General features: G+C 60.7%; 110 protein-coding genes, 1 tRNA gene and 1 pseudogene (2 of these 112 cut by a window edge). 57 read left to right on the top strand and 55 right to left on the bottom strand.

Features of this window, described 5'->3' with window-relative positions; all coding sequences use genetic code 11:
- From DMZ65_RS09050 to DMZ65_RS09020, 7 genes are all read right to left on the bottom strand, one after another.
- Window positions 1-727, bottom strand: partial view of a heme lyase CcmF/NrfE family subunit gene (locus DMZ65_RS09050; protein WP_116598575.1) — the 5' portion only. It extends 1241 nt beyond the left edge of the window; only the first 727 of its 1968 coding nucleotides appear in the window; its start codon is at window positions 725-727; the stop codon falls past the left edge of the window.
- Between the two features lie 275 nt (window positions 728-1002).
- On the bottom strand, window positions 1003-1386 hold the full coding sequence (locus DMZ65_RS09045; RefSeq protein WP_116598574.1) for a holin family protein: 384 nt from the start codon (window positions 1384-1386) through the stop codon (window positions 1003-1005).
- A complete protein-coding gene (locus DMZ65_RS09040) occupies window positions 1377-1988 on the bottom strand; it encodes a holin-associated N-acetylmuramidase (RefSeq protein ID WP_116598573.1) in 612 nt (203 codons plus the stop codon). Before DMZ65_RS09040 ends, DMZ65_RS09045 begins: the two co-directional genes overlap by 10 nt.
- 92 nt (window positions 1989-2080) lie before the next feature.
- The gene (gene ccmE, locus DMZ65_RS09035) at window positions 2081-2524 is read right to left on the bottom strand and encodes a cytochrome c maturation protein CcmE (RefSeq protein ID WP_116598572.1); all 444 of its coding nucleotides are present in this window, start codon (window positions 2522-2524) and stop codon (window positions 2081-2083) included.
- Between the two features lie 81 nt (window positions 2525-2605).
- A complete protein-coding gene (gene argC, locus DMZ65_RS09030) occupies window positions 2606-3634 on the bottom strand; it encodes an N-acetyl-gamma-glutamyl-phosphate reductase (protein WP_116598571.1) in 1029 nt (342 codons plus the stop codon).
- Between the two features lie 72 nt (window positions 3635-3706).
- Window positions 3707-4519, bottom strand: a complete 813-nt coding sequence (locus DMZ65_RS09025; protein ID WP_116598570.1) for a glutamate racemase — start codon at window positions 4517-4519, stop codon at window positions 3707-3709.
- 174 nt (window positions 4520-4693) lie between these two features.
- Entirely contained in the window at window positions 4694-8113 is a 3420-nt protein-coding gene (locus DMZ65_RS09020; protein ID WP_116598569.1) for an indolepyruvate ferredoxin oxidoreductase family protein, read from the bottom strand.
- Between the two features lie 165 nt (window positions 8114-8278).
- Between DMZ65_RS09020 and DMZ65_RS09015 the strand changes: the two genes are divergently transcribed.
- From DMZ65_RS09015 to grxD, 5 genes are all read left to right on the top strand, one after another.
- Window positions 8279-9196 carry a LysR family transcriptional regulator gene (locus DMZ65_RS09015; RefSeq protein WP_116598605.1) on the top strand — a complete coding sequence of 306 codons (918 nt, stop codon included), beginning with the start codon at window positions 8279-8281 and terminating at the stop codon, window positions 9194-9196.
- Window positions 9197-9657: 461 nt separating this feature from the next.
- Window positions 9658-11817: a phosphoribosylformylglycinamidine synthase subunit PurL gene (gene purL, locus DMZ65_RS09005; protein ID WP_116598567.1), complete on the top strand. Its 2160-nt coding sequence runs from the start codon at window positions 9658-9660 to the stop codon at window positions 11815-11817.
- Window positions 11818-11825: 8 nt separating this feature from the next.
- A complete protein-coding gene (locus DMZ65_RS09000; protein ID WP_116598566.1) occupies window positions 11826-12695 on the top strand; it encodes a hypothetical protein in 870 nt (289 codons plus the stop codon).
- 60 nt (window positions 12696-12755) lie between these two features.
- Window positions 12756-12998 carry a BolA/IbaG family iron-sulfur metabolism protein gene (locus tag DMZ65_RS08995; RefSeq protein WP_116598565.1) on the top strand — a complete coding sequence of 81 codons (243 nt, stop codon included), beginning with the start codon at window positions 12756-12758 and terminating at the stop codon, window positions 12996-12998.
- 118 nt (window positions 12999-13116) lie between these two features.
- Complete coding sequence (gene grxD / locus DMZ65_RS08990; RefSeq protein ID WP_084350120.1) at window positions 13117-13479, top strand: Grx4 family monothiol glutaredoxin; 363 nt, start codon at window positions 13117-13119, stop codon at window positions 13477-13479.
- 249 nt (window positions 13480-13728) lie between these two features.
- Here grxD and DMZ65_RS08985 read toward each other — a convergent pair whose 3' ends face one another.
- The gene (locus DMZ65_RS08985; protein WP_116598564.1) at window positions 13729-14136 is read right to left on the bottom strand and encodes a cell division protein ZapA; all 408 of its coding nucleotides are present in this window, start codon (window positions 14134-14136) and stop codon (window positions 13729-13731) included.
- Complete coding sequence (locus DMZ65_RS08980; RefSeq protein WP_116598563.1) at window positions 14136-14684, bottom strand: hypothetical protein; 549 nt, start codon at window positions 14682-14684, stop codon at window positions 14136-14138. Before DMZ65_RS08980 ends, DMZ65_RS08985 begins: the two co-directional genes overlap by 1 nt.
- A 199-nt stretch (window positions 14685-14883) precedes the next feature.
- Here DMZ65_RS08980 and tkt point away from each other — a divergent pair, with 199 nt between their 5' ends.
- Complete coding sequence (gene tkt, locus DMZ65_RS08975) at window positions 14884-16899, top strand: transketolase (RefSeq protein WP_116598604.1); 2016 nt, start codon at window positions 14884-14886, stop codon at window positions 16897-16899.
- A 324-nt stretch (window positions 16900-17223) separates the two neighbouring features.
- On the opposite strand, the gene DMZ65_RS08970 is transcribed toward tkt, so the two are convergent.
- From DMZ65_RS08970 to DMZ65_RS08955, 4 genes are all read right to left on the bottom strand, one after another.
- A complete protein-coding gene (locus DMZ65_RS08970) occupies window positions 17224-18921 on the bottom strand; it encodes a hydantoinase B/oxoprolinase family protein (protein ID WP_116598562.1) in 1698 nt (565 codons plus the stop codon).
- Between the two features lie 178 nt (window positions 18922-19099).
- Window positions 19100-21163 carry a hydantoinase/oxoprolinase family protein gene (locus tag DMZ65_RS08965; RefSeq protein WP_116598561.1) on the bottom strand — a complete coding sequence of 688 codons (2064 nt, stop codon included), beginning with the start codon at window positions 21161-21163 and terminating at the stop codon, window positions 19100-19102.
- Window positions 21164-21219: 56 nt separating this feature from the next.
- Window positions 21220-23946 (bottom strand): molybdopterin-dependent oxidoreductase, encoded by a 2727-nt coding sequence (locus DMZ65_RS08960; protein WP_116598560.1) that lies wholly within the window; start codon window positions 23944-23946, stop codon window positions 21220-21222.
- Window positions 23936-24769 (bottom strand): FAD binding domain-containing protein, encoded by an 834-nt coding sequence (locus DMZ65_RS08955; RefSeq protein WP_116598559.1) that lies wholly within the window; start codon window positions 24767-24769, stop codon window positions 23936-23938. Before DMZ65_RS08955 ends, DMZ65_RS08960 begins: the two co-directional genes overlap by 11 nt.
- Window positions 24770-25192: 423 nt before the next feature.
- Between DMZ65_RS08955 and DMZ65_RS08950 the strand changes: the two genes are divergently transcribed.
- The 13 genes from DMZ65_RS08950 (at window position 25193) to gap (DMZ65_RS08890) (ending at window position 37604) form a co-directional block, all read left to right on the top strand.
- Complete coding sequence (locus tag DMZ65_RS08950) at window positions 25193-26629, top strand: 6-hydroxynicotinate reductase (RefSeq protein ID WP_232824944.1); 1437 nt, start codon at window positions 25193-25195, stop codon at window positions 26627-26629.
- Complete coding sequence (locus DMZ65_RS08945) at window positions 26626-27528, top strand: UPF0280 family protein (RefSeq protein ID WP_116598557.1); 903 nt, start codon at window positions 26626-26628, stop codon at window positions 27526-27528. Before DMZ65_RS08950 ends, DMZ65_RS08945 begins: the two co-directional genes overlap by 4 nt.
- A complete protein-coding gene (locus DMZ65_RS08940; protein ID WP_116598556.1) occupies window positions 27521-28105 on the top strand; it encodes an amino acid synthesis family protein in 585 nt (194 codons plus the stop codon). The genes DMZ65_RS08945 and DMZ65_RS08940 overlap by 8 nt, the downstream gene beginning before the upstream one ends.
- On the top strand, window positions 28102-28680 hold the full coding sequence (locus DMZ65_RS08935) for an amino acid synthesis family protein (RefSeq protein ID WP_116598555.1): 579 nt from the start codon (window positions 28102-28104) through the stop codon (window positions 28678-28680). The genes DMZ65_RS08940 and DMZ65_RS08935 overlap by 4 nt, the downstream gene beginning before the upstream one ends.
- Window positions 28681-28701: 21 nt before the next feature.
- Window positions 28702-29772: an aromatic ring-hydroxylating dioxygenase subunit alpha gene (locus DMZ65_RS08930; protein WP_116598554.1), complete on the top strand. Its 1071-nt coding sequence runs from the start codon at window positions 28702-28704 to the stop codon at window positions 29770-29772.
- 61 nt (window positions 29773-29833) lie between these two features.
- The gene (locus tag DMZ65_RS08925; RefSeq protein WP_116598553.1) at window positions 29834-31054 is read left to right on the top strand and encodes an ABC transporter substrate-binding protein; all 1221 of its coding nucleotides are present in this window, start codon (window positions 29834-29836) and stop codon (window positions 31052-31054) included.
- Window positions 31055-31210: 156 nt separating this feature from the next.
- Window positions 31211-33070: an ABC transporter permease gene (locus tag DMZ65_RS08920; protein WP_116598552.1), complete on the top strand. Its 1860-nt coding sequence runs from the start codon at window positions 31211-31213 to the stop codon at window positions 33068-33070.
- On the top strand, window positions 33067-33837 hold the full coding sequence (locus DMZ65_RS08915; RefSeq protein ID WP_116598551.1) for an ABC transporter ATP-binding protein: 771 nt from the start codon (window positions 33067-33069) through the stop codon (window positions 33835-33837). Before DMZ65_RS08920 ends, DMZ65_RS08915 begins: the two co-directional genes overlap by 4 nt.
- Window positions 33830-34531 (top strand): ABC transporter ATP-binding protein, encoded by a 702-nt coding sequence (locus tag DMZ65_RS08910; protein ID WP_116598550.1) that lies wholly within the window; start codon window positions 33830-33832, stop codon window positions 34529-34531. The genes DMZ65_RS08915 and DMZ65_RS08910 overlap by 8 nt, the downstream gene beginning before the upstream one ends.
- A gap of 27 nt (window positions 34532-34558) precedes the next feature.
- Window positions 34559-35005: a MarR family winged helix-turn-helix transcriptional regulator gene (locus tag DMZ65_RS08905; protein WP_116598549.1), complete on the top strand. Its 447-nt coding sequence runs from the start codon at window positions 34559-34561 to the stop codon at window positions 35003-35005.
- Window positions 35006-35186: 181 nt separating this feature from the next.
- Window positions 35187-36191, top strand: a complete 1005-nt coding sequence (gene gap, locus DMZ65_RS08900; RefSeq protein ID WP_116598548.1) for a type I glyceraldehyde-3-phosphate dehydrogenase — start codon at window positions 35187-35189, stop codon at window positions 36189-36191.
- 169 nt (window positions 36192-36360) lie between these two features.
- A complete protein-coding gene (locus DMZ65_RS19670; RefSeq protein ID WP_198662653.1) occupies window positions 36361-36504 on the top strand; it encodes a hypothetical protein in 144 nt (47 codons plus the stop codon).
- 95 nt (window positions 36505-36599) lie between these two features.
- On the top strand, window positions 36600-37604 hold the full coding sequence (gap, locus tag DMZ65_RS08890) for a type I glyceraldehyde-3-phosphate dehydrogenase (RefSeq protein ID WP_116598546.1): 1005 nt from the start codon (window positions 36600-36602) through the stop codon (window positions 37602-37604).
- 224 nt (window positions 37605-37828) lie between these two features.
- Here the strand turns inward: gap (DMZ65_RS08890) and coaD are convergent, their stop codons facing one another.
- The 3 genes from coaD to DMZ65_RS08875 form a co-directional block, all read right to left on the bottom strand.
- A complete protein-coding gene (coaD, locus tag DMZ65_RS08885) occupies window positions 37829-38326 on the bottom strand; it encodes a pantetheine-phosphate adenylyltransferase (RefSeq protein WP_116598545.1) in 498 nt (165 codons plus the stop codon).
- A 71-nt stretch (window positions 38327-38397) separates the two neighbouring features.
- Window positions 38398-38832, bottom strand: coding sequence for a CBS domain-containing protein (locus tag DMZ65_RS08880; protein WP_116598544.1), 435 nt, complete (start codon window positions 38830-38832; stop codon window positions 38398-38400).
- A 59-nt stretch (window positions 38833-38891) separates the two neighbouring features.
- Window positions 38892-39788, bottom strand: coding sequence for a LysR family transcriptional regulator (locus DMZ65_RS08875; RefSeq protein WP_116598543.1), 897 nt, complete (start codon window positions 39786-39788; stop codon window positions 38892-38894).
- Window positions 39789-39896: 108 nt separating this feature from the next.
- On the opposite strand from DMZ65_RS08875, the gene DMZ65_RS08870 reads away from it, so the two are divergent.
- From DMZ65_RS08870 to DMZ65_RS08840, 7 genes are all read left to right on the top strand, one after another.
- Window positions 39897-41396, top strand: a complete 1500-nt coding sequence (locus DMZ65_RS08870; RefSeq protein WP_116598603.1) for a CoA-acylating methylmalonate-semialdehyde dehydrogenase — start codon at window positions 39897-39899, stop codon at window positions 41394-41396.
- A 137-nt stretch (window positions 41397-41533) separates the two neighbouring features.
- Entirely contained in the window at window positions 41534-42661 is a 1128-nt protein-coding gene (locus tag DMZ65_RS08865; protein WP_116598602.1) for a carboxylate-amine ligase, read from the top strand.
- Window positions 42662-42797: 136 nt separating this feature from the next.
- Entirely contained in the window at window positions 42798-43943 is a 1146-nt protein-coding gene (locus tag DMZ65_RS08860; RefSeq protein WP_116598542.1) for an acyl-CoA dehydrogenase family protein, read from the top strand.
- Complete coding sequence (locus DMZ65_RS08855) at window positions 43940-44977, top strand: enoyl-CoA hydratase/isomerase family protein (protein ID WP_116598541.1); 1038 nt, start codon at window positions 43940-43942, stop codon at window positions 44975-44977. Before DMZ65_RS08860 ends, DMZ65_RS08855 begins: the two co-directional genes overlap by 4 nt.
- A gap of 11 nt (window positions 44978-44988) precedes the next feature.
- Entirely contained in the window at window positions 44989-45861 is an 873-nt protein-coding gene (mmsB, locus tag DMZ65_RS08850) for a 3-hydroxyisobutyrate dehydrogenase (protein WP_116598540.1), read from the top strand.
- 74 nt (window positions 45862-45935) lie between these two features.
- Window positions 45936-46139, top strand: a complete 204-nt coding sequence (locus tag DMZ65_RS08845; RefSeq protein ID WP_084350146.1) for a YgaP family membrane protein — start codon at window positions 45936-45938, stop codon at window positions 46137-46139.
- A 108-nt stretch (window positions 46140-46247) separates the two neighbouring features.
- Window positions 46248-46607, top strand: coding sequence for an excinuclease ABC subunit A (locus DMZ65_RS08840; RefSeq protein ID WP_232824943.1), 360 nt, complete (start codon window positions 46248-46250; stop codon window positions 46605-46607).
- Window positions 46608-46630: 23 nt separating this feature from the next.
- Here DMZ65_RS08840 and uvrA read toward each other — a convergent pair whose 3' ends face one another.
- The 16 genes from uvrA to DMZ65_RS08760 form a co-directional block, all read right to left on the bottom strand.
- Complete coding sequence (gene uvrA, locus DMZ65_RS08835; RefSeq protein WP_116598538.1) at window positions 46631-49513, bottom strand: excinuclease ABC subunit UvrA; 2883 nt, start codon at window positions 49511-49513, stop codon at window positions 46631-46633.
- 182 nt (window positions 49514-49695) lie between these two features.
- Window positions 49696-50838 carry a pyrroloquinoline quinone biosynthesis protein PqqE gene (gene pqqE / locus DMZ65_RS08830; protein ID WP_116598537.1) on the bottom strand — a complete coding sequence of 381 codons (1143 nt, stop codon included), beginning with the start codon at window positions 50836-50838 and terminating at the stop codon, window positions 49696-49698.
- Window positions 50835-51110, bottom strand: a complete 276-nt coding sequence (gene pqqD / locus DMZ65_RS08825) for a pyrroloquinoline quinone biosynthesis peptide chaperone PqqD (protein WP_116598536.1) — start codon at window positions 51108-51110, stop codon at window positions 50835-50837. Before pqqD ends, pqqE begins: the two co-directional genes overlap by 4 nt.
- On the bottom strand, window positions 51110-51868 hold the full coding sequence (gene pqqC, locus DMZ65_RS08820; RefSeq protein ID WP_116598535.1) for a pyrroloquinoline-quinone synthase PqqC: 759 nt from the start codon (window positions 51866-51868) through the stop codon (window positions 51110-51112). Before pqqC ends, pqqD begins: the two co-directional genes overlap by 1 nt.
- Entirely contained in the window at window positions 51865-52761 is an 897-nt protein-coding gene (gene pqqB, locus DMZ65_RS08815; RefSeq protein WP_116598534.1) for a pyrroloquinoline quinone biosynthesis protein PqqB, read from the bottom strand. Before pqqB ends, pqqC begins: the two co-directional genes overlap by 4 nt.
- 22 nt (window positions 52762-52783) lie before the next feature.
- Window positions 52784-52882: a pyrroloquinoline quinone precursor peptide PqqA gene (gene pqqA, locus DMZ65_RS08810; protein ID WP_084350152.1), complete on the bottom strand. Its 99-nt coding sequence runs from the start codon at window positions 52880-52882 to the stop codon at window positions 52784-52786.
- Between the two features lie 461 nt (window positions 52883-53343).
- Window positions 53344-54354, bottom strand: a complete 1011-nt coding sequence (gene ugpC, locus DMZ65_RS08805; protein ID WP_116598533.1) for a sn-glycerol-3-phosphate ABC transporter ATP-binding protein UgpC — start codon at window positions 54352-54354, stop codon at window positions 53344-53346.
- Window positions 54354-55190, bottom strand: coding sequence for a sn-glycerol-3-phosphate ABC transporter permease UgpE (gene ugpE / locus DMZ65_RS08800; RefSeq protein WP_116598601.1), 837 nt, complete (start codon window positions 55188-55190; stop codon window positions 54354-54356). Before ugpE ends, ugpC begins: the two co-directional genes overlap by 1 nt.
- Before the next feature lie 17 nt (window positions 55191-55207).
- The gene (ugpA, locus tag DMZ65_RS08795; RefSeq protein WP_116598532.1) at window positions 55208-56089 is read right to left on the bottom strand and encodes a sn-glycerol-3-phosphate ABC transporter permease UgpA; all 882 of its coding nucleotides are present in this window, start codon (window positions 56087-56089) and stop codon (window positions 55208-55210) included.
- Window positions 56090-56119: 30 nt separating this feature from the next.
- Complete coding sequence (locus tag DMZ65_RS08790) at window positions 56120-56398, bottom strand: hypothetical protein (RefSeq protein ID WP_116598531.1); 279 nt, start codon at window positions 56396-56398, stop codon at window positions 56120-56122.
- Between the two features lie 131 nt (window positions 56399-56529).
- Window positions 56530-57840, bottom strand: a complete 1311-nt coding sequence (gene ugpB / locus DMZ65_RS08785) for a sn-glycerol-3-phosphate ABC transporter substrate-binding protein UgpB (RefSeq protein ID WP_116598530.1) — start codon at window positions 57838-57840, stop codon at window positions 56530-56532.
- Window positions 57841-58342: 502 nt separating this feature from the next.
- A complete protein-coding gene (locus DMZ65_RS08780; RefSeq protein ID WP_116598600.1) occupies window positions 58343-59431 on the bottom strand; it encodes an ABC transporter ATP-binding protein in 1089 nt (362 codons plus the stop codon).
- Between the two features lie 31 nt (window positions 59432-59462).
- Window positions 59463-61130: an alpha-glucosidase gene (locus DMZ65_RS08775; RefSeq protein ID WP_438942712.1), complete on the bottom strand. Its 1668-nt coding sequence runs from the start codon at window positions 61128-61130 to the stop codon at window positions 59463-59465.
- On the bottom strand, window positions 61127-62275 hold the full coding sequence (locus DMZ65_RS08770) for a carbohydrate ABC transporter permease (protein WP_116598529.1): 1149 nt from the start codon (window positions 62273-62275) through the stop codon (window positions 61127-61129). The genes DMZ65_RS08775 and DMZ65_RS08770 overlap by 4 nt, the downstream gene beginning before the upstream one ends.
- Before the next feature lie 12 nt (window positions 62276-62287).
- Window positions 62288-63295, bottom strand: a complete 1008-nt coding sequence (locus DMZ65_RS08765) for a carbohydrate ABC transporter permease (RefSeq protein ID WP_116598528.1) — start codon at window positions 63293-63295, stop codon at window positions 62288-62290.
- A 91-nt stretch (window positions 63296-63386) separates the two neighbouring features.
- Window positions 63387-64742, bottom strand: coding sequence for an ABC transporter substrate-binding protein (locus DMZ65_RS08760; protein WP_116598527.1), 1356 nt, complete (start codon window positions 64740-64742; stop codon window positions 63387-63389).
- A gap of 244 nt (window positions 64743-64986) precedes the next feature.
- Here DMZ65_RS08760 and DMZ65_RS08755 point away from each other — a divergent pair, with 244 nt between their 5' ends.
- The 10 genes from DMZ65_RS08755 to DMZ65_RS08710 all read left to right on the top strand — a co-directional run bounded on the left by DMZ65_RS08755 (window position 64987) and on the right by DMZ65_RS08710 (window position 74972).
- Window positions 64987-66018 (top strand): LacI family DNA-binding transcriptional regulator, encoded by a 1032-nt coding sequence (locus DMZ65_RS08755; RefSeq protein WP_116598526.1) that lies wholly within the window; start codon window positions 64987-64989, stop codon window positions 66016-66018.
- Window positions 66019-66119: 101 nt separating this feature from the next.
- Window positions 66120-67100, top strand: a complete 981-nt coding sequence (locus tag DMZ65_RS08750; RefSeq protein WP_116598525.1) for a glucokinase — start codon at window positions 66120-66122, stop codon at window positions 67098-67100.
- Window positions 67101-67192: 92 nt separating this feature from the next.
- Window positions 67193-68092: a DMT family transporter gene (locus DMZ65_RS08745; RefSeq protein WP_232824942.1), complete on the top strand. Its 900-nt coding sequence runs from the start codon at window positions 67193-67195 to the stop codon at window positions 68090-68092.
- Window positions 68093-68208: 116 nt separating this feature from the next.
- The gene (locus DMZ65_RS08740) at window positions 68209-69441 is read left to right on the top strand and encodes an OmpP1/FadL family transporter (RefSeq protein ID WP_157960587.1); all 1233 of its coding nucleotides are present in this window, start codon (window positions 68209-68211) and stop codon (window positions 69439-69441) included.
- Window positions 69442-69592: 151 nt separating this feature from the next.
- On the top strand, window positions 69593-70516 hold the full coding sequence (locus DMZ65_RS08735; RefSeq protein ID WP_116598523.1) for a DMT family transporter: 924 nt from the start codon (window positions 69593-69595) through the stop codon (window positions 70514-70516).
- Window positions 70517-70571: 55 nt separating this feature from the next.
- Window positions 70572-71435 (top strand): ATPase, encoded by an 864-nt coding sequence (locus DMZ65_RS08730; RefSeq protein ID WP_116598522.1) that lies wholly within the window; start codon window positions 70572-70574, stop codon window positions 71433-71435.
- 137 nt (window positions 71436-71572) lie between these two features.
- Window positions 71573-72505 carry a homoserine O-acetyltransferase MetA gene (gene metA, locus DMZ65_RS08725; protein WP_116598521.1) on the top strand — a complete coding sequence of 311 codons (933 nt, stop codon included), beginning with the start codon at window positions 71573-71575 and terminating at the stop codon, window positions 72503-72505.
- Window positions 72502-73449 (top strand): alpha/beta fold hydrolase, encoded by a 948-nt coding sequence (locus DMZ65_RS08720; RefSeq protein ID WP_116598520.1) that lies wholly within the window; start codon window positions 72502-72504, stop codon window positions 73447-73449. The genes metA and DMZ65_RS08720 overlap by 4 nt, the downstream gene beginning before the upstream one ends.
- A 43-nt stretch (window positions 73450-73492) precedes the next feature.
- Entirely contained in the window at window positions 73493-74362 is an 870-nt protein-coding gene (gene ppk2 / locus DMZ65_RS08715; RefSeq protein WP_116598519.1) for a polyphosphate kinase 2, read from the top strand.
- The gene (locus DMZ65_RS08710) at window positions 74355-74972 is read left to right on the top strand and encodes a TetR/AcrR family transcriptional regulator (RefSeq protein ID WP_116598518.1); all 618 of its coding nucleotides are present in this window, start codon (window positions 74355-74357) and stop codon (window positions 74970-74972) included. The genes ppk2 and DMZ65_RS08710 overlap by 8 nt, the downstream gene beginning before the upstream one ends.
- A gap of 9 nt (window positions 74973-74981) precedes the next feature.
- Here DMZ65_RS08710 and DMZ65_RS08705 read toward each other — a convergent pair whose 3' ends face one another.
- The 5 genes from DMZ65_RS08705 to DMZ65_RS08685 all read right to left on the bottom strand — a co-directional run bounded on the left by DMZ65_RS08705 (window position 74982) and on the right by DMZ65_RS08685 (window position 78900).
- Window positions 74982-76118 carry a glycosyltransferase gene (locus tag DMZ65_RS08705; protein ID WP_116598517.1) on the bottom strand — a complete coding sequence of 379 codons (1137 nt, stop codon included), beginning with the start codon at window positions 76116-76118 and terminating at the stop codon, window positions 74982-74984.
- Window positions 76119-76150: 32 nt separating this feature from the next.
- Window positions 76151-77077 carry a hypothetical protein gene (locus DMZ65_RS08700; RefSeq protein WP_116598516.1) on the bottom strand — a complete coding sequence of 309 codons (927 nt, stop codon included), beginning with the start codon at window positions 77075-77077 and terminating at the stop codon, window positions 76151-76153.
- A gap of 83 nt (window positions 77078-77160) precedes the next feature.
- Window positions 77161-77646, bottom strand: coding sequence for a 30S ribosomal protein S9 (gene rpsI, locus DMZ65_RS08695; protein WP_116598515.1), 486 nt, complete (start codon window positions 77644-77646; stop codon window positions 77161-77163).
- Window positions 77646-78113: a 50S ribosomal protein L13 gene (rplM, locus tag DMZ65_RS08690; protein WP_116598514.1), complete on the bottom strand. Its 468-nt coding sequence runs from the start codon at window positions 78111-78113 to the stop codon at window positions 77646-77648. The genes rpsI and rplM overlap by 1 nt, the downstream gene beginning before the upstream one ends.
- A 358-nt stretch (window positions 78114-78471) precedes the next feature.
- Window positions 78472-78900: a PaaI family thioesterase gene (locus tag DMZ65_RS08685; protein ID WP_116598513.1), complete on the bottom strand. Its 429-nt coding sequence runs from the start codon at window positions 78898-78900 to the stop codon at window positions 78472-78474.
- Window positions 78901-78932: 32 nt separating this feature from the next.
- Between DMZ65_RS08685 and DMZ65_RS08680 the strand changes: the two genes are divergently transcribed.
- The 3 genes from DMZ65_RS08680 to gluQRS are packed head-to-tail and all read left to right on the top strand — an operon-like array spanning window position 78933 to window position 82080.
- Window positions 78933-79745, top strand: a complete 813-nt coding sequence (locus DMZ65_RS08680; protein WP_269801546.1) for an enoyl-CoA hydratase — start codon at window positions 78933-78935, stop codon at window positions 79743-79745.
- 45 nt (window positions 79746-79790) lie between these two features.
- Entirely contained in the window at window positions 79791-81146 is a 1356-nt protein-coding gene (gene trmFO, locus DMZ65_RS08675) for a methylenetetrahydrofolate--tRNA-(uracil(54)-C(5))-methyltransferase (FADH(2)-oxidizing) TrmFO (RefSeq protein WP_116598596.1), read from the top strand.
- A gap of 4 nt (window positions 81147-81150) precedes the next feature.
- Window positions 81151-82080, top strand: a complete 930-nt coding sequence (gene gluQRS / locus DMZ65_RS08670) for a tRNA glutamyl-Q(34) synthetase GluQRS (RefSeq protein ID WP_116598512.1) — start codon at window positions 81151-81153, stop codon at window positions 82078-82080.
- On the opposite strand, the gene hisI is transcribed toward gluQRS, so the two are convergent.
- Window positions 82077-82442 (bottom strand): phosphoribosyl-AMP cyclohydrolase, encoded by a 366-nt coding sequence (hisI, locus tag DMZ65_RS08665; RefSeq protein ID WP_116598511.1) that lies wholly within the window; start codon window positions 82440-82442, stop codon window positions 82077-82079. The genes gluQRS and hisI overlap by 4 nt on opposite strands.
- A gap of 68 nt (window positions 82443-82510) precedes the next feature.
- On the opposite strand from hisI, the gene DMZ65_RS08660 reads away from it, so the two are divergent.
- A complete protein-coding gene (locus DMZ65_RS08660; protein WP_116598510.1) occupies window positions 82511-82963 on the top strand; it encodes an iron-sulfur cluster assembly scaffold protein in 453 nt (150 codons plus the stop codon).
- A 244-nt stretch (window positions 82964-83207) separates the two neighbouring features.
- Here DMZ65_RS08660 and DMZ65_RS20020 read toward each other — a convergent pair whose 3' ends face one another.
- The 5 genes from DMZ65_RS20020 to sciP all read right to left on the bottom strand — a co-directional run bounded on the left by DMZ65_RS20020 (window position 83208) and on the right by sciP (window position 88835).
- A complete protein-coding gene (locus tag DMZ65_RS20020) occupies window positions 83208-83330 on the bottom strand; it encodes a hypothetical protein (protein WP_269801545.1) in 123 nt (40 codons plus the stop codon).
- Window positions 83331-83461: 131 nt separating this feature from the next.
- Window positions 83462-85549 carry an ATP-dependent DNA helicase RecG gene (gene recG, locus DMZ65_RS08655; protein ID WP_116598509.1) on the bottom strand — a complete coding sequence of 696 codons (2088 nt, stop codon included), beginning with the start codon at window positions 85547-85549 and terminating at the stop codon, window positions 83462-83464.
- The gene (gene ligA / locus DMZ65_RS08650) at window positions 85546-87666 is read right to left on the bottom strand and encodes an NAD-dependent DNA ligase LigA (RefSeq protein WP_116598508.1); all 2121 of its coding nucleotides are present in this window, start codon (window positions 87664-87666) and stop codon (window positions 85546-85548) included. Before ligA ends, recG begins: the two co-directional genes overlap by 4 nt.
- A gap of 82 nt (window positions 87667-87748) precedes the next feature.
- Complete coding sequence (ctrA, locus tag DMZ65_RS08645; RefSeq protein ID WP_116598507.1) at window positions 87749-88462, bottom strand: response regulator transcription factor CtrA; 714 nt, start codon at window positions 88460-88462, stop codon at window positions 87749-87751.
- 94 nt (window positions 88463-88556) lie between these two features.
- Window positions 88557-88835, bottom strand: coding sequence for a CtrA inhibitor SciP (sciP, locus tag DMZ65_RS08640; RefSeq protein ID WP_116598506.1), 279 nt, complete (start codon window positions 88833-88835; stop codon window positions 88557-88559).
- Between the two features lie 120 nt (window positions 88836-88955).
- Between sciP and mnmA the strand changes: the two genes are divergently transcribed.
- The gene (mnmA, locus tag DMZ65_RS08635; protein WP_116598505.1) at window positions 88956-90098 is read left to right on the top strand and encodes a tRNA 2-thiouridine(34) synthase MnmA; all 1143 of its coding nucleotides are present in this window, start codon (window positions 88956-88958) and stop codon (window positions 90096-90098) included.
- Between the two features lie 12 nt (window positions 90099-90110).
- On the opposite strand, the gene cueR is transcribed toward mnmA, so the two are convergent.
- Both cueR and DMZ65_RS08625 read right to left on the bottom strand, forming a co-directional pair.
- Window positions 90111-90509 (bottom strand): Cu(I)-responsive transcriptional regulator, encoded by a 399-nt coding sequence (cueR, locus tag DMZ65_RS08630; protein ID WP_116598504.1) that lies wholly within the window; start codon window positions 90507-90509, stop codon window positions 90111-90113.
- Window positions 90510-90520: 11 nt separating this feature from the next.
- Window positions 90521-93031: a heavy metal translocating P-type ATPase gene (locus DMZ65_RS08625; protein WP_116598503.1), complete on the bottom strand. Its 2511-nt coding sequence runs from the start codon at window positions 93029-93031 to the stop codon at window positions 90521-90523.
- Window positions 93032-93206: 175 nt separating this feature from the next.
- On the opposite strand from DMZ65_RS08625, the gene DMZ65_RS08620 reads away from it, so the two are divergent.
- Window positions 93207-93971 (top strand): DsbA family protein, encoded by a 765-nt coding sequence (locus DMZ65_RS08620; RefSeq protein WP_157960586.1) that lies wholly within the window; start codon window positions 93207-93209, stop codon window positions 93969-93971.
- Window positions 93972-94188: 217 nt separating this feature from the next.
- Window positions 94189-96480 (top strand): arginine/lysine/ornithine decarboxylase, encoded by a 2292-nt coding sequence (locus DMZ65_RS08615; protein WP_116598595.1) that lies wholly within the window; start codon window positions 94189-94191, stop codon window positions 96478-96480.
- 183 nt (window positions 96481-96663) lie between these two features.
- Here the strand turns inward: DMZ65_RS08615 and DMZ65_RS08610 are convergent, their stop codons facing one another.
- Window positions 96664-97596, bottom strand: a complete 933-nt coding sequence (locus tag DMZ65_RS08610; RefSeq protein WP_232824941.1) for a LysR substrate-binding domain-containing protein — start codon at window positions 97594-97596, stop codon at window positions 96664-96666.
- A 269-nt stretch (window positions 97597-97865) separates the two neighbouring features.
- Here DMZ65_RS08610 and DMZ65_RS08605 point away from each other — a divergent pair, with 269 nt between their 5' ends.
- From DMZ65_RS08605 to DMZ65_RS08590, 4 genes are all read left to right on the top strand, one after another.
- Window positions 97866-98837: a tripartite tricarboxylate transporter substrate binding protein gene (locus DMZ65_RS08605; protein WP_116598501.1), complete on the top strand. Its 972-nt coding sequence runs from the start codon at window positions 97866-97868 to the stop codon at window positions 98835-98837.
- A gap of 129 nt (window positions 98838-98966) precedes the next feature.
- On the top strand, window positions 98967-99440 hold the full coding sequence (locus DMZ65_RS08600; protein ID WP_116598500.1) for a tripartite tricarboxylate transporter TctB family protein: 474 nt from the start codon (window positions 98967-98969) through the stop codon (window positions 99438-99440).
- 7 nt (window positions 99441-99447) lie between these two features.
- A complete protein-coding gene (locus DMZ65_RS08595; RefSeq protein ID WP_116598499.1) occupies window positions 99448-100950 on the top strand; it encodes a tripartite tricarboxylate transporter permease in 1503 nt (500 codons plus the stop codon).
- 893 nt (window positions 100951-101843) lie between these two features.
- Window positions 101844-102122, top strand: coding sequence for a hypothetical protein (locus DMZ65_RS08590; protein ID WP_116598498.1), 279 nt, complete (start codon window positions 101844-101846; stop codon window positions 102120-102122).
- A gap of 11 nt (window positions 102123-102133) precedes the next feature.
- Here the strand turns inward: DMZ65_RS08590 and DMZ65_RS08585 are convergent, their stop codons facing one another.
- Window positions 102134-102778, bottom strand: a complete 645-nt coding sequence (locus DMZ65_RS08585) for a L,D-transpeptidase (RefSeq protein ID WP_116598497.1) — start codon at window positions 102776-102778, stop codon at window positions 102134-102136.
- Window positions 102779-102991: 213 nt separating this feature from the next.
- On the bottom strand, window positions 102992-103225 hold the full coding sequence (locus DMZ65_RS08580) for a DUF8831 family protein (RefSeq protein ID WP_084350195.1): 234 nt from the start codon (window positions 103223-103225) through the stop codon (window positions 102992-102994).
- A 173-nt stretch (window positions 103226-103398) separates the two neighbouring features.
- On the opposite strand from DMZ65_RS08580, the gene DMZ65_RS08575 reads away from it, so the two are divergent.
- Window positions 103399-104121 (top strand): M48 family metallopeptidase, encoded by a 723-nt coding sequence (locus tag DMZ65_RS08575; protein WP_116598496.1) that lies wholly within the window; start codon window positions 103399-103401, stop codon window positions 104119-104121.
- A 347-nt stretch (window positions 104122-104468) separates the two neighbouring features.
- Here DMZ65_RS08575 and DMZ65_RS08570 read toward each other — a convergent pair.
- Window positions 104469-104554: transfer RNA gene (locus DMZ65_RS08570), tRNA-Leu, on the bottom strand.
- Window positions 104555-104668: 114 nt separating this feature from the next.
- Here DMZ65_RS08570 and DMZ65_RS08565 point away from each other — a divergent pair.
- The 4 genes and pseudogenes from DMZ65_RS08565 to DMZ65_RS08550 form a co-directional block, all read left to right on the top strand.
- Window positions 104669-105247: a YqaA family protein gene (locus DMZ65_RS08565; protein ID WP_116598593.1), complete on the top strand. Its 579-nt coding sequence runs from the start codon at window positions 104669-104671 to the stop codon at window positions 105245-105247.
- Window positions 105244-105705 (top strand): disulfide bond formation protein B, encoded by a 462-nt coding sequence (locus DMZ65_RS08560; RefSeq protein ID WP_116598495.1) that lies wholly within the window; start codon window positions 105244-105246, stop codon window positions 105703-105705. The genes DMZ65_RS08565 and DMZ65_RS08560 overlap by 4 nt, the downstream gene beginning before the upstream one ends.
- A 49-nt stretch (window positions 105706-105754) precedes the next feature.
- Window positions 105755-105979, top strand: coding sequence for an arginase family protein (locus tag DMZ65_RS08555; protein ID WP_332871570.1), 225 nt, complete (start codon window positions 105755-105757; stop codon window positions 105977-105979).
- Window positions 105964-106113, top strand: a pseudogene (locus DMZ65_RS08550) (arginase family protein); the annotation flags it as partial. The gene DMZ65_RS08555 and the pseudogene DMZ65_RS08550, both read left to right, overlap by 16 nt.
- A gap of 121 nt (window positions 106114-106234) precedes the next feature.
- Here the strand turns inward: DMZ65_RS08550 and DMZ65_RS08545 are convergent.
- Both DMZ65_RS08545 and DMZ65_RS20135 read right to left on the bottom strand, forming a co-directional pair.
- Window positions 106235-107569, bottom strand: coding sequence for a sigma-54-dependent transcriptional regulator (locus DMZ65_RS08545; protein ID WP_116598494.1), 1335 nt, complete (start codon window positions 107567-107569; stop codon window positions 106235-106237).
- A 5-nt stretch (window positions 107570-107574) separates the two neighbouring features.
- Window positions 107575-108246 (bottom strand): sensor histidine kinase, encoded by a 672-nt coding sequence (locus DMZ65_RS20135; RefSeq protein ID WP_369122633.1) that lies wholly within the window; start codon window positions 108244-108246, stop codon window positions 107575-107577.
- Between DMZ65_RS20135 and DMZ65_RS20180 the strand changes: the two genes are divergently transcribed.
- The gene (locus DMZ65_RS20180; RefSeq protein WP_438942715.1) at window positions 108226-109071 is read left to right on the top strand and encodes a tyrosinase family protein; all 846 of its coding nucleotides are present in this window, start codon (window positions 108226-108228) and stop codon (window positions 109069-109071) included. The genes DMZ65_RS20135 and DMZ65_RS20180 overlap by 21 nt on opposite strands.
- A 310-nt stretch (window positions 109072-109381) precedes the next feature.
- Here DMZ65_RS20180 and purQ read toward each other — a convergent pair whose 3' ends face one another.
- The 3 genes from purQ to purC form a co-directional block, all read right to left on the bottom strand.
- A complete protein-coding gene (gene purQ / locus DMZ65_RS08535) occupies window positions 109382-110050 on the bottom strand; it encodes a phosphoribosylformylglycinamidine synthase subunit PurQ (RefSeq protein WP_116598492.1) in 669 nt (222 codons plus the stop codon).
- 14 nt (window positions 110051-110064) lie between these two features.
- Complete coding sequence (gene purS, locus DMZ65_RS08530) at window positions 110065-110295, bottom strand: phosphoribosylformylglycinamidine synthase subunit PurS (protein WP_116598491.1); 231 nt, start codon at window positions 110293-110295, stop codon at window positions 110065-110067.
- A 93-nt stretch (window positions 110296-110388) separates the two neighbouring features.
- Window positions 110389-111150, bottom strand: a complete 762-nt coding sequence (purC, locus tag DMZ65_RS08525) for a phosphoribosylaminoimidazolesuccinocarboxamide synthase (protein ID WP_116598490.1) — start codon at window positions 111148-111150, stop codon at window positions 110389-110391.
- A gap of 158 nt (window positions 111151-111308) precedes the next feature.
- Between purC and DMZ65_RS08520 the strand changes: the two genes are divergently transcribed.
- Together DMZ65_RS08520 and bmt are read left to right on the top strand one after the other, a co-directional pair.
- Window positions 111309-111623 (top strand): DUF1476 domain-containing protein, encoded by a 315-nt coding sequence (locus tag DMZ65_RS08520; protein WP_116598489.1) that lies wholly within the window; start codon window positions 111309-111311, stop codon window positions 111621-111623.
- Window positions 111624-111830: 207 nt separating this feature from the next.
- Entirely contained in the window at window positions 111831-112844 is a 1014-nt protein-coding gene (bmt, locus tag DMZ65_RS08515) for a betaine--homocysteine S-methyltransferase (protein WP_116598488.1), read from the top strand.
- An 86-nt stretch (window positions 112845-112930) separates the two neighbouring features.
- Here the strand turns inward: bmt and DMZ65_RS08510 are convergent, their stop codons facing one another.
- On the bottom strand, window positions 112931-114016 hold the full coding sequence (locus tag DMZ65_RS08510) for a PA0069 family radical SAM protein (RefSeq protein WP_116598487.1): 1086 nt from the start codon (window positions 114014-114016) through the stop codon (window positions 112931-112933).
- Between the two features lie 179 nt (window positions 114017-114195).
- Between DMZ65_RS08510 and DMZ65_RS08505 the strand changes: the two genes are divergently transcribed.
- Both DMZ65_RS08505 and DMZ65_RS08500 read left to right on the top strand, forming a co-directional pair.
- Window positions 114196-114900, top strand: coding sequence for a corrinoid protein (locus tag DMZ65_RS08505; protein WP_084350211.1), 705 nt, complete (start codon window positions 114196-114198; stop codon window positions 114898-114900).
- A gap of 47 nt (window positions 114901-114947) precedes the next feature.
- Window positions 114948-115343: the 5' portion of a DUF1638 domain-containing protein gene (locus DMZ65_RS08500; RefSeq protein WP_116598486.1), read on the top strand. It continues 255 nt past the right edge of the window; 396 of the gene's 651 nt are visible here — the first part of the coding sequence; its start codon is at window positions 114948-114950; its stop codon lies beyond the right edge, outside the window.

The raw sequence follows: 115343 nt of genomic DNA, 5'->3' as shown, positions 1-115343 counted from the left end.
GATCCCAGAACCAGAAGCCGCCCCAGCCAAGCTCGTAATAGGCCCACCAGGAGCCCAGGGCGATGCCGATGGTCAGGAAAATCCACGCCGCCAGCGTCCAGGGCCGCACCCAGCGGCCCCATGCGGCATCCACGCGCCCCTCGATCAGAGCGGCGACAGCGAAACTGAAGCACACGCTCAGCCCGACATAGCCGAGGTAGAGGAACGGCGGATGAAAGGCCAGGCCCGGATCCTGCAACAGCGGGTTGAGGTCCTGCCCGTCAAAAGGCGGCACCGCGAGGCGCAGGAACGGGTTGGAGGTAAACAGGATGAAGGCCAGAAACGCCACACCGACCGCGGCCTGCACCGACAGCACCCGCGCGCGCAATGTCGGCGGCAATTGCGCCCCGAACCACGCGACCATCGCGCCGAAGAGGCTGAGAATCAGTACCCAGAGCAGCATGGAGCCCTCGTGATTCCCCCACACGCCCGAGATCTTGTAAAGCATCGGCTTGGCGGAATGGCTGTTCAGCACCACGAGGCGCAGGCTGAAATCGCTGGTCACAAAGGCATAGGTCAGCGCCGCAAAGGCAAAGCCCAGCAGCAAAAACTGCGTGGTGGCGGCCGGTTCGGCCACCGACATCCAGCCCGGCCAGCGCCTATGCGCACCGATGATGGGGACAACCGTCTGCACGATGGCGACGAGGAAGGCGAGGATGAGGGCGAAATGCCCGAGTTCTGTAATCATGCAAGGGTTATATTCGGGGAAAAGGGGGCGGGCCAATGGTTTTACGCGCCCCGCCCCGTTCACATTGTCGCGCCCTACCCGGTTTTGCTGGCCCGCCACTCTGCCAGCGCGGGATTTTCTGAGTGGACTTCGGCCAGAGGCACCGGCTCGGGGGCCGGTGCGGGCGCTGCCTGGCTCTGCCGGTGGGGCGTTTCCCGCAGCGACTCGATTTCTTCGACGGTGCGCATCACGCCGGGCGTCATGCCGACGGTGCGCGCCAGATCCGCCTGATAGGCCTACCCCTTTGCCTGATGTCGCGCGCCGAAATAGAAGGACACGATTGCGCCCAGCAGCCACCACATCGGTTCCGGCACCAGCGCAATCCCCGCCATGCGCGCGGCAAACCACACCGGGTCCACCATCGCCGCACAGAACAGCCCCAGCGTGCCAAGTGCCAGCGCGGGCCGTGGCAGCCGGTTCACGCCATCCATGAACCTGTCGAAACCGCCGCGTTTGGGTTGCACGAATTCCTGCCCGAACTGGCGCAGCGCAGCGCCGCGCAGCGTCGCGCCGCGCACAGCCTCGGCCTCGGCATTCACCCGGAAGATCTCGGCTGTTTGCGCCACCACATTGCGCCCGCCACCAAAGACGACGCCCAGAAGCCTGTCGATCAACCCCATGCCGACACCCGTGCCCGGAACGCATGGTCACTCAGGTGGAAACGCGGCGAGATGAACTCTTCGGCCCGTTTGATCCACCCGCCCTTGCCCCCCTTGCGGCTGCGCGCGTATTTGCGCGAACTGGGCCGCGCATCCGCAAGGCGGAAATAGTAATTCCGCCGGGCAATCCCGTAGGCATCCACCATATAGGCCGGGGCCGCAGCCATGCAGCGGGCCGCAGCCGCGATGGTCTGCGGCCCCAAAACCCCGTCAACCGTGACCGTTTCGCCCATCTCGCAGAGCAGCCGTTGCAGGATCTTGACCGCATTGGCCCCGGCATTGACATACATATCAAAGACCGACGGTTGCAGCGCCTCGGGAAGCTCTGCCAAGCGCGGCTCTATGAAATAATGGCGCAGGAAGATCTCGACCGCCTGGGCGCGATCAAGCTGCCGCACATCCGCCGCGTCCACCTTGCCATCGCGGGTCAGATCCAACCCCAACCGCCGCATGGTGTGGATCGTCACACCATGGTTCGTGGCCCCGCCGGGATCGTCGGGGTCGTTCACATAGCCGCCTTCACGGGCGACGATCTGCTCTGCAATCTGCCTGACATTGGGCATGTGGGCTGCCTCTCGCTTGCCTGAAACCTCGGCACAAACGATTGCAGCAATTGGTTAACGCGGCCCGATCTGACCGTGCGCAGCCCGGCGCGTCAGCTTTCGGGGGCTTGGTAGACGCCTTGTTCCTTCAGCGCGTCGACAACCTCTTTCGGCATGTAGGTTTCGTCATGTTTTGCAAGAATTTCAGAGGCTTCAAAGACACCGTTGACGTATTTTCCGGTCCCCACCATGCCCTGTTTCTCGCCAAAAAGATCCGGCAGGACGCCGCCAAACACCACCGGAACGGTTGCGCCCCCATCGGTCACGCGAAAGCGGATCAGCTCTCCCTGGCCGCGTTGCAGCGACCCTTCCTCGACCAATCCGCCAATCCGGAATGTCTCATTCGGGGTGGGCGGTTCCGCAATCACCTGACTGGGCGAGCGGAAAAAGTTGATCCCGTCCTGCATCCCGTATCCGATCAGCGCCGTGCTGGCCGCAAGCGCGACCACAGCCACGGCAACAACTTGAATACGGCGCTTTTTCTTGAGGCTCTTCATGCGTCCTCTCCTTTGGAACAGGCATAACCTACCCGAAAACATCCGCCGGGCCAGAGGTCAAATCGTCCCGGCTGCACGCATTTACGGGAAACAGGGCACCAGAGTCAGCCCTGCGGCCTCATCCTCACCCAACATCAGGTTCGCATTTTGCAACGCCTGGCCCGACGATCCCTTGGTCAGATTGTCCAGCGCCGCCACAACGATGGCCCGCCCTGGTTTGCGATCTCCGGTCACACCGATATGGCAAAAATTCGACCCGCGCACATGATGCGTCGACGGTGTCTCGCCAAAGGGCAACACTTGCAGGAACGGCTCGTCGGCATAGGCATCGCGCAACGCGGCATAGACCTCTTGCGGATCGCCGCTGACATAGGTGGTGGCAAGGATACCACGGTTCGCGGGCATCAGATGCGGCGTGAACTGCACCTCTACAAGCCGTCCGGCGAGTTTGGAAAATTCCTGATCGAACTCGCCCAGATGCCGGTGCGTGCCGCCCACGGCATAGGCGTTGTAGCCTTCGGACAATTCGGCATGCATCAGGTTTTCCTTCAACGCCCGGCCCGCGCCGGAGACCGCGCATTTCAGATCAAGGATAATATCGTCCAGCCCGATCACCCCGGCAGAGATCAGCGGCCGCAGCGCATATTGCCCGGTCGCCGCATTGCAGCCCGTGCCGGCCACAAGCCGCGCTTCCCGAATCTCGTCGCGGTAAAATTCGGTCAGGCCGTAGATCGCCTCTTTCTGCACCTCGATCGCACCATGCGGGTTGCCGTACCACTTTTCGTAATCCGCCGGATCGCGCAGCCGGAAATCCGCCGACAGATCGACGATCTTCAGATCCTTCGGCAGATCGCGGATCACCTCCTGGCTGGTCTTGTGGGGCAAGGCGCAAAAGCACAGGTCGATGGCGTCAAAGTCGATCTGATCCGCCGTCACCAGATCCGGCAGATCAAGATGGCGCAGATGCGGGTAGACCGTCGCCATGCTTTGTCCGGCCTTGGCATTGGCACCAAGGGCCGCAATCTGCATCGACGGATGGGTGGCGATCAGGCGGATCAGTTCCGCGCCGGTATAGCCAGAGGCACCGAGGATCGCGATTTTATGAGTCATGTCGTTTCCCTTCAGGGGGCATTTGTACAAATTCGGGGGGCAAATGTCGCAAAAGGCACCAAACGCGGCGCGTCAGGCGCTTTGAAACTCGACCTGTCGTCGCAGGAAATGCGTCGCCTGATCGGACACCTTGCGCGGGTTGCCACTGGTCAGGCAGATCGCATTCTCACCACGCCCCAACATTCCCGGATGACGCACCAGATAGTCGTCAAGGCTGGCAGCCACCAGATCGGCTTGGCTATACACGGTCACGTCCGGGCCGAGTGCGGCCTGAAACACATCCTGCATCAACGGGTAATGCGTGCAGCCCAGAATCGCCGCCTGCGGATCAGGCATTTTTCGTTTCAAAGCATCGACATGGCTGCGCACCAACGCTTCGGCCAGGATCATGTCACCCTCTTCGATGGCATCGACCAACCCGCCGCAGGCCTGCGCCTCGACATCCACACCGATGGCACGGAACGCCAGTTCACGCTGAAACGCACGGCTGCGCACCGTCGCGGGGGTCGCGAACAAGGCAACATGCTTGACCTCCACTTCGCGCGGTGGGCTGTTATCGCCCCATTGGCGTTCGGTAAGTGCCTCTATCAATGGCACAAAAACGCCCAACACGCGCTTTTCAGGCGGGATCCAGCTTTCCTGCATGCGCCGCAACGCCGCCGCACTGGCCGTATTGCAGGCCAGAATGACCAGATCGCAGCCTTCCTCCCAAAGCCGCGAGACGGCGGCGGTTGTCAGGTTGTAGACATCCTCGGCATCCCGGACACCATAAGGCGCGTTCTTGTTGTCGCCCAGATACACAAAAGGCACGTCCGGCAACCGCTTGGACACCGCGTCGAGGACCGTCAACCCCCCAAGACCACTGTCAAAAATTCCTACCGCCATGCGGACACCCCGGCCATCAGCCCTTGCGTTTGTCGTCATCCTCGAACCCGCAGTCATAAGACCGAAGCGGGATCGGTGAAAGCTCTTACGCCGCTTTTCGCAAGAAATCCACAGGTGCGCGAGTCCCATTCCGGACGGTGCCGATGGGCTTGCCGATCACGCGGTGCGCCGGATCTATTCCGCTGCCTTGGACATGGGCGCGCCGCCCGCGCGCAACATCGCCAACAATTCCTCGCGCCGTTTGGCGGCCTTGGTCTCATTCGCCATCTTTACCGGCCCGAACCCTTTGATCTGCAACGGCAATTCGGCCAGAGCAATTGCCACATCCATCGTGTCGGCGCGCAAATGCTTTTCGACCTCGTCCATATCCGCCTGATATTGCGCGATCAGCGCGCGCTCCATCTTGCGTTCCGCAGTATAGCCAAACGGATCGAACGGCGTCCCGCGCAACCCTTTGAACCGCGTCATCAACCGCAACGGACGTTCCAGCCAAGGCCCGAATTCACGCTTCTGCGGACGGCCATCCGCGCCCTTGCGGGCAAGCATCGGCGGCGCGAGGTGAAAGCTCATCTTGAAATCGCCGTCAAATTCCTCCCTGGCTTTGTCGCGGCTGGTCAACAGGAGACGGGCAACTTCGTATTCGTCCTTGTATGACAACAGCTTATGATAGCCTTTTGCCACGGCCTCGCGCAGGACAGGATCGGTGAATCGGTCAACCATTTGCATATAGCGCTTGGCCAGACGCTTGCCTTGATAGGCGGTCAGGTGGTCAACACGGAAGGCGATCTTTTCGTCCAGAGATTGCGGCAGGCTGACGACATTCGGCTCTATCAACTGTCCGGCCTGCTCCGGATGCAGCACGGCCCAACGACCGATCTGGAAGGCGCGTTGATTGCGCTCCACTGCGGCACCGTTCAGCTCGATCGCCTGATTGATCGCATCAAGGCTGAGCGGCACCAACCCGCGTTGCCACGCGGCCCCCAGGATCATCATGTTGGAAAAGATCGAGTCGCCCATCGTCGCGCGTGCAAGTTCGGTGGCGTCGAACAGATCGACCCGGTCTTTCATTCTTGCTTCAAGAGAAAGCCGCAACCTGTCACTGGGTAAGGAAAATTCGGTGTCGCGGGTGAAGTCCCCTGTGATGATCTCATGGCTGTTCACGACCGCGCCGCTGCGGCCTGCGCGGGTCAGGCCAAGTGTCTTGGCACCCGCACTGACCACCAGATCGCCGCCGATCAGAGCATCAGCCTCGCCGGTCGCCACGCGGATCGCATTTATATCTTCGGGCCGTTCGGCGATGCGACAATGGATGTGAACGGCACCACCTTTTTGGGCGAGGCCCGCCATCTCCATCATGCCCGCGCCCTTGCCGTCGATCTGCGCCGCTTGCGCAAGCACTGCACCAATGGTCACGACCCCGGTGCCACCGACACCCGTGATGACGACATTGTAGGTTCCGGTGATCGCGGGGATCTGTGGGTCAGGCAAATCCGGCAAGTCCAGAGCGGCCGTAGCACCCTTCTTCAGCTGCGCTCCTTCCAGCGTCACGAAAGACGGGCAAAACCCTTGCAGGCAAGAGAAATCCTTGTTGCAGGCGGACTGATCAATCGCGCGTTTCCGGCCCAGCTCTGTCTCTTCGGGAACGATTGCCACGCAGTTCGACTGCACGCCGCAATCGCCGCAGCCTTCGCAGACATCGGTGTTGATGAACACGCGTTTGTCTGGATCGGGAAACTTGCCCCGCTTGCGTCGGCGGCGCTTCTCGGCCGCGCAGGTCTGGACATAGATGATTGCCGAGACGCCTTCGTGCTTCGTGAACGCCTCCTGTATCGCAGGCATGTCAGAACGCTCATGCAATTCAATGCCTTGCGGAAAGGATTTAAGGTCAATATCTTCCTTTTCGTCGTAGACCACGGCGATATTTCGGCATCCCATCGCCTTGACTTCGGCGGCAATACGCTGCGGGGAAAGGCCGCCTTCGTTGGGCTGGCCACCCGTCATGGCAACGGCGTCGTTATAGAGGATCTTGTAGGTGATATTTGTCCCAGCCGCCAAGGCTGCCCGGATCGCCTGCACGCCTGAATGGTTGTAGGTGCCGTCGCCAAGATTCTGAAACACATGCGGCCGGTTAGAGAACGGTGCCTCTCCGATCCAGTTCGCCCCTTCGCCGCCCATATGGGTAAAGCCTGTGGTTTCACGGTCCATCCACTGTACCATGTAGTGACAGCCGATGCCCGCATAGGCACGGCTGCCCTCGGGTACTTTGGTAGAGGTGTTGTGCGGGCAACCGGCGCAATAGTAAGGCAGACGAGCCGCAATATCTTCGGCATTGTCGGCGCGGCGCGCCTCGTCCAACGCCTGCATCCCGGCCTTGACACCATCGGTGCCGCGCCCTTCCTCGATCAGGATGCCACCGACCTTCTCGGCAATCAGGATCGGGTCCAGGGCGGCGCGTGTCGGGAACAATTCTTCGTCATGCATGCCCCCTGCACCGCTTTTATACCAACCATAGACCCGGCGGCCCTTGCGGTCGTCAAAGATCGCCTCCTTGATCTGCACCTCAATCAGCTTGCGCTTTTCCTCGACCACGACAATCAGATCGAGACCATCCGCCCAGTCGTGAAAGCCTTTCATGTCCAGCGGCCAAGTCTGTCCAACCTTGTAGGTCGTGAGACCCAGACGCAGCGCCTCGTCCGCGTCGATGTTCAGCAGGCTGAACGCATGTACCAGATCCAGCCAGTTCTTGCCCGCCGCGACAAAGCCGATCTTGGCGCCGGGCTTGCCCCAGACACGCTTGTCCATCTTGTTGGCGTGGCTGAACTCTTCGGCAGCGAAGCGTTTATAGTCGATCATCCGCGCTTCTTGCGCATGCGGCGTGTCGCCAAGACGAATGTTCAGCCCATCTTTTGGCATCACGAAATTCGGCAGGCTCAGCTGCATCCGGTCCGGGCGGCCATCCACCACGGAGGTCGCCTCGATCGTGTCTTTCATCGTCTTGAGACCGACCCAAAGCCCGGAAAACCGTGACAGGGCATAGCCGTAAATGCCGTAATCCAGCACTTCCTGCACGCCGGCGGGGCTGACCACAGGCATATAGGCATCGACCATCGCCCATTCCGATTGGTGCAACACGGTAGAGCTTTCGCCGGTGTGATCGTCGCCCATCGCCATCAGCACGCCACCATGCTTTGATGATCCGGCCATATTGGCGTGGCGCATCACGTCGCCAGACCGGTCCACCCCCGGTCCCTTGCCGTACCACAGGCCAAAGACGCCATCATATTTACCCTCGCCGCGCAATTCAGCCTGCTGACTGCCCCACAGCGACGTTGCGGCCAGATCTTCGTTCAGTCCGGGCTGGAAAGTGACGTCATATTTGCTCAACACCTTGCCGGCACGGCTCATTTGCAGATCGACGGCCCCCAGCGGCGAGCCACGATAGCCGGTGACAAATCCCGCCGTGTTCAGCCCCGCCGCGCGGTCGCGCGCCTTCTGCATCAGCATCAAACGCACCAGGGCCTGCGTTCCGTTCAACAGAACCGGTGACTTTTCCAGATCGAATCTGTCGTTAAGGGTGATCTCGGCCTTGCCCATCTCGCGTCTCCCGTCGCCAGTTGATGCATCATTTAGCGCCATATTAGGTCACAACAACTGACCTGTATAGCAAATTATTTCTGATTTTTCCGTGATCTCCGGATGTAACTTGCGTAAGAGACTGTATTTCACAAGACGATCAACAACAGAGTGAAAGTTGCCGATATGGACTGGGACAAGCTCAGAATATTTCACGCCGTGGCGGATGCTGGCAGTCTAACCCATGCGGGCGACGTCTTGCACCTGTCGCAATCAGCCGTCAGCAGACAGGTGCGCGCACTGGAGGAATCGCTCGACACGACGCTGTTCCGCCGGCATGCGCGGGGCCTGATTCTGACCGAACAGGGCGAATTGCTGTTCGAGGCCACAAATGCGATGGTCAAACGACTTGATGCCGCCTCTGCGCGGATACGCGACAGCGAGGAAGAAGCCTTCGGTGACCTCAAGGTGACCACAACGACGGGGTTCGGCTCGCTCTGGCTGGCCCCGCGCCTGACGAAGCTGTACGAAAGATACCCCAATCTCAAGATCGACCTGATGCTGGAAGAGCGCGTGCTTGACCTGCCGATGCGCGAGGCCGATGTGGCGATCCGCATGAAAGAACCCAGTCAGGCCGATCTGATCCGCAAGCGCTTGATGAGCGTGCGGATGCGGCTTTACGCGTCATCGCAATACCTGAAACAGAACGGCGTACCGGTTGAGATGTCCGATATGTCCAACCACCGGCTGATTTGCCAGAACACCACGTCTGCCCAGGTCGCGGCCGGCCTGAACCTCGTGCAGGAACTTCTGACGCATGACATCAGGTCGATGCTGGCGGTGAACAACTATTTCGGCGTTTTACAGGGCGTCATAAATCATCTCGGCATCGGCGTCCTGCCCGATTACATCATCGAGGACTTCCCACAGGCGGTCCGCGTTCTTCCGGATGTCCAATCAATCGAAGTGCCGGTGTTCCTCGCCTATCCCGAAGAGATGAGACACTCCAAACGGATCTCTGTGTTCCGCGATTTTGTCGAAGAAGAGATCTTTGCCCACCGCAAACAGCTGAAAATGCTCGCCAGCACGTCAGCTATGCAATAGCCGCATATCGGCAATGCTGCAACTGCGGCATTGTGGGGCTTGCCCGACTCAACTTCGATGATTAATTCAGCTTTTGAAGATGACGCGCCCAACAGCGCATCATTTTCACCTCCCTGTTGGACTTCGGCCGAGCTTTATGCTCGGCCTTTTTTTTGCGGATGTTTGCGCGATCGTCCGACGAATCATGGCTGTTGCGTCGCTGTGCAACACGGCCCCGTTTGGCGCTGCACCTTTGGTCGCACCCAAGCATTTGTATCTGCGCCATCCATCATTCTGTCTGGCTGCCCAGAGTCTGCCAACCGCGCGCAAATGGGCCTTCCAGGCGACGCCAATTGGCAAGATTCGGACATTCCGTTTACCTGGCCATCCACGATTGCCGTCTTGTTTGGTGCCTCCCCCCTTTCCCCCATGGTCCCCTTGCCCTAAAGAGACGCCAACCCGCAGCCTTGGATATATGACCGATGCAAGATCCCGCGATCACCCCTGATCTGATCGAGGCCCACGGCCTGAAAGAAAACGAATACGCCGAGATTCTGCGGCTGTTGAACCGAGAGCCGACATTCACCGAGCTTGGCATATTCTCGGCTATGTGGAACGAGCATTGTTCCTACAAGTCCTCGAAGAAGTGGCTGCGCACCTTGCCCACGACAGGCCTGCAGGTGATCTGCGGCCCCGGCGAGAATGCCGGTGTGGTCGATATTGGCGACGGTCAGGCCGTGGTCTTCAAGATGGAGAGCCACAACCATCCCTCCTATATCGAACCCTATCAGGGGGCCGCGACCGGCGTTGGCGGCATCTTGCGTGATGTGTTCACCATGGGCGCGCGTCCCATCGCGGCGATGAACTCTCTCAGCTTTGGCGAGGCCGCCCACCCCAAGACGCGCCAGCTTGTGCATGGTGTGGTCGAAGGTGTCGGCGGCTATGGCAACTGCTTTGGCGTACCGACCGTTGGCGGCGAGGTGCGTTTTCACGCGGCTTACAATGGCAATTGTCTGGTCAACGCCTTTGCGGCAGGCCTCGCGGATGCGGACAAGATTTTCTATTCTGCCGCCTCGGGCGTCGGTATGCCCGTCGTCTATCTGGGGGCCAAGACCGGGCGCGACGGCGTTGGCGGGGCGACCATGGCCAGCGCCGAATTCGACGAGACCATCGAAGAAAAGCGCCCCACCGTACAGGTTGGCGATCCGTTCACCGAAAAGCGCCTGATGGAAGCCACGCTGGAGCTGATGCTGACCGGCGCGGTGATCTCCATTCAGGACATGGGCGCGGCCGGTCTGACCTGTTCAGCGGTAGAGATGGGCGACAAGGGCGGGCTTGGCGTGCGCCTTGACCTTGAAAAAGTGCCCTGCCGCGAACGCAACATGACCGCCTATGAGATGATGCTGTCGGAATCTCAGGAACGCATGCTGATGGTGTTGCGCCCCGAGAAAGAAGCCGAAGCCAAGGCCGTGTTCGACAAATGGGACCTCGATTTCGCCATCGTCGGCGAAACCCTGCCCGAGGATCGCTTTCTGATCCAGCTGAACGGTGAAACGAAGGCCGATCTGCCGCTGAAGGCACTTTCCGGTACTGCGCCCGAATATGATCGCCCCTGGGTTCCGACCCCCGCAGCCGAGCCGCTGGCAGATGTCCCCGAGATCGACCCCATCGACGGGCTGAAGGCGCTGCTTGCCAGCCCCAACTACGCGTCCAAGCAATGGGTCTACGAACAATATGACAGCCAGGTCATGGCCGACACCAATCGCGGGCCGGGGCTTGGCGCGGGCATCATCCGCGTGCATGACACCGACAAGGCGCTGGCTTTCACATCTGACGTGACACCCCGCTACGTCCGTGCAAACCCCGTTGAAGGCGGCAAGCAGGCTGTGGCCGAGGCCTATCGCAACCTGACCGCCGTGGGTGCCCTGCCGCTTGCCACGACTGACAACCTCAACTTCGGCAATCCCGAAAAGCCCGAGATCATGGGCCAGTTCGTGGGCGCTATCCAAGGCATTGGCGAGGCTTGTTCGGCGCTGGATATGCCGATCGTGTCCGGCAACGTATCGCTCTACAATGAAACTGACGGTCAGGGCATCCTGCCCACGCCGACCATCGGTGCCGTTGGCCTGATCGACCATATCGACAATGTGATCGGCAAGGATGTGCGCGAAGGCCATGTTGCGCTGCTTTTGGGCGAGACCAAGGGCCATCTGGGGCAATCCGCGCTGCTGGCCGAGGTGTTCAACCGCGAGGACGGCGACGCGCCGCATGTTGATCTTGCTGCTGAAAAAAGCCACGGCGATTTCATCCGCGCCAACCGCGACTACATCACCGCCTGCACGGATCTGTCCGATGGCGGCCTGGCGCTGGCCGCGTTCGAATTGGCCGAGGCGACGGGCGTCGGTCTGGTGCTGGACTCCGGTGATATGACGGAATTGTTCGCCGAGGATCAGGCGCGCTATCTGATCGCGTGCAATTTCGATCAGGCAGAGGCTTTGATCGTTGCCGCGGGGCAAGCGGGCGTACCGCTCAACTCGGTTGGCAAGTTCACCGGCGATACGGTCTGGTTCGGCACCGCCTCTGCACCTCTGGAGGAATTGTCGGCGCTTTATCGCGACAGCTTTGCCAACACTTTCGCCTGAACAACACGATGCGCCGCCGCCGGATTACTTTCCTGATCGGCGCGCACAAGACCGCGACGACGCATCTGCAACGCAGTCTTCAGGCCAGTGCCAAACCGCTTATGGATCGGGGCATCGCGGCAATCGGTCCGATGCCGCTTGGTGCCGATCTGATCCCGTTTGCCGAACTTGCGGGCAAGCGCACCGACCACGCTTTTCTTCAAATGGTGGCCGAGGCGTTCCTGTCCAAATACTGCGACGACGCACCCCATGCGCTTTTGATGAACGAAAACATCATGGGGCAACTTCGACCCAAACCGCTGTTGCGCGGCAATCGGCTTTACGCCCCCGCGCCTGACCGGCTGGAACGGCTTTGCGCGCTGTTTCCGGATCACGATCTGGACTTTGGCATGGCGATCCGGAACCCCGCCGATTTCCTCGTCTCTGCCTGGGGCGAGGATATGAAAGGCGGGACTTTTTATCCGTTCCGTGACTATATTCGGGGTGTCGACCTGTCCCGCCTTGGCTGGGCGGATCTTGTGATCCGCCTGCAACGCGCCACAGACGGACGCCCGTTCACTATCTGGCAATACGAAGAGTATCCCGCCATGGTGCCCGCTTTGCTGAAACACCTCTTGGGCGAAGAGGCCGCCAGCCAGGTGCACCTGAAGGACGGTCGGCTGAACCCCGGCCTGTCCGCGGATGCGGTCGCCCTGTTGCGCAAAGGGGGAGATGCGGGACAACAGGCGTTCAAGGCCGCGCAGGCCGCTTTTCCCAAATCGGCGACGCACCCGGCTTTCGATCCCTGGGACGCAGCCACCAGACAGTGCTTCAATGCAAGCTACGCCCGCGATATTGCGGCAATCCGCGCCCTGCCCGGCGTGACGATTCCGGGATAGGCCCCACTTGTCATCCGTGCCCGCGCTGCTTAGTTTCCGGGACAAGAGAAGGAACACGCCATGCCTATGCAAGCTCAGGAAATCGAGGATTTGATCCGCGCCGAATTTCCACATGCCCAGATCACCATCACGGATCTTGCCGGCGACGGAAACCACTATGCCGCCGAGGTCATCGACGAGAGCTTTCGCGGCAAGAACCGGGTGCAGCAACAGCGCGCGGTCTATGCAGCCCTCAAGGGCAGTATGGATGGCAACCACGGCGAACTGCACGCGCTGGCTCTGACGACAAAGTCGCCGGAATGACCGGGACGGCTGGAATTTCGACATGCCTGCCAGGCAAGACGCGAAATCCGGCCAAGACATACTGACACCAAGAGGCAGTCCGCAGTGCGGCACCTCATGCCCAGAAACGGAGCAAGACATGACCGACGCGAAAACCAGCATCGACGAAACAGTAAAAGCCAATGACGTGGTGCTTTATATGAAAGGCACCAAATCCATGCCGCAATGTGGTTTCTCCAGCCGGGTCGCGGGTGTGTTGAATTATATGGGCGTCGACTTTACCGATGTGAACGTGTTGGCGGATGATGCCATTCGCCAGGGGATCAAGGATTATTCCGAATGGCCGACCATTCCGCAGCTTTATGTGAAGGGTGAATTTGTGGGCGGCTGCGACATCATCACCGAAATGACCCTGTCAGGGGAGCTTGACCAGTTGTTCGAAAGCAACGGCGTAACCTATGACAAGGACGCCGCAGAGAAGATCCGCGAAGCCAACGGCTGACGGGTCTTGCTGCGGCTGACAGGCCTTATAACCCCAAGGAAGCGCATGTTTTCTTGGGGTATTGTTTGAAGAATGTTGCGCAGCGCAGCCGCCTTGACGAACACCACCACTCCGGGCAATTCGGGTCATAGGTCCGACGCGGCATATCCGGCCCTGGATTGCGATATTCCCGCAAAATCTGAAACACGCATATTTCGACCCAATGCCGGACCAATCGTTTCGGCCTTTGCAGGTGAAAAATGCTGCGTTTCAGCGCCCTGTTTTCACGTTGAGCTTTTCTTCGACATCCGCCGCAAGGGATTCTGCCCGCGCCGCTATTTCGGCCAATTGATCGGTCACCGATGACGGCACAACAGGAACCTCGATACGCTCTGGCTGCGGTTCTGGTCGTTGCTGCAAGTCTCGCAACTCGGCCTCAAGGGCGGAAAATCGGTCTTCGGCGTCGCGCAGCCTGTCTTCCAGACCGGCTGTCTTGTCGGCCAGCATCAGACCGGCCATCAGCAGCATCTGCGCTTCCGGCATCCGGCCGATCTGTTCGGACAGTACAGCGGCTTCGCTATCCAGCATCTTGGCAGCGGAGTGCAGGAAGTGTTCTTCGCCCTCCTGACAGGCAACTTCGAATGTGCGGCCACCGATAAGGATGTTCACTTCGGGCATCAGACGCCTCCTTCTGGCGTTACGTTGGCGTCATTGTCGCCGTTCACGTTATTCGCAGCGTCGATAAGCAACGGCTCCAGCGCCGCCAGAACAGCGCGGTTTTCGGCCGTCTCCGCCGCGCGAGTCGCGCGCAGGCCTTCCAATTCCGCCAACATCGCCGTGTCTATCAGGCCCGTGTCGGCCACACCGTCTTCGAGAGCGCGGCGCAGAGCGTCGTTGCTGTCACGCAATAGATCGTTGGCTTTGCGCAAGCGCTGCAAATCCCGGTCGATCTGTTCGGCAGCGGCGCGTTTGCTTTCAAGCTCTGCACGCAAGGCGTGGACCTCGCCCTGCTGTTTCTCGTGAATGGCACGCACGCGGTCCTCAAGCTTGGCATTCGCCTGACGCTCGTTCTCCAGCGCGTCTTGCAGCCTTGCCATGTCCTCCGGGTCATGCGCCGTTGCGGCGGCGGGTTCAGCAGTCTGGGCTGCGTCAAGCGCCACGACCCCCTGCCCGATCCTGTCCAGCGCCGCAACGATCCGGCGTTCCAACTCTTGAATCTGCGTCATCGGCCTCAAATCTCCGTCTTTCGCGGGGCTTGACTGGTTGGTCTGTTACGAATCAGCCGCGCCCCGTTGTTGCGTAACTTTAGCAACCAAAAAGCGCAATTGCGCCCCCTTATGTGTCAAGGTGTTACAGGCGGTGCTTGAACTTCAATCCCTGACTGGTATGAGCAAGGCGACATTTCTCACGCAAGGGACAGACAACGTGGATATCCAGGCTCTCCGCTCCACCAACCCCGATCATTGGATGCGCGCAGCCGCGATCCGCGCCCTGACGCTGGACGCCGTGGCCGCCGCCAATTCCGGCCATTCCGGCATGCCGATGGGCATGGCCGATGTGGCCACCGTGCTTTACGAAAAGCACCTGAAATTTGACGCCACAGATCCGACATGGCCGGACCGCGACCGGTTCATCCTGTCGGCCGGCCACGGCTCTATGCTGCTTTATTCGCTGCTGTACCTCACGGGTGACGCCGAAATCACGCTGGATCAGATCAAGAACTTCCGCCAGTTGGGTGCCAAGACCGCCGGGCATCCGGAAAACTTCCTTGCCAAGGGGATCGAAACCACGACCGGGCCGCTGGGTCAGGGCATCGCCAATTCCGTCGGCTTCGCCATTGCCGAGGAATCCTTGCGCGCCCGGTTCGGCAAGAAGGTCGTCGATCACTACACCTATGTCATTGCAGGTGACGGCTGCCTGATGGAAGGCATCAGCCATGAGGCCATCGGCCTTGCGGGACGCCAGCAGCTATCGCGGCTTGTGGTGTTCTGGGATAACAACAACATCACCATTGACGGCAAGGTAGACCTGTCCGACCGCACAGATCAGGTCGCGCGCTTTGAAGCCGCAGGCTGGCATGTGCAGGAAATCGACGGCCATGATCCGCAAGCGATCGACGCCGCGATCACGGCTGCCAAGAAGGCCGACGCGCCCTCTATGATCGCGTGCAAAACGCATATCGCCCTGGGCCATGCCGCGCAGGATACGTCCAAGGGACACGGCGCGCTGACCGATGCGGATCAGATGGCCGCCGCGAAAGAGGCTTATGGCTGGACATCTGGCCCGTTCGAAGTGCCCGCCGACATCAAGACGCAATGGGAAGAGATCGGCAGCCGCGGTGCCGCCGACCGCGCAGAGTGGCAAAGCCGCTTCGATGCCCTGTCGGAACAGCGTCGCAAAGAGTTCACGCGCACCATGACGGGCGACGCGCCCAAGCGTCTTTCCGCCACCATCAAGGCGCTGAAGAAGCAGAATTCCGAAGCCGCCCCCAAGGTCGCGACGCGCAAATCCTCGGAAATGGTTCTGGAAGTGGTCAACCCGCTCATGCCAGAAACCATCGGTGGCTCTGCCGACCTGACGGGATCGAACAACACCAATGCGGGCGATCTGGGCGTGTTCGACGTGGATAACCGCAAGGGCCGCTACATCTATTTCGGCATCCGCGAACATGGCATGGCCTCGGCTATGAACGGCATGGCGCTGCATGGCGGCATCCGCCCCTATGGCGGCACATTCATGTGCTTCACCGACTATGCCCGCCCCGCAATGCGTCTGGCGGCGCTGATGCAGGTGCCGTCGGTCTTCGTGATGACCCATGACAGCATCGGTCTGGGCGAGGACGGCCCGACCCACCAGCCGGTCGAGCATCTCGCGATCAGCCGCTCCACACCCAATACGATGGTGTTCCGCCCCGCCGACACGATTGAAACGGCAGAAGCATGGGAGGTCGCGCTGACCTCCAACAGCACGCCCTCTGTTCTTGCGCTGTCGCGTCAGGGATTGCCGACCGTGCGCACCGAGCACAAGAACGCCAACCTGACCGCCAAGGGCGGCTATGTGCTGGCCGATGCAGAAGGCAAACGCCAGGTGATCCTGATCGCCACCGGCTCTGAGGTGTCTGTGGCCATGGCCGCGCGCGAGGCATTGCAGGCCGAAGGTATCGGTGTCCGTGTCGTCTCCATGCCGTGCATGGAACTGTTCGCAGCGCAGGATGATGCCTATCGCAAGCGCGTGTTGCCCGGCGGCCCGATCCGCATCGCCATCGAGGCGGGCGTCCGGCAAGGCTGGGACCGCTGGCTGCTGGGCGAACGTGGCCGCGAGGCCAAGGCCGGCTTCATCGGCATGACCAGCTTCGGTGCCTCCGCCCCTGCGGAAGAACTGTATGAGCATTTCGGCATCACGTCTGAAGCGACGGTAGATCTGGCAAAATCGCTGCTTTGATCCGCCGTTGAGCGAAAAACGTCGAAAGGGAGCCATTTATGGCTCCCTTTTTTGTGCCGCGCACCGGGCCTTGGGCGCAACCATCACAACGGTCGTCATTCACTCGACCCCGCCAAGCGTTACCGACTTCTCCAGAACCGGTTCGGGTGGCCCAAACTATATTGCGTCGAATTTCGTCACGACGGCTGGCGCTTCAAACGCTATTTCCTTGGTGACGTTGCCGGCGCTATTGCGCCTCGGAAATACCGGCTTCAGGCGCAAACAAGAGCCGTCATTTGATCTGCAAAAGATACATTGTTCGCGGTGGTGCCGCGCAAGTTGCAATCAGCAATCGTCAGGGGATGGTTTGCCATAGACACGTTGCGCAGCCTCGGTCGTGATCCGCCCCAGCCGGACATCCTCGGCCACCAGTGCCGGGTCGCGTTCGGCAGACGGGCCATAGCCGCCGCCGCCGGGGGTTCGGACGCGGACGCGGTCGCCCGCAGACAGTGCGATGTCCTGCGCCTTGGACAGATGTTCGGGCACGAAAGATTTTCCGCCCTGTGTCACCTCCACCCGGTTGGCGCCGCCATCTTCGCCGCCCAATGCGCCTTGCGGACCGGTGCGGCCGTGATCCATCACGAAACTCGCCCGCGCTGTGCCTTTCAGCACCTCGACCTCGTAATCCAGGCCAAACCCACCGCGATATTTTCCCGCCCCGGCAGAGCCTTCGTGCAGCGCGTAGCGGTGATAAAGCACCGGGAATTGCTGCTCCATGATCTCGACCGGGGGTGCCTTGGAGATACCGATGGTCGAACACCCGTTAGAGATGCCATCCCCCCCCGCATAGCCGCCATATCCCCCGCCCGAGATCTGGTACATGACGTAGGATCGGCCTTCCTCCGGCACTTCGCCGCCAAGCGCGAAATTGCCCGACGACCCGGCGGGCGAGGCCGTCACCAGATCCGGCAGCGGGCCGACCAATGCGGCAAACACAGCCTCGGCAATGCGTTGGCTGACTTCGGCGGCGCAGCCCGAAACCGGGCGCGGATAGCGCGCGTCAAGGAACGTGCCTTCGGGGCTGAGGATATTGAGCGGCTCGAACGCGCCCGCGCTGATCGGCACATCGGGAAAGATGTGCCGCATGGCGAGGTAGACCGCGCTGTGCGTCGTCGCCAGAACCGAATTCATCGGCCCGACACAAGGCGCGGAAGACCCGGCGAAATCAAAGGTCAGCTGATCACTGTCTGCCGTGATCGCCAGCCGGATCTCCAGCGGTTCGTTCACCACGCCGTCACTGTCGATAAAGGCGCTGGCGCGGTAGGTGCCAGGCGGGATCTGCGCGATATGGGCACGCATCTGCTGCGCAGCGCGGGCGCGCAGTTCGGCGATGGCTTCGCGCACGGTGTCATCGCCGTAGCGGTCCAGCAGCCGGGTCAGCCGGGACTGCCCGACATAGAGCGCCGCCGCCTGCGCCTTGACGTCGCCGATGCGCTGATCGGCAACGCGGATGTTGGAGCAGATGATGGCGTAAATCTCGGGGTCCAGCGTGCCTTGCTTGAAAAGACGGACAGGTGGCAGCCGCAACCCTTCCTGTTCCACCGCCGTGGCCGAGGCCGAAAACCCGCCCGGCACAGCGCCGCCCGTATCGGGCCAGTGGCCGGTATTGCTGAGCCAACAGAAGATTTTTCCGTCCCGCCACACCGGCATGGCAAAACGCACATCCATAAGATGCGTGCCGCCGAGATAGGGATCGTTGACGATATAGATGTCACCGGGTTCGGGCGCGATGACGCTGCCTGCCGCGATCATCTTTATGATCTGGGCAGTCGAGAATTGCATGACCCCGACAAAGACCGGCAGGCCCATGCTGCCTTGTGCGATCAGGCTGCCATCCTCGGCCGCGTAGATCCCGTCAGAGCGGTCATTCGCCTCGGCAATCACCGGCGAGAACGCCGCGCGGGAAAAACTGAGGTCCATTTCGTCGCAGACCTGTTGCAGGCCGGACTGGATGACGGTGAGAGTGATGGGATCGAGGGTCATTGCACTGCCTCTGGCTGCTGCGCGCGGGGATGGTTCGGGTGCCTCCGGCGGGAGTATTTTGACCAAGAAGAAGCGGAAGAGCCAAGTGCCCCGATGTTTGGGCGGATCGCTTGCACAAGGGACGGGCGAACAGGCCTGGCGCGTCCTTCTTTGCCGTGAAGCATCATGCAGCGCGGACTCATCCCTGCCCCGCCACGGTGACAATCAGATTGCCGTCTGCGTCCTGCACGGCGCGGTCGCCGGGCTCCAGCAACAATGTGCAGTCCATCTGTTCGACAATCGCCGGACCGGTCAGGGTCGCCTGCGCGGGCAGGTGATCGCGCCAGTAGATGGGCGTGTCGATCCAGTCATCAAACCAGACGGGCCGGGTGCCGGTTTGTGCCTCGGCGAGGGTATTCCTGCGGCCATCCGCGTCGATCAGCAGCGACAGGTCCACCTCGGGTCTGCGCCCGATCACAGAGGTATTGACGTTCACCAGTGCTGCACGGATCTCTGGCAATGTCACCTGAAAGCGTTTGAAATAAGCGTCTTCGAACCGCTGCTGAAGATCCTCGCGCGTTGGGGCCGGACCGGGCAGCGGCACGCGCAGCAAGTGGGTCTGGCCGATGAAGCGCATATCGACCGAGTGAACGACGCGCAACTCTGCGATGTTCACTTTTTCCCGGCCTATCGCGCGACGTCCCTCTTCTGTCTGGTGGGCAAAGGCCTGATGCACCGCGGCCATGCCACACTCGTCAAGTGGCGTGTTGATTGTCTGAACGTAGTCGTGACGCAGGTCGGCCACGATACATCCCAACGCATTGGTGATGCCGGGACGTGCGGGCACCAGCACGCGGGGCACGCCCAGTTCGCGCGCAATCGCGCAGGCATGCAACGGTCCGGCCCCACCAAAGGCGAAAAGCGCGAAATCGCGAGGATCCTCGCCCAGCGAGATCGACACCATGCGCACCGCATCGGCCATCTTGGCGTTGGCCACCCGCAAGACGGCGGCGGCTGCGCTCTGTGCATCCAGACCCAACGGATCGCCCAGCTTGCCCGCAAAGGAGTCGCGGATCGCCGCAATGGAGATGTCACCGGAAATGCTGTTGAGCTTGCCGGGATCCATCCGGCCCAGCACCATATTGGCATCCGCGATTGTCGGCTCTGTGCCGCCCCTGCCATAGCAGATCGGCCCCGGTGTGCTGCCCGCGCTGTCCGGGCCGACCTGTAGCAGCCCAGCCGCATTGACCCGCGCGATGGAGCCACCCCCTGCCCCCACGGTGCGCACATCGACCATCGGCACATGGATGGGCATGGCATATTCGACCTCGATCTCGTGGCTGACGGCGGGATCAGCGCCACGGATCATCGCCACATCGGTCGAGGTGCCGCCCATATCGTAGGTCAGCAGGTCCGCAATGCCCGCACGACGCCCGGTGAACGCCGCCGCCATCACGCCCGAGGCCGGACCGGACATGACGGTCTTGGCGGCCTCTTCGGCCACGATGCGGGCCGAGACCATACCGCCATTGCCGGTCATCACCAGCAGATCGCGTGCGTAGCCACGCGCCGCCAGCCGGTCGGCCAGACGTTCGACATAACGGCGCAGCAATGGCTGGACCGAGGCATTAACGGCCGCCGTCACGCCGCGTTCGTATTCGCGGCTTTCCGACAGCAGCGCGTGGCCGAGCGTCAGGTTGACCTCTGGCCAGACGTCGCGCGCGATCTGGCCTGCGCGCAATTCATGCGCGGGGTTGGCATAGGCATGCAGGAAGTGGATCACCAAAGACTCGCAGCCCTCGTCCCGCAACTGGCGCAGGGCGGCGCGCAGGGCGTGTTCGTCCAGGGCGCGATATTCCGAGCCATCGGCCAGCATACGCTGCGGCACTTCCAGCCGCAGGTCGCGCGGGATCAGCGGGCGAAACTGCCCCGACATGCCGTAAGCCTGCGGGCGGGTGCGACGGCCCAGTTCCAGCACATCGCGGAAGCCCATCGTGGTAATCAGGCCGGTCTTGCACAGCCGTCGTTCCAGCACTGCATTGGTGGTGGTCGTCGTGCCATGCACGATCAGGTCAAGCGCCGCCGCATCCACCGAGGCTGCGTCGAGCGCGGCCAGCACGCCATCTGCCTGATTGTCCTGCGTGGTCGGCACCTTGGCAAGGCGCACCTGCCCGGCCTTGCTGTCGTAATGCAGCAGGTCGGTGAAGGTCCCGCCCACATCGATGCCTGCAAAGCGGCCGCCAAGCCTGTTGGTCCCCGTCATTCAAACTGCCCTGTCATAAATCGGTGGAGCGCGCCGCGCCATTGCCGTGAAACTGCTCAAGACCCTGCTCCGCCGGTCTGCGCCAGAATCGCCGCGCGCACCCTGTCGGGTGTGGCGGGCAGATGATGAAGGCGTGCGCCGCATGCATGGGTGATGGCGTTCAGGATCGCGGGTGCGGTGGGGATCAGGCAATGCTCGCCCAGCCCTTTCGCGCCATAGGGGCCGTGGGGGTCGCCTTGCTCGATCAGGATCGAGGTGATCGGCGGGACATCCCCGATTGTCGGGATCAGGTAGTCGTGCAGGTTCTCTGTCCGGCCGGGCAGGAATTCCTCCATCAGCGCAAGCCCGATGCCCTGCGCGATACCGCCTTCGATCTGCCCTTGGGCAAGCGCGGGATTGATCGCACGCCCCACATCATGCGCCGCGATGATCCGCACCAGTTTGACCGTGCCAAGTTCGCAGTCAACCTCGACCTCGGCCATCTGCGCGGCGCTGCCGAACACGGCGTAGGGTGCGCCCTGGCCGTTGGCATCCAGCGGGGTTGTGGGCGGATCATAGCTCTCGACCGCTTCCAGGACGTAGCCGTCCACTTGCGGCAAAGCCACCCGGTGCGTGGTGCCGTTTTCGGTCAGTTCCAACGCGCCACGGGCCAGATCGATCGTGGCACCCTCGCCCACATTTCCCAGCCGCAGGATTTGCGCGCGCAAGGCTTCTCCGCACAGTTTCGCGGCATTGCCGGTGATAAAGGTCTGACGACTGGCAGAGGTCTTGCCCGCATCGGGTGTCAGGTCGGTATCCGCGCCTAGCAGCGTGACGGCCCCCAGCGGCACGCCCAGGGATTCGGCAAAGATCTGCGCGATCACGGTGTTTGACCCCTGGCCGATATCCACCGCCCCCTGATGCAGGCGCAGGTCTCCGGCAGAGGTGATTCCGGCACGGATGGTCGACGGGTTCGACATCGAGGTATTGCCGCAGCCATACCATCCGCCTGCAATGCCAACGCCGCAGCGCCGACGACGCGCTGCGCCCGCATTGCAGGCCGCAATCTCGCGCAGGGCGCGCTGCCAATGCGGGCGCAGCGCATCAAAGCAGGCGTCGATAGCCATGCCGGTGTTGAAAACCTGCCCGGTGACAGTCGGGTCGCCATTGCGCAGGCAGTTCAGGGCGCGAAACTCCAGCCGGTCCATGCTCAGCTTCTCGGCCAGTCGATCATAAAGCTGTTCCTGCGCGACCGCCGATTGCGGCACGCCAAAGCCGCGAAACGCCCCTGCCGGGGCGGCGTTGGTGTGGATACCTGCGCTGTTGGCCTCGTAATTCGGGGTCAGATACGGGCCGGAGGCATGGATCGGTACGCGGTTGGCGACGGTGGGGCCCCAACTGGCATAGGCGCCGGTGTTGAAAGTCCCGTCAAAACGCACCCCTGTCAGTCGCCCCGCCGCATCCGCGCCGATCTCCATGCGGATCTGCGACGGGTGGCGCTTGGTCGTGCTGGCGATGCTTTCAGCGCGGGTATAGGTCATACGCACCGTGCGGCGCATCAGCCATGCGGCAAGCGCCACGAAGGGCTGCGCAGACAGGTCGAGTTTCGAGCCAAAGCCGCCCCCCGTCGCCGTTGGCAGAATGCGCACGGCATCCGTTTCCAGACCAAGGATGCGCGCCAACCCGTCGCGGTTCATATACGGTGCCTGTGTACAGCATTGTACCTCTATCCGGTCACCAACGCGGCGGGCGCTGGCGGCTTCGGGTTCGATATATCCATGCTCGATAAACCCGGTGTAAAAGTCACCCGACACCACATGGGAAGCGTTTTTGAGCGCCGCTGCGGCGTCGCCGCGCGCAACGTAACCGCGGCACATCACGTTGTCCGCACGGTCGGCATGCAGCAGTGCCGCTTGCTGCGCGTCGTCCGGTGTCAGGGCCGCAGGCAGTTCGTCCCAAATGACCGGAAAATCCGGCAACCTGTCCAGAACCTCGACCAAGCCAATCACCGCCGCGACAGCCTCGCCCCTGAAGCGGGTTTCGCCCTCGGCAAAGACCGGCTGATCCTCGAATCCGGGGATCACGCCAAAGCGGTTTTCACCCGGCACATCCTTGGCCGTCAGGATCAGGTCCAGCCCGCTGGCATCACGAAACCGGTCCAGATCGCCAAACTGAAAACGCGCGCGGTGAAAGGGCGACCGGATCACCCGCAGGGTGAGCGCATCCTTCGGTGCCACGTCATCACCAAACCGTTCGGTCCCCGAGATTTTTGGCCAGCCATCCAGCCGCTCGACAGAGGCACCGACGCCGCTTTCGGTCTCGGGCGTACTGTCGCCTACGTCCAGCACCGCCGCGATGATGCTGCGATAGCCTGTACACCGGCACAACACGCCCCCAAGTGCGTCTGAGACAGACGCCTCTGTCAGCGCGGCACCGGAGCGCAGGAACGCCACCGCCGCGACCATCATGCCGGAGGTACAAATTCCGCATTGCGCGGCGTGGTGGCGCTGAAACGCCCGCGCCAGTCGCGCGGCCAGCGGATCGTTGGCGACCAGCCCGGCCTGTGTGTCGATCCGGCGGCCTTCTGCCTGACCGGCCGCGACAATGCAGGCGCAGACCGGCGCACCGTCCAGCAGCACCGTGCAGGCCCCGCAATCCCCTGCGTTGCACCCGACCTTGACGTCGCGCGCACCTGCCTGTTCCCGCAGCACCTGCGACAGGCGCGCGGTGGGTACGGCCTGCACATGGGTCGCTGTCCCGTTGAGGGTAAAGCCGATCCGGCCTTCCGGTCCGTCAAGCGACATTGCACGCCTCCATCGCTTGCAGAACCGTGCGGGTCACCAGCGTGCGCACAGCCTCGGATCGGTAGGCTGCCGTGGCCCGCACATCGCTGATCGGCGCAAGGCACGGCATCGCGGCGGACCTGACGATGTCGGCTATATCATGCGGTCCGGCCCCGCGCAGCGCGGTCTCAAGCGCCCGCAGGCGACTGGCCACCGCAGAGCAGGCACCAACGGCGACACGGGCGCGGGAAATACGACCGTCTTCGAGTGCGACCACCGCGCCGACCATGGCGATGGAAATCACCAGATATTTCCGCGCGCCCAGTTTCAGAAACGCCCCTTGCCCCGGCGTGTCGGGAATCACGATCGCCGTGACCATCTCGCCGGGTTTCAGCGCCGTATCGCGCGGTCCGCGGATGAAGGCGGTCAAGGCCAGCCGGCGCGCACCCTCTGGCCCCAGCAGGTCTAACTCGGCGCCCAAAGCCAGCAGCGCGGGCACCCCATCGGCGGCGGGCGACGCGTTGCAGATATTGCCAGCGACCGTCCCGGAATTCTGGATCTGGACCGATCCGACCTCGCGCGCGGCCAGTTTCAGCCCGTCGAAGAGCGGCGGCACATCAGCCCGGATCACATCGATCCATGTTGTCGCCGCCCCGATGCGCCAGAGGCCGTCCGCCCGCGTGATCCCGCGAAATCCGGGCAGAGCCGACAGGTCCACCATGGTCGCGGGCGGCGGCCCGTCCCGCAGTCCGGGATAAACATCCGTCCCGCCCGCAAGGATCACCACATCTTCGCCGGACAGCAGCGCAAGTGCCGCGTCAAGCGATTGGGGGCGATGCAGCATTGCGCGGGCCTTTCATCTTCACATCGGACATCGTTTGTATGCGAACGACATGCGCCCACCGTAAGAACTTGCCGGAAAAGTTGTCAATCACAGAAACAGATGAACGCGTGATCGGCATAGCGGGAGACAAGACCTTCGCGGCGCAGGCGGACATGGCGCGGGGGCCGCCCAAACCTGCCCTACATGCGCGTCCATAGCGACGAAACAACAGCCGCCAAAAACGACCGCACCAAAGTGAGACGCGCTTTGCGTGGCCAAATCAGTTGACTCGCAAACCGCTCTTGTGCGTTCGTATACAAACAACCTGTCGGGCTGCGCCCCTGCGCCAGCCCCCGGATCGGAGCAAATGACGTGACCGAGCCTACCGCCCCGCGCAGCCGGACGGATCGCCCCGAGAAGATCCGCTGCGACGCTTGCCCGGTGATGTGCTACATCGCCGACGGTCGGTCCGGTGCCTGCGACCGCTATGCCAATGAGGGCGGCGCGCTGGTGCGTCTTGATCCGCTGACCATTCTGGAAAATTGCGCCGACGACGCGCCTGTGGTGCCGTTTCTGGACCGCGAATGGGATGGCGATCTGGTCACGGGCGAGGAGACGTTCCTTACCGCGGTGGGGTCCGGCACGACCTATCCCGATTACAAACCCGCGCCCTTCATCGTCGCATCAAAAACCGCCGATGCCGATATGATCACCGTCGTGACCGAGGGCATCTTTTCCTATTGCGGTGCCAAGGTGAAGATCGACACGGACCGGCATCTGGGGGCCGAATGCGCGCCCGTCCGGGCCGAGGGCGAGGTGATCGGCCATGTCACCACCTCGGAATACGGCTCGCAAATGCTGTCGCTTGGCGGCGTCAATCATCTGACCGGCGGATCCAAGAAAGAGGGGCGCGTGACCTGCGCATCGCTTCTGGCGCTGTGCAATGGTGGATCTGTCGCCATGACCATCGACGGCGGCGCGGACCTGGAAGTGACCGCCGGACAGGCCCCCATCGTCGATGGCCAGATAGAAGAGCGGATGCGCGTCGGCTGTGGTTCTGCCACCGTCGGTATGTTTGCCGCGCAATGGCAGGGTCTGGTGGACGAGGTCGTGGTGGTGGACGATCACATCACCGGCGTCATGTCAGAGCATCAGGCCGGCAAGGTCATCGGCTGGGTGCCTTCAGGCATTCGCATCAAGGGCCGCCGGTCCACCCCCGGACGCTATTTTCAGGTGGCAAATCCCGGCACCGGTTGGGGCGGCACCGATCTTTCCGATCCGCTGACCATCCTAGGCGACTGGAAACCTGATCAGGCGCGGCCCGGCCTGTCGCTGCTGATGGTGTCCACCACCGGCGAGAACGCCGCCTATTATGAGCTGAACGACGATCTGGTGCCGGTGCAGCAAGAGATGCCGACCCGGCTGGTCCCCTCTGTCCGCCGGATCGAGGAGAATTGCGAACCGTCGCTGGCCTCTGTCCTGTTCATGGCGGGCGCCGGTGGCTCGCTGCGCTCCGGTGTGACGGAAAACCCGGTCAGCCTGACGCGCTCGGTGCAATCGCGGCTGACACGGGTGACATGTGGCGGTGCGCCGGTTTTCATGTGGCCGGGTGGCGGCATCACCTTCATGGCGGATGTCACGCAGATGCCGAAAAACGCCTTTGGCTATGTACCAACGCCTGCCCTTGTGGCCCCGATCGAATTCACCATGAGCGCCGCCGATTACGCGGCACTGGGTGGCCATATGGACTATGTCATGCCGCTGGAGGATGCATTGCGCGGTGTGCATGGTCGGCAGAATGACCACCAACTTTCCGGACAACGGGCAGAGCCGCGCAAATCCGGCGCGCCATGGCCTGTCGGTCGGACGGGCAAGCCATGAGCTGGGCCGAGACCGCCCGCGCGCATCTGTTGCCGGATGGCAGGTTGCGTCTGACCCACGGGCCGATTGATGTGATTGTCGATTGCGATGGCCCCGGCAATGCCATCCGCGCGGCACATCTGCGCGCCCGAGACGCGTTTCAGCCCATGCTGGCGGAACTGGTCGCAGAACTGCCCCGATTGCGCGCGCCCGCCGGCCCGGCCCCACAGGGCGATGTGGCAAAGCGGATGCACAGGGCCGTGTCGCGCTTTCTCGGGGTTTTCATCACACCCATGGCTGCCGTTGCCGGATCGGTTGCCGATCACCTGCTTGCGGCGGTTCTGATGCCGGGTCATGGCCTGATCCGTGCGCATGTCAATAATGGTGGCGATATCGCGCTCTGGACCTCGGACGCGCCGTTTCGGCTGGCGATTTGCGAAGATCCGCTGACGCGCTCTACGGGTGCGCGGGCCGAGATCGGACCGGATGACGAGATCGGCGGGGTGGCGACCTCTGGCTGGCGGGGGCGGTCACATTCTTTGGGCATTGCCGATGCGGTGACGGTTCTGGCCCGCGACGCGGCCACCGCTGACGCCGCGGCAACGCTGATCGCCAATGCTGTCGATCTGCCCGACCATCCCGCCGTCACCCGCGCGCCCGCTGACAGCCTGTCGCCCGACAGCGACCTTGGCGCGCGCCTCGTGACGGCGGATGTCCGCCCCCTGCCCCTGCGCGACCGACAAATCGCGCTCGCCCACGGATCGAAATTGGCGCGGCGGTATATCTCTGGCGGGCTGATCGCCGCTGCCTGCCTGACCTGTCAGACAGAGCGGGTGGTGCTGGGCCGTGCCGTGACAAATCCCGAAAACCCCTCCATACACGGCACCAACAGCCGCCAAAAGGACCTGACCCATGTCTGACCCGCAGATCCGCAAATCCGCAACACTGGTCGAGACGATCTACCACGAAGGCGGACCCGCGCCGGAGACACCCTTACGCCGCGCGGCCTGCATGACGGTCATCGCAAACCCCTTTGCCGGTCGCTATGTCGAAGAGATTGACGGCTTCATGAAGGATCTCGAACCGCTGGGCATTGAAATGGCACAGCAATGCATCGACGCGCTTGGTGGCGATGCGTCGCTGGTTGAAGGCTACGGCAAGGGTGCCATTGTCGGCACGAATGGAGAGTTGGAGCATGGCGCGCTGTGGCACGTCCCCGGCGGTTACGCGATGCGCGACAAGATTGCCGAAAGCATGGCCATCGTCCCGTCGACCAAGAAGGTCGGTGCGCCGGGCGCGCGTCTGGACGTGCCGGTGACCCATACCAACGCCTCTTATGTGCGCTCGCATTTCGACGCGATGGAGGTCGGGCTGAACGACGCGCCCAAGGCCGATGAAATCCTGCTGGTACTGGTGATGACCACCGGCCCGCGCATCCATGCCCGTGTCGGCGGCCTGAAGGCAAAGGACGTGGCGGGCAAGGACGGGCTTCGGTGAAGCTGCGCCGGATCATCACCCTGGTCGAGGAGACGCGGCGCGAGATGGGACAAGAGATTGCCCCTCCGTCCCGTCGCGCACTGGCGGCGGCAGTGATCGAAAACCCTTACGCCGGACGCTACGCAAAGGATCTGGACGCGTTGATCCAGACAGGTGCCGCGCTTGGCCAGCGTCTGGGCGAAGAGGCGCTTGCCGCGCTTGGCTGTGACGCCAGTGACGTGCAGGGTTACGGCAAGGCCGCGCTTGTCGGAGAGGCCGGGGAGCTGGAACATGCCGCGGCCTTGCTGCACCCGAAACTTGGCGCGCCGCTGCGCGAGGTGCTGGGCGGCGGCAAGGCTTTGGTGCCCTCGTCCAAGGCGATGGGCGGTCCGGGCACTGTGATCGACGTGCCGTTGGGTCACAAGGATGCGGCCTATGTCCGGTCTCATTTTGATGGAATGCGGCTGGAGCTGCCCGACGCGCCGCGCGCGCATGAAATCGTGGTGGCCGTGGCGCTGCAACAAGGCGGCAGGCCCAATCCACGGGTCGGCGGGCTGACCCATGCAGAGGTGATGGGCACGGACGGGCTGCGCTAGGGAAAGGACGGAGGCAGACAGATGAGCAATTTCATACGCAATGCCTGGTATGTCGCGGGCTGGTCCTCAGAGATAGACGACGCGCTGCGCCGCTTTACCATTCTGGGCGAGCACGTTGTCATGTACCGAAAATCGGATGGCGGCGTCGTGGCACTGGAGGACCGTTGCCCGCATCGCCTGCTGCCGCTGTCCAAGGGCAAACGCATCGGCGACGACGTGCAATGCGGCTATCACGGGCTGACCTTTGATTGCTCGGGTGCCTGTATCCGCGTACCCGGCCAGACCAACCAACCCAAAAGCGCCTATGTGCTGGCCTTCCCGACATTTGAACGTCACGGCATCGTCTGGATCTGGATGGGCGACCCTGAACAGGCGGATACCGCCAAGGTGTTCGATCTGCCGCAATTCAGCGATCCCGGCTGGGCCACCCATCACGGTGACGCGCTGCATCTGAAATCGAACTACCTCAACGTCGCGGAAAACCTTGTCGATCCCGCGCATGTCAGCTTTGTCCACCCGACCACATTGGGCAATGCCGCGTCGGAAAACGTGCCGGTGCATGTCCAGACCGAAGGCGAGGCGATTGTCGCCTGGCGCTGGATCCGCGACGCCGAGCCGATCGGGTTTTTCAAAGGGTTTGGCGGCTTCACCGGCAATGTGGACCGCTGGCATTACTACTACCTCTATACCCCCTGCACGGCAGTGATCGATTTCGGCTCTGCCCCGGTGGAGGATGCCATCGCCGAGGATCAGCGTGATCGTGGCGTGCGTATCTTTGCCCTGCATTTCATCACCCCGGTGACAGAGACCACCTCTATCGATCGCTGGATGCATATCCGCAACACCGCACTTGACGACGCGGATGCCGAGGCCACGATGGACGCGATGTTCCGAAAGGCGTTCGACGAGGACAAGGCGATCCTGGAGGCCGTGCAGGAGGAAGAGCTGCGCCCTGCCAAACGACGCCCGATCCGCATCGCCATCGACAAGGGACCGCTTGTTTATCGCAAACGGATCAGCGAACTTCTGGAACTGGAACGTACCGAAGATCTGGCGGGCAACATCTCGCCCGCCTTTGTCTACCACGATTGACCGGCGTCAGACCGGACCAAATGGCAGCCCCAAGCCTGCCAACCAACAGGAGACCGACCCCATGACTTTCACGCGACGCACCCTGCTTGCCATGGCCACGGCGCTTGCCCCGATTGCGATGCTGACCCCGGTGGCTGCGCTGGCTCAGGACAGCATCAAGATCGGCGAGATCAACCATTACAAGCGCCTTGCCGCCTTTGCCGAACCCTACAAGCTGGGCATTGAACTGGCGGTAGACGAGGTCAACGCCGATGGCGGCGTGCTGGGCAAGCCGCTGGAGTTCATCTTCCGCGACGACCAGGGCGATCCGGCCGAAGCGATCAAGATCGCCGAAGAACTGATGACCCGCGAGGGCGCAGTGATGCTGACCGGTACGATCCTCAGCAATGTCGGTCTGGCGCTGTCATCCTTTGCCGCAGAAAAGGGCTATCTGTATCTCGCGTCCGAACCGCTAGCCGACAGCCTGGTCTGGGCCTCCGGCAATCCGCAGACCTTCCGGCTGCGCACCTCTACCTGGGTCCAGGCCGCGATGCTGGCGGAAGAAGCGGCAAAAACCGACGCTGTGCGCTATGCCACCATCGCGCCCAACTACGCCTACGGACAGGATGCCGTAGCCGCCTTCAAGGAAAACCTGCTGCGGCTGAAACCCGACGTCGAGTTTGTCGCCGAACAGTGGCCCGCGCTGTTCAAGATCGACGCAGGTGCCGAGGTGCAAGCCCTTGAACGTGCCAAGCCCGACGCGATCTACAACGTCACCTTCGGGACGGATCTTGCGAAATTCGTGCGCGACGGCGGCGATCGCGGCCTGTTCGACGGACGCAACGTCTATGGCCTGCTGACCGGCGAGCCGGAATACCTCGACCCGCTGGGGGATGAGGCCCCCGAAGGCTGGTTCGTGACCGGTTATCCCTGGTACGCGCTGGCAGACGGCACCCCCGGCAAGACCTTTGTCGACGCCTATATGGACACGACCGGCGAGACACCCAAGATCGGGTCGCTGGTGGGCTACATGACCGTGCTGTCGATTGCCGCCGCGATTGAGAAAGCGGGCGCAACCGACACCGCCTCCCTGATCGCGGCCTTCGAGGGGCTGGAGATCGAGGATACCCCGATTGGCCTGCTCAGCTACCGCGAACTCGACAACCAGTCGACCATGGGCGCCTATGTCGGCACGCTGGCCGTGGAGGACGGCAAGGGTGTGATGGTGGACTGGTCCTACAAAGACCCCGCCCCCTATATGCCCACGGATGACGAAATCCGCGCAATGCGTCCTGCCGAGTGATCCGCAGGCGCATGGCCGCAAGGCCCCGGATCAAGTCCGGGGCGGGGGCGCTTCGCTGATACGGAACGATACCTGCCCCGGACCTGATCCGGGGCCTCCACCCCGGCGTCCATCTGCCGCCGAGGCTGCCCTCTCCCCGTCAGACAGAGGACCGACATGGCCTTCTTCTTCGCCCAGTTCCTGACCGGGCTTGCCAATGCCGCAGCACTTTTTCTCGTCGCCTCCGGCCTGTCGCTGATTTTCGGTGTCACGCGGATCGTGAATTTCGCGCATGGATCATTCTACATGCTGGGTGCATTTGTTGGCGTCACTCTGATGGACGTCTTGCCGGGTGCCGTGGGCTTCTGGGGCGCGATCATTCTGACCGGCCTTGCGGTTGGTGCAATCGGTGCCTTTGTGGAAATGGTCGTTTTGCGGCCCATCTACCGCGCGCCCGAACTGTTCCAGCTTGTTGCCACTTTCGGCGTGATCCTCGTCATTCAGGACCTCGCCCTGATGATCTGGGGCGCCGAGGACCGGCTTGGCCCGCGCGCCCCCGGGCTGCGCGGCGTTTGGCGCATTTTCGGAGAGCCAGTGCCCAAATATGACATCATCCTGATCGCCATCACGCCCTTCATCCTGTTCGCGCTCTGGTATCTCATTACCCGCACGCGTGTCGGCGTGTTGGTCCGTGCAGCTACGCAGGACCGCGAGATGGTGGGTGCCTTGGGTGTGAACCAGGCGAGGCTTTTTACCGGGGTTTTCGCGCTTGGGTCGGCCCTTGCCGGCTGGGGCGGCGCGTTGCAACTGCCCAAGGGCGGCGCGGATCTTCTGATGGATTTCAACATCATCGGCGCGGTCTTCGTGGTGGTGGTGATTGGCGGCATGGGGTCCCTGCCCGGAGCGTTCATCGCTGCGGTGCTGATCTCGGTCCTCAGTGTCTTCGGCGTGACCTACCTGCCGCAATCGACGCTGGTGCTGATGTTCGTGGTGATGGCCATCGTCCTGATCGTGCGGCCCTACGGCCTGTTGGGCCGCGAGGAGGTCGCGGGCGAACATGGCCAGGTCGGCGCGCCCGAAACGCCGATCCGTCCCTATGGCCGTACCGGCAAGCTGCTGGTGGCAGGTCTGTTGGCCCTATTGGCCGCCCTGCCGCTCTTTGCTGAACAATTCGTGCTGACACTGACGGTCGACATGATCGTCTTCGCGCTGTTTGCCGCGTCGCTGCATTTCATCCTTGGCACCGGCGGGCTGGTCAGCTTTGGCCATGCCGCGTTCTTCGGCGGCGGGGCCTATGCGGCGGCGCTGCTGGTGTTTCACACCGACACGCGCATGGAACTGGCCTTTCTGTTCGCGCCCTTCGCCGCCGGCCTTCTGGCGCTTGGCATCGGCTGGTTCTGCATCCGTCTGACGGGCGTCTATTTCGCCATGCTGACGCTTGCATTTTCACAACTTGTCTGGAGCCTCGCCTTCCAGTGGCGCGATGTGACGCGCGGCGATGACGGGTTGGTCAATATCTGGCCTGCGGAGTGGCTGAACAGCCCCGCGGCCTATTATTACTTCACCCTCGCGCTTGGGGTGGGTGGCATTCTGTTCCTGCGCCACGTCATCCACGCACCCTTCGGCTATGCCCTGCGCGCGGGACGCGACAGCCCAAGACAGGCCGAAGCGACGGGCATCGACGTCAAGCGCATCCAATACGCGGCGTTTGCTTTGGCAGGCGCGATGGCGGGCCTTGCAGGCGGCATCTTCGTCTTTTCCAAAGGCTCTGTCTTTCCGACAGAACTGGAGATCGGTGCCAGTTTCGACGCGCTGATCGTCGTCTTCCTCGGCGGTGTCAAAACGCTGGCGGGCGGGGTTGTCGGCGCGGGCTTCATGACCTTGGTCGAGGATTGGCTGACCCGGCTAGAATATTGGCGGCTTCTGTTGGGCTTGCTCATCATCGCGGTTGTCATCATCGCCCCCGAAGGCATCGTCGGCTCCTTGCGCAGCCTGTGGACGCGGATCCGCGGCACCGAAAGCGAGGTGACCAAATGACCGAGATCCTGCGCGTCGAACACCTGAAGAAAAGCTATGACGGGTTCCTTGCTGTCAATGACGTGTCCTTTTCCGTGGCCAAGGGCGAGTTGAAGGCGCTGATCGGTCCCAATGGGGCCGGGAAATCCACCTGTTTCAACATGCTGATGGGGCAGTTGAAACCAACGGCGGGCACGGTCTGGCTGGACGACAAGAAGATCACCGGCCTGCGCCCGCGCGAGATTTGGCGGCGCGGCGTCGGGCGGACTTTCCAGATTACCGGCACCTACCCATCGATGACCGTGATCGAGAATGTGCAGATGGCGCTGATGAGCCATCACCGCAAATTATATGCCATCGCGCCGCGCGCCTGGCGGCTTTACCGCGACGAGGCATTCGAGTTCCTGAAAACCGTGGAGATGGAAGATCAGGCCGACCGTCCCTGCTCTGTCCTGGCATATGGCGATCTGAAACGGCTGGAATTGGCGATTGCCCTGTGTCACCGGCCGCGCCTTTTGCTGATGGACGAACCCACGGCGGGCATGGCCCCCAGCGCGCGGATCGCGCTGATGCAACTGGTGGCGGACATTGTACGCGTTCAGGGCGTGTCGGTTCTGTTCACAGAACATGACATGGATGTGGTCTTTGCCCATTCGCATCACATCATGGTTCTGAACCGGGGCGAGCTGATCACCGAAGGCAGCGCCGAAGAGGTGCGCAATGACGCCCGTGTGCAAGAGGTCTACCTGGGCGGCGGAACTCTGTTTGCGGAGGCGCAGAATGCTTAACGTCAACGACATCCACAGCTATTACGGCAAGGCGCATATCCTTGGCGGGCTAAGCTTTGACGTGCCGCGCGGCGAGGTGGTCGCCCTTTTGGGCCGCAACGGTGCGGGCAAATCCACAACGATGAAATCGGTGATGCAGCTTGTGCGCCCGCGTCAGGGATCGGTCAGCTTTCAGGGGCAGGAACTGATCGGCAAACCGGCCTTTCGAGTGGCCAAGGCGGGCTTGGGCTATGTCCCCGAAGACCGGCGCATCTTTACCGACCTCACCGTACTGGAGAATCTCGAAGTCGGCCGTCAGCCGCGCCGTGACGGCGCGCCGGAATGGACGATGGAACAGTTATTCGAGATCTTTCCCAATCTTGCCGAACGCCGCACCAATCGTGGCAAGCACCTGTCGGGCGGCGAACAGCAGATGCTGACCATCGGGCGCACACTGATGGGCAATCCACTGCTGCTGTTGCTGGATGAACCGTCAGAGGGCATCGCGCCGGTCATTGTCGAGGAAATGGCAGAAACCATTCTGAAACTGAAATCCGAAGGCCTAACAGTGATGATTTCTGAACAGAACCTGCATTTCGCCCGTGCCGTTGCGGATCGGGCGATCATCATCGAAGGCGGTGAAAAGAAGTTCGACGGCAGCTTTGCCGAGCTTGAAGCCCATCCGGAGATCCGCGATGCCTATCTGTCGGTCTGATCCTGTCGCACTTGCCGTGAGGATGGCATGAGTCGGGGCAATGCCGATGGGGCCAGCGGTGGCCACGGCTATGTACTGGACGACCAGATCGGCTTTCTTCTGCGCCGGGCCTATCAGCGCAACTCCACGCTTTTCGCGGATCTGGTGCCGGGCAAGTTGACGGCGATGCAGTTCGCCGTTCTGTTCAGGCTGGCGGAAGGCGGCCCCGCCTCGCAGAACAGGCTGGGCCGCTCCGTCGCGATGGATGCGGCCACCACAAAGGGTGTCGTCGACCGGCTGATTGCACGGTCGTTGTTGCAGGTCAGCCCCGACCCTGATGACCGCCGCCGCCATCTGGTGTCGCTCACTCCTGCCGGCACGACGTTGATTGACCAGGCCCTCGTCGCTGCGGTCGAGGTCAGTAAGTCCACGCTTGCGCCGCTGCGCGAAAAGGAACGCGAAACCCTGCTCAGACTGCTGCGCAAGATTTGCTGACACCCGCCGCTTGCGCCGCCGGTCATCCGTTCTGGCCTGTTTGCGAAAACGGTTAGCGCCACCATGTGCCGGCTTGTCACGTTTAACGCTAACACATTGCAAAAAATGGTTTTTTATCTTTGCGGTCGCAGTATTGGCGGCTATAGCCGGGGAAACCCGACCGCTGAACAGGAACCGCCCCATGACCGTGACACTTGGCATCAATGGATTTGGCCGTATTGGCCGCAGCACCCTTGCCCATATCACTGAAGCCGCGCGCAACGACGTTCAGGTGGTCAAGATCAACGCCACCGGCCCGATCGAAACCAACGCCCATCTGCTGCGCTATGACAGCGTACACGGCCGTTTTGGCGGCGAGGTCCGCGTCGAGGGAAACACCATGGATCTGGGCCGTGGCCCGATGCAGGTCTACTCGACCTACGACCCGGCAGATCTGGACTGGTCCGGTTGCGATGTGGTGCTGGAATGCACCGGCAAGTTCAATGACGGGCAGAAATCCTCGGTCCATCTGGAACGCGGCGCGAAGAAAGTCCTCATTTCAGCGCCTGCCAAGAATGTTGACCGCACCGTGGTCTACGGCGTCAACCATCGCGACCTTCTGGCGAACGAGCGTATGGTCTCCAACGGGTCTTGCACCACCAACTGTCTTGCGCCGCTGGCCAAGGTGCTGCACGAGGCGATCGGAATCGAGCGCGGCATCATGACCACGATCCACAGCTATACCGGCGATCAGCCGACACTGGACCGTCGGCACGATGACCTGTACCGCGCCCGCGCCGCCGCTTTGGCGATGATCCCGACCTCGACCGGGGCGGCCAAGGCGCTGGCAGAGGTTCTGCCGGAAATGGAAGGCCGTCTGGACGGCACCGCCCTGCGTGTGCCCACGCCGAATGTCTCGGCTGTGGATTTGACCTTCGAGGCAAGCCGCGATGTGACGGTCGCCGACGTGAACGAGGTCATGGCAGAGGCCGCTGCGGGCCGCATGGGCAGCGTATTGTCCTATGACGCCGCTCCCAAGGTTTCGATTGATTTCAACCACACCACACATTCGTGCATCTTTGCACCCGACCAGACCAAGGTTGTGGGGGGGCGCACCGTCCGTGTGCTGGCATGGTATGATAACGAATGGGGTTTTTCGGCGCGTATGGCCGACGTGGCCGCCTGCATGGGCCGCCTGCTGCACTGAGTTTTGCGACGACATGCATCATTTTCACGCCCGGTTGGCATCATGCCAGCCGGGCGCTTTTGTGTTTACGAACGCCGCAATTTGCGCGTGACAGGGCCGCAGCCATCTGCCATCCCGGTTCTTGGGCAAGCGGCCCGCACCCGATCCGCAGAGTGACGACAAGGCTGGCATGACCAATACGCTTTCCATCATCCTTGGTATCTTACTGCTTGCCTGCATCGGCGTGGATGTCGTCCTGAACGACGGTGTTGGTCTCGTTTTTCTGGCAAGAAAATTCGCGGCCCTGATCGATTGGCTTGCCTTCTGGCGCTAGGGTAAGGAAACCTGTGGTGACAGCCCGGTTGACTTTTTTGCTCAGGTGCGGTTGTTACCGCTAACAGAAAATACGCCAAATCAAGGAGCGCAGACATGACAGTCAAAGTTGCTATCAACGGGTTCGGACGGATCGGACGCAATGTGCTGCGTGCCATCGTAGAATCCGGTCGTACCGATATCGAGGTGATCGCGATCAACGATCTCGGCCCTGTCGAGACCAACGCCCATCTGGTGCGTTATGACAGCGTTCATGGCCGGTTCCCCGGCACCGTGACCGTCAATGGCGACACGATTGACGTGGGCCGTGGCCCGATCAAGGTGACCGCGATGCGCAACCCCGCCGACCTGCCCTGGGGTGACGTGGACATCGTACTGGAATGCACCGGGATTTTCACCTCCAAGGAGGCCTGTCAGGCGCATCTGGAAAACGGTGCCAGCCGCGTTCTGATTTCTGCCCCCGGCAAGGATGCAGACAAGACCATCGTTTACGGTGTGAACCACGATTCGCTGAGCGCGGCTGACCTGATCGTGTCGAACGCGTCCTGCACCACCAACTGCCTGTCCCCCGTCGCCAAGGTTCTGAACGACGCCATCGGCATCAAGCGCGGCTTTATGACCACGGTGCACAGCTATACCGGCGACCAGCCGACGCTGGACACGATGCACAAGGATCTGTACCGCGCACGCGCCGCTGCCATGTCGATGATCCCGACCTCGACCGGCGCGGCCAAGGCCGTGGGTCTGGTTCTGCCGGAACTGAACGGCAAGCTCGACGGAGTCGCCATCCGCGTGCCCACCCCCAACGTGTCGGTCGTCGATCTGACATTCGAGGCAGAGCGCGACACGTCAGTCGAAGAGATCAACGAAGCGATCCGCAAGGCTGCCGCCTCCGGTCCTCTCAAGGGCATTCTGGCAGGCACGGATGAGCCGCTGGTCAGTTCTGACTTCAACCACGACCCGCACAGCTCTACCTTTGCTTATGATCAGACCAAGGTGATGGACGGCAACATGTGCCGCATCCTGACCTGGTATGACAACGAATGGGGCTTTTCCAACCGCATGGCCGACACGGCCGTTGCGATGGGCAAGTTCATCTAAGCGACAGCTTTGATAGAATGAAAAAACGCCTCGGGGTGAAACTCCGGGGCGTTTCCTTTTGCAAGAGGATGCCAGACCTCGACACGGATCGCAGAAGACCCGAGATTTCCAACGCCTTGCGTGGGTATATGTCACCGTCACCGACGTCGCTTTGACCGACGCTGCGATGTGACGTCATAATGCACACGGCATTTCGTAAGATCATGCAGCCAGACGCAAGGATTTTATCCCTGATCGAACCTGGTTATCAGCGCATCGCGCACCGGAGGTGTGACGAACTTGCGTACATCCCCCCCCAAACGGGCAATCTCTTTCACCAGTTTTGAGGCAATCGCCTGATGCCGCGCGTCTGCCATCAGGAACACTGTCTCGATAGAGCTGTTTAGCGCGCGGTTCATACCAACCATCTGATATTCATACTCAAAATCCGCAACCGCTCGCAGGCCGCGGACGATCACCTGCGCGCCGACGTCACTGGCACAATCGATCAACAGGTTCTCGAACGGATGGGCGACGATCTCTGTCCCGGTCTGTTCCGACAAGGACGCGCATTCCGCCTCGATCATCCCGACCCGTTCCTCAAGCGAAAACAGCGGCCCCTTGTCGCGGTTGATGGCGACACCGATCACCAGCCTGTCAACCAAGACGGCGGCTCGGCGTATAATGTCGATATGTCCCATCGTGATGGGATCGAAAGTGCCGGGATACAGGCCGATGCGCATGGGATTTCTCTCTTTTTTCCTGCGGCGCACGCAATATTATTGCGTGCGGGAATGCAAGAAAAAAAGCGAGATCAATGCCCCATGATCATGCCTTCAAGCGCGTCTTTTTCCATCGACAGTTCTTGCAGGCGTGCCTTGACCACGTCGCCGATGGTGACAATTCCGATCAGCTCGTTGTTCTGTGTCACCGGCATATGGCGGAATCGACCGTCCGTCATGCGCTGAAGAATGTCATCGGCCTGATCGCCGGGTGCACAGCAGGACGGGCTGCGTGTCATCATTTCCCGAGCCTCTTCATCCAGACAGGACGCCCCTTTCAGCGCCAGCGTCCGCACGATGTCGCGCTCTGACAAGATACCCTCGACCGCCTTGCCATCGGATGACACGATCACACCGCCGATCCGGCGCTCTGCAAGCAAATGCGTCACTTCGGAAACCTTGGTTCCGGGCTTGATTGTAACCACACCGGTATCACCTTTGGCGTTAAGGATCTGGTGGACGAGCATGTGGCGAGCCTCCGCACAAAATTGCAATGGTTTCAGCGTCTACAGAACGGACGTAGCTGTCAAGTCAGTGCTTCAAGACGTGTGACCTCGCGGCGCAATCCGTCCGTTAGTGCCGCGGCCAGCCGGTTCATCCGTTCCAGCTTGCGGTCGTCAGCGTGGCGGATCAGATAAAAGCTGCGGGTCAGCCAGATCTCATCGGTCAGAACACGGCGCACATTCGATGTGGACGGAATGGCAAAGTCATGCACGACGCCCAGACCCGCCCCCTGTCGCACCCAGTGAAACTGGACCGAGACCGAATTGGACGCCAGCGCCACGCGGGTCAGGCCGAATTCATCCAGATAGTCCAATTCCTTGTCAAAGATCATGTCGGGAATATACCCGATCAGCCGATGCCCGCGCAGCGCCTGCGTGGTTTCGATCGGCCCGTTTCGGTCCAGATAGTCTTGTGACGCTGCCAGATGCAGTTGGTAATCGGAAATCTTCTGCACGCTCAGCCGCCCGGTTTGCGGCGGGCTGACGGCGATGGCCATGTCCGCCTCGCGCTTGGAAAGATTCACCACGCGGGGCAAGGCGACGATCTGGATCTCAAGATCGGGATTGGCGCTGGAAATCTCGGCACAGACTTGCGGCAGCAGGAAATTCGCACAGCCATCCGGTGCACCGATGCGAATCTGACCTGAAAGCGCACCGGTGCCGCCCGTCACGGCCTCTTGCGCCGCCTGCATCGCCTGCTCTGCGCGTTCTGCATGGGTGATCAAGCGCTGGCCTGCTTCTGTCAGCGCATAGCCCAGCGGCGACTTGACAAAAAGCGGCGCGCCGAGGTCTTGTTCCAGCCGCGAAATCCGCCGCCCTACCGTCGCGGGGTCCATCCGCAGGACGCGCCCCGCCGCCGACAGGCTTTCGCCGCGCGCGACCCCCAGAAAGATCCGCATATCGTCCCAGCCCTGCGCCATTTGACCCCCTTTGCATTTCTGCAATGTCTTTTTGGCAAATTGGGCCTTCTTTCCGCATTTTTGCAAGACTATTGTGGCGGCAATCTCGGATCCAAGGAGGAATATCGGATGCAGGAACTCAGCCACTATATCAATGGCAAGCACGTCAAGGGCACATCGGGCCGGTTTGCTGATGTGATGAACCCGGCCACGGGCGAAGTGCAGGCCAAGGTGCCTTTGGCGACAGTCGAAGAGTTGAACGATGCCGTTGCCAAGGCCGAAGAGGCGCAGAAGGCCTGGAGTGCCACCAACCCGCAGCGCCGCGCGCGGGTGATGATGAAATTCGGCGCGCTGATCAACGAGCATATGGACGAGTTGGCAGAGCTGGTCAGCCGCGAGCATGGCAAGACCCTGCCCGACGGGCGCGGTGACGTGCAGCGCGGGTTGGAAGTCGTCGAGGTATGCATGGGCGGGCCGTCGCTTCTGAAGGGCGAATTCACAGATGATGGTGGCCCCGGCATCGACCTGTATTCCATGCGCCAGCCGCTGGGTGTGGTTGCGGGCATCACGCCGTTCAACTTCCCCGCGATGATCCCGCTGTGGAAAATGGCCCCCGCCCTGACCTGCGGCAACGCGATGATCCTGAAACCGTCCGAACGTTGCCCGTCAACCTCGCTGCGTCTGGCCGAGTTGCTGACAGAGGCCGGTCTGCCCGACGGCGTATTGCAGGTCATCAATGGCGACAAGGAAGTCGTGGACGCGATCCTTGACAATGACACGGTGCAGGCCGTGGGCTTTGTCGGCTCCACCCCGATTGCGCAATATATCTATGGTCGCGCTGCCAATAACGGCAAGCGGGCGCAGTGCTTCGGCGGTGCCAAGAACCACATGATCATCATGCCGGATGCCGATATTGAAAAGGCCGCGGACGCGCTTGTGGGCGCAGGTTTCGGCGCGGCGGGCGAACGCTGCATGGCGATCTCTGTCGCGGTGCCTGTCGGACAGGAAACCGCCGACAAGCTGATGGAAAGCCTGATCCCGCGCGTCGAAAAGCTGAAGGTCGGCCCCTACACGTCCGGCGACGATGTCGATTACGGCCCGGTCATCACCGCCGCCTCCAAAGAGCGGATCGAGGGGCTGGTCAACTCCGGTGTGGATCAAGGTGCCAAGCTGGTCATCGACGGACGAAACTTCAGCCTGCAAGGCTATGAGGATGGCTTTTTCGTCGGTCCGTCGCTGTTTGACAACGTGACCCCCGATATGGACATCTACAAGGAAGAGATCTTTGGTCCCGTCCTCAGCACCGTGCGTGCCGAGACCTACGAGGACGCGCTGAACCTTGTGATCGACAATCCTTATGGCAACGGCACGGCGATCTACACCGCTGACGGTGACACGGCGCGCGACTTTGCCCACCGGGTCAATGTCGGCATGGTCGGTATCAACTTCCCGATCCCGGTGCCGCTGAGCTACCACACATTCGGCGGCTGGAAGAAATCGGCCTTTGGCGATCTCAACCAATACGGTCCCGATGCGTTCCGGTTCTACACCAAGACCAAAACCGTCACCGCGCGGTGGTTCTCGGGCATCAAGGACGGTGGAGAGTTCAACTTCAAGGCGATGGACTGATCTGCGCCTGACGCCAGATAAATGACCAGTAAAGGGCGGCTTCACAGGCCGCCCTTTCGCTATGCCCCGTTCGCGCGACGCTTGCCCTGCCCGGCATGCTCTGGTCAACTGACAAAAGCGATCAAGAGGGGCAGCCTGTGACAGAACCCGCCTTCAGCATCGGCATCGAGGAGGAATATCTGCTCGTTGACCTGGAGACATATGCGCTGGCCGAAGCGCCAGACGGGCTGATGAATGCCTGCATGTCAGAGCTTGAAAATCAGGTCAGTCCCGAATTTCTGCAATGTCAGATAGAGGTCGGCACCAAGGTCTGCGCCGATACCGGCGAGGCGCGCGAGGATCTTAAACGGTTGCGCGACACAGTGTCGAAACATGCGCACAAACACGGGTTGGCCCCGATCGCCGCGTCCTGCCACCCGCTTGCCGACTGGAAAACCCAAAGCCACACCGACAAGGACCGCTACAATTCGCTGGAACGCGATCTGGGCGGGGTGGCGCGACGGATGCTGATCTGCGGCTGCCATGTGCATGTCGGATTGAACGACGATCTGCTGCGGGCAGATCTGATGCGGCAATTGTCCTATTTCCTGCCGCATCTGCTGGCGCTATCGACCTCTTCGCCCTACTGGCAGGGACAGGACACCAAGATGGCGTCTTACCGCATCTCAGTCTTTGACAACCTGCCCCGCACCGGCCTGCCGCCCCAGTTTGAAAGCTGGCAGGATTTCCAGCGCTCTGTCGAAATCCTGATAAAGCTTGGCGTGATCGACGACATCTCGAAAATCTGGTGGGATCTGCGGCCCTCGGCGCAGTTTCCAACCCTGGAAACGCGGATCATGGACGTGTCGCCCCGGCTTGAGGACACGCTGGCGCTGGCCGCACTGAACCAGTGTCTGCTGCGGATGCTGTGGCGGCTTCGCGTCAAGAACCAGCGCTGGCGGATTTACGATCGCTTCCTGATCGGAGAAAATCGCTGGCGGGCGCAACGCTATGGCGTCACCGAAGGGCTGATTGATTTTGGCCGGGGCGAAATTGTCCCATTTGTTGAACTGGTCGATGAACTGATCGCGCTTGTCGAGGAGGATGCAGGCACGCTCAAATGCTTGCAGGATCTTGAACAGTTGCGCCGCATCGCTGCGGATGGCACATCTTCGACCCGGCAACGCGGCGTGCTTGCCGCTGCGAAGGCGGACGGTAAAGATCACGAAGGCCAGATGCGCGCCGTGGTCGCCCATCTGGTCGAGGAGTTTCACGCCAGCCTTTGAAGCGCCGGAATTGGCGGTTCGGATGCCGGTCCGCATTCAAAGGCGCCATTGCAACCAGTGCCTGAACATCCGAAACACTCCTGTAACAAACGCGACTTAACCATTCGGACAATTCACAATCGGCGGAGAGGACAACATGGATTTCGCGCTGAGCGAGGAACAGAGCGCCATTTTCTACATGGCACGCGCCTTCGGGCAGGAATATATCGCACCTTTTGCGCGCGACTGGGAAAAACAGGGCACCATCCCCAAGGATCTGTGGCCCCGCGTGGCGGAACTCGGCCTTGGCGGGATCTATGTGTCCGAAGATTTCGGCGGCTCGGGCCTGTCGCGGCTTGACGCTACGCTGGTGTTCGAAGCACTGGCGATGGCCTGCCCCGCCGTGGGATCGTTCCTGTCGATTCATAACATGTGCGGCGGCATGATCGACAAATTCGGCAGTGAGGAAACCAAGGCGAAATGGCTGCCCGATCTATGCACCATGTCGAAAGTGTTCAGCTATTGCCTGACCGAACCCGGTTCCGGCTCTGACGCGTCTGCGCTGCGGACCCGCGCCGCAAAAACGAATGCAGGCTATGTGCTGAACGGCACCAAGGCCTTTATCTCGGGCGCGGGCTATTCAGATGCCTATATCACCATGGTCCGTACCGGCGAGGACGGGCCAAAAGGCATTTCCACCGTCGTGATAGAGGATGGCACACCCGGTCTCAGCTTTGGCGGGCTGGAGGACAAGATGGGCTGGCGCGCACAGCCCACCGCTCAGGTGCAATTCGACGATTGCACCGTGGCGCATGACAATCTGATCGGCGAAGAGGGGCGCGGGTTTTCCTACGCGATGGCCGGGCTGGATGGTGGCCGTCTGAACATTGCCGCCTCCGCGCTTGGCGGCGCGCAAAACGCGCTGGACCTGACGCTGGCCTATATGGGTGAACGCAAAGCCTTCGGCCAGACCATCGACCGGTTTCAGGCGCTCCAGTTCCGGCTGGCCGAGATGGAGGTCGCCCTGCAATCAGCACGCATCTTCCTGCGTCAGGCCGCGTGGAAACTGGACAATCAGGCACCCGATGCCACGAAGTTCTGCGCCATGGCAAAGCTTTACGTCACCGACGCGGCGTTTGATGTTGCCAACCAATGCCTGCAACTGCATGGCGGGTATGGCTACCTTGCCGATTACGGCGTCGAAAAGATCGTCCGCGATCTGCGCGTGCATCAGATCCTCGAAGGCACGAACGAGATCATGCGCCTGATCATCTCGCGTCAGATGCTGGCGGATCGGGCATGAGCAACGACATTCACATCCGCCGCGAAGGCCGCGCCGGACGGATCACCCTGACCCGCCCCAAGGCGCTGAACGCGTTGACCTATGACATGTGTCTGAACATCGCGAAAGCGTTGGAGGATTGGCGCGGCGATCCGAATGTAGACCTGCTGATCCTGGACGCGCAGGGCGACAAGGCGTTCTGCGCCGGTGGCGACATTGCCGAGATGTACCGCACCGGGACGCATGACGACTATGCCTATGGGCGGCAATTCTGGCATGACGAATACCGGATGAATGCGGCACTTGCCGAGTATCCCAAACCCGTGGTCAGCCTGATGCAGGGCTTCACGATGGGTGGCGGTGTCGGTTTGGGCGGGCATGTTTCGCACCGGATCATATGCGAGAGCAGCCGGATTTCCATGCCCGAATGCGGCATCGGATTTGTACCGGATGTGGGCGGCTCTTATCTGCTGGCGCGCGCGCCCGGCCGACTTGGCGAATATCTTGGCCTGACCGCCGCGCGGATGGGTCCGGGCGATGCGATCCATGCGGGCTTTGCCGACGCTTTCGTGCCAGAGGACGCTTGGCCCCAACTCATTGCAACGCTTGAACAGAGCGGCGACATCACGGCCATCGCAGCGGCATCGCGCCCCGCACCGGAAAGCACGCTCGCCGGGAACCAGCCGCAGATCGACACGCTTTTCAATGCGGAAACGCTGGCCGGTCTGGTGGCGGCGCTGCGCCAGGACGGCAGCGCCTTTGCTGGCGAAACCCTGAAGGCGATGATGCGATCATCCCCGCTGTCGATGGCGCTGACACTGGAAATGCTGCGCCATTTGCGCGACGGGCCGATGACGGTCCGGGACGCGTTGGCGCTTGAATATCGCGTCTCCTGGCGCATCATGGAACACGGCGATTTCCTAGAAGGGATCCGCGCGGCGATCATCGACAAGGATCGCAGGCCGAAATGGCGGCACAGTATCGCTGATGTCCCTGCCGATGAGGTCTCGAAGATGCTGGCACCTCTGGGTGCCGACGCACTGAATTTCGATTGAAAGGACAAGGCATGAAGATCGGGTTTATCGGATTGGGCAATATGGGCGCGCCGATGGCCGCCAATCTTGTGAAGGCCGGACATGATGTGACGGGCTTTGACGTGGCGGGTGCCACTGCCGAGGGCGCAACCGTGGCGAAAAACGCCGCAGAGGCCGCAACGGGGGCCGATGTGGTCATCACCATGCTGCCCAACGGTGCCATTTTGCGGGAGATCGCGGATCAGATCATCCCAACCATGACGGAAGGCGCGGTCTTTCTGGATTGCTCTACCGTCGATGTGGACAGCGCCCGCGCCGTGGCCGAGCAGGCACAGGCGGCGGGCCTGTCAGCGCTGGACGCGCCGGTCTCTGGCGGGGTCGGTGGCGCTGCGGGCGGGACGCTGACCTTCATGGTGGGCGGGGACGATGCGGGTTTTGCCAAGGCCGCGCCACTGTTCGAGGTCATGGGCCAGAAAGCGGTGCATTGCGGTCCATCGGGCAACGGGCAGGCCGCGAAGATTTGCAACAACATGATCCTCGGTGTCACCATGATTGCCACCTGCGAGGCCTTCGCGCTGGCCGACAAGCTGGGCCTTGCGCGCGAGGCAATGTTCGACGTTGTCTCCACCTCTTCAGGCTATAGCTGGTCGATGAACGCCTATTGTCCGGCACCGGGGGTTGGGCCGCAATCACCCGCCGATAACGGCTACCTGCCCGGTTTCGCGGCCGAGTTGATGCTGAAAGACCTTGGCCTGTCGCAGCAGGCGGCGGATGCAGCGGATGCCGACACGCCGATGGGCGCGGCCGCACTGGAACTCTACAAGCGGTTTGTCGAGGATGAGGATGGCAGAGGCAAGGATTTCTCTGCCATGCTACCGCGATTCGAGAAACGCACGCAGAGTTGATCTGTGTCATATTCCGCAAATTGTATATGTCGTAAAGCTCAGTCTCGAATGAAACCTTCATTGGAGAAAAGAAAATGCTTGCGAAAAACATGGGCCAGACCGACCGGATGATCCGCGCCGTGCTGGGCGTTGTGCTGCTGCTGTTGGTCTTCACGTCGCTTACGGGCGGTTGGGCTTGGATTGCGGGCGTCGTCGGCGTGGCGATGCTGGCGACGGCGGCCATGGGCTCCTGCCCGCCCTATGCGCTGCTCGGCATCAACACCTGCAAGACCAAGTAGGCAAGTCGCCGCCGCATGACGGCAAGGATCCGCGCGCGAAACTGAAACAGCTGGAACATTTCTGGATGTTGGCGCATTGGCGTTTGGAACGACTCTGGAGAAACAGTCATGCACATGAAACTTGCTGCCATCGCCATGCTTGCCGGATTGATGACGGTTGGCACGGCTCCTGCGGGACTTGCCGGGCCGAAGGCGTGCCCCCCAGGACTGGCCAAGAAGAGCCCGGCCTGCGTCCCACCCGGACTTGCGAAGAAGCAAGGCATTCGGGATGACGATCATGACCGCTACCATTACCGCGTCGGCGAGGTCGTGCGGCGCGGCGATTACATAATCATCCGCGAACCGGGTCGTTATGGGCTGGTCCCAAGCGACACCTACTACCGCGTGGGCGATCAGGTGCTGCGGGTCGACCGTGAAACACGCGAGGTGCTGGACCTGATCGGTGCGGTCGCTGCGATCCTCGATTGATCGCAGCGACTGGTAGCAGTGCCCTACTCTGCCGCCACCTTGCGGGCGCCCAGCATACCCTTGAGGTAATGCCCCGTATGACTGCGCGGCTCTTCCGCAACCTTCTCGGGGGTTCCCGTGGCCACGATCTCGCCACCGCCATCGCCGCCTTCGGGTCCAATGTCGATGATCCAGTCGGCAGTCTTGATCACGTCGAGATTATGCTCGATCACCACGACCGAGTTGCCCTGATCGACCAGCTCGTGCAGCACCTCCAACAGCTTGCGCACATCTTCGAAATGCAGGCCGGTGGTCGGCTCGTCCAGAATATACAGCGTGCGCCCGGTGGAGCGTTTCGACAGTTCCTTGGACAGCTTCACCCGCTGCGCCTCGCCGCCCGAAAGCGTCGTCGCCTGCTGCCCCACCTTGATATAACCTAGTCCCACACGGGCAAGCGCATCCATCTTGTCCCGGATCGACGGCACGGCCTTGAAAAAGCCCTGTGCGTCTTCGACCGTCATATCAAGAACGTCGGCTATGCTCTTGCCTTTGAACTTTATTTCCAGCGTCTCCCGGTTGTAACGCGCCCCCTTGCAGGTCTCGCATGTCACATAGACATCGGGCAGGAAATGCATCTCGATCTTGATGACGCCGTCGCCCTGACAGGCCTCGCAGCGGCCCCCCTTGACATTGAAAGAGAACCGACCGGGCTTGTAGCCGCGCGCCTTGGCCTCTGGCAACCCGGCGAACCAGTCGCGGATCGGGGTGAAGGCACCGGTATAGGTCGCCGGGTTGGAACGCGGCGTCCGTCCGATCGGTCGCTGGTCAATGTCGATGACCTTGTCGAGATGTTCCAACCCCTTGATCGTCTCACATGGTGCCGGGGTCTGCCGCGCGCCGTTCAGCCGCATCGAGGCGGTTTTGAACAGTGTCTCGATCGTCAGCGTGGATTTGCCCCCACCTGACACGCCGGTCACGCAGACAAACTTGCCCAGCGGAAATTCCGCCGTCACGTTCTTGAGGTTGTTGCCGGTGGCCTTGACGACCTTCAGCTTCTTCTTGTTGCCTTTGCGACGCTCCGCGGGCACGGCGATTTCGCGCGCACCTGACAGGTATTGCCCGGTCAGGCTGGCCGGATCGGCGATGATTTCCTCGGGCGTGCCACGGCTGACCACCTGCCCGCCATGTACCCCTGCGCCGGGACCAATATCAAAGACGTAATCCGCCTCGCGGATCGCCTCTTCGTCATGTTCGACAACGATCACCGTATTGCCCTGATCGCGCAGGTTTTTCAGTGTGCCAAGCAGCCGGTCATTGTCGCGCTGATGCAGACCGATCGACGGTTCGTCCAGCACATACAGCACCCCCGTCAGGCCAGAACCGATCTGGCTGGCCAACCGGATACGTTGCGATTCACCACCAGACAGCGTGCCCGCATTGCGCGACAGCGTCAGATATTCGAGGCCCACATTGTTCAGAAAGCCAAGCCGTTCGCGGATTTCCTTGAGGATAGCGCGGGCGATCTCGTTCTTCTGGACGCTCAGTTGATCCGGCACCGCTTCGCACCAGTCAAACGCCTCGCGAATGCTCATCTGTACGACCTGCCCGACATGCAGCCGGTCCTCTGGCTTGCCATCGGACGGTCCGATCTTCACTGCCAGTGCCTCTTCGCGCAGGCGGTATCCGCCGCAAGTGCCGCAGGGCCGGTTGTTCTGATAACGCTCGAATTCTTCGCGGATCCAGTTGGAATCCGTTTCGCGATAGCGCCGCTCCATATTCGGAATGACGCCTTCAAAGCTCCGCTCAACCTGATAGACACGGCCCCCCTCGTCGTAACGGAAAGGGATTTCATCCTCTCCGGACCCATAAAGAAAAACCTGCTGCACATGCGCGGGCAGATCCTTCCACTTGGCCGATTTGTCAAATTCGTAATGTTTGGCAATGGCTTCGATGGTCTGGGTGAAATAGGGCGATTTGCCCTTTCGCCACGGTGCCAGCGCCCCGTCGCCGATTTTCAGCGTGGTGTCGGGGACGACCAGATTGGGATCAAAGAACAGCTCTACCCCCAGCCCGTCACATTCCGGACAAGCCCCAAACGGCGCGTTGAACGAAAATAGACGCGGTTCGATTTCGGGGATGGTGAAGCCGCTGACCGGACAGGCGAATTTCTCGGAGAAGGTCATCCGCTCCGGCTCGCCCTCACTGACGGCGGTTTCCAGCACGGCGATGCCATCGGCCAGGTCCAGCGCGGTGCGGAAACTGTCGGCAAGGCGCACCTCCAGCCCTTCCTTTACAACCAGACGATCAACCACAACGTCGATGTCATGGCGGAACTTCTTGTCCAGCGTAGGGGGTTCGTCCAATTCGTAAAAGGTGCCATCGACCTTGACACGCTGGAAACCCTGCTTGCGCAACTCTATGAATTCCTTGCGGTATTCGCCTTTACGGTCGCGCACGATCGGGGCCAGAAGATAGGCGCGCGTCCCCTCCTCCATCGTCATCACGCGGTCAACCATGTCCTGCACCTGCTGCGCCTCGATGGGCAGCCCGGTGGCGGGGCTATAGGGCGTTCCGGCGCGGGCGAACAACAGACGCATATAGTCGTAGATCTCTGTCACCGTGCCAACGGTCGAGCGCGGGTTCTTCGAGGTCGTCTTCTGCTCGATAGAGATCGCGGGGCTGAGACCGCTGATATGATCCACATCGGGTTTCTGCATCATATCAAGAAATTGCCGGGCATAAGCCGACAGCGATTCCACATAGCGGCGCTGCCCTTCGGCATAGACCGTGTCAAAGGCCAGCGACGACTTGCCAGAGCCCGACAGCCCGGTGATCACCACAAGCTTGTCGCGCGGAATGTCCACGTCGATACTCTTGAGGTTATGCTCGCGCGCGCCGCGCACCTCTATATGCTTCAACTCAGCCATGACTGCCCCTGCGATTGACGGTTAACACATAGTGGACAGTCAGCGTTTCGCCAACCCATAACGAAGAACGAAATGGGAACGCGCCCAGATGCGCGCTCGGGTCGCAGGTTGAGGGCCGTGTCAAAAGGGGGATGTGCCCGATTGCAATTGCAAAGCGTCGCGACGGAACGCGACCGCGCGCCTTACGGGCGGGGCAGCACGCGATAGGTCAATTCTGACGTATCAAAGACGTCCCCGGCCTCGCCAGCGGCAGGATCGTCAAGCGCGGGAGTGCCGGCACCTTGCAGCTCTGCCTGAGTTTGCGATGTCAGCCAGCCATGCTGCGGCGACTTTACACATACCGGGTCCGTCGCCGTGGCGTCACCCAGAAGCGCAAAAGCCTGACAGCGACAGCCGCCGAAATCCTTCAACTTGCGGTCACAGGATTTGCAGGGTTCCGCCATCCAGTCAGTCCCGCGATAGGCGTTGAAAGCGGTGCCCTGATACCAGATCTCGGACAGGGATTTGTCCGTCACCCGGTCGAATTTCAGATGCGGAATGCTTTGCGCGGCGTGGCAAGGCAGCACCTGCCCATCCGGGGCCACGTTCAACCCCGAAGACCCCCAGCCGCCCATGCAGCGTTTTGGGTAATCCTCGTGGTAATCCGCCGGGACATAGTCGATGACCAGCGTACCTTTCAGCGCCGCGCGCGCCTCTGCCACGATCCGGGTGGCTTCTTTCGCTTGTGCATGCGTGGGCATCAGCGCGCCGCGGTTCTTCAATGCCCAGCCGTGGAATTGCACGGTCGCGACCTCGATCCGGCGGGCACCCATTTCAACGGCCATTTCCAGAGCGCGCGGCAATTGGTGCAGGTTATGACGATGAAGCACGGCATTCAATGTCAGCGGAAAGCCGATCGCGCCGATCCATTCGGCCACCTGCATCTTGCGCGCAAAGCCGCCTTTGTACCCGCCAACCGCATCCGCCATTTCGGCTGTGGTGCCTTGCAGCGAAAGCTGGATGTGGTCCAGCCCGGCCTTGTCAAGCTCTTGCAAGCGCCGCTCGGTCAAACCGATGCCGGACGTGATGAGGTTGGTGTAAAGCCCGGCGTCGCGGGCGGCCAGAACCAACTGCGTCAGATCCCGGCGCGAGGCGGGTTCGCCGCCAGAGAGATGCAATTGCAAGACGCCCAGATCAGCCGCTTCGCGGAAGACTCGCGCCCAGATTTCGGTGTCCAGTTCAGTCTCTTGCCGGGCCAGTTCAAGTGGGTTCGAACAGTATGGGCAGGAAAGCGGACACCGATGTGTCAGTTCTGCCAGCATGGCGATGGGGGGCGGTATTTTCACGGTGCAACCTCCAGAAAGCGCCTGTCGCGCAGCGCGCCCAGAAAGCCAGCACTGTCCCCGGTGATCTGTTCAACGGGGGCGTCATACTGTGCAGCCAGCGCTTGTGCGATTTCGCCAAAGCTGCGGGTGCCATCCACCTCGCTCAGGATGGCGTGGCCCACCGCGTCCAGCGTGATCGCCCGTTCCGGAGCCAGCAACACCCAGGTGTCACGAACCTTGTCAAAATGAAGCCGCACACCGCGCGGCAGAAACGGAACGTCGTCGGGTGCCATCAGGACGCCTGCCGGATCAGGGTGCCAGTTCCGGGCTGCCATGCGCCGGGCGGGATGCGCGCCGGTTCCACATACGCGCCCCAAAGCGCGTCAAGCTGCGACCAGAGGACATCGGTCTTGAAGATCAGCGCCTTGGCCGCCGCGTCCTGCTTTTCCGCCGTATCGGCATGATCCAGCACCCAGGCCAGACCAAAGGCCACATCCTTGGGCGCTTCTTTCAGACGGTTGCGGAAATAGGACAGTGAAGAGTCGTCGGCGAAGGCGTAGTTCTTCAACAGCCCCTCGATGCGGTTGGCATGAATCTTCGGAGCAAAGAGTTCCGTCAGGGACGCGGCCACCGCTTCCAGCAACGTCTTTTCATGGACAAAGCGCACATAGGCATCGACAGCAAACCTTGTCGCAGGAAGCACCCCGTCGCAGGAAGCAACATAGTCCGGATCAAGCCCCACCGCCTCTGCCAGACGCAGCCAGCGCCGAATGCCACCTTCGTTTGTATCCGTGCCGTCGTGATCCTCCATCCGCGAACGCCAGGCGCGGCGCAGGTTGGAATCCTCGACCCGGCTCATGAAAGCAGCGTCCTTCATCGGGATAGAGTGCTGATAATAATAGCGGTTGATAACCCAGGCCTGCACCTGTTCAGGCGTGCACCCACCGCCGTGCAACCGGTCGTGAAACGGGTGCAGATCGTGATAACGCTCGGCCCCGATCTGGCGAAGACGGGCCTCGAAAGCGTCGCGTGACTGCGGTGTGCGGGTCATGCCGTAATCTCCATTCCATCCTGCCCTATTGTCCATCCGGCGGCTTGCGCTTCGGCACGCTCGGCCCCGTTGGGGCGTAGAACAGGGTTCGTGTTGTTCATATGAACAAAAACCTTCTGGCCAATATTGAGGTCGCGAAACGCCGCGATAGAACCGTCCTGCCCCGACATCGACATATGGCCCATACGCTGGCCGGTTTTCTGTCCCAACCCGGCGCGGATCATCTCGTCATCCTGCCAGAGTGTTCCATCGAAGAATACCAGATCAGCGCCATCCAGCCGCGTTCGCAATGTGTCGTTCAGCGTCGCACAGCCGGGAATGTAATAGACCCGCGTCTTACCCAAGGTTAGCGCCACACCAACGGTATTCTCACCGATCTGGCCGGTTTCGACGGTCTCCCCCTCAAGGTAAAGCGGAACCTTGCCCGGCACCGGGAAAAGCTCTGCCGCAAGATCCGGTGCCAGTTCGAATGGCTGTTCCAACGCGATGGGTTCCCGCGCGACGACGTCCCGGCGCAGGGCGTCAAAAATTGTGTTGGTGTCCAGCACATCGTGGATCGCGCGTGTCGCGAATAGCGTAAAAGGCTGCATTTCGCGCAAGGTCAGCAGCCCGGCCACATGGTCAATGTCTCCATTGGTGACAAGCACTGAACTCAAAGGCAGCGTTCGCGACCCTGTGGGATGTAGAGGGGCCGCATCGGCCAGTTGCTGTCGGATGTCGGGCGAGGCATTGAGGATCGCCCAGTCCCGGCCATTCCCGGAAACCGCCAGCGAGGATTGCGTCTGCTGCGGAATCTGCCCGAGGCGCGCAAGATTACAGTTCTGGCAACCACAATTCCACTGCGGCAGGCCACCGCCCGCCGCAGCGCCCAGAATATATGCGCGAAACGTCATTCAGATAATCCGCGCAGGTCGTTCAGAACAGCACTTCGCGCTCTTCGTCGCTTTCAGGTCCATACATGTTGATTTCCATCCCGCATTCGATTTCGCGGATCTTCGGTTTCGTCCATGCCATGTCGATATCTCCTTATTCTGCGCATGCTTACGCCGTGACAGACTGCACGATTTGCGAGCATGAAAGCGATTCTTATAAAATAAGAATTGCACAGACCTTGGTCGTAGATTCAAGCCGTCAAATATCTGACCGATGATTCGTGGTTCGCAACAAATCCGCGAATGGCCCTTGCACCGGTTTGCAGACCTCAGATCTTCAATTTCAGACGACACAGCCGTGATTGACCAAGGCTTCGCGCTTGTTGCCTCTGACCGCAGTGCTTCAATTGCAGGGGTGCCGTCAGGGTCAAGCGGATGAAAAGCAGCGGCGTCTTCGTTAATCGCGATACCAAATCCGACGGACTGGGACGACGCCCGGAAGACGCACGACATGCAAGTATATCAAGTCCAACCAAGACACGAGGCCAGCCACCCCTTTCTGGATCGTAAGATTTGGGATCGCTGCGAACAACGCCGCGCGGATTAAACCTGTCCGGTGCGGCGACCACCGGCATCGAAAAGCATGGCGTCGCCATCGTTCCAGGTGATGCCGATGCTTTCGCCCTCGGCCGGGATGCGCTGCGTCGCGTCCTGCCGCGCGGTGATCTGATTGCCGTCCGGCAGACGGCAGTGGATCAATGTCTCGGCACCCAGTGCTTCGGTATAGGCGACGGTTGTCTGAAGCCGCCCATCCGCGCGCAGTGTCAGATGCTCGGGCCGGATGCCGATGGTGTTGCCGGTGGCAAGGCCCGGTATCAGCCCGGCATTCAGGAAATTCGTCGGCGGCGATCCGATGAACCCGCCGACAAAGGCCGTCTGCGGGTCGGCGTAAACCTCCAGCGGTTTGCCAATCTGGTCCGCGACCCCGCTATTCATCACGACCATACGATCCGCCAGTGTCATCGCCTCGACCTGATCATGGGTGACGTATAGCGCCGTGACACCCAGTTTGCGCTGCAACGCCTTGATCTCCAACCGCATTTGCACACGAAGCTTGGCGTCAAGGTTGCTGAGCGGTTCGTCGAACAGGAACACGGCGGGTTTGCGCACGATGGCGCGGCCCATGGCGACGCGCTGACGCTGCCCCCCCGACAATTCGCGCGGTTTACGGTGCAGGTAGGGTTCAAGCTGCAAAAGCTCTGCTGCACTTGCCACACGCTCTTCAATCTCGGACCGGGGGGTTTTGGCGATCTTGAGCCCGTAGGCCATGTTGTCGAAGACCGACATATGCGGATAAAGCGCGTAGTTCTGAAACACCATGGCGATGTCGCGATCCATCGGCTCTACGTCGTTGACCAGCCTGCCGCCGATCTTCACCTCGCCGGATGTAACGGTTTCCAGCCCCGCAACCATGCGCAGCAAGGTGGATTTCCCGCAGCCGGACGGCCCGACAATCACGATGAATTCGCCATCGGCAATATCAAGGTCAATGCCATGGATGACATCGGTTTTCCCGAAGGATTTCCTGACGTTTTGAAGTGTGACAGTCGCCATTATTTCTCGCTCTCCACCAGTCCGCGCACGAACAACCGCTGCATTCCCACCACCACCAGAACCGGCGGCACCATCGCCAGAATCGACGTCGCCATGATCACCGGCCAATCGGCCGTGTCATCGCCGCTGGGGAACATCTGCTTGATGCCCATGACGATCGTGTTCATGTCAGGGTCGGTGGTTATCAGCAACGGCCAGAGGTACTGGTTCCAGCCGTATATGAACAGAATTACAAAGAGTGCGGCAATATTTGTCCGGCTCATCGGAAGCAGGATATCGAAGAAGAACCGCATCGGTTTTGCACCATCGACCCGCGCCGCCTCGGCCAGCTCATCCGGGACCGTCATGAAGAACTGGCGGAACAGAAAGGTCGCGGTGGCCGAGGCAATCAGCGGCAGGATCAGGCCTTGATAGCTGTTGAGCATCCCGAAATTCGCAATGACCTCGTAGGTGGGCACGATCCGCACTTCGACCGGCAGCATCAGGGTCAGGAAAATCAGCCAGAAAAACAGCTTTCGCAGCGGGAACCGGAAATACACGATCGCAAAGGCCGACAGCAGCGAAATCGCGATTTTGCCCACCGCAATCCCCAGCGCCATTGCCATGGAATTGAGCAGCATCGTGGCAACCGGCGCATTCACACCCGACGTCAGGGCGCGTCCGTAGTTTGTGAAAAACTGATCGCCGGGCAAAAGAGGCATTGGCGGGCGGACAATATCGGCCTGCGTGACCGTCGAGGCCACGAAGGCCAGCCAGATCGGAAAGAAGATAAACAGGACGCCGATAATCAGCCCCAGATGGGTCAGCCACAGCCCCGCGCCGCGCTTTTCCACCATACCGTTCCGCTCAGCCATCAGTAATGCACCCTGCGTTCGATGAATTTGAACTGAACCACCGTCAGGATTGACACAAGGAACAGCAGCACGACGGATTGCGCCGCGGATGATCCCAGATCCTGCCCCACAAAGCCGTCCGAAAACACCTTATAAACAAGGATCGTGGTGGCCTGTTGCGGACCGCCGCTGGTAATCGTGTGGATGACGCCGAAGGTTTCAAAAAAGGCGTAGATGATGTTCACGACCAGCAGGAAAAACGTCGTCGGTGACAAAAGCGGAAAGACGATGGTACGAAACCGCGTCCAGAAATGCGCACCATCAATGGCCGCGGCCTCGATCACCGATTTGGGAATGGCTTGCAGCCCGGCCAGGAAGAACAGGAAGTTATAGCTGATCCGTCCCCAGGCAGAGGACACGACGACCAGGCCCATCGCCTCGCCTTCATTCAGGACGTGGTTCCAGTCATAGCCAAGCACGCCAAGATACCATGACACGACACCAACGCGCGTGTTGAACATGAACAGCCACAGAACCCCCGCTACAGCAGGCGCAACAGCATAGGGCCAGATCAACAGCGTCCGATACGCGCCCGCCCCCTTGATCAGCCGATCCGCAAGCAGCGCGAGATACAGCGCCACGCCCATGGAAACCACTGTAACGAGGATAGAAAACACTGCGGTTGTCACGAAAGACGCACGGTAATACGGGTCGGAAAACAGGTACTCGAAATTCCCAAGCCCGACCCATTGCATCGACAGGCCGAACGGGTCGGGAATGAACAGCGACTGCCAGACCGCTTGCCCCGCCGGATAGAAGAAGAACACAGCCGTGATGACTATCTGCGGCAGGACCAGCAGGATCGGCAACCAGATGCCTTTGAAGGTGACGCGCTTTTCCATGATGTGTCAGGATTGCTCCGGTAAGACAGGTTATCGCATGGGCACCGAAAGAAGCGTCCACTGGCGAACCTGTGCAACCACCCTCGCCCCTTCGTTCATTCGGTCGGCAATGGCGCTGCGTTGCTGGGTCGGGCAACCGATAAGCAGGGCGGCATCGTCCAGAAATTCGCGTGTTGCGTCGCTTTCTCCGATGACCTGACAGACAGAGCCCGGATCTGGATAGGGGCGCACGGCGTATAGACCGGCGTCACTGGCATTGGTGACTTGCCCGGCTGCGGGGTCGGCACCGTTGGCTGATGGCTCTGACATGACGCATCCCGTTAGTCCGAGACAGGCGAGGAAAATCAGCGGTTTGTATGTGGTGTGCATCCGAACCTCCGGCTTTTGAACGTGTGTTGGGCGGCGCCGGGCCGTATGCTCCGGCACCGCCCTGTGCTCATTCAGCGTTGGGAAGATTCGAAACGACGCAGCAACGCGTTGCCACGCTCTACCGCGCTGTCGAGCGCGGCTTGCGCGTCCTTGTCACCGGCCCAGACCGCTTCCAGTTCCTCGTCGATGATGCCGCGGATCTGATCGAACGACCCAAGGCGCAGACCTTTGGAGTTGTTCGTCGGCTCGTTCGCTGTCATCTGGATCACGGCGATGTCGGTGCCGGGGTTTTCATCGTAGAACCCGTCCGCACGAGTCTTTTCGCCAGCTTCAGTGGTGATCGGCAGATAGCCGGTATCCTGATGCCACTTCGCCTGGATCTCCGGCGAGGACAGGAAATTCAGAAACGCCGCGACGGCCTTGTATTCCTCGTCCGTCTGACCTTCCATCACCCAAAGCGAGGCCCCGCCGATGATGGTATTCTGCGGCTCATCGACAAGCTCTGACCAGTAAGGCAACGGACGCACATCAAAGGCAAATTCTGCTTCGGCCTTGATCCCTGCATAGCCAGCCGAGCTTTCGGTGAAGAGCGCGCATTCGCCCGAGCGGAAGTTGGCACCGCCCTCGTTGCGACGACCGGCATAGATGAACTTGCCCTCTTTCGCCCAGTCCCCCAGGGCCGAGATATGAGCGACCTGTGCGGCGCTGTTGAAAACCAGTTCGGTATCGGTGCCGCCGAAACCGTTATCCTTGGTGGCAAACGGCACGTCATGGTAGGCGGACATGTTTTCCAGCTGGATCCAGCTTTGCCATGCTGTGGTCATCGGGCAATCGACGCCGGCCTCTTTCAACTGGTCCAGCGTCGCGCCAACATTTTCCCAAGTGGAAAGATCTGTATCGGGGTCGATTCCGGCCTCTTCCAGCATGTCGCGGTTGACCCAAAGGACCGGCGTGGAAGAGTTGAAGGGCAGCGACAGCATGTTACCATCGGCCGATGTGTAATAGCCTTTGACCGACCCGATATATTTCGACTGGTCAAACTCGGCACCGGCATCTTCCATGACCTCATAGACTGGCTTTACCGCGCCCTTGGCACCCATCATCGTGGCCGTGCCAACCTCGAACACCATCAGGATGTCGGGCTGCTCGCCTGCGCGAAATGCCGCGATACCCGCGTTCAGCGTTTCGGAATAGTTGCCCTTGTGGCTGGCGACGACCGTGTAGTCATTTTGGCTGGCATTGAAGGTCTCTACCTGTTCGGCGACCAGTTCACCCAGACGTCCGGTAAACGCATGCCAGAACTCGATTTCCGTCTGCGCAAAGGCGGTTTGCGCCGAGCACAACACCGCAGCACCCGCGATAAAAGATGTTGAATATTTCATCAGTATTCTCCCAGAAAGTGACAAATGCCGGACACGAGATCCCTGTCGCAACTATGTGTGCACAAATGAAGCGTGCCAGTTCAAGGATTAACTTGTGAATAACAGTCGATCTACCACGAATTCACAAAAGTTTCACAGAACGACGCCGCGCATTTGGCAAACCAAGTCAGTGGAAAACTGGAAAAGTTCTTATTTTTTTCTTTAAGATTCAACACTATAGGAAATGATTTTGGACGATTTCTTCCAACACTCAACTTTACCCTAGGACATGCTGCCAAGGTGTGGGCGCACCTGACGTCAGCACAACCCGGGATTGCCGGTTGTTGTTGCGTGTTTCGGCGATCGTGTCCGTGCCTGGAGAATGTCGTCCCGTGCCGTGGAAAGCGTACGCATAGAGAGCCGTGCCAAAGCCTGCATGTCAGAGCGTCACGCCAAACCTCAAGCAGTCCTCCCGCCCAGACTGGTCTGGTCCCTTCCGCACGGGGCAAGACCATGAGAGCCATCAGCGATACAGCAGCGAGACCTCGTTATAAAAGATATGAACTTTCGCGGGATCGGCGGTCAGGCGCACGGTCTTGCCACGGCGATCCTTGTGGATGCCGGGCAGTTTGCCGATGATCGGCTCTCCCCCGCCTTGCGGTTCGAAATACAACAGCGTCACCTCCCCCAAGGCTTCGGTGATATTCACCTTGCCGTCGAAGATGAACGAATCCGTCGCCTCTACCAGATCTTCGGGGCGAACCCCGACATTGACCTTCAGGCCCATATCCTCCGAATTGCTGGGCACGTCCGATACAGCCGTGCCGCCGCCTTCCAGCCGGATTGTCGTCTGCTGGCCGGTTCCGGTGATTTCGCCCGGTAGCAAATTCATCGACGGAGAGCCGATGAACTGCGCGACAAATTCGCTATTGGGGCGTTCATACAGGTCCAGCGGGCTGCCGACCTGCGCAATCCCCTTATTGGCCAGCACGACGATGCGGGTGGCCAAGGTCATTGCCTCGACCTGATCGTGGGTGACATAGATCATCGTCGAGTCCGGCATCTGTTCCTTCAACTGTGCGATCTCGATCCGCGTGGCCACGCGCAAGGCGGCGTCAAGGTTCGAAAGCGGTTCGTCGAACAGGTAGACCTTGGGGTCGCGCACAATGGACCGGCCAATGGCAACGCGCTGACGCTGGCCGCCAGACAGCGCCTTGGGCAGACGGTCCAGATAGGGTTCCAGTTGCAGGATCTTGGCCGCCTTGGCGACCGCCACGTCAATCTCTTCCTTCGACTTCTTGGCAATTTTCAGCGCAAAGGTCATGTTGTCGCGTACCGTCATATGCGGATAAAGCGCGTAGGACTGAAACACCATCGCGATGCCGCGCTGGCTGGGCGGCACATCGTTCATCCGCTGGCCGTCAATTTCCAGCGTACCGCCGGTGATCTTCTCCAGCCCCGCGATCATCCGCAACAGCGTGGACTTGCCGCAGCCAGACGGGCCGACGAAAACAATCAACTCTCCGGTCTTGATGTCCAGATTGATGTCATTGAGCACGTTCACCGTGCCGCCATAGGTCTTTTCGACATCGGTCAGTTTCAGATCGGCCATGTCGGGTCCTTCCTCATGTCCTTGTCTTTCGTCACAGATCACGCTCTGCGAGGCAGGGTTGCCAGGGGCCGAGATGCAACTTGCAATCGGCTGACGTGGTGGCACTGCCCAGCTCTGCCCCGGTCTGCTGCCAATTGCCCGCTGGCATCTCCAACGCGCTGGGGGTGTCGCTGAGATTGAAGGCGCAGAAGATTTCCTTGCCGTCTTGCGCGCGGGTAAACCACAGCACGTCGCCTTTCCGCCGGACCTCACTGCTGCTGCCGGAGACCAGCGGTGGATGCATCCGCCGGAAAGCCAGCGCGCGGCGATAGTGGTGCAGGATCGCGCCCGGTTCCTGTTCCTGACTGGCGACAGAGCGTTGCAGATGTTCATTGCTGACCGGCAACCACGGCTTGGCCGAACTGAACCCGCCATTCTGGTTTGACGGCTCCCAGACCATCGGTGTGCGACAGCCGTCGCGGCCCTTGTATTCCGGCCAGAACTCTATGCCGTAAGGGTCTTGCAAGTCCTCGAACGGGACGTCGGCCTCTGGCAGGCCAAGTTCCTCGCCCTGATAGATGCAGACAGACCCGCGCATGCAGACCAGCAGCGTTGTGTAAACGCGCGCGGCGGCAGGCGACAGATCCCAACGGGTGATATGGCGGGTGACGTCATGGTTGGAATAGGCCCAGCAGGGCCAGGCATCCGGCGCGGCCTCGTTGAGTTTTGCGAAGATGTCCACCGCAGATGCCGCGGTCAGACGCGCAGGCTGCAACAGCTCGAACGGGTAACACATCTGCATCTTGTCGCCGCCCGAAGTATATTCGGCCATGACCTCAAGCCCGCGCTGCGCATCGCCCACCTCGCCCACTGCGGCCGCACCGAAGGGTTCGATCGTGGCGCGAAACCGCTTGAGAAACTCCAGGTTCTCGGGCTGGTTCTTGGAATAGAGATGCACCTGATGATTATACGGGTTGACCGACGGTGCGATAGAGTTGTTGCGGTCTTCAGGTGCCAGTGCAGGATTGTCCCGCAAGACCTTGTCAGCGAAATAAAAGTTGATCGTATCAAGCCTGAACCCGTCGACCCCGCGCTGCAACCAGAATGTCACCACATCCAGCAACGCATCCTGCACATCCATGTTGTGAAAGTTCAGATCCGGCTGCGAGGTCAGGAAGTTGTGCAGGTAATATTGCTCGCGCCGCCCGTCCCATTGCCAGGCGGACCCGCCGAAGATCGACAGCCAGTTATTGGGCGGCGTGCCGTCCGGCTTGGGATCGGCCCAAACATACCAATCGGCTTTGGCATTGTCGCGGCTGGCACGGCTTTGTGCGAACCACGGATGCTGATCGGAGGTGTGCGACAACACCAGATCGATCATCACCCGCAGGCCCAGACCATGCGCCGTCTCGATCACCTGATCGAAATCGGCCAGCGTGCCGAACATCGGATCGACGTCGCAATAGTCGCTGACATCATAGCCGAAATCTTTCATCGGTGATGTGAAGAAGGGCGAAATCCAGACCGCATCCACCCCGAGCGAGGCAATATGCGGCAGCCTTTGGGCAATGCCGTTCAGATCGCCGATACCGTCGCCGTTACTGTCTTGATAAGATCGCGGATATATCTGGTATATGACAGCGCCACGCCACCAGTTCTTATCCGTCGGGTCGAGTTGTCCCGCCATGTCTGCCTGCATTTCCTTGGGTTGATACGTCATTTGACCGAGCCCGCGAGCATCCCACGCACCAGGTATTTCTGCATCGCGAAGAACACGATCAACGGCACGGCGATCGACACGAAGGCCGCCGTTGCCAAGATTTCCCAGTTGCCGCCCCGTGTGCCCAGAAGTTCCACGATCTGCCGCGTCATCACCGTGGTTTCACCGGTCGAGTCGATCAGGAAAACCAGCGCCACAAGCAGGTCATTCCACGTCCAGAGGAACTGGAAGATCGCAAAGGACGCGAGCGCGGGAAAGCTGAGCGGCAGGATGATCTTGACGAAGATCTGAAAATCCGATGCCCCGTCCACCCGTGCGTTCTCGATAATGTCACGCGGAAGGCCGACCATGTAATTGCGTAGCAGATAGATCGCCAGCGGCAGACCAAAGCCGGTATGCGCCAGCCAGACGCCCAGATAGCCCTTGCCGATGCCGATCCCCAGATGCAGCTTCAACAGCGGGATCAGCGCCAGTTGCAGCGGCACCACCAGCAGGCCCACCACGGCAGCAATCAGCAGCGCCCGACCCGGAAAATCCATCCAGGCCAAAGCATAGGCCGCGAAGGCCGCGATCAGGATGGGAATGATGGTTGCCGGGATGGTCACTGTCAGCGTGTTGAAAAACGCCTTGGCCATGCTGTCGGTCGCATCCTCGGACAACAGCACCTGTCTGTAATTGTCGAGCGTGAATTCCGGCGGCGCGGTCGCGGTCACGAATACCCGGTCGCCGCGACGGCCCTCAAACGCCGTGTCATTCTCATAGCGGTAAGTGCCATCCGCCATCACGGTCAGACGCCCGTCCTCGCCCAGATCAGCCGTTTCGCCGGGCGCGTAGGCGGAGATCTCGCGCGAAGATGTGCCCCATGCGGAAATCTCCGACTCCGAACCGGTCTCGAAAAGATTGCCTTCGATCACATAAAGCGCGCCTTCCTGTATCTGCGTGTCAGGTGCTGCGGTGCGCAAGACCTCGTTCTGTTCCTGCGGGAACAGTGCCTTCCACCAGCCCGATGTCGCGATCTGGTCCGCCGTCCGGAACGAGGACACGAACAGCCCCACCGTCGGGAACAGCCAAAGTGCCACCAGAACGGCGACAGAGATATGCACCGCCCAGGTCAAAGAGGATTTGGTTCCTGCGATGTTATCCATGGTCCCTCTCCCTCAGCGCATTTCTTTGCGGGCGTTGTAGACGTTCCACACCAGAATGGGCGTCACCAGCAGCATAATGACCATTGCGCTGGCCGACCCCACGCCCCAGTCATTCGACCGGAAGAGCTTGTCATACATGTAGTTTGCCAGCACCTGCGTCTCCCACTGGCCGTTGGTCATGGCAAAGACGATATCGAAGATCTTCAGCACCACGATGGTGATCGTGGTCCAGACAACCACGATGGTGCCCATGATCTGCGGCACCTTGATCTTGAAGAACACCTGAAACGGGCCCGCACCATCGACAATGGCCGCCTCGACGGTTTCCTCGGGGATACCTCGAAGGGCTGCTGACAGGATCACCATGGCAAAGCCTGTCTGAATCCAGACCAGCACAATCATCAGGAAAAAGTTGTTCCAGAATGGCGTCGTCAGCCATTGCTGTGGCTCGCCATCCATCAGGCCGACATAAATCGCGTTCAACACACCGATCTGTTCGGTGCCGGGCGGGCGGGCATCATAGACCAGTTTCCAGATCACGGCGGCGCCCACGAAGGAAATCGCCATCGGCATGAAGATCAACGATTTGGCAATCGCGCCCCATTTGATCCGGTCGGTCAACTGAGCGACCAGCAGGCCCATTGCGGTCGACACAGCAGGCACCACGAGCAGCCACATCATATTGTTGCGCATCGCTTCCCAGAATTTCTGCTCGCCGAACATTTGCGTGTAATTGTCGAGGCCGACAAATTCCGAACCGCCGCCGGGGATGCGCTGCGTCACCGACAGGCGCAGCGTCTCGACCACCGGATAGGCGAGGTAAAGTCCAAGCGCGAAAACAGCGGGGAACAGGAACAACCAGGGCCGGATGATATTGGCACGGTTGATGTTGCGCCCGGCATTCGGACCTTTCGGCGGATAAAGAACCTTGTCCAGAAACTGGTTCGACCCCCAGAAATAGGTAATGCACGCCCCCACACCTATGACGATGGTCAGCATGCCCTGAAGTGCCGGATGCATAAGCCTCTCCCCCGTTAAAGTATTGGAAAATGATACTTTTAAAAGGCCACGCCCCAAACATCGGGACATGGCGCGCGCATGTGAGAGGGACTTATTTCAAGCCATCCCAGCTTTGCTGGATTTCGCTGGCGACTTCCTCGGCGGATTTGCCACCGGTATAATCCACCATGCCGGTCCAGAACGATCCGGCACCGACGCCGCCGGGCATCAGGTCCGATCCGTCAAAACGGAAGGTCGTGGCGTTGGTCAGGATCTCGCCCATCTGGCGCTGTGTGTCATTGGCATAGATCGCCGGGTTCACGCCGGTATGCGGCGTAAGAAAACCGGACTGCGCCATCCAGACCTCATGCGCAATCGGTGTCGCGAGAAAATCAATCAGACCCTGCGCTGCGGGGGAATCCTTGGTGATGGCAAACAGCGTTCCTGCCCCCAGCACCGGCTTGCCCAGATCCTTGCCCTCATAAGCCGGGAAGTAGAAGAAATCCGCATCCAGTCCGACCTCTGTCTCTTCCGGGAAGAAGGACGGGATAAAGCTTGCCTGACGGTGCATGTAGCATTGCGGCGGCGACGCAAAGAGACCCTTTGGGCTGTCGCGGAAATCTGTGGACGCCACAGCGCCCGCCCCACCAGCCACATAGTCGTCATTGCGCGCAAAATATCCAAATTCCTCGATCGCGGCGACCACACGCTCGTCGTTGAAGGGAATTTCATTGGTCGTCCACTGGTCGTAGACCTCGGGGGGCTGGGTGCGCAGCATCATATCCTCGACCCAATCGGTCGCAGGCCATCCCGTTGCACCACCGGAGCCGAGACCGATGCACCATGGCGTTTCGCCATCCGCGACGATCTGATCGGTCAGCTCTTTCAGCTCTTCCATGGTTTCGGGCACGTCATACCCGGCATCTTCGAAATTCTCCGGGCTATACCAGACCAGCGACTTCACGTCGGCCTTGTAGGGAAAGGCGTAAAGATGCTGTTCGCCATCGGCACCCGCATAGGTGCCCAGATCGACCCAGGACTGTCCGGCGGCATAATTGTCGCGCAAAGCTGCGGCGTCATCCTCCCCAAGCGGCGTCAGAAAACCACGGCGCGCCAGATCAGAGGCAAGACCCGGTTGTGGAAAAACCGCGACATTGGGGGCGGAACCTGCCTCTGTATCGACGACGATCTGCTGCTCAAAACTGTCCGATCCGGTATAGCGCACGTCAGCCCCGGTGGCTTCGGCGAAATAGGCAAGGACGCTTTCCACCAGCGCCTGATCGGGGCCGATCCATGGTCCGAAAACAGTGACCTGCTCGCCACTGAAATCATGGGAATCTGCAAAGGCATCAAAGCTGTCCCAGTTGAAATCGCCCTCGCCCGGTGTGAATTGCATATGCCCTGCGGCATGTGCGGAGCCGGTTGTCAGCGCGATCGCAGCAGCGCCCGCCAGAAATCGGTTTTTCATGATAATCCTCCCAGAATGCATGTCTTTGCAGCGTCAGATAGTTCGCGTGCGTCAACGTCAAATCAAAGCGCTTTGGATGAATTACCATTTCATACAGCATATGGTTGAGTCAATCAGAGTTTATGTGATAACGAATGCACTTATGCTGCGCCGCAGCTTAAACAGACGTCCAGGATTTGTACTTTTATTCCAGACGGGTTCACGTCTATGGTCTATTTATGCAAGCGCTTTGATTGGTTATTCGATGAATCTCAAAACACTTTCGGAACATCTTGGCTTGTCCCAGACAACCGTCAGCCGCGCGCTGAACGGGTATCCGGAGGTCAGCGAAAAGACCCGCCAGCGCGTGCTGGAAACGGCGCGCAAGCTGAACTACAGCCCGAATGCCCGCGCCAAGGGACTGGCAACCGGCAAATCCATGGCCATCGGGCATGTCATTGCACGATCCAGCCGACATGAAATGGTCAATCCGGTGTTTGGCGATTACACCGCCGGAGCGGGCGAAAGCTATTCCGCCGCCGGGTATGACATGCTGATTTCCCTGGTCGATGACGATAGCGAGGAACAACTCTACCGGGCGATCAAATCCAAGGGCAATGTCGACGGAATCATCGTTCACAGCCCCAAGATGCAAGACACGCGCATTGATCTTCTCAGCAGTCTGGGTCTGCCTTTTCTGTCGCATGGGCGCGCCTCCAACGTGACCCGGAACTATGCCTGGCTTGATGTTAACAATTCCCGCGCCTTTCAACGTGCCACGGAATTTCTGCTTGATCTGGGCCATCGGCGGATTGCGCTGCTCAACGGGTTGGAGTTTCTGGATTTCGCGCATCGACGTCGTCAAGGCTATGTCCGGGCGCTCGTCGGTCGTGGCCTGGAACCCGATCCGGCGCTCATGCGGTCGGATGAGATGACAGAGATTTACGGCTACCGCGAAACCCGCGCGATGCTTGAGGCCGACGATCCGCCGACCGCAGTGCTTTGCTCGTCCATCATATCGGCCATCGGGGTCAGGCGCGCCCTGTCGGATGCCGGGCTGACAATGGGGCGCGACGTGTCGGTCATCACTTATGACGATGACCTGTCCTATATGTCGAACGGGCAGGAGGTGCCGATCTTCACGGCCACACGGTCCTCGGTCCGCGAGGCGGGACGGCTGTCTGCGCAGATGCTGCTCGACATGATCAGCAATCCCGGCATGCCGCTGCCCACCCACCTTATGGAGGCGGATCTGATCATCGGCCAGTCGACCGGCCCTGCCCCGAACCGCCCTTGAGGCCTCTCATATCCTCTGCGGCGCTTGGCACTAACGGATTTGACGCCGAATATTATCCCACTGTAAGCCCCGTGCATAGAAACCAGTTCAGCAGGATTGCCATGAATGACCCCCTTGCCATTGTTGCGGATATCGGCGGCACCAATACACGCGTCGCGATGGCCCGCGGGACGCAGGTGCAGACAGACTCGATCCGCCGGTTTCGCAATGCCGATTTCTCGGGCCTGACGGATGTGCTGCAAACCTACCTCGAAGGCCGCGAAGACCTGCCAAGCTGTGCCTCGGTGGCAGCGGCAGGACCGGTGCATGAAGGTGTGGCGCGCATGACCAATCTGGACTGGGTGATCGACCGGACCGATCTGGCACAGGCGCTGGATCTGGAAACCGTGGCGGTGCTGAACGACCTACAGGCACAGGGCCACGCGCTGCGCCATGTCGATCCGGCCAATATGCGCCTGCTGTTGCCGGGATCGCATGAGGATGTCAGCAGCCATGCCGCCCGGCTTGTCGTCGGTGTCGGCACCGGCATGAACGCGGCACTTGTCTACCGGACAGAGACCGGCACGCTGGTGCCCCCGTCGGAATCTGGCCATATCAGCTTTCCGGTGCAGTCCGAAGAGGAACTGCGCCTGATGCAGTTTGCCGGGCGCGAGCACGGCGTTCCGGGGGTCGAGGACGTGCTGTCGGGTCGCGGCATCGAACGCCTGTATGCCTGGCGCTGCGAAGAGGATGGCACATCGGACGCCCCTGCCCTCGCCGCCGCCGAGATCATGGCGGCCTGCGCCGCAGGCAGCGACCCGCGCGCCCATGATGCGGTCGCAATGGCTGTGCGCCTGCTGGGCCGCGTTCTGGGCAATCTTGCCCTGATCCAATTGCCGTTTGGCGGCATCTATCTTGTCGGCGGCGTCGCCCGCGCCTTGGCGCAGCACGCGACCGAAATGGGCTTTGCCGAGGCATTCATGGATAAGGGCCGGTTCGGGCCGTTCATGCGGCAATTCCCGGTCTGGGTGGTCGAGGATGACTATGCCGCGTTGACCGGCTGCGCCGGGCATCTATGCGAGTTGATCGGACAGAAGGGCTGAGCCAGACGGCCTGTTTGCATTCGCGGCCCGCGCTGGTATCGGTCAGCCGGCCAGCGCGCCGACAGTCTGGCCCACGCGGAAGGATCGCCACCATGTCCACACAAACGCAAGCGGCACCGGATCTCAACCCGGTGTTCAAAGCCGCGCTCTGGATGACCGGGGCGATCGCGTCTTTCACCTCGATGGCGGTGGCCGGACGCGCGGTCAGCTTCGAGTTGGACACCTTCGAAATCATGCTCTACCGCTCGATCGCGGGGATCTTCATCGTGTTGGTGGTCGCGACGGTCGCGGGCACGCGCCATCAGATCACCACCCGCAGCATGCACCTTCATCTGGTGCGCAATATCAGTCATTTTACCGGCCAGAACCTGTGGTTCTACGCCGTCGCGATACTGCCACTGGCGCAGGTCTTCGCTTTGGAATTTACCTCTCCGCTTTGGGTCGTTCTGCTGTCTCCGCTGATCCTTGGCGAGAAACTGACCAAAGCGCGCTGCATCGCCGCGCTGTTCGGCTTTGTCGGAATCCTGATCGTCGCGCGGCCCAGCCCCGACAGCTTTGATGTCCGGCTTTTGTTTGCGACAGGTGCGGCGATAGGCTTTGCCGGATCCGCCGTGTTCACCAAGCTTTTGACCCGAACCGAAACCATCACCTGCATCCTGTTCTGGCTGGTCCTCATGCAGGCCGTCTTTGGCCTGATCTGCGCCGGGCTGGATGGGGAGATTGCTGTGCCTTCTGCCGCAACCTGGCCGTGGATTGCGCTGATTTCCTGCGCCGGGCTGGTGGCGCATTTCTGCCTGACCAACGCGCTGCGCATTGCACCCGCCTCGGTTGTCATGCCCTTTGACTTTCTCCGCCTTCCGTTGATCGCACTCATCGGAATGCTGTTCTATAATGAACCTTTGGACATTTTCGTCATCCTTGGTGCCGTGGTGATTTTCGGCGCGAATTACTTTAATATTCTTAGTGAAACCCGCGCCGTTGCTGCAAAGTGACGCTACGGAGCGAAGGTTCACCTTACGTTTGGTCAAAGATTGACCACTCAACCCAGCGACGACTACGTTTCCTTTAGGGACACTGGCCAAAGGGCCGCTGAGGGATGAGGGCTAAAATGAGAACATATGTGCTTGGTGCGTCGGTCGCAGCGCTTTGTGCGACGGGTGCCGTCGCCGGGGGGATTGAACGGACGTCGAACAATTACGGGTTGTTGTTCGAAGACGGAAATCAGGTCGAGCTGACGTTCTCGCATGTGGCCCCGAATGTGTCGGGTGACTATGTTGCAGCGGCCGGGGGCGGCAGCACCGGCGACATGGCGGGCGACTACACGTCCACCGGTGTCGGCTACAAGACCGACATCACTGACCGGTTGAGCTTTGGGCTGTTCTTTAATGACGGATATGGTGCGAGCTCGACCTACAAGGAAGGTTTCTACACCGGGTTGAACGCCGAATGGGATTCCAACCAGACCGCGGTGATCCTTAAATACCAAGCAACAGACCGCATATCGGTCTACGGTGGCGTGCGCTACATCGAAAGCACGGCAGATATTGCAATTCCCGACCAGATGATTCGCGCGCAAACCGCCAAAGGTGCCGCAGAGGCCAGCGCCGCGGCGACTGCGGCAGAAGCGGCATATGGTGCCTCTGATCCTCGGACAATCGGGGCGCAAAACCTTGCAGCGACATTGAGCGCCGTAGCTTCGTCCCCCACCAGCCTGGAATTTACCGCCAACGCCGAGACGGATGGTGCCTTCGGATATGTTCTGGGCGCGGCCTACGAGATCCCAGATATCGCCTTGCGCGTTGGCCTGACATGGCAGAATGCCGTCACGCATGAGTTCGACACGACAGAGACATCTCTTGGCTATGGTGTGGTCGGCGTGGGATCCACGACAGAGATTGAATTGCCGCAATCCCTGGCGCTGGATTTCCAGACCGGCGTCGCCAAGGACACGTTGGTCTTTGGTCAGATCAAGTGGACCGAATGGTCGAAATGGGAAGTGCGGACCCAGGAATATGAAAGAGTGACCGGCGGCGATGCGATTACCGGTATCGACGATGACGTCATCACCTGGCAGTTGGGCGTTGGTCGGCGGTTCTCTGACGCGTTCTCGGGCTTTGCGCGCGTGACTTACGAAAAATCGAATGGCGGCATCGCGTCGCGGCTGGCACCTACGGACGGGCGGATCAGCCTTGGCCTTGGCGGCACCTACACAGATGGCATCATGACGATCCGCGGCGGGGTTGAATTTGCCAAGCTGGGTGACGCGGAAGACGCGTCCGGTACCAAGTTCGAAGACAACACGTTTATGGGTCTTGGCGCTGCGATGACTTTCGCATTCTGATCGCAGCCCACCCTGAAGGACCAATGACCGCCCGGCGCTCGTGCCGGGCGGTTTGCGTTTCGCACCACTGCAATTGACTTTCGGCTCGGGTCGATGTGCATGACGCAAGAAACGGGTCGCGCGCCTGCGCAGGCCATGACATCGTCGCGCCATGAGTATGCAACAAAAATCCGTCTCCTCGCGCGCCTGGGTCGAGCTTTCGCTGCTCGCACTGCTTTGGGGCGGGTCATTTCTGTCGATCCGCATTGCACTGGACGAGATCGGCCCACTGACCGCCGTTTTGCACCGTACCGGTTGGGCGATGATCCTGCTGTGGGGCGTGGTCAAGTTGCGCCGCCTGCCCGTTCCGCGCGCGGCCTGCACCTGGGGGGCCTTTTTGGTGATGGGGTGCCTCAACAACGTGATCCCCTTTGGCCTGATGGCCTGGGGACAGTTGCACATCTCCTCTGGGCTGACCTCGATCTTCAACGCCACCACGGCGATTTTCGGCGTGCTCGTGGCCGCGATCTTCTTTGCCGATGAGCGGCTCAGCCCGCGCAAGCTGGCGGGCGTTGCGCTTGGCTTTGCAGGCGTCGTGACCGCCATCGGCATAGAGAACCTGTCGCAGCTCAACCTGCGCTCGCTGGCGCAGTTGGCGGTCCTAGCCGGCACATTGTTCTACGCGCTTGGCGGCGTCTGGGCCCGCAAATATCTGGGCGGGCTGCATCCGGTCGTGGCAGCCGCAGGTATGCTGACCGGATCGACCTTGGTGATGATCCCTCTGGTGCTGCACTTCGAGGGCGTGCCCACGCTGGCGCTGGAGCTTGGCACCTGGCTTGCCATCGGCTATTTCGCGGTGGCCGCGACGGCATTTGCCTATCTGCTCTATTACCGCGTGCTGGCCATGGCGGGAAGCGGCAATCTGATGCTGGTCACGTTGATGATCCCGCCCGTAGCGATCACACTCGGCACCCTGCTGCGCGACGAGATGCTTGCCCCACAGGCCTATGCGGGCTTTGGCCTGTTGGCGCTGGGGCTGGTGGTGCTGGACGGGCGACTTCTGCCGAGACGCAGTCGAAAACGCAGAAGCGTTTGACGCCGCGCGGCACTCTGGCTACCAACATCCGGACCGGCCAGAGGACAGATGCCAGATGATCTACGAGACCGCCCAGGACTGGCACCGCGCCGCCAATAAACGTGTCGTCCTGTTCGCCATGTCGGGTCTGGGCAAAACCCATGTGTCCAACATCCTGCGCGAGTCGGGCAGCTGGTTCCACTACTCCATAGATTACCGCATCGGCACCCGCTATATGGGCGAGTATATCGCCGACAACGCCAAGCGCGAGGCGATGAAGGTGCCGTTCCTGCGCGAATTGCTGATGACGGATTCGATCTATATCGGGTCAAACATCACGTTCGATAACCTGGCACCCGTCTCCACCTACCTTGGCAAACCGGGCAACCCCGACAAGGGCGGGATGGAAATGGCCGAATACGAACGTCGTCAGGGACAGTTCCGCCGCGCCGAAATGGCCGCCCTGACGGATACCGGGTATTTCATCGACCGTGCGCAGGATCTTTATGGCTATCCGCATTTCATCTGCGACACCGGCGGGTCAATCTGTGAATGGGTAGACCCCGAGGACCCGCAAGATGCGCTGCTATGCGACCTGTCCCACCAGTCGCTGATGGTCTGGATACGCGGGTCCGAGGCCCACACCGAGGAACTGATCCGACGCTTCGACAAAGCGCCAAAGCCGATGGCCTATCAGCCCGAATTCCTGCATCGGGTATGGGCGCAATATCTGAGTGAAAACAACATTCAGGAAAGCGACGTTGATCCGAATTCCTTCATCCGCTGGACCTATTCGCAGGCGTTGGCGCACCGCCAGCCGCGCTATGAAGGTATCGCCAAAAACTGGGGCGTGACGGTTGAAGCCAGCGATATGGCCACGGTGCGCGACGAGGCCGATTTCACCGAGGTGATCGCAAACGCGCTTGACCAAAAGCCGTGATCAGCGACTCGATATGGCTGGTACCGACAATGCTGTACGCGCTCGCTGACGAACGACACTGACCGGACCGGTTGCCAGCCTTGCAGCCCGATGCGGATCGCCTTATCTGTCAACGGCCTGAAAAAAAGAGCTGTGTTATGCCTATCAAACTGCCCGCCGACCTGCCCGCCTATGACGTTCTCTCGAAAGAGGGCGTCATGGTCATGTCGGAAGATCAGGCGTCGCGGCAGGACATCCGGCCCTTGCGGATCGGTCTGTTGAACCTGATGCCGAAGAAGATCCAGACCGAAAATCAGTTTGCCCGGCTGATCGGTGCGACGCCCTTGCAGATTGAGTTGTCGCTGATCCGGATGACCGAACACGAAGCCCGTAACACCGCCGCCGAGCATATGGAGAGCTTTTACCGCCCCTTCGCCGAGGTCGCGGATGCGGACGAGCGTTTCGACGGGTTGGTGATCACCGGTGCCCCGATAGAACATCTGGCCTTCGACGAGGTGACATATTGGGACGAATTGCAACAGGTGATGGACTGGACGCAAAGCCATGTGCATTCGACGTTCGGCGTCTGCTGGGGTGGCATGGCAATGATCTATCACTTCCACGGTGTTCAGAAACACATGCTCGATCAAAAGGCCTTTGGCTGTATCCGGCACCGCAACTGCGCGCCTGCCTCGCCCTACCTGCGTGGGTTTTCGGATGATATGGTCATGCCGGTCAGTCGCTGGACAGAGATGAAACGCGACGAAATCGAAGCCGTAGGCGGGCTGGATATTCTGATCGACAGCGCCGAGACCGGCCCCTGTCTGGTCGAGGACACGGCGCATCGCGCGCTCTATATCTTCAACCACCTGGAATATGACAGCGGCACGCTGAAAGAAGAATATGACCGCGACATCGCGTCCGGAACGCCGGTCAACGTGCCCGCTAACTATTATCCCGGCGACGATCCCTCGCAGCCGCCGCAGAACCGCTGGCGCAGTCACGCGCACCTGCTTTACGGGAACTGGATCAACGAGATCTACCAGACGACGCCGTTTGACCTGCACGGGCTAGGCGAGCCATCGCATTGATACGCTGGCTGATCCTCGCAGCGGTCATCCTGTTGGCCGTTGCGCTGGTGCAATGGCGCGCCCGAACAGCCGAGGCGCAGGCCGTTCAGAGCTTCCCGCCAGAAGGGCAGTTTCTGGAGGTGGACGGCACCCGTGTACACGCGCTGGTCAAAGGCGCTGGCCCGGATCTGGTGCTGATCCACGGAGCCAGCGGCAATATGCGTGACTTCACCTTTCATTTGGTCGACCGGCTGGCGGATCGTTACCGGGTGATCGTTTTTGACCGGCCCGGACTGGGATATACGGACCGTCTGGACCGTGAGGACCGCAGCATCGCGGGACAGGCCACGCTTTTGCAGAAGGCCGCTTCGCAGCTTGGGGCAGCAAAGCCCATCGTGGTCGGTCAGTCATATGGCGGGGCCGTGGCGCTGGCCTGGGCCACGAAACATCCCGACGCTCTGTCGGGGCTGGTCACATTGGCCGCGGCGTCTCACCCTTGGCCGACCGGCCTGCCGCTTTTCTACAAGGTCACGTCAAACCCGCTTGGACAGGCGCTGGTCGTGCCCCTGCTCACCGCTTTTGTCTCCGAAAACTATGTGCAATCCGCCATCACAGGCGTGTTTGATCCGGAAGACGCGCCCGAAGGCTATGCCCAACATATCGGTGCGGCATTGACGCTACGGCGAGAGTCCCTGCGTGCCAATGCCGATCAGCGCGCCAGCCTGAAAGAAGAATTGCGCGCCCAGGTGCCACACTATCCACAAGTCACTGTGCCCACGGAAATCCTGCACGGCGATGCCGACACGACGGTCGACCTGCAAATCCACTCTGTTGCTCTGGCAGAGGCGATTCCGCACGCAAATCTGACCGTGCTGACAGGTGCCGGACATATGCCGCAGCACACCCGCGAGGATGACGTCGTGGCGGCAATAGACCGGGCCGCGATGCGTGCCGGATTGCACTGACCCCTCCGCATGGCCATATTGAAGCAAAACCCGGAGGTTACCGATGCAGTTGCCCTTTGACGGTGCAATCAGCGCTTTTTACGAAAACGACGCGCCCACCGCGATCCGCAATGCCATCGCCCGAGCCGAAAAGGGTGACGTCCTCAACCCGACCTATCCGCATTCCGAACGGATGCCGCGCAAAGCCTATCAAAGGGACATGGACGCGCTTCAGATCGAACTGGTCAAGATGCAATCCTGGGCCAAAGCCAGCGGCGCACGCATCGTGATCGTGTTCGAGGGACGTGACGCCTCTGGCAAGGGCGGCACGATCAAACGCTTCCGCGAAAACCTCAATCCGCGAGGTGCGCGACAGGTGGCGCTGTCCAAACCCACAGAAACCGAGGCGACGCAGTGGTATTTCCAGCGCTATATCGACCACCTGCCGGCGGGCGGCGAGATCGTGTTCTTCGACCGCAGCTGGTATAATAGGGGTGTCGTCGAAAAGGTTTTCGGCTTTTGCACCGACGCGCAGCGCGAACATTTCTTCACGCAAGTTCCCGAATTTGAAAGGATGCTCGTGGACGAGGGCATCCAGCTTTTCAAGCTTTGGCTTAATGTCGGGCGGGCCGAGCAGTTGCGCCGCTTTCTCGCCCGAGAGCAAGACCCCCTGAAACACTGGAAGCTCAGCCGGATTGATGTCGAAGGCCTGCACAAATGGGACGCCTATTCCGAGGCGATCGGCGAGACCCTCGCGCGCAGTCACACGGATGAAGCCCCCTGGACGATCGTCCGCTCTGACGACAAGCGCCGCGCCCGGCTGGCAGCGATCCGGCATGTGTTGCACGGCATCGACTACGCGGGCAAGGACCAGAAGGCGCTCGGCAGAATTGACGGGCAGATCTGCGGGGGTCCGGACACCTGGGATGGCTAAACGCGGCTATCACCACGGCAATCTGCGCCAGGCCCTGATCGAGGCAGCACTTGAACTGATCGAGGTCAAGGGTCCGATGGGCTTTACCCTGTCGGAAGCTGCCAAGCAGGCAGGCGTCACACCGGCCGCGGTCTACCGCCATTTTGAGGGGCGCGAGGATCTGATCGCCGAAGGTGCCCGGCAAGGCTATGAGATTTTCGCCGACGTCATGCAATTCGCCTATGACACGGGCCAACCCTCGGCGCTGGCGGCGTTCGAGGCCACGGGCCGCGCCTATCTGGCCTTCGCGCGCAAATACCCCGGCCATTATATTGCGATGTTCGAAAGCGGCATATCGGTCAATCGCTCGCCGGAACTGGCGGCGATTGCCAGCCGCGCTCGCGGCGTGCTGGAACAAGCCGCAACTGACCTCAGCCAGCACATCCCACCGGAAAAGCGCCCCCCCGCCGCCATGTTCTCGGCCCATATCTGGGCGATGAGTCATGGCGTCGTGGAGCTATTTGCAAGGAACTCGCCCGGAACGCAAAGCCCCTTCCCCCCCGAAGACCTGCTGGAATCCGGCATCGGCGTCTATTTGCGCGGGTTGGGATTGATCCGCCCGGACGAGTAAGCCGCGCTGCTACCGATTGACCGCTGTCGCAAGTGCTTGTTCAAGCTGGGTCAACAGTTTGGCATTATCGAACTTCTCAAGTGCCACTGCGCGTGCATAAGCTGCCATCTCATGGCGTTTTTCTTCCGGCAGGTTCACCGCGTCGCGGATCGCGTTGGTAAATGCGACCTCATCCAGCTCATCGACAAGAAACCCTGACCGTCCCTCTTCGACAGCCTCGGGAATACCCGCATGCCGCGTCGAAACGGTGATACAACCGGCGGACATGGCCTCCTGAATGGCCGTTGGCAGCCCTTCGGTATTGCCGTTATTCGCCGTGACCGAATGCTGTATGTAGAATTCCGTCCGCTCCAGATGCTGCCGCACGTCTTCATGCGGCAAGGCACCCGGCAGGCTGACTTTGTGCGCAATTCCCAGTTCACTCACCAACAGGCGGGCGCTCTCCAGCAAATCGCCATCGCCAATCATCGTCAGATGCGCATTGTCCAGATCCTGTGTCGCCGCCGCGAAAGCACGGATCGTCAACAGAGGCGCTTTCTTCTCGACAAAACGTCCCACACCCAGGCAGCTTAGCGGCGTCTTGTCTTCGGGCACGAAGCGCCGCACATCCACGCCCGACGGGATGACGACAGCGTTCGGATGCCGGATGTCGCGCCGCGCCAGATTGTCGAGCAGGAATTGCGATACTGCGAAGACCCCCTCAAGGCGCGGCATCATGCGTTGATAGGCGCGCTGTACATGATCGTGGCGAATGCGCGAAGAGGCGTCACTACCGCGAAAGTAACAAAACACCGGGATGCCCAACTGGTTGGCGATCGGCGCTATGGCAACGCCCTGCGGCCCGAATTCCGCAAGGATCACATCAGGGGCCTGTTCGCGCAGAAATTTGCGTACCGCGCGGTGGGCGGCACCATGCGGCATTCGGCTGGACCCGTGGCGCAGGTGGTTTGCCAGTCTTTGAAAAGGTTTCGTGACGCCGGATACCGGCACTGAATGCCAGCCCATAAACCGATCATCAGTATCACGCAGATCATTCAGGGTGTCCGAGATGACGCAGGTATCGCCGCCAAAGAGTTTCTCGATATGTCTGTTTACAAATGTCTGACCCGGTGAAAAGTAAGTGCCGACCACGATACAGGCTTTCATTATCGCTCTTTCTCTTTTTGCCACTCGACCAGTCAATAGAACTCGTCCACGACGTCCAGCAACTGGCGTGCAATCATTTGAGGGTTCACTGCGTTCGACATGGCAATCATTCGTTCACGCGCCTTGCGCCAATTGTGACCACCGAAATCGTCGTATGCGCGCTCGAAAGCCGCTTCAACACCTTCTGACTCGTCGTAGAAATACGGATAATCCGCGCCCAAGAAATATTCTGCGTCTTCTACGTTTCTGGGCAGCAGGATGTTCGCTCCGATATGTGCAGCGGTAAATCCTTTGAGGAACGGTTTTGCTGTTTGTTCCAATCCCGACTGGAAAAGCCGCGCTGCGAAATGCAGATTGTATTCCGGCAAGTGCCGGAGCACTGCTCGAAACTCATTCTGATCGCGCGCATTGAGAACCTCGATTTGCGGTCGCAGCGTCTCAGGAATTTGAGTATTGAGGGGATCACCTAAATAGAGCGGCGCAAAACGCTCCTGCTGCGCTTGCGGAAGATTATGCAGACGAATATCCGCCGCATGCAGAACGAGGCGCGCCTTGGACGCAACCTCGGGCCCTATCGTGCGAAATCGTTGAAGTTGTGCGTACGAGCAGCAAATGTGTCGATCCGCGAGCTCAAGTCGCAGCTTTTGTGGTTCTTCATCAACATGGTCGAACAAGATTCCGCGGGAACGCATACCAAGGATGCGGGCCGCTACCGTCGTCAACGACCTTACCGATGTTTTGGCAAAGAAATATACCGCATCCCGCGGCATCGAAAGCGCCCACCGCTCCTGTGCTGCAAACCCTTCGCTCTTCCTCTCGGGCATAACGACAAGCCGAGCGTTTATGCGATCACCAAACGTTGCATTCAGAATTTCATTCATCTGAACGCAGCGCATAAATGTGCTGCCGACGTGGATTTTGCGCTCAGTATAAACGAAATATATGGTTTGCAGGGACAACGTCGACTATCCTAAAGAACCGCGCATGCCAATTTCCAGCACGCGCGGTACATAGTGTAAGCAGATTAGACGTAATCGCCAGCTTAACGCTTGGAGAACTGGAAGCTCTTACGCGCCTTGGCCTTACCGTATTTCTTACGTTCGACAACACGGCTGTCACGGGTCAGGAAGCCTGCCGCCTTCAGCGCGCCGCGCAAGCTGGGATCGTAAAGTTGCAGCGCCTTGGACACGCCGTGCTTGACCGCACCGGCCTGACCGGACAGACCGCCGCCCTTGACGGTGGCCATCACGTCGAACTGATCTTCTGTGCCCGACACGGTGAAGGGCTGCTTGAGGATCATCTGAAGCACGGGACGCGCGAAATATGTGTTGATCGGCTTGCCGTTGACGACAACCTTGCCGGAGCCCGGCTTGATCCAGACACGGGCAACCGCGTCCTTCCGCTTGCCTGTGGCATAGGCACGGCCAAGCTCGTCACGGACGGGTTCACGCGGGGTTTCGACCTCGGCGACCGGCTCGATGCCGGCGACCGTGTTCAGGTCTTCGAGAGTGTTGATCTGGTCAGCCATTATTTTGCCACCCGAGTGTTTTTGGAGTTCATGTTCTTCACGTCCAGCACTTCGGGCTGCTGCGCCTCATGCGGGTGCTCTGCCCCGGCATAAACGCGCAGGTTGGTCAGCACCTGACGCGACAGACGGTTGCCCGGCAGCATCCGCTTGACCGCAGAGGTCACGACACGCTCGGGGTACTTGCCTTCCAGGATCTGACCGGCAGTGCGGTGCTTGATGCCGCCCGGATGACCTGTGTGCCAGTAGTATTTCTTGTCAGCGCGCTTGTTGCCGGTCATCTGCACCTTGTCGGCGTTGATGATGATGACATTGTCGCCCATGTCCATGTTCGGCGTGAAGCTTGCCTTGTGCTTGCCGCGCAGGCGCGTGGCCACGATCGAAGCAAGACGGCCCAGAATCACGCCTTCGGCGTCGATCAGGATCCATTTCTTGTCGATGTCTGCCGGAGTAGCAGAAAAGGTTTTCATGACGGGATTGCCCTTTGGTTTGGTTGGAACACCGATAACAGTTCGGTATCCGAATTCGATTGCCGGGTTATATACGGCACGGAAAGCAGGTCAAGCGGCAGTTTTACTGATTTATACAATGAAAACAATGTCCTACAAAATAGGTATCATTATACCCCACATTTGCGGACCGGATTCCACCCCGCCGGGCGCGATTGCATCGTGACCGCAGTCTCCACAACGTCAGGCGCGGCGACGCCGGCAGGAATGGAACCGCCTTGCCGCGATACCACCGAATGACTGCTCTGGATCAATGCCCGCAACCGGGCTCGGGACATCCTCACCTGCACAAGTTCATTCTACGACACATGGCACGAAGTTACCCCACCGGAACAGGCGGGATCGAATAGGTCAGGCTGGCCTTGGCGACGGGTGCCTCATGGCCTTCGGAATGGATCAGCACATCGCCCACGGCCAATACGCGACCCAGCTTCAGCAAACGGCACTCGGCGATCAGATCAACGCCCGCGGCTGGCTTGCGCATGAAATCAATGGAACAGTTCGTGGTAACGGCCAGAGCTTGCGGGCCGATCATCGCAAGGACGGCAAGATAGACGGCCACATCCGCCAGCGCGAACATTGACGGGCCGGAAACTGTGCCGCCGGGCCGCAGATGACGGTCACTGACGATCAGCCGCATGGTGATGCCCATCGGGCGGACATCCTCGACCGCGAAATCCCCGACAACCTGCGGGAACACCTCTGCCATGAACTCGGTCAGGTCTTCTGTGGTCATTTTCAACTGCATTCTCTTCCCTCTCAGACGCTTGCCGCCTAGGGTTGGCCTGTCAGCAGCAGGAGGACAAGATGGGAATTCTCGAACGGCATGATACGGACGCTGTCAGACGGCTGCATATGAACGCGCCGGAACGGCTGAATGCGCTGTCAGAAGAGATGCTGGCGGCGCTCAAGGCGGAATTCGAGGCGCTGCAAGATGACACGACGATCCGCGCGGTGATCCTGTCGGGCGAAGGCAAGGCGTTTTGCGCGGGCCACGATCTGAAACAGATGACTGCCGGACGTCAGGCAGAGGATGGCGGTCGTGCCTATTTCAAGGATCTGTTCGATCGCTGCACAGAGGTGATGCTGGCGATCCGCGCCCTGCCCCAGCCCGTCATTGCACAGGTCCACGGCATCGCGACGGCAGCGGGCTGCCAGCTTGTGGCGTCCTGCGATATGGCGGTGGCCGCGACGGGCACCCGCTTTGGTGTGAACGGGGTCAATATCGGGCTGTTCTGTTCAACCCCGATGGTGGCGCTGTCGCGCAATATCCCCCGCAAACAGGCGTTCGAGATGTTGACCACCGGCAGTTTCATCGACGCGCAGCGCGCGCTGGAACTCGGGCTGGTCAATCGCGTCGTGGCACCCGATGCCGTGGCGGCAGAGGCCGAGGCGCTTGCACAGAGCGTTGCCGACAAGCTGGGCACCGCCGTCAGGATCGGCAAACGCGCCTTTTACGACCAGATCGAAATGACGGCCGCAGAGGCTTATGCGCATACCGGTCAGGTCATGGTGGAAAACATGCTGCACAGCGATACGGCCGAGGGCATCAGTGCCTTCATCGAAAAGCGCCCCCCCGAATGGGAACAGTGATCGACGCCCCGTGACAATCCCATTGCGGCGCATTACATGCAGCGCATGACACAGGAATTGCATATCGTCGGCGGCGGAATGGCCGGATCCGAGGCCGCCTGGCAGGCAGCACAAGCCGGGGTGCGCGTGGTGATCCACGAAATGCGCCCCAAGGTCGAAACCTTTGCCCACAAGACCGGCAATCTGGGCGAGATGGTGTGTTCGAACTCCTTCCGTTCGGATGATGACGAACAGAACGCCGTGGGCCTGCTGCATTGGGAAATGCGTCAGGCAGGCGGGCTGATCATGGCCGCGGCCGACCGCCACCGCCTGCCCGCTGGCGGTGCGCTTGCCGTGGATCGTGACCCTTTCGCTGAAACCATCACGGCGGCGCTGATGGCGCATCCCAATGTGTCCGTCTCTTACGAAGAGATCACCGCCCTGCCCGAGGATGGCAACTGGATCATCGCCACCGGACCGCTGACCTCTTCCGCGCTTGGTGCCGCCATTCAGGCGGAAACGGGTGCAGAGGCGCTGGCGTTTTTCGATGCAATCGCCCCGATCATCCACGCTGAAAGCATCGACATGTCGAAAGCGTGGATGCAGTCGCGCTATGACAAGGGCGAGACAGAAGAAGAACGCACGGCCTATCTGAACTGCCCGATGGACCACGATCAGTACGAAGCGTTCATCGACGCGCTTCTGGCGGCGGAGAAGACCGAATTTCACGAGGGCGAAACTGCCGGATATTTCGACGGTTGCCTGCCGATCGAGGTGATGGCCGAACGCGGCCGCGAAACGCTGCGCTTTGGCCCGATGAAACCCGTTGGCCTGACCAACCCCCATCAGCCGGATGTCAAAGCTTACGCAGTGGTTCAACTTCGCAGGGATAATGCACTGGGAACGCTGTATAATATTGTCGGCTTCCAGACCAAGATGAAATACGGCGCGCAGACAGAAGTGCTGCGCATGATCCCCGGCCTGGAGGAAGCCCGCTTTGCCCGTCTCGGCGGCATTCATCGCAACACCTTCCTGAATTCGCCCACGTTGTTGGACGCACAGATGCGCCTGCGTTCGCGCCCCAACATTCGCTTTGCCGGCCAGATCACCGGGGTGGAGGGCTATGTGGAATCCTCGGCCATGGGGCTGCTTGCCGGCCGTCTGGCCGCTGCCGAAATCAATGGCGCGCACATGCCCGACCTGCCGCAGGACACCGCCCATGGCGCGTTGGTCCATCACATCACCGGCGGCGCCGAGGCCAAGACCTTCCAGCCGATGAACGTGAATTTCGGCCTGTTCCGCCCACTAGAAGGCATGAAGGGCGGCCGCCGTGGCCGCAAGGACCGTTACAAGGCCTATACCGACCGCGCGAAATCCGCATGGTCCGACTGGCTGGCAGCCCAAGCGCCCGTCCCGGCCTGACGCCATGTTCGTCACCCGGTTTGCCCCGTCGCCCACCGGACCGCTGCATCTGGGTCACGCCTATTCGGCGCTTCTGGCACATGACATGGCGCGCGTTGCGGGTGGAAAATTCCTGCTGCGTATAGACGATCTGGACCAAAGCCGCGCCAGACCGGAATGGGAATCGCAAATTTACGATGATCTGCACTGGCTTGGTCTCGATTGGCCAACGCCGTGCCGACGCGAATCGGACTGTTTTGCAGATTACGATGCCGCGTTGGACCGGCTTTGGAACCTGGGCGTGCTTTACCCCTGCACATGCACCCGGCGCGACATCTCAGAAGCGCTAGGCGCGCCGCAGGAGGGCGTTGTGTCAAACGGCCCCGATGGCCCCATCTATCCCGGAACGTGCCGACAGCCGATGTGGGAAGACGCGCGATGGGCGGACGGCACTTTACCGCGCCCGAAAGACGTGCATTTGCGCCTGCACATGGGCAAGGCGCTCAGCCTGTTGGACAACGCTGAAAACGCCGTCACTGGCACCGGGATCTTGCAACCGATCTGCTTCGATGAAACCGGCTCTGGCCCGTCCGGACAGCACGGGCGTATCGGCGTTCCGCCAGATCATCTTGCCCATGCCATCGGCGACATCGTTGTTGCCCGCAAGGATTTCGGCGCGTCCTATCATCTTGCAGTGGTGGTGGATGATGCCGCGCAGCGGGTAAGCCATGTCATCCGCGGACAGGATCTGTTCGAGGCAACAAAGATCCATATCGTGCTGCAAGATCTTCTTGGGTTGCCCCGCCCCGTCTACCACCATCACCGGCTGATCCGCGATGACGCGCGCAAACGGCTGGCCAAGCGCGACAACGCCCGCGCCATCGCCGCGTTCCGCGAGGCTGGCGCGACGCCACAGGACATTCGCGACCGCGTCGGTCTTCCCGAAGTCGGCTAGGCCGCGCTTTCCGGTGCCATCAGCTCTACCTCTTCGCCGTTTCGCACGCCCGTGTAGAAACAGCTTCGCCGGTTGGTGTGGCAGGCCGGGCCGGTCTGATCGACGACAACCAGCAAACAATCCCGGTCGCAATCCACCCGCAGATCGACAAGTTGCTGCACATGGCCGGAACTTTCGCCCTTTACCCAGAAGGATTGACGCGAGCGCGACCAATAGGTCACGCGGCCCGTTGCCAGCGTGCGCGCCACCGACTCGGCATTCATCCAAGCCATCATCAGCACCTCGCCGGTGCCGTCTTGCTGGGCAATGGCGGGGATCAGGCCGCGATCATCATAGACCAAGGTCGCAGGATCGAATGTCATTGGCAAAAACCTTTTTGCATTGGCGCGTTTGACGCCTATTTAGGAGGTTGCGGAACGAAGGAAAACCCATGCCCGGCGAAAGCGACCTGATAAAGCTCTATTCCACACGCATTCTGGCGCTGGCTGCGGATATTCCGCGCCTTGGCAGGCTGGATGCGCCAGAAGCCAGCGTCAAGCGGCGCTCGCCGCTTTGCGGATCAACCGTAACGGTGGATCTGTGCATGAAGGACGGCAAGGTGTCGGACTACGCACAGGACGTGAAAGCCTGCGCGCTGGGTCAAGCCTCTGCCTCGGTCGTGGGCGGTGCCATCGTCGGTGCCACCCGCGCCCAGATCGAAGCCGCGCGGGATGCGCTGAAAACCATGCTGAAAGAAGACGGTCCCGCCCCCGCCGCCCCGTTCGACGGGTTGGAGGTTTTGCGTCCGGCCCGCGATTACAAGAACCGGCATGCCTCGATCCTGCTGACGCTGGAAGCCGCGTCCGAGGCCGCGGAAAAGGCCGAACGATCGGATTGCGCCTGACGCATGGCACTTCCGCGAAGCCCCTCGCGCGATAGAAAGAAAATCAGGACTTTTGCCACCGCAAGAAAAAGCCGCCGCACTTCCAGGGGAAGGCGGCGGCAAGTCACGCTGTCTTGTGTTAGTTCCGGACCGTCCTGATGAGGCGGGAACCTCAGGGGGGACGGAACAGGCAGTGTCGGTCACAGGACGCATCTAAGTTGGGACAGGATGCGGGACGGTCCGGCACAAGGGCGCAGGCAGAAACTCAGACAAGACCGGGCAGATGCAAGGCAGCCACCAACATGACGACAAGGGCCACGGCACCAACAGCATCTTGCGCCAATGTCGCGTCAGAAGAACGGATCGTGGATTTGACTTGTTTGATCATCTCTAACCCTCGTCTTTAATGTCTTGTTGCTACTTTGTTCTCACAAAATTAACCACCAGTAAAGAACTTTTTAGGAACATTTGAGAACATTGCGGAAATCATGCCGGTTCACGGGGCCGGCGTGGGGCTATTCAGCCGACCGAAAGCAGCCGGATCGCCTCGTCCTGGCGCATCAACCACAGCAACACGCGTGCCGCCTTGCCGCGGTCGCTTTGCAATGTCGGGTCGTCTGCCAGCAGCTTGCGCGCGTCCGACTGTGCCACGGCCATCAACGCCGCCTGCGCTTCCATATCTGCGATCTGAAACCGTGGCAGGCCCGATTGCGCCGTCCCTATCAGATCGCCCGCGCCGCGCATTTCCAGATCCACCTCGGACAGGCGAAAGCCGTCCTCGGTTTCGCGCAGGGTGGTCAGACGCTTTTCTCCCGTTTCGCTCAGCGGCGGCTGGTACATCAGCAGACAGGTCGAGGCCTTGTCGCCGCGCCCCACCCTGCCCCGCAACTGGTGCAGCTGCGCCAACCCGAAGGATTCCGCCCGTTCGATCACCATGATCGTCGCATTCGGCACGTTCACGCCCACCTCGATCACCGTTGTCGCGACAAGCACAGAGGTTTCGCCACGCTGAAACCGGGCCATGGCAGCATCCTTTTCCGCCGGTGGCATCTGACCATGCACCAATCCGACGGTGCCTTCGCCCAAGGCCGCCCGCAAATGCGCAAAGCGGTCCTCGGCAGAGGACAGATCCGAAACCTCGCTTTCCTCGACCAGTGGGCAGACCCAATAGGCTTGCCTGCCATCACCGATCGCGCGGCGCAGGTGATCAATCACCTCGCTCATCCGCTGGGTGGAAATCATCGCCGTCCGGATCGGCAACCTGCCGGGCGGTTTTTCGTCCAGCACGGACACGTCCATATCGCCATATTGTGTCAGCGCGAGGCTGCGTGGAATAGGCGTCGCCGTCATCACCAGCACATCGACGGCCGCGCCCTTGCGGCCAAGTTCCAGACGTTGACGCACGCCGAACCTGTGCTGTTCGTCCACAATGGCCAAGCGCAGATCCCGAAACGCCACATCCGCCTGAAACACGGCATGGGTGCCCACAAGGATCTGGATTTCGCCTTTCGCAAGTGCTTCCAGCTTTGCGCGCCGTTCCGCGCCCTTGTCGCGCCCGGTCAGCAGTTCCAGCACCACACCTGCCTGTTCCGCGAGTGGCTGCAAACCTTCAAGATGCTGTCGGGCCAGGATTTCTGTCGGGGCCATCATCACGCCCTGCCCGCCAGCCTCGACCGCGATCAAAAGCGCCATGAATGCCACAAGCGTCTTGCCAGAGCCGACATCCCCCTGAAGCAGCCGGTTCATGCGTTCGGGACGCGCCAGATCGGCCTCGATCTGTGAAATCGCACGGGTCTGCGCATCTGTGGGGGCGTAGGGCAATTGTTGCAGCACCCTGTTTCGCAAGCGCGCATCGCCGCGCGTCGCACCCCCCTTGCCGCGTTTGCGGTTCATACGGGCCAGCGCCAACGTCAATTGGTGCGCCATGAATTCGTCATAGGCCAGACGTTCACGCGCGGGCGCGTTTGCGGCCAGATCGGCGAGGCCCTCCGGCGCATGCGCGGCCTCGATCGCAACCTTCCAGTCAGGCCAGTTCTTCACCGCCTTCTGCGACCCGTCGATCCATTCGGTCAGATCCGGCAGCCGGGTCATCGCATCGGCCACAGCCCGCACCATCAGCTTTTGCGTCACACCAGCTGTCAGTGGGTAGACGGGTTCAAACGCCGGGATCTGCTGGCCCGCATCCGGGGCAACCATGTGGTCCGGATGCACCATCTGCGCGATACCGTCGAAAAACTCGACCCTCCCCGACAGCACCATCCGCGCGCCCACGGGCAATGTGCGCAGCAAATAATCGCCACGCGCGTGAAAGAAGACGAGTTGAAAGCTTGTTTTCGCGTCCTGAACATCGACACGGTACGCCCCCTTGCCACGCGGCGGCCGGTGCTGACCGATCGTCACTTCGACAGTGATCACGCGGGGCAAATCCGCGCCCTGCACCGTTTCGCGCAAGGCCCGATCAATGCCCGAATACGGCAAGGTGAAAAGCAGATCGCGCGGACATTCGATGCCAAGCTGGCCCAGATTGCCGGCCGTTTTCGGGCCGACCCCGTCCAACCCCTGAACATCCGCAAACAGCGGAAACAGGACCTCGGGCCGGCCGCTCATATCTGCCCGATGAGGGTCAGCCAAGCCTCCTCATCCATCACGGTCACGCCCAGCTCTTGTGCCTTCGTGGCCTTGGACCCGGCACCGGGACCGGCAACCAGAATATCTGTCTTGCCCGAAACAGAGCCGGAAACCTTGGCACCCATCGCTTCGGCGCGCACCTTGGCCTCGGCCCGCGTCATGCGTTCCAATGTGCCGGTAAAAACAACGGTCTTGCCAGCGACGGGACTGCCTTCGGTGTCGGGGCGGGATGCCTCTTGGACCGTCAGATGCGCCACCAACCGGTCTATCGATGCGCGCTCTGCCTCTTGCTTCATCGTCGTGACGACGGATTCCGCAAGCACGTTTCCGACGCCGTCGATGCCGGTCAGATCCTCCCAAGCGGCCCCCTCAAGAGAGGCGGCCTCGCCCATCGCGGTCTCGAAAGCAGCCCAACTGCCGTAATGCGTCGCAAGAAGGTTCGATGCCCCCTCGCCCACATGCCGGATGCCAAGCGCGAAGATCAGCTTGCGCAAGGCAATCGTCCGCCGGTCCGTGATGGCGGAAAACAGATTGGCGGCAGACTTTTCGCCCCATCCTTCCCGGTTTTTAAGCTGTTGCAGGCCAGTGCCATAGCGTGCCTCCAGCTCAAAAATGTCAGCGGGTTCCTTGATCCAACCGTCGTGGTAGAACTGCTCGACCTGTTTGGCACCAAGACCTTCGATGTCAAAGGCACCACGACTGACGAAATGTTTCAATTTCTCAACGGCCTGCGCGGGACAGATAATCCCGCCAGAGCAGCGGCGCACCGCATCGCCTTCTTCGCGAATCGCCTCTGACCCGCAGCGCGGACAGGTGGTCGGAAACGCAAAGGGCGCGGAATCCTCCGGGCGTTTTGCCAGATCTACATCTGCGATCTTGGGGATCACATCGCCGGCGCGGTAGACCTGCACCCAATCACCGATGCGAATGTCCTTGCCTTCGCGGATCTCGGTGCCGGTGCTGTCGCGCCCCGCGATGTAATCCTCGTTGTGCAACGTCGCATTGGACACCACGACACCGCCGACCGTGACCGGGGTCAACCGGGCCACCGGCGAAAGCGCGCCTGTGCGTCCCACCTGAATGTCGATGGCTTCAAGCCGGGTCCATGCGAGTTCGGCCGGGAACTTATGGGCAATGGCCCAACGGGGTGTGGTGCTGCGAAAGCCAAGACGGTCTTGCAACGCCAGGTCGTTCACCTTGTAGACCACGCCGTCAATATCATAGCCCAGCGTCGCGCGCTGCGTTTCAATCTCACGGTATTGCGCCAGCATCTCGGCCGGCCCGTCACAGAGCCGCGTCAGCGGATTTGTCTGGAAGCCGAACGCTCGCAGACGCTCGATCGACGCCATCTGGGTATCGCCCAGCGGTTCGGAAAGCGCCCCCCAGGCATAGGCAAAAAACCGCAATGGCCGTTGACGCGTGATGTTCGGGTCAAGCTGCCGAAGCGAACCCGCCGCGGCATTTCGGGGGTTCGCAAACAGCTTTTGTCCAGTATCCGACTGGCGGGCGTTGAGCGCTTCGAAATCATCATGGCTCATGTAGACTTCGCCGCGCACCTCCAGCACGTCCGGGGCGTTTTTGATCTGTTCGGGAAGGTCGCCGATGGTCTTCGCATTGGCGGTGACATTTTCGCCGATGCGTCCATCGCCACGCGTCGCGGCCTGGATCAGCCTGCCCTGTTCGTAACGCAACGACAATGACAGCCCGTCGATCTTGGGCTCTGCCGTATAGGGCAACGCGTCTGTGTCACTCAGGCCGAGGTAACGCCTGATCCGTATGTCAAACTCGGTGACGTCTTCATCATCGAAGGCGTTCCCGAGCGAGAGCATCGGCACGGCATGGGTAACTTTGGAAAACTTGTCCGCCGGTGCGGCACCGACCTGCTCACTGGGACTGTCCGGGCGCTTGAGACCGGGAAACCGCGTCTCGATCTCGGCATTGCGGCGTTTAAGTTTGTCATAGCCCGCGTCGGAAATCTCCGGCGCGTCATTGGTATGATAGGCGGTGTTGGCCGCCGCAATCAATGCCGCAAGCCTTTTCAGTTCTGCCTTCGCCTGATCTTCCGTCAGGTCTTTGACCGCAATCTTGTCCGTCACGCGTCCCCACTCTCTCTGCGGATGCCCAAACGGGCGTCAGGTCACAGTGATAGGGTCCGCGCGACGACAGGTCCAGAGCCTGTCAGGCCCCGACGGCCAACCGCGCGGTCACAAGCGCAGGTTCCGGATCGCGCAGCACATATCCACGGCCCCAGACAGTCTCGATATAATTTTCCTCGCCGGTCGCCTCTGACAGTTTCTTGCGAAGTTTGCAGATGAACACGTCGATAATCTTGAGCTCCGGCTCGTCCATACCGCCATAAAGATGGTTGAGAAACATCTCTTTGGTCAGGGTGGTGCCCTTGCGCAGACTAAGCAGTTCCAGCATCTGATACTCTTTGCCGGTCAGGTGAACCGTCTTATTGTCGACTTCGACAGTTTTCGCGTCAAGGTTGACTGCAATCTTGCCGGTGTGGATGACCGATTGCGAATGTCCCTTGGACCGACGGATGATCGCGTGAATGCGCGCAATCAGCTCTTCGCGGTGGAATGGCTTGGTCAGGTAATCATCGGCCCCAAACCCGAATCCCTTGATCTTGCTTTCAGTGTCATCCGCGCCTGACAGGATCAGGATCGGCGTTTCGATCCGTGCCAGTCGAAGCTGGCGCAAAACCTCATGCCCGTTGAGATCAGGCAGGTTGAGATCCAGCAGGATCAGATCGTAGTCATACAGTTTGGCCAGATCTATGCCCTCTTCGCCAAGATCGGTGGCGTAAACATTCAGATTGGCATGGGTAAGCATCATTTCAATGCTCTTGGACGTCGCGGGATCGTCTTCCACCAGCAGAACGCGCATTATTGTTTTCTCCGTTTACAGACCCTTCGCATCCGAACGTCCGTGAAATTAGTTAACTGTGCGTTACTATAGACGCGATTTAGCGACACGCAACTCACGGTTGTCGAAATCGCTGCACTGCTGTGGCTTTCAGGGCCTCCTCGCCATGCTCGGCAAGCGCACGCACCCATTCGTGCAATTCATCGTCACTCAGCGCGTAGCGTGACTTGGCAGCGTCCCGCGTCAATAGCCCGTATGCCACGGCCCTGACAACGGCAAGTTTACGCGACGCCACCCAGCGCCGCGTCTCGGGCGGGGGCAGATCCGCATGTGTCATCACCCGTCCGTCCGGCAACGTAACCGTGCGCGGACCCTCAACCTTTTTCAAGAACATCACCTTACCCTTCTCATTACAGGGTAAAATTGCCGCCGCGGCTCTTAAGGAGATATGAAACCACCCCTTGAGAGTATCTTGCATTTGCCTATATTCCGCGCAAACCCCAAGGAACCTGTTATGCCCCTCGACACACCTCTTAATTCGCTTGGCTTTGCCAAAGCGCCTGCCGATACCCGCGTCGTCGTTGCCATGTCAGGCGGCGTTGACAGCTCAGTCGTGGCGGCACAGCTGGCCGAAGAAGGCTATGACGTGGTGGGTGTGACGCTGCAACTATACGATCACGGCGCGGCGCTGGCCAAGAAAGGCGCGTGCTGCGCGGGACTGGACATTCACGACGCGCGGCGGGTGGCCGAAGAAATGGGCTTTCCGCATTATGTTCTGGATTATGAGAACATTTTTAAGGACGCGGTGATCGACGAGTTCGCAGACAGCTATCTTGCCGGGGCCACGCCGGTGCCTTGCATCCGCTGCAATGAGCGTGTGAAGTTCAAGGATCTGCTGGAAACCGCCCGCGATCTGGAGGCCGACTGCATGGCGACCGGCCATTACATTCAGCGCAAAACCGGTGCCCATGGGCCAGAACTGCACAGCGCCGAAGACGCCAACCGCGATCAAAGCTATTTCCTGTTCTCGACAACGCCGGAACAGCTGGCCTTTTTGCGGTTTCCGCTTGGGCATTTGCCGTCGAAGGCCGCAACCCGCGAATTGGCTGCCAAATACGGGCTGGCCGTAGCGGACAAGCCCGACAGTCAGGATATCTGCTTTGTCCCCAACGGCGATTATGCTTCGGTGATCGAGAAACTGCGCCCCGACGCGATTGACCCCGGCGACATTGTGCATGTCGACGGGCGCGTATTGGGGCGGCATGAAGGTGTCATTCATTATACGATCGGACAACGCCGGGGCCTTGCCATCGGCGGGCTGAGCGAGCCGATTTACGTCGTCAAGCTGGATGTCGATGCCAAGCAGGTGATCGTGGGTCCGAAGGAAATGCTGGCCACAAGGATCGTTCCGGTGCGCGAGATCAACTGGCTGGGCGACGCGCCGATCACCAGCCGCGACGAATGGCACATCTCGGTCAAGGTGCGTTCCACCCGCCCCCCGCGCGAGGCGATCCTGCGCCCGATCTCGGACACAGAGGCAGAGGTGGAACTGTTGACGCCCGAGCAAGGCGTCGCACCGGGCCAGGCCTGCGTGTTCTACGAAACCGTTGGCACCCGCATCCTTGGTGGCGGCTGGATCTGGGCGGGTGGTCGGTAAAGGACGTTCCCGTCAACCCTCCGCCTGCTGCGCCGACAAATCGGCCAGGATCGGGCAATCGGGCCGGTCGTCCCCGGCGCAGGCATGGACGAGCCGTGTCAGCGTCTGGCGCATTCCGGTCAGTTCGACGATCTTGCGGTCAATCTCTGTCAGATGCTCTTCGGCGATCTGTTTGACCTCGGCACTGCTGCGGTCCGTATCCTCGTAGAGTTTCATTAACCCGCGGCAATCCTCGATCCCGAAGCCCAGGGCCCGCGCGCGCCCGATGAAAGCCAACTTGTGCAGGTCCTGTTCGCGAAAGACACGGTAGCCATTGGCGCTGCGCTGCGGGGTGATCAGGCCGATTTCTTCGTAATAGCGGATCGTCTTGGCCGGTAGACCAGACTGCCGCGATACATCGCCGATATTCATCGCTCCCTCCTTCACTGCGCCGCCACCTCCGAAGGCCGTCTTTCGAACGGTTCCGGCGTTTTCGCCTCGTCCATCAACGGCGCGATCCGGCGAAGGCGCAGCGCGTTCGACAGCACAAAGACCGAGGACAGCGCCATTGCGCCCGCTGCCAGAACCGGCGACAGCAACACGCCGAATGCCGGGTACAGCACGCCCGCTGCAACCGGGATCAGCGCCACGTTGTAACCGAAGGCCCAGAACAGGTTTTGTTTGATGTTGGCCATGGTCCGGCGCGACACTTCCAGCGCATTGACCACGCCGCGCAGATCGCCCGACATCAACACAACATCGGCGGACTCAATCGCCACATCCGTGCCCGTGCCAATGGCAATGCCCACATCCGCATGGGCAAGCGCAGGCGCGTCGTTGATGCCATCGCCGACAAAGGCGACCTTTTCGCCGCCCGCGCGCAGCTCGTCCAAGGCTGCCACTTTGCCGTCGGGCAGCACCCCCGCGATCACATGGTCGATGCCGGTTTCGCGGGCGATGGCCTCGGCGGTTTCGCGTTTGTCGCCGGTGATCATGGCAACCTTCAGCCCCATCCCGTGCAGTGCCGCAACAGCGGCGCGACTGGCAGGCTTGACCGGATCTGCGACGCCGATCACCGCCGCGATCTGCCCGTCGATGGCGGCATAAAGCGCGGTGCGGCCATTACCTGCCAAGGCGGTTTCGGACTCGACGAGTGCCGAGGTATCAACACCCTCACGGGTCATCATGCGGTCAGCCCCGACAAGGACCTCAACCCCACCCACAAGCGCGCGCACGCCATACCCGGTGGTCGAGACAAACTCTGACACGTCGTGTATTGTCAGCCCTTCTGCTTTCGCGGCCCGCAAAATCGCATCGGCGATGGGATGTTCCGAGCGCGCCTCGACCGCCGCGATCTTTGCCAGAACATCTGCGCGGGCAAATCCCTCTGCCAACACCAGATCGGTCAGTTCGGGGCGTCCCTCGGTCACGGTGCCGGTCTTGTCCAGCGCCACGACACCCACCTGCCCCAGCCCCTGTAGCGCGTCGCCACGGCGGAACAGCACGCCCATCTCGGCGGCGCGCCCCGTGCCCACCATGATAGAGGTCGGCGTGGCCAGCCCCATCGCGCAGGGACAGGCGATGATCAGCACCGATACCCCGGCAACAAGCGCCAGCGTCAGTGCGGGATCCGGCCCGATCACCAGCCAGACCAGCACGGTCAGCGCCGCCAGCCCCATCACGGCCGGTACGAACCACAGGGTGATCCGGTCCACCAGCCCCTGAATGGGCAGCTTGGCACCCTGGGCTTCCTCGACCATGCGGATGATCTGCGCCAGAGTCGTATCTGCGCCGACCCGCGTCGCGCGAAACTGCAAGCTGCCCGCGCCGTTGACGGTGCCGCCGGTGACGGGATCACCCGTCGCCTTGGCAACCGGCGCAGGTTCCCCGGTGATCATGCTTTCGTCCACATGACTGTCGCCCTCGACCACCTCTCCGTCCACGGCGATCCGTTCGCCGGGACGGACCACAATGACATCGCCGCTTTGCAGCGTGTCGATGTCGGTTTCGACCGCCTCGCCGTCCCGCATCACCCGCGCGGTGCGGGGCTGAAGCCCGACAAGCTTGCGGATCGCAGCACCGGTGCGGCCCTTGGCGCGCGCCTCCAGCCAACGCCCGATCAGGATCAGCACGACAATCACGGCGGCGGCCTCGAAATAGACGGCGCGCACAGCCTCTGGCAGCAATCCGGGCAGGAAGGTGGCCACGACCGAATAGGCATAGGCCGCCCCGGTCCCCACGGCCACAAGGCTGTTCATGTCAGGCGCGCCTTTCAGCAGCGCCGGAATGCCCTTGAGATAGAACTGCCGTCCCGGCCCGATCAGAACGGCGGTGGTCAGCGCGAACTGGATCAGCCAACTGGCCTGATGACCGATGGTCCGCCCGATCAACCCGTGCATTCCGGGGATCATATGGCTGCCCATCTCCAGAATGAACACCGGAAGCGCCAGCAATGCGGCGAGCATCACGCGACGGGCCAGGCCCCGCGCCTCTTCGTCTTTCCGCGCGGACTGGTCCTGAGTGGCACTGGCACCGGCGATCCGGGCGGGATAGCCCGCTTCGGTCGCGGCGCGGACCAGATCACCCGGATCAACCGCGCCTTCCAAATAGGCGACGCGCGCGGTTTCCGAGGCGAGGTTCACATTCACCTCCAGCACCCCCGGTACGGCGGCCAGCGCCTTGTCGACCCGTCCGACACAGGACGCGCAGGACATCGACGCAATGCTCAGCACCGCTTCGCCCCGACGCGCGGGGTAGCCCAACTCGACCAGAGCCTTTGCCACCGCCGCCAACCGGTCGGGCGCATCAAGTTCCAGCCGCGCAGTCTCGTTGGCGAGGTTCACGGACACCGATTCCACACCGGACAGATCCGCAAGCGCGCGGTCGACGCGCCCCACGCAGGAGGCACAGGACATGCCCTCAATCGAAAGTGTTGCCTGATATGTCGTGGTCATGACGGTCTCCGTTTGTCGCTAGACAGCTCAGATAAGGGCTCCAGTAACTGTAAGGTCAAGAGGCGTACCCGATTTTTCGTTCGACATGGATGCGCACGAAGAAATGACCCTGCCACTATTGACCTTCAGCCCTCGGCAAGGCCCATCTAGCCCGCAGAAACCCCGGAGGGCCGCAGTGAACACAAGACGCACCTTTGTCATCGGAGCCGTGGCCGCCGCGGCTGTCTCCATTGGCCCTGCGATCCGAACCGTCAAAGACATTTTTGCCCCCTTACCCGCCTTTTCACCGCTGGGCGACCCGGCGGGGTTTCGCCGGATCGCGGGTGGGCAAGTCTCTTCTGCGGGAAATTTTCTCATCGGTCTGGATACGGGTCAAAAACCGCGCCGAAGCGTCTCGGCTGCCGATATCCGTGCCAATCCTTGCAGGGCACTTTACGGCAGCATTCCACAAACCGATGACATCGTCGCCATCGCGTCGTTTTCGGACTATTATTGCCCCTATTGCCGGATCCAAACCCGGCATCTGGCAGAATTGGCCGCTGATCCGGCGCAGCGCATCCGTGTCAGCTGGCACGAATTGCCACTGCTGGGGCATGCCTCCGTTGTCGCGGCAAAGGCGGCACTGGCGGCCGAACGGCAGGATGCCTACACGCAATTTCACGACCGCTTGCTCGGCACCCGGTTTCAACCGACACCAAGTTATCTTCGCAAGCTCGCCGCCCAGATCGGCATTGATCCCGACCGGCTGATTGCCGACATGAATGGCGGCGATGTGCAGCACGCGCTGGACCAAAGCGCGGCACTGGCAGAGCTGTTCGGCCTGATCGGCACGCCGTCGATGGTCATTGGCCGCACCGTGGTACAGGGGCGGATCTCTGACCGAACCTTGCTCAACCTTATCGAAAATGAACGTCAGACCGGCTGGACACAGGTCTGCTAGGTGACGCAAGGCAGATTTCACCGGCGCTTTCACCCCTGGCGTCCAGCCCATCCATGACGCGGCTATGTCGCCTTTCGTCGCGCTCCTCCCCGACAACCGCGTTGCGGCCCTTGACGCCGCGCAGAGCAACAGAAACAACAGAGCCAAACGCGACTGCCCAAGCCTGCGGCGCATACGGCATCGCCGTTCGAAAAAACCCGCCCTTCAGGAGAGCCCCATGAAGTTTCGCTTCCCCATCGTGATCATCGACGAGGATTTTCACTCTGAAAACTCTTCGGGTCTGGGCATCCGGGCGATGGCCGACGCCATGAAGGAAGAGGGTTTTGACGTGCTGGGCGTCACCAGCTACGGTGACCTGTCGAAATTCGCGCAGCAGCAATCGCGCGCCAGCGCCTTCGTGCTGTCCATCGACGACGAGGAATTCAGCGCCGGGCCCGACCTTGACCCGGCGGTTCTCAACCTGCGCAGCTTTATCGAAGAGGTGCGCTGGAAAAATGCCGACGTGCCGATCTATGTCTATGGCGAAACCAAGACGAGCCGCCATCTGCCCAACGACATCCTGCGAGAGCTGCATGGCTTTATCCACGCGTTCGAGGATACGCCGGAATTTGTCGCCCGCCACATCATCCGCGAGGCGAAAAGCTATCTTGAAGGCATCCAGCCGCCATTTTTCCGCGAGCTTCTGGATTACGCCGAAGACGGATCATATTCGTGGCATTGTCCCGGCCATTCCGGCGGCGTCGCGTTTCTGAAAAGCCCGATCGGGCAGATGTATCACCAGTTTTACGGTGAAAACATGCTGCGCGCCGACGTCTGCAATTCGGTCGAGGAACTGGGCCAGCTTCTGGATCACAACGGTGCCATCGGTGCGTCCGAACGGAACGCGGCCCGGATCTTCAACGCCGATCACTGCTTTTTCGTGACCAACGGCACCTCGACCTCCAACAAGATGGTCTGGCACCACACCGTCGCCCCCGGCGATGTGGTTGTGGTGGATCGCAACTGTCACAAGTCGATCCTGCATTCGATCATCATGACCGGCGCGATCCCGGTCTTTCTGAAACCCACCCGCAACCATTTTGGCATCATCGGCCCGATCCCGCAAAGCGAGTTCGAGGTCGAAACGATCAAGGCCAAGATCCGCGCCAACCCGCTGCTGGCGGATGTCGATGCCGACACGATCAAGCCGCGCATCATGACGCTGACGCAATCGACCTATGACGGCGTACTCTACAACACCGAGACCATAAAGGGCATGCTGGACGGCTATGCCGAGAACCTGCATTTCGACGAGGCGTGGCTTCCCCATGCGTCGTTCCATTCGTTTTACGGCAATTACCACGCCATGGGTCGCAAGCGCGACCGACCAAAACATTCAGTGACTTACGCGACACAATCCATCCACAAGCTGCTGGCAGGGATCAGCCAGGCCAGCCATGTACTGGTGCAGGACAGTCAGGACACGCCGCTGGACCGACACCTGTTCAACGAAGCCTACCTGATGCACAGCTCGACCAGCCCGCAATACAGCATCATTGCAAGCTGCGACGTGGCCGCCGCGATGATGGAACCGCCTGGCGGCACCGCGCTGGTCGAGGAAAGCATCGACGAGGCGCTCGATTTCCGCCGCGCCATGCGCAAGGTTGATGACGAATACGGCGACGCGGACTGGTGGTTCAAGGTCTGGGGGCCGGACAATCTGACCGAAGAAGGCATCGGCAGCACCAAGGACTGGGTGCTGGGCAACACCGATGCCGACGGCATGCGCAAAAGCGACGGCGAGGAATCATGGCACGGCTTTGGCGACATGGCCCGTGGTTTCAACATGCTGGATCCGATCAAGGCCACGATCATCACGCCGGGGCTTAACCTTGATGGCCGGTTCGAGGAGTCTGGTATTCCCGCGTCCATCGTCACGAAATATCTGGCAGAACACGGTGTTGTTGTCGAAAAAACAGGGCTTTACAGCTTTTTCATCATGTTCACCATCGGCATCACGAAGGGTCGGTGGAACACGCTGTTGACGGCCCTCCAACAGTTTAAGGACGACTTCGACAAGAACACGCCGATGTGGCGCACGATGCCGGAATTCTGCGCCAAGCAGCCGCGCTATGAAGGCATGGGCCTGCGCGATCTGTGCCAGCACGTTCATACACTTTACGCCAAGAATGACGTGGCTGTCCTGTCGACCCAGATGTATCTCAGCGATCTGACGCCTGCGATGAACCCGTCCGAGGCGTTTTCGCACATTGCCCGCCGCACGACGCAGCGCGTGCCGATTGACGATCTGGAAGGACGCATCACCACCGGTCTTGTAACGCCCTACCCGCCCGGCATTCCGCTGCTGATCCCCGGCGAGGTGTTCAACCGCAAGATCGTGGACTACCTCAAATTCAACCGTGCCTTCGCCCTTGCCTGTCCGGGGTTCGAAACCGACATCCACGGGCTGGTGCAAGAGGTGGGCGCGGACGGCACAATCCACTACTTCGCCGATTGCGTGGCCGAGTAGGTTGCAAAGCCGTTCCTCTTTGCCCTGCGGTCAGACCCTGCGGCAAAACCGCAACCGCGGGGCCTGAGAAAACCCGCGCCTTGATCGCCCGAAAAGGCGCAGCGAACAGTCGAAAGCTTCCTGCACGCCCGAAAAATCCGGCGGGCCTTGCGATAGCATCACAGACAGGGCCAGTGCGGTGCCTCACGTCCGTATCTGACGACGCGCACGGGCGCGCAGAATGTCGCAGAACTCCATCGCGGCCTCGCCCAATGGCTCTTTCCGGCGGGTCACCAGCCCAAACCCGGCAAGTCTGATTTCGGGACGTATGGGCAAACGGATGAACAACCCGGCCTTTTCATAGGCTTCGATCACGGCTTCGGGCAGCAGTGCCAAGGCGTCTGACACCTGCACGAGGTTCAAAATCAACAGGATCGACGAGCATTCAATCGTGTTCGTGGGCCGCCGCACGCGTTCGTGGTCGAAGGCCGCATCCAGTACATGCCGCGACGGATTTGTGCCCGGTTGAAGCGCCCAGGCGCAATTGGCGAGATCTGCAAGGCGCGTGACGCCTGCGCGTTCCAATGGATGCCCAGACCGGGCGACGACCACCAGCCTTTCCTCGGCAAGTGGCTCGAAGGTGAATTTGCTCCTTTGCCGTTCATCACTGAACCGCCCCACGGCAAGGTCGATGAGACTGCCCTCAAGCTGGTCGAGAATACCGTCGCTTGTCTCGCCGTGAAGTTCGACCATCAGTTGCGGCCGCTTGCGCTTAATCTCGGCCACGGCCTTGGCCACCAGATCGGGGGCCGCCCCGGTGATCGCCCCAATCGACAGGGTGCCGTATCCTCCGGAACGACGGGCGTGAAATTCGTCTGAAAACCGCCTGAGGCGCGACAGCTGTGCCCGCACATTGGCGATGACGAACTCCCCCAACGGTGTCGGAATCAGACCGCGTGGCTTTCGTTCGAACAGGCTGCTTTCAAAGATATCTTCCACGTCGCGCAGCATTTTTGACGCGGTGGATTGCGTCATGTTCATTGCATCGGCTGCGCGATGCGTTGTTCCGTGATCGGCCAAAGCCACAATAAGTGACATATGCCGGATTTTCAGTTGCGCGGTGATATCCCGTTTCAAGTATCTACGACCTGTCAGAGCAATCGTGTTTCGCGATCGCAGAGCCCAATTTATTCATTGGAACGTTATCACAGCGCTGGATAGCGTCAATCCGGAGGAGCGTGACTGAACAAGCCAACACATTTGAACGCAACGCGATCACACCAAAGCGGTGACGCGTCGCCGTGTGACCAGATCCCAGAGGGCATCGGTCGCCGCATAAGCCGATGAATAACGGCGGCGGGCACGGTCAGAAGTGACGCACTGAAAAAACGACTAGGAGGATACGCATGCAATTCGTGAAAACCGCAGCAGCCCTTGGTGGCCTGTTGATTCTGGCTGGCACCGTTTCGGCGCAGGAATATCCCGAACGGCCCATTCAACTGATCGTGCCCTGGGGTGCAGGTGGCGGCACCGACGCCGTGGGCCGCCTTCTGGGTGCCGAGATACAACGCGAACTGGGCGTGCCGGTCAATGTGGTGAACCGTACGGGTGGGTCCGGCGTGGTCGGCCACAGTGCCATCGCCAACGCGGATCCAGACGGTTACACGATAGGCATCATGACCATCGAGATCGACATGATGCATTGGCAGGGCCTGACGGATCTGACCTACGAAGACTTTGACATTCTGGCCATCGTCAACGCCGATCCCGGCGGCGTCATGGTCTCTGCCGAGTCTGGCTTCGACAGCGTCGAGGCGCTGCTTGAAAGCATAAAAAGCGAACCTGCCGGCACCTACAAGGCGTCCGGCACCGGTCAGGGCGGTATCTGGCATGTCGGCCTTGCCGGCTGGCTGCTCTCCGAGGATCTGGCCCCCGATCACGTCACCTTCGTGCCCAGTCAGGGTGCCGCGCCGGGCCTGACCGATATGGTCGCGGGCGGCGTTGATATTGTTCCCTCCTCGCTGGCCGAAGGGCGCTCGATGATCGACGCCAACCGCGTGGTCGCGCTGGCAACCATGTCCGCAGAACGACAGGACGCATTTCCGGATGTGCCGACATTGTCTGAAACCACCGGATCCGACTGGACGGTTGCGGTCTGGCGGTCGGTGGCCGCACCGGACGGGCTGCCCGATGACGTCAAGACCAAGCTGATGGACGCGATAGAGGTTGCGTATAATTCGGACGCGTACCAGACCTTCATGGCAGACCGGGGCTTTGGCCTTCGTTGGGCCAAAGGCGATGATGCGACCGAGATCGTGGCCAATGACGACGCCGCCTTTGGCGAGGTCATGAAACAGGCCGGACTCGCCGCAGAATAGCGCCGAGCGAGAAAGGTCTTTCTTCCGGGCAGGGCCGGGTGCGGATGTCATGTCCACCTGGCCCTTTTCCGCTATTCTGCTGATCGCCGGATACCAAGCGGATAAAGACACGAAAACAGGACATTACGGATGCGCGTCACCGACCTTACCTTGGGACTACTGACTCTTCTGGGCGGCATAGCGATCTATATCTCGGCAATCGAATTTCAGGCCATCCCCGGCCAAGCCTACGGTGCCGGGACGATGCCGCGCGCGGTTGCGCTGGTGACTGGTTTGACGGGGCTTTTCATGATCGTCAGGGCGGTTATGGAGGGCGAACGCCTGCCCGGACTGAACCTGGCCGACTGGACCAAAAGCCCTGCGGCCATCGCCCGGCTGGTTTCGGTTCTGGTGCTTATCGTGGCGTATATCGTGCTATCGCCGCGACTTGGCTTCCTGCCCACAGCCTTCGCGGTGATGACAATCGGCATGCTGATCCTCCGGGTGCGCTGGTGGCTCGCCATGATCGTCGCGCTGGTGGCCGCCATTGCCATCCAGCAAAGTTTTGGCCGTCTTTTACTGGTGCCACTGCCGCGCAGCGATTTCCTTTCTTTTTTATGGTGAATACCCAATGCCCACGGTGATTGACGCCGCGCAACTTGTTTTTCAGCCCTATGTGTTGCTGGTCATCTTCTGTTCGGCCGCCTTCGGCATGTTTGTCGGGGCCATCCCCGGACTGACCGCAACCATGGCCACGGCGCTGCTGGTCCCGGTGACCTTCTTCATGGACCCGGTTCCCGCCATTGCCACCATCGTGACGGCCACCGCCATGGCGATCTTTGCGGGCGACATACCGGGCACGATGTTGCGGATGCCCGGCACGCCTGCCAGCGCGGCCTATGTGCAGGACGCCTATGCGCTGACGAAACAGGGCCGCCCGGAGGCCGCGCTTGGTGCCTCTCTTGTCTTCTCGTCGATCGGAGGCATCTTCGGGACGCTGGTGCTGATCACCGCCTCGCCGGTGCTGGCCGAGATCGCGCTGAAGTTTTCCTCCTTCGAGTATTTCTGGCTTGTCGTTCTGGGCTTGTCCTGCGCGGTTTTCATCTCGCCCGGCTCTCCGGCGCGGGGATTGGTCGCGCTGTTCATCGGCTTGTTCGCCGCGACCATCGGGCTGGAGAACCCCGCAGGTGCGCCTCGCTATACAATGGGCTCGGTAGAGCTGATGGGGGGCGTGCAATTCATCCCCGCGATGATCGGTCTGTTTGCCGTGTCCGAGGTTATCCGTACATTCATCAAGCGTGGCGCAGAGGTGCGTCCGCCCGCAACCCCGGGCAAGGGGATCTTTCGTCAGCAGGCGAAGAACCTGGTCACCTACCCGGTCCAAGCCCTGCGCGGCAGCGCGATGGGTACCGCCATCGGCGCATTGCCCGGTGCCGGGGCGGATATCGCCGCGTGGATCTCGTTTGCCATCTCGAAGAAATTCTCGAAAACGCCCGAAAAGTTTGGAACAGGCCATGTCGAGGGGTTGGTAGAGGCCGGGGCCTCGAACAACGCCGCGATGTCGGGGGCGTGGATTCCGGCGCTGGTTTTTGGCATTCCCGGCGACTCGATCACTGCGATTGTGATCGGCGTGCTCTACATCAAGGGGATTAACCCCGGTCCGATGGTGTTCATCACGCAGCCGCAGATGATCTATGCGGTGTTCATCGTTTTCCTGCTGGCCAATCTGATCATGCTGCCACTGGGCTGGCTGGCGATAAAGGGCGCGCGGCAGGTCTTGTCGATCCCTCAGAAGGTGCTGATGCCGGTGATCCTGATGTTCTGCATGGTCGGGTCCTTTGCCATCAATAACTCGGCTTTCGGCATCGGGATCATGCTGGTCTTCGGTGTCATCGGATTTCTGATGGAGGAAAACGACATCCCCATCGCCCCGGCAATCCTCGGGCTGGTGCTGGGACCAATGCTGGAGCAGAACTTCGTCACGTCGATGATCAAGTCCGACGGCAGCTTCATCGCCTTTTTCGAGCGCCCCATCGCCGCCGGGCTTGGCCTCTTCACCATCGCGGTCTGGATGATCCCGCTGCTGCTATTGCTTATGCGCCGCCGTCCCCCCGCTGGTGTTTCAGAGCCCTAAGCCCCTGCCCCTCACGGGAACATGCGTTTGAGAATTAGACTCGGCAGTTGGTGAACCGGAATATCTTTGAACGCGTCTTTCCAAACTTCTTATGTTGATGTGTGTGTCGGCGGCTTGACGAAAGGCTTGCCTCTCCCGGCAAGCCGCAAGGTCATGGCTTGCATGACTGGCGGCAAGGCGGTTTCCAGGTTGTCCTCAAGGTGCCAGCAGTTTTTCGGGAACCTTCGCGCAACTTGACCGTTGCCTTGCAGAGCGCGCCCGACGCGTCGAACTCGGAAGGAAATGATAATGCATAATATTTTTTACATCATCGGTGTTGTAGTCGTTGTAGTGGCAATCGTTGGCTTCGTGCTGTGATCGAATAATGTCTGTTGGCGGGCCTTTTGGCTGCACCTGAGTCATAGGCCCGCAAGACGACAGAGCCTCCAATCGGCAATATGCTGTCAGCGCGTGTCGGTAGTGTGGCTCTTACAGCGAATTCGGTTTTATTTTGATGGTCAGAGCCGTGCTTAGGCGGGCAAGGCCCTGAGCAGGTGCGATTTTCAGATGAACACAACCCGAGGCCGCCAAAATCTGTCAACGTGACGCGCTGGCGGCAACCAAGCGACGGATGACCTGCTCGGCGGCGGCATAAGGCGAGCTCTTGCTTAGAATGCAACGTTTTCGGGTATGGAACTCTGCTAGGTTTTGTTGGTTCGGCACCGCTGATCCACCTCCCACACACCTCAAAAGTTTGAAAATTCGGTAGATGCGGGGCATTGCCAATAACGATCCCCTTTATTATCGCTGCGGCACCGTTGCCATGATTTGCATCGTAACCACCGCTCGGGCTTGCGGCTCTGGTCGCGCAATGCAAGCGTGTTACAAAGACGATCAAACCGGAGAGTACGAAAATGATTCAATCCAAGGCTTTTCTCGTGGGGCCGTTATTCCTGCTGGGTCTGTCCGCCTGTGAACCCGTGCCTTCCGATGGCGGCGCAAGCCGTGGGGACTATGTCAGCGTACCGGAATCGGTCTCCTCAATCGCGGCATCCTATCAGGATCTGACCACGGCAAGGCTTCGGAAAGAGGACGGGTGCTATTGGTACACGCATCGCGGGCCGGTTGAGACGACCGAACTGCCCGTGCGCACAGACAATGGCAGCCCGATCTGCACCGGCCCGGTCAGCTAAGTTTCGGCGTGTTACAATGTCCCGCCATCTGTCGGGTACAGATAGGCGGTGACGCCGGTATTCACCTGCTCGTACAGCGCATTGATATGCGGCATCACCATCCGCACACATCCTGAACTGGCCCGCGTTCCGACGGAACGCGGCGCAGGCGTCCCATGAATACGCAAATATGTGTCTCGATTGCCGACGAAAAGATACAGCGCCCGTGATCCCAACGCGTTCGCCGGACCTGGAGCCATACCACCTGCCCAGTGCGCATATTTCTCAGGCTCGCGTTTGATCATCGTCGCAGTGGGGGTCCATCGGGGCCACTTCGCCTTGCGTTTGATCGTGTAAACGCCCGGCTCGTACAGATTATCGCGCCCGATTGCCACGCCGTAGCGCATGGCCGTGCCGTCTTGCTGGATGTGGTACAAGTAGCGCGCGACCGCATCGACATGAACGTCCCCCGGCACCAGATCCGGATTGGCCTTTACCAAAGTTGGCAGAAACCGAGGATGCAATCCCCATGGATTGCTGGTTCTCAAGTCAAATCCCGCAGGCGTCACCTGCGCATCCCAAGCCTCCCAATCGCTGGGCGCTGCGAAAGCAGGCCCGACAAAGGCCGGCGCAGCCAGCGCGCCCAGTGCGCCAATCATTTTGCGTCTTGTAAACATGCGATACCTTTCGAACTTGTCGCACCAAATGCCGAACCCCGGCACATGGCTTTGGCCTCATGAAACCGTCAAACTCAAGGCAGGTTCAAATGCAATCGCCCCTTTAGCTGAACTTTTTTGCAAGATGAGGTGTTGAGGTTGCAGGTGCCGCAAGGTCAGGCACCGGCACATGCGCGCCCGATGGATGATACGCCCATCATGGAAAAGAAAAGCTCAGGTTTTCTTGCGCGAATAGACGCCCTCGGGAAGCGAAAGTGCCGCTGCAAGATCCCGCATCTGCGAAATCGAAAGCGTGATCGTGTTCACCCGGTCGGTGCGCGGGTCGTATTGTTCAACAGTGATGCATTCTTCAAATCCGTTGACCACCACATCCTCCTGCAAGGGGGTTTCGCCCTCGTCCACAAGGGTCACAACGGTCGCGTCGAATTCGTGCTCTATGCTGAACATGGCACCAGCCTATCGGTGGGGGAGACATCTGTGCAAGCACTGCTTTGGCAAGCTAGACGTAGATGCAACGCCTCCTGTCCCCCGACATCGGCCTACCCCTTGAATTGCCATCCTGGCCGGGTCAAACTGACCCCCGTTGCCTTCCGGGCCCCCTATTCTGTTCAGGACATCGCATGCGCTGGTTACTTCCTCTCGCCCTTCTGCTCTTTGCCGGCTGCGAAGTGATCGAGACACCCTCTTCACCGCCGCCGCAAAACACCTCGGCGCGGCCTGTCCAAGCCAGTGATGCCGCGCGACGACTTCGGGCGCAGCGTGCAGCGCAGCAATTTGTCAGCGTCGTCAATATAATGGAACCTATCGCCGAATCGGAATGCCGCCGCCGCGCACCGGGGATGAATTGTGATTTCCTGATTGTTGTGGATGACCGGCCAGGTCAGCCACCCAACGCGTTTCAAACCCTCGACCGATCTGGTCGGCCAGTTGTGGCCTTCAACCTCGCCCTTATCGCGAGCGTCGAAAATGCCGACGAACTGGCATTTGTGATGGGGCACGAGACCTCGCATCATATTCTGGGCCACCTCGCCCGCAGTCGTAATAACGCCATCGCGGGGGCGGTGATCCTGTCCGGGCTTGCGTCCTTGTCCGGCGCTGATGCGGACGGGATCCGCAGCGCCGAAGAGTTTGGTGCCGCCGTGGGTGCGCGCACCTATTCCAAGGATTTTGAGCTTGAGGCCGATGAATTGGGTACGATCATCACCAGCCGTGCAGGGTTCAACGCAATCCGCGGTGCCGCGTTTTTCACCCGGATCCCGGATCCGGGCAACCGTTTCCTTGGCAGCCATCCGCCAAATTCCGCCCGTATCGACATTGTGCGCCGGACGGCCGCCCGCCTTTGATTTGGAAGTCGGGCCGGAGAACGCCGTCGGAGATGGGTTTCCGGCGGTTTGATAGAATCGTTCACACTGAAACAAGCACTATCACGGACGAAACCGTGACGTCCGACATGCTGTGACGTGGGGTCGGATTTGCTTTGGACCATTTGCTGCGGAATGAACCGACGCAAAAAGGCACAAGCCGGGTCCGTCCGGAATCGAAGCGGTGCCATTCTACGGTCAAGGGCCACTATTGATCCGGCCTTGCGCCGCAATACGACCGTCCACTCAACATGTCGGGTGATGTTTGCGAAAACACCGACGCATCACGTCGATCCTCAAACATCCAACGGAGACCCTGCAAAACAAGGTGGTACCCAAGGCCGGACTCGAACCGGCACGCCCGTTAAGGCGGGGGATTTTGAATCCCCTGCGTCTACCATTCCGCCACTTGGGCAACGTGGGGTTCTCTACCCAAGCAAGGCGCGTTCGTCCAGAGGCAAAGTCGCATGTTGACCCGCAAAGCGGCGCATGATCTTTGCCCGACAACAAAAACCACGAGATTTTCGCGATGCTTCGTCGACTTTATACCCGAATGCTTGGCCTCGCGGATCACCCGCAGGCGCTTTGGGTGCTGGCATTTGTAGCCTTCATCGAAAGCTCTGTCTTTCCGATTCCGCCCGACGTTCTGATGATCCCCATGATTCTGGCCCGGCCCAGCCGCGCCTGGCTGATTGCCGTGGTGGCAATGGTCAGTTCCGTCATCGGCGGATTGCTGGGCTATGCCATCGGCGCGCTGTTTTATGAACAGCTTGGCCTGCCCATCCTGCAATCTCTGGGCAAGGCGGATGCGATTGCCGCATTCAACACCCAGTTCAACGATTTCGGATTTTGGGCCGTGCTGGTCGCAGGTGTCACACCCTTCCCCTACAAGGTCATCACCATCATGTCGGGCTGGACCGGCATGCCGCTGGCAACCTTCATCGCGACCTCCGTGCTGGCGCGCGGATTGCGGTTCTTTATCGTGGCGGGGCTTTTGCGCGTATTCGGCGCACCAATTCGTGATTTCATAGAAAAGCGTCTGGGTCTTGTGTTCACGGGTTTTGTCATGTTGCTTCTGGGTGGGTTCCTGATGGTGAAATATCTATGAATTGCAGAACACTGACAATCCTTGCAGGGCTTGGCTCTGCGCTGCTATTGCTGGGGGCCTTCGGTTTTCAGTATCTGGGCGACATGCCACCCTGCGCGCTGTGTATCACGCAACGCTATCCGCATGCGGCGGCGGTGGGGATCGCGGTGGTTGCGCTGGCTTTTGGCTGGCGCTGGTTGACGCTGCTGGGGGCTGCGGCAGCTGCGACAACCGCCGGCGTGGGGTTCTATCACACCGGGGTCGAACGCGGCTGGTGGCCAGGGCCGGATACCTGCACCTCCGGTCCGGTCGGTGGTCTGTCCACCGATGCTCTGCTCGATCAGATCATGACCGCCCCGATGGTGCGCTGCGACGAGGTGCCTTGGGAGATGTTTGGCCTGTCAATGGCAAGCTGGAATGCCGTCGCGTCCTTGATGCTTGTCGCGCTATGGCTCGCGGCGTTTCGCGCAAAACGATAGCGTCCACCACGCCTCTTGGATGCGGGCCGCCACAGCCTAAACGGAGGATATGATGACAAAGATCCATTACCGCTTGATTGGTGCCCCTGTCGATAGCGGACGCGTTGGACGAGGCTGCCTGATGGGGCCGGATGCAATGCGGACCGCCCGTCTGGCCGACGCACTGGCCGATCTGGGCCACGACGTAACCGATATGGGAAACCTGAGCCCGGACGACGTACCCGGCGTGGATGTCTCCTCCCACGTCCACGCCTATGCCGAGACAGCGGGTTGATGACCTCGCTGGATCTGGTGGAGCTGAACCCAGCACTGGACGAACGCGGACGCACGGCGCAGTTGATGGTCGATCTCGACGCCTCTGCACTTGGCCGCCGCGTGTTCGACCGTCCGACCACGCGCCTGCTGTGACATAGCCAAACAACGCAAGTCATCCGCCATCATGTGTCATGCATCGTCCAGACTTAGGCGGCCGACATGAAAAAGGGGCTGACACAGCCCCTTTTTCTATCCGAAATATTGTACGCCCCAATTACAGGTAATCGGATCGCTGGAGCTGATATTTGGCCATTTTCTCGTTCAACGTGCGGCGTGGCAGGCACAGCTCTTCCATGACGCTGGCAATCGAGCCTTTGTGACGGCGCATCGTATTGTCGATCAACATCCGTTCGAACGCCTCGACATATTCCTTCAGCGGCTTGCCTTCGGTGGTCATCACCGGCTGCATGTCGTCATGGTCGTTCATCAACAGCGACGAAATGGTGCCCGACGCGCGCCGCGATTGCAGCACCGCCCGTTCGGCCAGATTGATAAGCTGCCGGACATTGCCGGGCCACGGTGCCTGAAGCAGTTGCGCCGCCTCCTGTGCAGAGATTTCCGGCGCGTCACAGCCATATTCATCGGCAAACTGTTCGCTCAGACGGTTGAACAACGTCAGAATATCCTCACCGCGCTGGCGCAAGGGCGGGACAGTGATGCGCAGCGCCGCAAGCCGGTAGAACAACCCCGATTTCAGCGCATCCTCGCAGGTGCGGCCTTCGTTCTGAAGGTTCGAGATCGCGACAATCCGCGTCTCTGGCGGTGATCCCTGTTCATTTATGGCGCTCAGCAGTCGTGCCTGTGCCGCGTCGCCCAGCGTTTCGATATCTTCCAGCACAAGAGTGCCGCCGCGCGCCTGTTCCATCGCGGGCAGTTCCGAATCTTCGAGCTGCGCCGGGCCGAACAGCCGCCGGATCAAGGCGTCCTCGTCATAGGCGGCGCAGGGCAACAGCACAAATCGCTTGCCGGCACGAGAGCCGACCGCATGCAGCGCGTGGGCAATCAGCGTCTTGCCGGTCCCGGTTTCACCGTCGATCAGCACATGACCATCGGCCTGACCAAGATCCAGAATATCCTCGCGCAAACGCTCCATCACCGGGGAGGCTCCGATCAGCTTTTTCATAAGCTGGCCGCCATCCGACAATTCCTTGCGCAGCGCCCGGTTGTCCAGCGTCAGCCGCCGTTCATTCGTGGCCTTCTTGGCAAGCTCTGTCATCTTGTCCGGGTTGAACGGCTTTTCAAGAAAATCGAACGCCCCTACCCGCATCGCCTCGACAGCGATCGGCACATCGCCATGGCCGGTGATCATGATGACGGGCAAGGCGCTGTCCGTGCTCATCAGTTTCTTCAGCAATTGCAGCCCGTCCATACCGGGCATCTTGATGTCAGAGATGACAATGCCGGGATAGTCCGCCCCCAGCTTGCTCAACGCATCTTCGGCGCTGCCGAAAGTTTCAGTGTCATAGCCCGACAGCGCCAGCCATTGGCTGATCGACTGTCGCATATCCTGTTCGTCATCGACGATGGCGATCTTCATTGCCTTGGACATCCGTTCTACTCCGCAGCCTGTGTTTCATGTGTTTGGTCTAATATGGGCAATTGCATCTCGAACACTGCCCCCCCTGCATCAGAATTTCGTGCGGTCAGCCGGCCGCCCAGATCCGCTACGATACCTGAAGAAATCGCAAGTCCCAAGCCGACACCGTCACCGGGTTGCTTGGTCGTGTAAAACGGCTCGAACAATTCATCGAGATCTTCGATCCCGTGACCGTTGTCACGCACCGTCAGAGTCGCTGATCGGCCCGAAGAAAGCAGAATATCGACCTCTGCATCATCTTCGCCCTTTGTGGCATCCAGCGCGTTGCGTAACAGGTTCACCATAACCTGTTCAATCCGCATTCTATCGCCCATCACCAGCACCGGATCGTCTGGCAGGATGCGGGTGATCTTGACCTGCCGCAGCTTCAACTGCGGCTCCATCATCGACAGCGCCGAGGCCAGCGCATCCCGCAAATCCACGGGGCTTAGCTCTTGCTGGCCCTTGCGGGCATAGGATTTCAATTGCCGGGTGATCGCGCCCATCCGTTCGATCAGATCGTCGATACGATGGAAGCTTGACATCGCTTCCTCGGATCGCTCGCGGCGCAGCAAAAGCCGTGCGCCTGCCAGATAGGTCTTCATCGCCGCCAGTGGCTGATTCAACTCATGGCTGACGGCGGCGGACATTTCGCCAAGCGCCGCCAGCTTGGAACTTTGCGCCAGGGTCTGCTCGGCCACGGCCAGATTTTCCTGAACCTTTTCGCGCTCTGCAATCTCGCGCTGAAGCCGCAGGTTAAGCTGCCGCAATTCCGCCGATTCGCGCTGAAACAATGCCATGCGCAGCGCCGTCTTGCGGCTAAGCACATAGAAGGCCAGTGCAAGCAAAATGGCAAAGCCCATGATTTCCAGCGCCAGAACGCCGTTCACTCTTTCGCGCACGGAAGTATAGGTCGTAAAGCTGGCCATGCGCCATCCGCGAAAACTGATCCGGTTTTCGGTGCGCATCACTGCTTCGCCCAGAATATACGCGTCGGCGGAATCGCCTCTCCAGCCATCCGTGATCTTGATCGCCCGCTCGATGGCACCCTCTGCCGGTTGCTTTGCAAGGGCTTCGGGTTCCGTCAATCCCCGCCAGCGCGGCTCTGTCGCCAGAATGATCGTGCCCTCGCTGTCAGTGACCAGCACCGCGTCAGAGATCCCCGCCCAAGCGCGTTCGAACTTGGCCAGATCGACCTCTACCAGGATCACGCCGACCGTATTGCCGCCGCTTTCAACCCGGCGCGAATAGGTGAAGACATAGCCACCGCTTTCGCGCGGCAGCGTGGTGAACACGGTCTGGTTGGACCGCATCCCCTCGACGAAATAGCTGGCCGTGCGATGATTGGACCCCAATCGGTTCCGGTCGGTTGCGGCCACCGTGCGCCCGTCACGATCCAGCAGCATCAGGGACGCCGCACCAATTTCATCGACAAAAGAAATCAGCCGCTGCGTCGATTGCGAAAAATCGTTTGAATTCAGCGCGCCTATCAGCGCCGGATCGCGCGCCAGAAGCTGCGGAACAATCGCGTTTCGGCGCAGTTCCGACAGCAAGTTGCCCGAGTAAAGCGCCAGCCGCAGTTCTGCCCGATTGCGGGTTGTCTCGGTAAAACGATCGGTCAGCAGCCGATTGGTGAAATACACCGTGACCGCCGCCAACAAAAACAGAGTGACAAGCGCAATCCTCACCCGCCAGCTAAGCGGGGCAGAGCGGCGTTTGCTTTGTGGTTTGAGGGCGCGCGTAACCATGGCCACCAGCCTAGGCTGATGGCGCGAAATCCTCAAGTCAGGCGCTGGCCAGCGCCTGCGTCAGATGAGCGAAAAACGGCGCACCATCGGTCCCGCCATGGCGCGCATCCGCCGCCCGTTCGGGATGCGGCATCATGCCCAGCACGCGGCGGTTGGCAGACAGCACGCCCGCAATATCCTGAGCCGACCCGTTGGGGTTTTCCGCATATGTAAAGGCCACGCGATCCTCATCTTGCAGACGCGCCACGGTCTCCGGATCGGCGGTGTAATTGCCATCGTGATGCGCAATCGGAATGTTGATCAGCGCGCCCTTTGTATAGGCTGAAGTGTAGACGCTGTTTTCGGTCGCGACTTTTAGGGGCGTCGTCCGGCAGATATATTTCAACCCCGCATTGCGCAGCAGCGCCCCCGGCAGCAACCCGGTCTCAGCGAGGATCTGAAAGCCGTTACAGACGCCCAGCACAAAGCCGCCCCGCTCTGCATGCGCTTTCACCGACCGGCAGATCGGCGAATTGGCGGCAATCGCACCGCAGCGCAGATAGTCACCAAAGGAGAACCCGCCCGGCAATGCCACCAGATCCAGCCCTGCGGGCAGTTCGGTGTCCTTGTGCCAGACCATTGTGACATCCAGCCCCGCCGCAGTCAGGGCGGTGGCCATGTCCCGGTCGCAATTCGAGCCGGGGAAGACGATGACGGCTGCACGCATGTCCGGGGCCCTCCTCAGGCTAATTCGATGTCGTAGCGTTCGATGACCGTATTGGCGAGCAGCTTGTCGCACATCTCGCGCACGGTTTCTTCTGTGGTGCCCTCGTCCAGGTCCAGCTCAATCACCTTGCCCTGCCGCACACCGCCAACGCCATCAAAGCCCAGCGACCCAAGCGCGTGGCGCACGGCCTCGCCCTGCGGATCAAGGACCCCGTCCTTCAGCATCACATGAACCCGTGCCTTCATCTTACTCTCCGGTCGGCTGAGGCAAGGCCAAAGACCCGCCTTTTTCCTAATATTTTCAATCGGTTTCATCCACGCCTTCATGCGCGGAAAGGTTTAGTTGATAAGGGTCGGCCTGGTGATCTGCGTGGCGTTCTTGGGCATGACACCAAGACGCCGCGCGACTTCGGTATAGGCGTCGGTCAAGGACCCCAGATCACGCCGGAACACGTCCTTGTCCAGCTTTTGCCCGGTTTCGATGTCCCAAAGGCGGCAGCTATCCGGGCTGATCTCGTCGGCAATGATCAGACGCTGGAAATCGCCATCATAGACGCGGCCGATCTCGATCTTGAAATCCACCAAATTGATGCCGACGGCCATCATCACGCCGGACATGAAGTCGTTGACCCGCAGCGCAAGGCTGAGAATATCGTCCATGTCCTGCTGACTGGCCCAGCCGAAGGCCGCGATATGTTCCTCGGTGACCAGCGGATCGCCCAGCTTGTCATCCTTGTAGCAATATTCGACGATCGGACGCGGCAGCGATGTGCCTTCTTCAATCCCCAGCCGCTTGGACAGGCTGCCGGCGGCAAAGTTGCGCACGATGATTTCCAGCGGAATGATCTCGCAGGACCGCACCAGTTGCTCGCGCATGTTCAGGCGGCGAATGAAATGGGTGGGCACGCCGATATTGTTCAGACCGGTCATGAAATATTCGCTCAGCCGGTTGTTCAGGACACCCTTGCCGTCGACCACGTCTTTTTTCTGCGCGTTGAAGGCCGTCGCGTCGTCCTTGAAATACTGCACGATTGTGCCAGGCTCGGGGCCTTCATACAGGATCTTTGCCTTGCCTTCGTAGATTTTCTTGCGCCGCGCCATTTTTTCTCTTTCTTCGCCATGCGGGGCCGAGTCCCCGCCGCACAGCGCTCTCTTAGTGCATGGGCGGCATTGTCGCAAGCGCGGCTCAAGCCTCTTGCTCTTGGGCGTTCTGTCACGCATATCAGATAAAACCGGATTTCCACCAGGGAGCAGCGCCAATGACCGCCTTTGACGACCGCGAAAGTGCCTTTGAGAACAAGTTTGCGCATGACGAAGAAATGAAATTCCGCGCTGAGGCGCGTTGCAACAAGCTTCTCGGTCTGTGGGCCGCGGAATTGCTGGGCAAGACCGGCGAAGACGCCAATGCCTATGCCCGCGAAGTCATCAAATCGGATTTCGAGGAAGCCGGGCACGAAGACGTGGTGCGAAAGGTGTCGGGCGATCTGGGCGATATCGCCACCGCTGACGAGATCCGCGCCAAGATGGCCGACCTGCTGATTGTGGCCAAAGGCCAGTTGATGAAAGAACTCTGACAGGTTCTCACGATACTACATATCCGAGTTCTCAGACAAAGCGCCCCGCCGACAGATCGGTCCGGGGCGCTTTTTTCTGGCGCTGGCCACCGCTTCAATCCGGCTTTGCGCAAATTCTCATAATGAAGATGAACATTATGAATTTGCGTCCAGACAGGCAATGTGGGACATGGGCCCAAACGTCCTGACACACGAGTGCCCTGTTCCATGACCAATCCGCTGACCAAGCTTCTTTCCGAACGTGACTGGCTGATGACAGATGGCGCGACGGGCACCAACCTGTTCAACATGGGCCTCGAATCCGGCGAGCCGCCGGAATTCTGGAATGTCGATGAACGTGCCAAGATCGTCAAACTCTACAAGGGTGCGGTGGATGCGGGCAGCGACATCTTTCTGACCAACAGCTTCGGGGCGAATGCATCAAGGCTGAAACTGCACAAGGCCGAGGACCGCGCCTTTGAACTGTCGCGCATTTCCGCCGAAATCGGCCGCGAGATCGCCGATCAGGCGGGGCGCACGGTGATTGTGGCGGGATCTGTCGGACCCACCGGCGCGATCATGCAGCCCGTTGGCGATCTTGGCCATGCCGAGGCTGTCGCGATGTTCGAGGAAACCGCCAAGGGTCTGAAAGCCGGTGGCGCGGATGTGCTGTGGCTGGAAACGATCTCGGCACCCGAGGAATTTCGCGCCGCGGCCGAAGGCTTTGCCAATGCCGAGATGGACTGGTGCGGCACGATGAGCTTTGACACCGCAGGACGCACGATGATGGGCCTGACCTCTGCCGACATGGTGCAACTGGTCGAAGGCCTGCCCAACCCGCCCATCGCGTTCGGGGCAAATTGCGGTGTCGGCGCGTCGGATCTGCTGCGCACCGTGCTTGGCTTTTCAGCCCAGGGCACCGAGCGGCCGATCATCGCCAAAGGCAATGCTGGCATCCCGAAATTCGTCGACGGCCACATCCACTATGATGGCACCCCTGACCTGATGGCCGAGTACGCCATTCTGGCCCGTGACTGCGGCGCGCGGATCATCGGCGGCTGCTGCGGCACGATGCCGGAACATCTGCGCGCCATGCGCGAGGCGTTGGAGACCCGGCCCAAGGGTCAACGCCCATCGCTGGAAATCATCACCGAAAAGCTGGGTGGATTTTCGTCCGACAATGACGGAACGGGCACCGACCAGCCCACTGCGCGGCCCCGACGCCGCCGCGCCCGCGGCTGACACCGCGACCACAACCCAGATTGCAAAAGGACCGCCCTGCCCGTTTTGGACAGTGCGCCGGAACAGACATGGCCCAACAGATCGCCTTAGAACAAGCTCAGCTGATCGCCCGCCCGTTTTGGCGGACAAAACAGATCACAGCGCAGCGGCGGCGTCTTTTGGTCCAGCTCAAGCCTGCGGGCCGCTACCGCGAACCGGCGGGCGATGATCTGCGCATAGGCTCCTTCACCGCGCATCCGCCTGCCCCAACTGGCATCATAATCCTTGCCGCCATGCATCTCGCGCAGCCGCGCCATGATACGGCCCGCACGGTCCGGAAAATGCGCGGCCAGCCATTCCTGCCACAGCGGCGACACCTCTTGCGGCAAGCGCAGCATGATCCAACTGGCCGCATCGGCACCAGCCTCGGCCCCTGCTTCCAGAATGCTCTCCAGCTCGGGATCTGTCAGCGCGGGCACGATCGGCGACACCATCAGCCGCACCGGTATGCCTGCCTGCGTCAGCCTGCGGATCGTGGCGAGGCGGCGTTTCGGGGCGGGCACGCGCGGTTCCATCAACCGCGACAGTTTAGCGTCCAGTGTGGTCACGGAAATCCCCACCCGCGCCAGCCCGTCCGCCGCCATGTCGGCCAGAATATCCATGTCGCGTTCCACCAGCGCGCCTTTGGTGACAATCGCCACGGGGTGCCGAAACGCACGCAACACTTCCAGACAGGCGCGCATGATGCCATGGGCCTTCTCGATCGGCTGGTACGGGTCGGTATTCGTGCCGATGGCAATCGGTGCCACACGGTAACGCTTTGCCCGCAACTCTTGGGCCAGCACGTCCGGGGCTTCGGGGCGCGCCACCAATCGTGTCTCGAAATCCAGCCCCGGCGACAGGCCCAGATAGGCATGGGTCGGACGCGCAAAACAGTAGATGCAGCCATGTTCGCAGCCCCGATAGGGATTGATCGACCGGTCGAACGGCAGATCGGGCGAGCGGTTATAGGTGATCACGCTGCGCGGTCGCTCTTCGCTGACCTGGGTGCGGATAACCGGCAGGTCTTCGGGAATGTCCCAGCCGTCGGACACGGCCTCGCGGATATGCCGTTCATAGCGTCCGGTGGCGCGGCTCAGCGCGGCGCGTCCCGGACGTTGTTCGGCGGCGATCTTTGGGCGTCGGCAATCCATGGCGCCAAACTAGAACGGATAGAGAACATTGGCAATCACAGTCGCGTTGAAACGCGGCCTCAGGTCGGTTGCAAGCCCACGCAGGTCGGAAAACGCCAAGTCACACAACCACAATAAGCTGACATACGAAATTGAACCGGTACGGCTTTGGGGCCTGCCCATACGAAAAGGAAAATCCCATGTCGGAAGAAGAAGACGAAATCATCCTGTCGGAACTCGACGACAATGATCTGGTGCAACAGATGTTCGACGACCTTTATGACGGTCTCAAGGAAGAGATCGAGGAAGGTGTGAACATCCTGCTGGAGCGGAACTGGGAACCCTACCGCATCCTGACAGAAGCCCTGGTCGGTGGTATGACCATTGTCGGGCGCGATTTCCGCGACGGCATCCTGTTCGTCCCCGAGGTGCTGCTGGCCGCCAACGCCATGAAGGGCGGAATGGCGATCCTGAAACCCCTGCTGATCGAAACCGGCGCGCCGCGTGTCGGCAAGATGGTGATCGGCACGGTCAAGGGCGACATCCACGACATTGGCAAGAACCTTGTCGGCATGATGATGGAAGGCGCAGGCTTTGAAGTCGTGGATCTGGGCATCAACAACGCCGTGGATGCCTATATCGACACTGCGAAATCCGAAGGCGCGGATATTGTCGGCATGTCGGCGCTGCTGACCACGACCATGCCCTACATGAAGGTCGTGATCGACACGATGGTCGAACAGGGCATCCGCGACGACTATATCGTACTGGTGGGCGGCGCACCCCTGAACGAGGAATTTGGCCGCGCAATCGGTGCCGATGCCTATTGCCGGGATGCCGCCGTCGCGGTTGAGACCGCGAAAGAGTTCATCGCCCGCAAGCACAACCAGATGGCTGCCGGCTGACCCCTTTTGGCCTGTCCCTGCGGGGGCGGGCCGGGACGCTACCCAAGATGACAACAAAGATCCCCAGCGACGAGACCCTGACAGAGACCGGATTGGAGGCTTCTGGCAAGGGTCGTGTACTGATCATCGCCTGCGGCGCATTGGCCCGCGAAATCCTGGCATTGGTACGGCTGAACCGCTGGGATCATGTGGACCTGCAATGTCTGCCCGCGATCCTGCACAACCATCCCGACCGGATCACCGATGCGGTGCGGGAGGCTGTCACGCGCCACCGCGAGGAGTATGCCACGATCAGGGTCGCCTATGCCGATTGCGGCACCGGCGGGCAGCTTCAGGAAGCCTGCGCGCAGATGGGGGTAGAGATGATCGCCGGGCCGCATTGTTACAGCTTTTTTGAGGGTAACGAGGTGTTTTCTGGCCGTGCCGAGGATGAATTTACCGCC

The organism is Primorskyibacter marinus (assembly GCF_003313245.1).
Classification (GTDB): domain Bacteria; phylum Pseudomonadota; class Alphaproteobacteria; order Rhodobacterales; family Rhodobacteraceae; genus Primorskyibacter; species Primorskyibacter marinus.
This window is presented reverse-complemented; position numbering and strand designations above follow the sequence as displayed.

Coding starts and splice junctions, on each gene's coding strand:
- DMZ65_RS08740 (WP_157960587.1), top strand. CDS start 68,209: ATGAGAACATATGTGCTTGGTGCGTCGGTCGCAGCGCTTTGTGCGACG.
- DMZ65_RS08930 (WP_116598554.1), top strand. CDS start 28,702: ATGAGCAATTTCATACGCAATGCCTGGTATGTCGCGGGCTGGTCCTCA.
- DMZ65_RS08595 (WP_116598499.1), top strand. CDS start 99,448: ATGCCCACGGTGATTGACGCCGCGCAACTTGTTTTTCAGCCCTATGTG.
- rpsI (WP_116598515.1), bottom strand. CDS start 77,646: ATGGCTGACCAGATCAACACTCTCGAAGACCTGAACACGGTCGCCGGC.
- DMZ65_RS08600 (WP_116598500.1), top strand. CDS start 98,967: ATGCGCGTCACCGACCTTACCTTGGGACTACTGACTCTTCTGGGCGGC.
- DMZ65_RS08705 (WP_116598517.1), bottom strand. CDS start 76,118: ATGAAAGCCTGTATCGTGGTCGGCACTTACTTTTCACCGGGTCAGACA.
- coaD (WP_116598545.1), bottom strand. CDS start 38,326: ATGCGCATCGGCCTGTATCCCGGCACTTTCGATCCCATCACGATGGGA.
- DMZ65_RS08855 (WP_116598541.1), top strand. CDS start 43,940: ATGAGCAACGACATTCACATCCGCCGCGAAGGCCGCGCCGGACGGATC.
- DMZ65_RS08520 (WP_116598489.1), top strand. CDS start 111,309: ATGACCGCCTTTGACGACCGCGAAAGTGCCTTTGAGAACAAGTTTGCG.
- purC (WP_116598490.1), bottom strand. CDS start 111,150: ATGGCGCGGCGCAAGAAAATCTACGAAGGCAAGGCAAAGATCCTGTAT.
- ppk2 (WP_116598519.1), top strand. CDS start 73,493: ATGCAGTTGCCCTTTGACGGTGCAATCAGCGCTTTTTACGAAAACGAC.
- DMZ65_RS08545 (WP_116598494.1), bottom strand. CDS start 107,569: ATGTCCAAGGCAATGAAGATCGCCATCGTCGATGACGAACAGGATATG.
- pqqD (WP_116598536.1), bottom strand. CDS start 51,110: ATGGCACCCGACGACGTTCCGTTTCTGCCGCGCGGTGTGCGGCTTCAT.
- DMZ65_RS08615 (WP_116598595.1), top strand. CDS start 94,189: ATGAAGTTTCGCTTCCCCATCGTGATCATCGACGAGGATTTTCACTCT.
- argC (WP_116598571.1), bottom strand. CDS start 3,634: ATGACTCATAAAATCGCGATCCTCGGTGCCTCTGGCTATACCGGCGCG.
- DMZ65_RS08905 (WP_116598549.1), top strand. CDS start 34,559: ATGAGTCGGGGCAATGCCGATGGGGCCAGCGGTGGCCACGGCTATGTA.
- pqqC (WP_116598535.1), bottom strand. CDS start 51,868: ATGACCCGCACACCGCAGTCACGCGACGCTTTCGAGGCCCGTCTTCGC.
- hisI (WP_116598511.1), bottom strand. CDS start 82,442: ATGACATTCGATCCTGCGACCTTGGTCTATGATGATCGCGGCCTGATC.
- gap (WP_116598548.1), top strand. CDS start 35,187: ATGACCGTGACACTTGGCATCAATGGATTTGGCCGTATTGGCCGCAGC.
- DMZ65_RS08910 (WP_116598550.1), top strand. CDS start 33,830: ATGCTTAACGTCAACGACATCCACAGCTATTACGGCAAGGCGCATATC.
- DMZ65_RS08925 (WP_116598553.1), top strand. CDS start 29,834: ATGACTTTCACGCGACGCACCCTGCTTGCCATGGCCACGGCGCTTGCC.
- DMZ65_RS08960 (WP_116598560.1), bottom strand. CDS start 23,946: ATGTCGCTTGACGGACCGGAAGGCCGGATCGGCTTTACCCTCAACGGG.
- trmFO (WP_116598596.1), top strand. CDS start 79,791: ATGACACAGGAATTGCATATCGTCGGCGGCGGAATGGCCGGATCCGAG.
- DMZ65_RS09040 (WP_116598573.1), bottom strand. CDS start 1,988: ATGCCCAATGTCAGGCAGATTGCAGAGCAGATCGTCGCCCGTGAAGGC.
- DMZ65_RS08860 (WP_116598542.1), top strand. CDS start 42,798: ATGGATTTCGCGCTGAGCGAGGAACAGAGCGCCATTTTCTACATGGCA.
- DMZ65_RS08845 (WP_084350146.1), top strand. CDS start 45,936: ATGCTTGCGAAAAACATGGGCCAGACCGACCGGATGATCCGCGCCGTG.
- ugpC (WP_116598533.1), bottom strand. CDS start 54,354: ATGGCGACTGTCACACTTCAAAACGTCAGGAAATCCTTCGGGAAAACC.
- ugpE (WP_116598601.1), bottom strand. CDS start 55,190: ATGGTGGAAAAGCGCGGCGCGGGGCTGTGGCTGACCCATCTGGGGCTG.
- DMZ65_RS08555 (WP_332871570.1), top strand. CDS start 105,755: ATGATGACAAAGATCCATTACCGCTTGATTGGTGCCCCTGTCGATAGC.
- purQ (WP_116598492.1), bottom strand. CDS start 110,050: ATGCGTGCAGCCGTCATCGTCTTCCCCGGCTCGAATTGCGACCGGGAC.
- DMZ65_RS08775 (WP_438942712.1), bottom strand. CDS start 61,130: ATGACGTATCAACCCAAGGAAATGCAGGCAGACATGGCGGGACAACTC.
- DMZ65_RS20020 (WP_269801545.1), bottom strand. CDS start 83,330: ATGATCAAACAAGTCAAATCCACGATCCGTTCTTCTGACGCGACATTG.
- DMZ65_RS08565 (WP_116598593.1), top strand. CDS start 104,669: ATGCTTCGTCGACTTTATACCCGAATGCTTGGCCTCGCGGATCACCCG.
- DMZ65_RS08980 (WP_116598563.1), bottom strand. CDS start 14,684: ATGACGCAGATTCAAGAGTTGGAACGCCGGATCGTTGCGGCGCTGGAC.
- DMZ65_RS08625 (WP_116598503.1), bottom strand. CDS start 93,031: ATGACCACGACATATCAGGCAACACTTTCGATTGAGGGCATGTCCTGT.
- rplM (WP_116598514.1), bottom strand. CDS start 78,113: ATGAAAACCTTTTCTGCTACTCCGGCAGACATCGACAAGAAATGGATC.
- DMZ65_RS08710 (WP_116598518.1), top strand. CDS start 74,355: ATGGCTAAACGCGGCTATCACCACGGCAATCTGCGCCAGGCCCTGATC.
- DMZ65_RS08730 (WP_116598522.1), top strand. CDS start 70,572: ATGATCTACGAGACCGCCCAGGACTGGCACCGCGCCGCCAATAAACGT.
- DMZ65_RS08955 (WP_116598559.1), bottom strand. CDS start 24,769: ATGCTGCATCGCCCCCAATCGCTTGACGCGGCACTTGCGCTGCTGTCC.
- DMZ65_RS08575 (WP_116598496.1), top strand. CDS start 103,399: ATGCGCTGGTTACTTCCTCTCGCCCTTCTGCTCTTTGCCGGCTGCGAA.
- pqqA (WP_084350152.1), bottom strand. CDS start 52,882: ATGGCATGGACGAAACCGAAGATCCGCGAAATCGAATGCGGGATGGAA.
- pqqB (WP_116598534.1), bottom strand. CDS start 52,761: ATGACGTTTCGCGCATATATTCTGGGCGCTGCGGCGGGCGGTGGCCTG.
- DMZ65_RS08995 (WP_116598565.1), top strand. CDS start 12,756: ATGCCTATGCAAGCTCAGGAAATCGAGGATTTGATCCGCGCCGAATTT.
- DMZ65_RS08940 (WP_116598556.1), top strand. CDS start 27,521: ATGTCTGACCCGCAGATCCGCAAATCCGCAACACTGGTCGAGACGATC.
- DMZ65_RS08685 (WP_116598513.1), bottom strand. CDS start 78,900: ATGCAGTTGAAAATGACCACAGAAGACCTGACCGAGTTCATGGCAGAG.
- ctrA (WP_116598507.1), bottom strand. CDS start 88,462: ATGCGCGTTCTGCTGGTGGAAGACGATCCCGCGACGTCCAAGAGCATT.
- DMZ65_RS08870 (WP_116598603.1), top strand. CDS start 39,897: ATGCAGGAACTCAGCCACTATATCAATGGCAAGCACGTCAAGGGCACA.
- DMZ65_RS20180 (WP_438942715.1), top strand. CDS start 108,226: ATGGCTGACGGCGGCGGACATTTCGCCAAGCGCCGCCAGCTTGGAACT.
- DMZ65_RS08965 (WP_116598561.1), bottom strand. CDS start 21,163: ATGACGGGGACCAACAGGCTTGGCGGCCGCTTTGCAGGCATCGATGTG.
- DMZ65_RS08790 (WP_116598531.1), bottom strand. CDS start 56,398: ATGTCAGAGCCATCAGCCAACGGTGCCGACCCCGCAGCCGGGCAAGTC.
- DMZ65_RS08560 (WP_116598495.1), top strand. CDS start 105,244: ATGAATTGCAGAACACTGACAATCCTTGCAGGGCTTGGCTCTGCGCTG.
- DMZ65_RS08945 (WP_116598557.1), top strand. CDS start 26,626: ATGAGCTGGGCCGAGACCGCCCGCGCGCATCTGTTGCCGGATGGCAGG.
- purS (WP_116598491.1), bottom strand. CDS start 110,295: ATGAAGGCACGGGTTCATGTGATGCTGAAGGACGGGGTCCTTGATCCG.
- DMZ65_RS08780 (WP_116598600.1), bottom strand. CDS start 59,431: ATGGCCGATCTGAAACTGACCGATGTCGAAAAGACCTATGGCGGCACG.
- uvrA (WP_116598538.1), bottom strand. CDS start 49,513: ATGGCTGAGTTGAAGCATATAGAGGTGCGCGGCGCGCGCGAGCATAAC.
- DMZ65_RS08760 (WP_116598527.1), bottom strand. CDS start 64,742: ATGAAAAACCGATTTCTGGCGGGCGCTGCTGCGATCGCGCTGACAACC.
- sciP (WP_116598506.1), bottom strand. CDS start 88,835: ATGTTCTTGAAAAAGGTTGAGGGTCCGCGCACGGTTACGTTGCCGGAC.
- DMZ65_RS08770 (WP_116598529.1), bottom strand. CDS start 62,275: ATGGATAACATCGCAGGAACCAAATCCTCTTTGACCTGGGCGGTGCAT.
- DMZ65_RS08840 (WP_232824943.1), top strand. CDS start 46,248: ATGCACATGAAACTTGCTGCCATCGCCATGCTTGCCGGATTGATGACG.
- DMZ65_RS08585 (WP_116598497.1), bottom strand. CDS start 102,778: ATGTTTACAAGACGCAAAATGATTGGCGCACTGGGCGCGCTGGCTGCG.
- DMZ65_RS09000 (WP_116598566.1), top strand. CDS start 11,826: ATGCGCCGCCGCCGGATTACTTTCCTGATCGGCGCGCACAAGACCGCG.
- gap (WP_116598546.1), top strand. CDS start 36,600: ATGACAGTCAAAGTTGCTATCAACGGGTTCGGACGGATCGGACGCAAT.
- DMZ65_RS08875 (WP_116598543.1), bottom strand. CDS start 39,788: ATGGCGCAGGGCTGGGACGATATGCGGATCTTTCTGGGGGTCGCGCGC.
- DMZ65_RS08880 (WP_116598544.1), bottom strand. CDS start 38,832: ATGCTCGTCCACCAGATCCTTAACGCCAAAGGTGATACCGGTGTGGTT.
- DMZ65_RS08580 (WP_084350195.1), bottom strand. CDS start 103,225: ATGTTCAGCATAGAGCACGAATTCGACGCGACCGTTGTGACCCTTGTG.
- DMZ65_RS08750 (WP_116598525.1), top strand. CDS start 66,120: ATGAATGACCCCCTTGCCATTGTTGCGGATATCGGCGGCACCAATACA.
- DMZ65_RS08745 (WP_232824942.1), top strand. CDS start 67,193: ATGTCCACACAAACGCAAGCGGCACCGGATCTCAACCCGGTGTTCAAA.
- gluQRS (WP_116598512.1), top strand. CDS start 81,151: ATGTTCGTCACCCGGTTTGCCCCGTCGCCCACCGGACCGCTGCATCTG.
- recG (WP_116598509.1), bottom strand. CDS start 85,549: ATGAGCGGCCGGCCCGAGGTCCTGTTTCCGCTGTTTGCGGATGTTCAG.
- bmt (WP_116598488.1), top strand. CDS start 111,831: ATGACCAATCCGCTGACCAAGCTTCTTTCCGAACGTGACTGGCTGATG.
- DMZ65_RS08590 (WP_116598498.1), top strand. CDS start 101,844: ATGATTCAATCCAAGGCTTTTCTCGTGGGGCCGTTATTCCTGCTGGGT.
- DMZ65_RS08765 (WP_116598528.1), bottom strand. CDS start 63,295: ATGCATCCGGCACTTCAGGGCATGCTGACCATCGTCATAGGTGTGGGG.
- ccmE (WP_116598572.1), bottom strand. CDS start 2,524: ATGAAGAGCCTCAAGAAAAAGCGCCGTATTCAAGTTGTTGCCGTGGCT.
- DMZ65_RS08605 (WP_116598501.1), top strand. CDS start 97,866: ATGCAATTCGTGAAAACCGCAGCAGCCCTTGGTGGCCTGTTGATTCTG.
- ugpA (WP_116598532.1), bottom strand. CDS start 56,089: ATGGAAAAGCGCGTCACCTTCAAAGGCATCTGGTTGCCGATCCTGCTG.
- DMZ65_RS20135 (WP_369122633.1), bottom strand. CDS start 108,246: ATGTCCGCCGCCGTCAGCCATGAGTTGAATCAGCCACTGGCGGCGATG.
- DMZ65_RS08985 (WP_116598564.1), bottom strand. CDS start 14,136: ATGCCCGAAGTGAACATCCTTATCGGTGGCCGCACATTCGAAGTTGCC.
- DMZ65_RS08505 (WP_084350211.1), top strand. CDS start 114,196: ATGTCGGAAGAAGAAGACGAAATCATCCTGTCGGAACTCGACGACAAT.
- grxD (WP_084350120.1), top strand. CDS start 13,117: ATGACCGACGCGAAAACCAGCATCGACGAAACAGTAAAAGCCAATGAC.
- DMZ65_RS09025 (WP_116598570.1), bottom strand. CDS start 4,519: ATGGCGGTAGGAATTTTTGACAGTGGTCTTGGGGGGTTGACGGTCCTC.
- DMZ65_RS19670 (WP_198662653.1), top strand. CDS start 36,361: ATGACCAATACGCTTTCCATCATCCTTGGTATCTTACTGCTTGCCTGC.
- cueR (WP_116598504.1), bottom strand. CDS start 90,509: ATGAATATCGGCGATGTATCGCGGCAGTCTGGTCTACCGGCCAAGACG.
- ugpB (WP_116598530.1), bottom strand. CDS start 57,840: ATGAAATATTCAACATCTTTTATCGCGGGTGCTGCGGTGTTGTGCTCG.
- mnmA (WP_116598505.1), top strand. CDS start 88,956: ATGCCCCTCGACACACCTCTTAATTCGCTTGGCTTTGCCAAAGCGCCT.
- DMZ65_RS09020 (WP_116598569.1), bottom strand. CDS start 8,113: ATGGGCAAGGCCGAGATCACCCTTAACGACAGATTCGATCTGGAAAAG.
- DMZ65_RS09045 (WP_116598574.1), bottom strand. CDS start 1,386: ATGGGGTTGATCGACAGGCTTCTGGGCGTCGTCTTTGGTGGCGGGCGC.
- DMZ65_RS09015 (WP_116598605.1), top strand. CDS start 8,279: ATGGACTGGGACAAGCTCAGAATATTTCACGCCGTGGCGGATGCTGGC.
- DMZ65_RS08920 (WP_116598552.1), top strand. CDS start 31,211: ATGGCCTTCTTCTTCGCCCAGTTCCTGACCGGGCTTGCCAATGCCGCA.
- mmsB (WP_116598540.1), top strand. CDS start 44,989: ATGAAGATCGGGTTTATCGGATTGGGCAATATGGGCGCGCCGATGGCC.
- DMZ65_RS08970 (WP_116598562.1), bottom strand. CDS start 18,921: ATGACCCTCGATCCCATCACTCTCACCGTCATCCAGTCCGGCCTGCAA.
- DMZ65_RS08950 (WP_232824944.1), top strand. CDS start 25,193: ATGTGCTACATCGCCGACGGTCGGTCCGGTGCCTGCGACCGCTATGCC.
- metA (WP_116598521.1), top strand. CDS start 71,573: ATGCCTATCAAACTGCCCGCCGACCTGCCCGCCTATGACGTTCTCTCG.
- DMZ65_RS08915 (WP_116598551.1), top strand. CDS start 33,067: ATGACCGAGATCCTGCGCGTCGAACACCTGAAGAAAAGCTATGACGGG.
- DMZ65_RS08755 (WP_116598526.1), top strand. CDS start 64,987: ATGAATCTCAAAACACTTTCGGAACATCTTGGCTTGTCCCAGACAACC.
- DMZ65_RS08660 (WP_116598510.1), top strand. CDS start 82,511: ATGCCCGGCGAAAGCGACCTGATAAAGCTCTATTCCACACGCATTCTG.
- DMZ65_RS08510 (WP_116598487.1), bottom strand. CDS start 114,016: ATGGATTGCCGACGCCCAAAGATCGCCGCCGAACAACGTCCGGGACGC.
- purL (WP_116598567.1), top strand. CDS start 9,658: ATGCAAGATCCCGCGATCACCCCTGATCTGATCGAGGCCCACGGCCTG.
- DMZ65_RS08735 (WP_116598523.1), top strand. CDS start 69,593: ATGAGTATGCAACAAAAATCCGTCTCCTCGCGCGCCTGGGTCGAGCTT.